Raw genomic sequence first — 114,541 nt, 5'->3', positions numbered from 1 at the left:
GTCAGCTTCAGCTTGTCGTGCAGGCGGGCCTGGTACTTGGCCATGCGTTCGGCGGGATTGGCTCCGCGGTGCTGGCCGCGCTGGCCTTCATGTTGCATCTTGGTGCTGGCGGCAGGCGCGCTGGCGGCCGCTTCCTGGGCGTGAACGGTCAGCGATGCCGCACCCATGCCGAGTACGCTCATGGCGATGATCAAATTCTTGCGTAAAATCTTCATTGAGGCGTTCATCTGGATTCCTTTGTAAAGTGAGGGATGTACATGTTGCTGCACATGAATCCATGTTGGACGCGCCATGTTTCCCCGAAGTGTCCGCTGCCAGACAGTTTGTATCTATATGTTTCTTCGGGTCTTCTATATACAAGACGATACAAATGCGTTGTGCAAGGCCGGGGGAAGTGGGGATAATTCGTACCATGGAACCCACTTCTACAATTCTCATCGTCGACGACGACCGCGATATCCGCAGCTTGCTGGCGGACTACCTGGAAACGAACGCCTACCGCACCCTGGGCGCGGCAGATGGCACGGCCATGTGGAAAATCCTCGATGAAACGCGGCCCGATTTGATCGTGCTCGACTTGAACCTGCCCGGCGACGACGGCCTGACTTTGTGTCGCAAGCTGCGCGCGCAGTCAACCGTGCCGGTGATCATGCTGACGGCGCGCAATGAGCCGCTGGACCGCATCCTGGGCCTGGAAATGGGCGCCGACGATTACTTGCCGAAGCCGTTCGAGCCGCGCGAACTGCTGGCGCGCATACGCAGCGTGCTGCGCCGCAGTCATGCCATGCCATCGAACGTGCCGTCGGACAAGGCGCAGCAAATCCGCTTTTCCGGCTGGACCCTGGACTTGACGGCGCGCCACCTGCTCAATCCCAGCGGTTTGGTGATCATGTTGTCGGGTGCGGAATTCCGCCTGCTGCGCGTGTTCCTCGAGCACCCGAACCGCGTGCTCAACCGCGACCAGCTGCTGAACCTGACGCAGGGCCGCGACGCCGACCCGTTCGACCGCTCGATCGATATCCAGATCAGCCGTTTGCGGCAAAAGCTCGGTGAAGATGCCCGCTTGCCGCAAATCATCAAGACCGTGCGCAACGGCGGCTACGTGCTGGCCGGCCAGGTCAATGTGGAGCCGCACGCGTGAAGGCCTTCCTGGGCTCGATGACGGGCAGAGTTTTCGTGTTTTTGCTGATCGGCATCGTCGCTTCGGCCGCGCTGACGCAGTGGCTGGCCGTGGGCGAACGCCAGCGCGCCATCGAGCAATACCGCGACTACCACGCCGTGGAACGGGCCGAGCAGCTGGTGATGGCGGCCGACGTGGTGCCGCTGGCCTCGCGCGCCGCTTATCTGAAAGTGGCCAACAAGGGCAGCGTGCGCCTGGAATTGCGTCCCGATGTCGAGCATGTACCGGGCAAGCCGACGGAATTTTCCACCGCCCTGCAAGCCAAACTGGGCGAGGGATTCAAGGTCAGCGCGCTGGCCGAACGCCCGGCCGCCTGTATCGAGCCGCGCAAATCACCGGGCATGTTTGCCGCCAAGCCATGGGGCGGCACCTGCGAAAACCTCGACGTGCGCATGCAGGATGGCCACGTGCTGCGCCTGATGGTCTTGCCGCCGCGCCAGCAGCCGCCATTCAATGAACATAACGACTGGATGACCTTGCTGCCTTTCCTGATCAGCATCGCCATTCTCGCCTACCTGGTCACGCGCATGACCATGCGCCCGCTCAAGCAGCTGGCGCAGGCGGCGAAAGACCTGGGCAACGACATCAACCATCCACCGCTGACCCTGTCGGGCGCCAGCGAGATCCGCCAGGCCAGCGCCGCCTTCAATGCCATGCAGGCGCGTATCCGCCAGCATATTTCCCAGCGAACACAGATGCTGGCCGCCATCACGCACGACTTGCAAACGCCGCTCACGCGCTTGCGCTTGCGCCTGGAAAAAGTGGCCGATACGGAATTGTATGACCGCCTCGTGGGCGACCTGTCGGCCATGCAAAGCATGGTCAAGGAAGGGCTGGACCTGGCCCGCTCGATGGACAGCACGGAAGCGATGCAGGCGCTCGATCTCGATTCCCTGTTGGACAGCGTCTGCTCCGACGCGGCCGATGCCGGCCAGAAAGTCACCCTCAGTGGACAGGCGGGCATGGCCTTGATGGCGCGCCCGATCGCCATGCGGCGCTGCCTGGTGAACCTGATCGACAATGCCGTCAAATATGGCCAGTACGCGCAGGTGACCGTCGAGCGCATCCCCGGTGCCGCGCGCATCCGCATCCGCGATGGCGGGCCGGGTATTGCGCCAGATCAGCTGGCCAAGGTGTTCGAACCGTTTTACCGTATCGAGACGTCGCGTTCGCGCGAGTCGGGCGGCACGGGCCTGGGCCTGACCATCGCGCGCAATATCGCCGAGCAGCACGGCGCCACGGTTTTGCTGTCCAATCACGTCGACGGTGGACTGGAAGTCACCCTCATCGTGCCAGAGTATTACGCAGGAAAGTGAGCATTTCCGTGCGACAATATTGTGCTTTATGCCTCCTGGCAACTACTACATTCAACCTGCAGCCCTGCGCTGCGACAGCGTGACAGAACAATGAAAAAGACTAGTCTGGCAATCCTCGTGGGTGCGGCCCTGTGTATCGGTGGCGGCATCTGGTATTTCACTCATCCGTCCGGCGCGCCGACCGGTGGGCAGGATGGCAAAGGGGGCAAGGGCGGACAGGCGCCGACGACGGTGAGCGTGGTCGCGCCTGTGCGCCAGGATGTGCCGATGGTGCTGCAAGCCAATGGCAGCGTGATGCCGATCAGCAGCGTCGACTTGCACCCGCAGACGACCAGCACGATTAGCAAGGTGCATATCCGCGAAGGCCAGTTCGTCAAGCAGGGCGAGCTGATGTTTACGCTGGACGCGCGCAGCGAGCATGCGAATGTCGACAAGGCGCAGGCGCAAGTCTTGCGCGACCGCGCCTCGGTACAGGATTTCGAGCGCCAGCTCAAGCGTAACCAGGATTTGCTGAGCAAGAATTTCATCGCCCAGGGCGCCGTCGACACCCTGCAAAGCCAGCTCGACGCGGCACGCGCCTTGCTGGCCGCCGACCAGGCCGCCTTGCGCGCCGCCCAGGTCGACTCCAGCTACACCGTCCTGCGCGCGCCGCAGAGCGGCCGTGTGGGCGCCATCAATGTCTACGCGGGCAGCCTGGTGCAGCCGATCACGTCGCTGACCAGCATCACCCAGCTCGACCCGATCGACGTGTCGTTCACCTTGCCGGAAAGCAGCCTGTCCGGCTTGCTGGCGGCACAAAAGGCGGGCGAGGTGCCTGTCACGGCGCTGCTGTCCGACGCGGGCGGCAAGCAGCTCGATGGCAAACTGAACTTTATTGATAATGCCGTCGATCCCGCCACGGGCGTGATCAGGATCAAGGCCCGCTTCAATAATGGCGGCACCGACCTGTGGCCAGGCCAGTATGTGAATACGCAGCTGACCGTGCGCACCCTCAAGGATGCGCTGGTGATTCCGCAAAACGCCATCATCACGAGTACCGCCGGCACCTTCGTGTATTCGATGGAGGCGGACAACACGGCCAAGATGCGCAAGGTGACGCGCGTGTATGCATTCGGACCGAGCGCCGTCGTCACCGGCCTGGCGGGCGATGAAAAGGTCATCGTCGACGGCAAGCAGAACTTGCGTCCAGGTAGCAAGGTGCGCCTGGTGGAAAAACACAAGGCTGCCGATGGCGCCGCCGCACCGCAGGGCAAGCCAGCATGAACCTGTCCGAACTGAGCATCCGCCGCCCCGTCATGGTGGTGCTGCTGTCCCTGAGCATTATCCTGGCCGGCGTGCTGGCTTACCTGCAAATTCCCGTGGCGGCCTTGCCGAGCTACAACACGCCCGTCATCAACGTGAGCGCCGACCTGGCCGGTGCCAGCCCGGAAACCATGGCGTCGTCTGTGGCCTTGCCACTGGAGAAACAATTCTCCACCATTTCCGGCCTGAGCCTGATTACCTCCACGAGTACGCTGGGCAATACCTCGCTGACCCTGGAGTTTGACGCCAGCATCAATGTCAACGAGGCGGCCGTCGACGTGCAGGCGGCGCTGCTGCGCGCGCAGCGCCAGTTGCCGACGGAAATGACGGACTTGCCGTCCTACCGCAAGGTCAATCCGGCTGATGCACCGGTCCTCTTCATTCAGATGACGTCGCCATCGCTGAACTTGTCAGACCTCAACGATTATGCGGAAAACCTGATCGCGCCCAGCTTGTCGACCTTGCCTGGCGTGGCCCAGGTCATCGTCAATGGCCAGAAGCGCTTTGCCGTGCGCGTGCGCGCCCGTGCCGACTTGATGAATGCGCGCAACCTGACGATGGACGAGCTGGCCACCGCCTTGCGTACCTCGAACACGAATTCCCCGCTGGGCATCCTTGACGGCCCCAGCCAGACCCTGACCATCCAGGGCAATCCGCAAATGATGAAAGCGGCCGATTTTGCCGAACTGATCGTCGCCAGCCGCAACGGCCAGCCCGTGCGCCTGAAAGACGTGGCCGAGGTGGAAGACAGCTTTCAATCGATCAAGTCCGTCGGCAGTTTCAATGGCGAGCGCTCGATCAGCCTGATGGTGCAGCGCCAACCGGACGCCAACACCGTGCAAGTGGTCGATGGCGTGCGCCGTTTGCTGCCGGGGTTCAAGGAGCAATTGCCGCAGTCGATACAGATCAGCCTGGTCAACGACCGTTCGTTGTCGATCCGCGAAGCCATCCACGACGTGAATTTGACCTTGGCCCTGACGGTGGTACTGGTGGTGCTGGTGATCTTCTTGTTCCTGCACCGCGCGGCCGCCACCTTCATTCCCGCCGTCACCATGCCGATTTCCCTGCTCGGCGCGCTGGCCCTGCTGTACTGGCTCGGCTACAGCCTCGACAACGTTTCCCTGTTGGGCATTACCCTGGCCGTGGGCCTCGTCGTCGACGATGCCATCGTGGTGCTGGAAAACATCGTGCGCCATATCGAGATGGGCAAGAAACCGATACGCGCGGCCCTCGAAGGGGCGAAAGAGATGGGCTTTACCATCATCTCGATTTCCGTCTCGCTGGTGGCCGTGTTTATTCCCATCTTCTTCATGCCGGGCGTGATCGGCTTGCTGTTCCATGAATTCGCCGTTGTCGTCTCGCTGGCCGTGCTGGTGTCGGCCGTCGTGTCGCTGACCCTGGTGCCGATGCTGGCCAGCCGCTTCCTGCCGGCCGACTCGCGCGAGCACAATGACAGCGATCCCAGTCATGGCGAGAAAACCTTTATCGGCCGCCATTTCGAAGCGGGTTTTACGGCATTGCGCAACGGCTATGTGCATCTGCTCGACAAGGCCCTGGCGCACCGCAACGTGGTGCTGTTCGTTGCCGTGTGCACCTTTGCGCTGACGGTGCTGCTGTACGCGACCATTCCGAAAGGATTCTTCCCCGAGGAAGACCTGGGCCAGATCCAGGTGAATACGGAAGCGTCGGAAGACATCTCATCTGCGGCGCTGCAGGATTTGCAGGCGCGCGTGGCGGCCGTGCTCAAGGCGGACCCCAGCGTACAGGACGTGACGTCGTTCGTCGGCGGCGGCAACACGGGCCGCATGTTCATGGTCTTGAAACCGCGCAGCGAGCGGCCGAAAATGCCCGTGGTGCTGGAAAACCTGCGCCGCGCGGCGGGCACCGTGCCGGGCATGGCCGTGTATTTCCGGCCCGTGCAAAACTTGCAGCTGGGCGGACGCCAGAGCAAGAGCCGCTACCAGTACACCCTGCAAAGCGTCAGTCCCGACGCCTTGAATGACTGGGCGGAAAAGTTTATCGCCGGCATGCGCACGGATCCCGCCTTCCGCGACGTCACCAGCGATTCGCAGATCAAGGGCTTGCAGGCCTCGCTTCGAATCGACCGCGACAAGGCCAATCTGCTGGGCGTGCAAATGTCCGATATCCGCACGGCCTTGTACAGCGCCTTTGGCGAGCGGCAAGTGTCGACCATCTATTCGTCGGCAGCCAGCTATTACGTGATCCTGGAAGCGGCCACGGCCGACCGCCAGTATGACGATGCGCTCACGCGCGTGTCCGTGCGCAGCAAGACGGGCGAACTGGTGAAACTGTCGAGTATTGCTTATGTGGAACGCACGATCGGGCCCACGTCCGTCAACCACCAGGGGCAGTTGCAGGCCGTCACCATTGCCTTCAACCTGGCGCCGGACGTGCCGCTGGGCATCGCCACGGGCAAGATCGACGCGATGGCCAAGGACATGAGCTTGCCGGCTTCCATCATCACGCGCTATGGTGGCGACGCGGCCGTGTTCCAGAGCTCGCAATCGAGTCAGATCATCCTCATCATTGCCGCGCTGGTCGTGATCTATGTGCTGCTCGGCGTGCTGTATGAAAGCTATATCCACCCGCTGACCATCCTGGCCGGCTTGCCATCGGCGGCCGTGGGCGCGCTGCTGACTCTGCGCCTGTTCGGCATGGACCTGACCATGATCGCCATCATCGGTATCCTGATGCTGATCGGCATCGTCAAGAAAAACGCCATCATGATGATCGACTTCGCCCTGCATGCGCAGCGCAACGAAGGCATGAGCCCACCTGAGGCCATCCGCCAGGCGTGCATTTTGCGTTTCCGCCCCATCATGATGACGACGGCGGCAGCCCTGATGGGCGCCTTGCCGATCGCCCTGGGCCTGGGCGCCGGCGCCGAGCTGCGCCAGCCGCTGGGCCTGGCCGTGGTCGGCGGATTACTGTTCTCGCAAGTGATTACCCTGTTCATCACCCCCGTCATCTATTTGTTCCTGGACAAGTACAGCGGCACGGGGCCGATGACGGACGAGCAACTGGTGGCGCTCGACAACAAGGCTTGAGTACTTGAGCACTTGCGTGACCCGTGACCGGCGTCCCCTTCCTGCGTGAATGGGGCGCCGGTTTTGTATGGGCAGTGATACATACGGTAACAACCGTCAAGGGAGGGCTCGGGTACTCTGGTCAGCGCTGCAAGGAATGTCGCTATCCTGTACGCTTCGGGTTGGAAAGGCCGAGGAAGTGTTCCCAAAAGCAAGGGACTCTGGCACTATGGCTGCCCTGTAATGTTATTTCTTCGCTACACAGAAAGCACGATTCATTTTGCATGACACGACCCATTTGTTGGCTGCCGATTCCGATGTTTGCCCCACCTGCGGGCAAATGATCCAGCCACCACCGGCCTACGGGTCCAAGACCAGCACGACGCGCAAGGTGGCGCTCGGCGTGTCCGTCTTGCTGCACGTGCTGCTGGCGGCGTATGTTCTGTTGCGCAGCGACAAGATCGAAAAGATTCCGCCGCCGAAGAAGGAAAGCGCGATGGTCTACATCGCGCCGCTGAAAGACAAGCCGCAACCGAAGCCGCAACCGAAGCCCACGCCGAAACCGAAGGACACGAAAGTGGCCAAGGTGAAACCGCCGCCGGCCCCGAGCAAGCGCGTGGTGACAAAAGACGTGCCGCGCGACAAGCCGAAACTGGAAACCTACACGCCGCCGCTGGTATCGAAAGTGCCGTTGCCGCCGCCGCCGGCTGAAGACATGAGCTCGATGATCGAGCAGCGCCGCAAGCAGCGCGAGGCGCAGAACCCCACGCCGCCGGCCGAGGAAAGCGAAAACGACCGTGCCATGCGCGTGGCCAAGGCGAATATCGCCGGCGCCCAGGGACGCAATTCCGGTAGCGACCGCGAGGATTCGGGCGGCGTGTTTTCCATCGTTAACCAGACCTCGTTCAGCGCGGAAGTCAAATTCAAGGGCTGGAATGGCAATTTCAAGCGCAATTGGCTGAAGCAGGAAAAAGTCGAACTGGGCAATGAACCCGATATCGAATCGGCCATCATCAAGAAGATGATCCAGCTGATCCGTGCCGAAAAACCTGGTGATTTCGTGTGGGAATCCCGGCGCCTGGGACGTAACGTCAACCTCAGCGCCAGAGTGGAAGACACGGCCGAGTTGACGGCGTTCCTGCGCCAGGAATTCTTTTCCGAGAAGCGCTCAGGGCCGGGACGGCGCTAGACATTAGATATTCGCTGCAATAAAAAAAGGCTGCGCCGTGTGAACGGGCAGCCTTTTTTTACGCAGCGTTGATCTCGATCAAGCCGGTTTGTCGGTTCCCGCTTCCGGCTCGACATCGTCTTCCATCTCGATCAGTTCGACCATCTGGGCCGCGCCGTCTTCGCTGATGCCGGCCAGTTCCATGATCTTGTCGTTGGCTTCGTCGATGCCGACTCGTTTCAAGGCGGAGAACAATTGCACGGTGAACGGGAAGCCGACACCGTCTTCATCCACGTAGCTGTCGAGCTTGGCTTTCGCCTGGCGCAAGGCATTCACCGATTCGTTGCGGTTCAGCTTATCGACTTTCGTCAGGATGCAGTGGATCGGCTTGCCCGTCGGGGCGAACCATTCCAGCATCTGGATGTCCAGATCGGTGAACGGGCGGCGCGAATCCATGATCAGGATCAAACCGGCCAATTGTTCGCGGCGCTGCACGTAGTCGCCCAGCAGGCGCTGCCAGTGCAATTTGGCCGAGCCTGATACTTCCGCATAGCCGTAGCCCGGCAAGTCGACCAGCAGGCATTCGATCTCTTCGACGATGGTGGCATCCTTGCGGTGCTGCGCCACGTGGGCGCCGCCGATGGAGAAGTAGTTGATGTGCTGGGTACGGCCAGGTGTCTTGGAGGCGAACGCCAAGCCTTTCTGATTACACAAGATGTTGATGGCGGTCGATTTACCGGCATTGGAGCGGCCGGCAAAGGCGATTTCCGGCACCGTGGTATCGGGCAGGTCACGCAATTGGTTGACGGTCGTAAAGAAGCGGGCTTGCCAGAGTTTTGACATGGGAGTAGTAAAGCAACAAAAGGGAGCGATAAGGGAGCGATAACGCCAAGAAGCTATTGTACAATAAGGGGTTGTTTATTGTTGCCGGCGTAGCAGCGATGCGGCTTGCGGCCCTGAAAATAAAGCAAAAATCCACAGGGCGCGGCAATGTCCACCACTAATTTCTCACTGTCTCAGGGTGCCTGAATGAATCGTGCGTTTTCACCGTTGTTCAAATCCATGCTGCTCGCTTTGCTGGCTGTATCGGCAACTGCCTCCGCGGTCGAAGCACCGAAACCGGCCATCAAGGCTGACGCTGCCAAGGGCGCTACCCTGTACGCCGATGGCGATGCGGCGCGCGGCTTGCCTGCCTGCGTCTCCTGCCATGGCGCGGCCGGCAATTCGACCATCGCGGTCAATCCGAAGCTGGCCGGCCAGCACGAAAGCTATATCTACAAGCAATTGGTCGATTTCACGACGCCGCAGCGCAACCAGCCCGTCATGACGACGTACGCGAAGATGCTCAGCGACGCCGACAAGAAGAATATCGCCGCCTACCTGGGCGCGCAGCTGTCCAAGCCGGGCGCCGCGAAAAACAAGGACACGATCGACCTGGGCAAGAAAATCTACCGTGGCGGCATTGCCTCCAAGCAAGTTGCCGCCTGCGCCAGCTGTCATGGCGCGACGGGCAATGGCATTCCCGTCCAGTATCCGCGCATCGCCGGCCAGCACCAGGATTACACGGTGGCCCAGCTGACGCTGTTCCGCAGCACCAAGGCCGATGCCCGCAAGAACAGTGCGGAAATGCACACTATCGCCGCCCGCATGTCGGATGACGAGATCGCCGCCGTGGCCGACTATATCGCCGGCCTGAAGTAAGTTTTCATAGTGGCAAGAGATTGCCAGGCGCACCAGCGCGCGTGAACAAGGGCGGCCATCTCAACGGGCTGCCCTTTTTCATGGCAGGGACCAAACAGGAGTATGCTGCCGCCTTGCGCGGAGAAACTATCTGCTCCATGCCTACATTTTCTTGAAGATTGCATATCCCGTATGAGTATCCACGTATGAGCACAGGCACGACCGGAATCGAGTTAAAGACCCAACGCCGCAGCCTGGCTGAGTTCGTCGAGCTGGTCTCGTCGATGCGCTTTGCCATCAGCCTGCTGACCCTGATCGCCGTCGCATCGATCATCGGCACCGTGCTCAAGCAAAACGAGCCCATGCCCAATTATGTGAACCAGTTCGGTCCGTTCTGGTTCGCCGTTTTCGACAAGCTGAGCCTGTATTCCGTGTATTCGGCCTGGTGGTTCCTCGTGATCATGGGTTTCCTCGTCGCCTCGACCTCGCTGTGCATCGTGCGCAATGCGCCGAAGATGCTGAAGGATATGCGCAGCTGGCGCGAAACCGTGCGCGAGCAATCGTTGCGCAATTTCCACCACAAGCTGGAATGGCAGGCGCCGCTGCCGCGCGCCGTGCTGGCCCAGCAGATGGTGATGCGCCTGAAAGACGCCGGCTATGCGGCCAAGGTGGTCGAGAAGGACAACGCCACCCTGGTGGCGGCCAAGCGGGGCGCGGCCAATAAATGGGGCTATATCTTTGCCCACGGCGCCATCGTCATCATCTGCGTGGGCGGCTTGCTCGATTCGGAAATGCCGATCCGCGTACAGCAATGGTTCTTTGGCAAGACGCCATTTGCCGGCAGCGGCGTGATCGCCGACATTCCCGCGCAGCACCGTTTGAGCCTGTCGAATCCCACTTTCCGCGGCAATACCATGATTCCGGAAGGCTCGTCGAGCAACACGGCCATCATTCCCCAGGCCGATGGCGTGCTGATCCAGGATTTGCCCATCACCATCCTGCTGAAAAAATTCCACATCGATTTCTACAGCACGGGCATGCCCAAGCTGTTCGCCAGCGATGTGGTCGTCACCGATCATGAAACAGGGAAAAGTTTCCCAGCAACCATTAAAGTCAACCAGCCGCTGCTGTACAAGGGCCTGGCCCTGTACCAGTCCAGCTTTGAAGATGGTGGCAGCAAGCTCAAGTTGACGGGTTTTCCCATGACGGGCAAGACGACGAAACGCTTCGATATCGGCGGCGAAGTGGGCGGCAGCACGCCGCTCGAGCGCAGCGATGGCAATTCCTACACGGTGGAATGGTCGGGTTTCCGCCCGTTCAACGTGGAAAACCTCAGCGCGGGCCAGGATGTGCGCGCCGTCAGCAAGGCGGAAAGTTTCAACGAGAAGTTCTCCGTCGGCCTGGACAAGCGCCTCGGCTCGGCCGCGAAGAACGCGAATAACAAGGATCTCAAGAACGTCGGTCCCTCGGTGCAATACAAATTGCGCGACAAGACGGGCCAGGCGCGCGAGTACCAGAACTATATGCAGCCGGTTGCCGTCGATGGCACGACGGTGTTCCTGGCCGGCATGCGCGTTAACCCCAGCGACCCGTTCAGCTATCTGCGCATTCCCGCCGATGACAATTACAGCGTGAACGAATGGATGCGCTTGCGTGCCGCGCTGCAAGATCCGGAACTGCGCCAACAGGCGGCCACGCGCTATGCGGCGCGCGCCATGCCGCAGGCGGGCGCGGAAGCCTTGCGCGGCCAGTTGCAGGAATCGGCCGCGAAAAGCCTGGGCATCTTTGCCGGCAATGGACAAGAGGGCGGTTTCCTCGCCATCTCACGTTTCCTGGAGAAAATTCCTGCCGCCGAGCAAGAAAAAGCGGCCGATATCTTCATGAAAATCTTGAATGGCAGCCTGTGGGACTTGTGGCAGGCGGCGCGTGCCCAGGATGGCTTGAAAGCCATCGAGGCCGATGACAAGCACGGCCGCTTCCTGCAACTGGCCACGAATGCGCTGTCCGACAGCTTCTTCTATGGCGCGCCCGTGTATCTGCAGCTCGACGACTTTACGGAAATCAAGGCGTCCGTGCTGCAAGTGACGCGTTCGCCGGGCAAGAGCGTGGTCTACCTCGGTTGTCTGTTCCTCGTGATCGGCGTATTTTCCATGTTCTATATCCGCGAGCGCCGCCTGTGGGTGTGGATCAAGGATGGCGAGGGCGGCAGCGAAGCCTTGATGGCCATGAGCACGCAACGCAAGACCCTGGATTTTGAAAAAGAATTTGAGAACTTGAAGGCAAAGCTGCCGCAATCGGCGTAAGCTGCGCTGAGTTGGATTAGCTGAGTTTCGGAACGCTGCAGCGCCGCCGGGAATGGAGAAAATGATGGAATTGGCAAACAAGCAAATATATACGCAGGAACCAGGATTTTTCAAGCGCCTGAGCCTGATCGATTGGCTGTACGGGGCCGGCTTGCTGGCCGCCTCCCTGTTCGGCCTGATGCGTTTTGGCGAATTCATGGATATCTACGAAAAAGCCATCCTGCTGGCCGCGGCGCCCACGTTCGCGTGGCTGGGCTGGTACTGGAAGCCCGTGCGCTGGCTGATCCCCGTGGCGGCCGTGCTGTCGCTGTTCGCCATCGAGCTGTACGCCGGCCACCTGGAGATGGCGAACCAGAAATTCTTCCTGAAATACATCTTGTCGAGCCAGTCCGCCATCCTGTGGATGGGTACGCTTTTCGTGCTGTCGACCCTGTTCTACTGGATCGGCCTGGTGGCGCGCTCGGAATTCGGCTCGTCCGTCGGTTCCCTGCTGTGCTGGGCCGGCGTCGTGCTGGGCCTGACGGGCATGCTGGTACGCTGGTATGAGTCTTACCTGATCGGCGCCGACGTGGGCCACATCCCCGTATCGAACCTGTATGAAGTGTTCATCCTGTTTTCCCTGATCACGGCCATGTTCTACCTGTATTACGAGCAGCACTACGCGACGCGCCAGCTGGGCGCCTTCGTCATGCTGGTCATTTCGGCGGCCGTCGTGTTCCTGATGTGGTACACGGTCACGCGCGACGCGGCTGAAATCCAGCCGCTGGTGCCGGCCCTGCAAAGCTGGTGGATGAAAATCCACGTGCCGGCCAACTTCATCGGCTACGGCACGTTTGCCCTGTCGGCCATGGTGGCGGCGGCGTACCTGCTCAAGTCGAGCGGCTACCTGGTCGACCGCCTGCCGTCGCTGGAAGTGCTCGACGACGTCATGTACAAGGCTATTTCCGTCGGCTTCGCTTTCTTTACGGTAGCGACCATCCTGGGCGCCCTGTGGGCGGCCGAAGCATGGGGCGGCTACTGGTCGTGGGACCCGAAAGAAACGTGGGCGCTGATCGTCTGGCTCAACTATGCAGCCTGGCTGCACATGCGCCTGATGACGGGCTTGCGCGGCCGCGTCGCCTCGTGGTGGGCGCTGGTGGGCTTGCTGGTGACGACCTTCGCGTTTTTGGGCGTGAACATGTTCCTTTCAGGCCTGCATTCTTACGGTAAACTTTAAAGAGTGCTCGAGAAAAAGCCCATGGCGGCGTTGCCTTGCCTGGTCGTACTATGCGTACTGCCTGCGGCAAGGCGCCTTGCCCTGAACTTTTTTCGGGCACTTTTCTGCATGACAGAAGCGTCATGAACGGCCCGGAAAAACTGGTGTAAGGTATATCCAATCACCTTTTTCCGGAGCCGCCATGTTGATCAAGCGCAGTCCCAACGGCATTGAGTTGCCGTATTCTTCCGAAATCACGCCGCGTGCCGTGTTTGAATCGCGCCGCAGCTTCATCAAGCAAGTGGCGCTGGGCTCCGTGTCCAGTGCGGCCTTGCTGGAAATGGCCAGCCGCGAAGCCTTCGCACAAGGCACGAATCCCAAGCTGGCTGCCAAGCTCAATCCCGCCTATTCGGCGCTGGACAAGCAGACGGCGTATAAAGACGCCACCAGCTACAACAATTTCTACGAATTCGGCACGGACAAGAGCGATCCGGCGCAAAACGCGGGCACCCTGCGCACGCGGCCGTGGACGGTCAGCATCGAAGGCGAAGTCAAGAAGCCGATGACCCTGGACCTCGACGCGCTGCTGAAGCTGGCGCCGCTGGAAGAGCGCGTCTACCGGCTGCGCTGCGTGGAAGGCTGGTCGATGGTCATCCCTTGGGTCGGTTATTCCTTCTCGGAAATCATCAAGAAGGTCGAGCCGACGGGCAATGCCAAGTACGTGGAATTCATCACCCTGGCCGACAAGAAGCAGATGCCGGGCGTGGGCAGCCGCGTGTTGCAGTGGCCCTATACGGAAGGCTTGCGCATTGATGAGGCGAACCATCCGCTGGCGCTGCTGACCCTGGGCATGTATGGCGAAACCTTGCCTAACCAGAACGGCGCGCCCGTGCGCATGGTCTTGCCGTGGAAATATGGTTTCAAGTCAGCCAAATCCATCGTCAAGATCCGTTTCGTCAAGGAACAGCCACGCACGTCCTGGAACCTGTCGGCGCCGTCGGAATACGGTTTTTACTCGAACGTGAATCCGAACGTCGATCATCCGCGCTGGTCGCAAGCTTCCGAGCGGCGTATCGGCGAAGACGGTTTTCTCGCGCGCAAACGCAAAACCCTGATGTTCAATGGCTACAACGATGTCGCTTCCCTGTACGCGGGCATGGATCTGAAGAAGTTCTTTTAAGGAAAGACCAATGGCCCTGAATCCCGCGAGCAGGCAGTTGTCGCTGCTGAAAAGCCTGATCTTTTTGCTGGCGCTGCTGCCGTTTGCACGCATGGTCTGGCTGACGTACACGGGGCAGTTGGTGGAGCCGCTGGAATTCATCACGCGCGGCACGGGCGACTGGACCCTGTATTTCCTGTGCATCAGCCTGGCGGTGACGCCCTTGCGCCGCATCACGCAGTGGAATTGGCTGATCAAGCTGCGGCGCATGCTGGGCCTGTTCGCCTTTTTCTACGCGGCGCTGCATTTCACCACCTTTTTATGGTTCGATCACTTTTTCGATGTGCAGGAAATGTGGAAGGATGTGCTCAAGCGCCCGTTCATCACGGTAGGCTTTATAGCTTTCGTGCTGCTCATTCCGCTGGCCGTGACGAGCACGAACGGCATGGTCAGGCGACTGGGTGGCAAGCGCTGGCAGTGGTTGCACCGGCTGATCTACATCATCGCGCCGCTGGGCATCTTGCACTTTTGGTGGATGAAGGCGGGCAAGAATAATTTCGCGCAACCAATCCTGTTCGGCAGCATCGTCGCGCTACTGCTGTTAATCCGCGTGTTTTTCGCCTGGAACAAGCGAGAGAAAAGCGCCAGGGCGGCCAAGGCTGCCACCCCGGTACGCTCGACTTAGGTTGCCGGCACGATCACCGGTGGCGGCGGCACGGGCGCCGGTTCGACCGGGCCTTTGGCTGGCGCGCCTTTGGCCGCAGGTGGCTTGGGCAGGTACAGGGGGCCGGTCTGGCCGCAGCCGGCCAGGACGCTAGAAACCACAATGGCGGTGCCGATATAAAACGCTGAGGATGACTTCACGATTAGAATCACGGTTTGATTAAGATCTTTGGAGTGTAGCATGAGCGAATCGGAATTCCTGGCCCTGGCCGAAGCCACCCTGACCCAGATCGAGGCGGCGCTGGACCGGCTGAACGATGAAGACGTGCTCGACGTCGAATGCAGCCGCAGCGGCAATGTGCTGGAAATCGAGTTCATCGACAACGGCACGAAAATCATCGTCAACAGCCAGGCCCCCATGCGTGAAATGTGGGTAGCCGCCCGTTCCGGCGGTTTCCATTACAAGCGCGTGGGCGACGAGTGGATCAATACGCGCGACGGCTCGGAACTGTTCGCGGCCCTGTCGGCCATGGCCAGCGAGCAGGCGGGCGCCCCTGTCGTACTGAAGTAATTAGCTCGCCGAAACGTAGGTCGGATTAGCGGCGAAGCCGCGTAATCCGACACCACCCGGGCGCTAACAAGTTGTCGGATTACGCGCTTGCGGCCTCGGCGGCCCCCGCTAATCCGACCTACCCGATTCCCCGAAATTGCCGTCAGAATAACTCGTTCTTCACGGCTTCTTTCGCCTTTTCTTCCTCCGGCGTGCCGCGCGCCGCGCCTTCCAGACTGCCTACGCCCGTGCCCGGTGGATTTTCCGCATAATAGTACTCGTCGCCCACGTGGATCAGGCCTTCCGGCACGGCGCGTTCCTCGACGGGAATGCTTTTCAGAGCTTTCGCCATGTAGCTGATCCAGATCGGCAAGGCCAGGCCGCCACCCGTTTCCCGGTTGCCCAGGTTGCGCGGCTGGTCGTAGCCGATCCAGGCGATACCGACCAGCTTGGCCTGGTAGCCGGCGAACCACGCATCGATGGAATCGTTGGTCGTGCCCGTCTTGCCGGCCAGGTCGGGACGCTTCAAGGCCATGGCTTTATTGGCCGTGCCGAAGCGCACGACGTCGTTGAGCATGCTGTTCATCATGAAGGCATTGCGCTCGTCGATGACCCGGTTGGCTTCCTCGCCCGCCAGGTCCGGCTTGGCTTGCGACAAGACGTTGCCGTCGCTATCGGTGACCTTGGCGATTAGGTAGGGGTTGATCTTGTAGCCGCCATTGGCGAACACGGCATAGGCACCCGCCATCTGCAACGGCGTCACGTTGCCGGCGCCCAAGGCCAGGGTCAGGTATGGCGGATTCTTGTCCGCGTCGAAGCCGAAGCGCGTCGCGTATTCCTGGCCATATTTGGCACCGATCTTGTGCAGGATGCGGATGGAAATCATGTTTTTCGATTTCATCAAACCCTTGCGCATGGTCATCGGGCCATCGTATTTGCTGTCGTAGTTCTTCGGTTCCCACGCCTGGCCGCCCGTCTGGCCCGCGTCGAACGAGATCGGCGCATCGTTGATGATGGTGGCCGGCGACAGGCCCCGCTCCAGCGACGCGGAATAGATGAAGGGCTTGAAGGCCGAACCGGGCTGGCGCCACGCCTGCGTGACGTGGTTGAACTTGTTGCGGTTGTAATCGAAGCCGCCCACCATGGCGCGGATGGCGCCGTCGGTGGTGCTGGCCGAGACGAACGCCGATTGCACTTCCGGCATCTGCGTCAAGACCCAGGCGTTGCCTTCTTGCATGACGCGGATCACGGCGCCGCGCTTGATGCGACGGTTGGGCGCCGCTTTTTCCGACAGCCAGGCCGCGCCGAAGGTCAGGCCGGGGCCGGTAATGGTGATTTCTTCGCCGGCCGAGGTGACTGCCTGCAACGATTTTGGCGAGGCCTGCAGCACCATGGCGGCGATGATGTCGTCGCTGTCCGGGTGGTCGGCCAGTTCCGTCTCGATCGCGTCATCGGCTTCGGCCTTGGTTTTCGGAATTTCGATATACGCTTCCGGGCCGCGGTAGCCGTGGCGTTTTTCGTAATCCATCACGCCCTTGCGCAAGGCGATGTAGGCGGCGTCCTGGTCGGCCTTGGTGATGGTGGTGTAGACGTTCAGGCCGCGCGTATACGTGTCTTCCTTGAATTGTTCGTAGACGAGCTGGCGCGCCATTTCCGACACGTATTCCGCGTGCACGCCAAAGGCGCTGCTGTCGGTTTTTACTTTCAGCTCTTCATTCTTGGCTTCCGTGTATTGCTCTGGCGTGATGTAGCCCAGCTGCGCCATACGCTGCAGAATGTATTGCTGGCGCATGCGCGCGCGTTTCGGATTGACGACGGGATTGTAGGCCGACGGCGCTTTCGGCAAGCCGGCCAGCATGGCCGCTTCGGCCACGGTCAGGTCCTGGATATTCTTGCCGAAATAGATTTGCGCGGCCGAGGCGAAGCCGTAGGCGCGCTGTCCCAGATAAATCTGGTTCATATACACTTCGAGAATCTGGTCCTTGCTGAGGTTTTTCTCGATCTTCCAGGCCAGCAAGACTTCATACGCCTTGCGTTTCAAGGTTTGTTCGCTGGACAGGAAGAAATTGCGCGCCACCTGCTGCGTGATGGTCGAGGCGCCTTGCTTGGCGCCGCCCGTCAGGTTGTGCAGGGCCGCACGCGTGATGCCCAGGTAATCGACGCCGCCATGCTCATAGAAGCGGTCATCTTCGATGGCCAGCACGGCTTTCTTCATGACATCGGGAATATCCTTGATGTGCACCATGTTGCGGCGCTCTTCGCCGAACTCGCCGATTAGCACGCTGTCGGAAGTGAAAATGCGTAACGGCATTTTCGGCTTGTAATCGGTCAGGGTATCGAGCGCCGGCAGGTTCGGATACGCCATGGCCAGGCCAAAGACCACCAGCAGCACGCCGACGATGCCCAGGCCCAGCAGCGATGCCAGTGCCATCAGCAGGAAACGTTTGGGTTTGCTGCCCTTGGTAGGCGGCTTCGAGCCAGCGGGGCCAGCGGATTTTGAAGATGTCATGCGTCGTATGTCTTTCGGTTAATTATGCCGGCCAATTATAAGCGAGCTTGCCGGGGTGGCAGCGCGCTGTGGCGCTTGCCGGGGCGCAGTCGGAACTTGCCGATACTCTATATAAGCGTGTATTGGCCCGCTGGCAACCAGGATTTGGTAACAATTATCCTGCGCCAGATCACGGCCCCGCCAGATAGGCACCGCGCACCGCAGAGACCAGCGTGAAATCCATTTACAAGCCAGCGCTGCCGGGACTAGGCTTTCGGATGGCAGGACCTCCTCCCACGCTGACTTTTCTCTATGAAAAACATGTCCATCAGCAGTTTTCTTGGCACCGGCTTGCTGGGTGTCGATATGGCGGACGATGCCGTGCGCGTGGTCGAGTTGGGACGCCGACGGGGGAAACTGTCGTGCCGGCATTGCGGCAGCGCCGCGCTGGCCGCAGGAGAGATGCTTGAAGGCAATGTCGAAGATCTGCAGGGCCTGGCCGATGCCGTGCGCCAGGCATGCCGCGACAGTGGCAGCACCTGCACGCACGTGGCGTTGGCCATGCCGGCCACGGCCCTGATCACGCATGCGATCCGCCTGCCTGCCGGATTGCCGGAGGAACAGCTGGAAATCCTCGTGGAACTGGAAGCGGCGCAATACATGCCGTTTGCGCTGGAAGACGCCAGTCTGGATTTTGTCATGCTCGGGCCCGCGCCGCCGCTTGTCGGCCAGACCGGCAGCGAGATCGACGTGCTGCTGGTGGCGGCGCGGCGCGCCAGCGTGCAGCGCCGTCTCGATGCGGCCAAGGCGGCCGGGTTGACGCCCGTCATCATGGATAGCGAGGCGCTGGCCTTGCAGGCGGCGCTCGCGCAGGGCGGCTGGCAAGCCTTGTCCGACGGTGGCGTGGCGTACCAGTTGGCCTGGGGCCTGGCCATGCACCGGTACGCCCGATGAAGACCGTGGCGGAAGTGCCGCGTATCAACCTTTTGCCATATCGCCAGGCGGCGCGCCGCAGGCGCATTCAGTGGCTGCTGTGGCAACTGGCCGGCGGGGCGCTGCTGGGATTGCTGCTGGCCCTGGCGGCGGGTGCCTGGCTGCAGCAGCAGCTCGACGCGCAGCTACGCCGCCAGGACGGTTGGCACCATCGCATGCAGCAAGTCAATGCCATCCTCGCCGCGGGCAAGCGGGTGCAGGGCGAGACGGCGGCGCTGCTGCAGCGCCAGCAGGCCATTGCCAGTTTGCAAGAGCAACGCCATGCCTGGGTGCGCATGCTGGCGGCCCTGGCCCGGGCGATGCCGGCCGGTGTCGCCTTGCACAGTGTGCGCCAGGAAACGGTGATGGTGCGGCTGCAAGGGCAGGCCGTGTCGCAGGAAAAGGTCGCGGCATTGTTGCTGGCGCTCGAACAGGCCGCGCCCTGGTCCCGCCCGGAAGTGCTGGAAGTGCGCGGCGCGGCCGATGGCGCCGTGGAATGGACGATACGGCTGGCTTTGGCACCCGCTGGACAATCTTAGTCGTGGAGGTTGATCATGCTGAGCTTGAAGACCGCGTCGCTGTGGCCGCTACCGGTGCGCCTCGCTTGCGCCGCCCTGGCCGGTGCGCTGGTGGCTGCGCTGCTGCACGTTGTGTGGCTCGATGGCTTGATGGCCGCCGTGCAGGTGGCGCAAGGCGAGGAGGGGCGCTTGCGCACCGATTATCTGGCGGCGCAGGCCAGGGCGAGCCAGTTGCCGCAGTGGCGCGCGCAGCAGCGCCAGGCCGGCGCCGAGCTGGCCCTGCTGGAACAGCAATTGCCCGACCAGCAAGCGATGGCGGCACTGTTGACGGACATTAACGCCGCAGGCCAGGCGCGCGGTCTGCAATTTTCCCTGTTCAAGCCCGGTGCTGCGCGGCCGCAAGCGCCCTATGTCGCCTTGCCGATCGCCATACAGTTGCGTGGCGGCTACCACGCCATGGGCGCGCTGCTGGCGGACCTGGCGCGTTTGCCGCGCATCGTCACAGTGCATGCGCTGGCCCTGACCCTTGGCAAGGATCGCTTGCTGACCCTCGATGCCGTGTTGCAAGCGTATCGCTTGCCCGAAGCGGGGGAGCTGGCGGCGCAAGCGGCATTGCCGCCCAAGGCGGGCGCGCCCGCAGTGATATCAACTTGGCGTCCGCTTGCCGCTGTCGCGCCGCACCCCTACGAAGCCGCTGCCCTGGCCGATCCATTTAATGCCTTGCCGCCGGTGTCCGTGTCCGGTCAGCAGGGCGGCGTGGCGGGGCCTGACCTGCGGCGGATGCGCGAGCCGCTGGAAAGCGTGGCCTTGCCGGCCATCAGCATGGTCGGCAGCGTGCAACAGGATGGGCGTCTGAGCGCATTGCTGCTGGCGGGCCATCGCGTGTACCGGGTGGCGGTGGGCCAGTATCTGGGGCCGGACCACGGCCAGGTCACGCAAATCAGCGAACAGGCGCTGCAGTACAAGGAGTTGCTGCAGGACGGGGGAGGCGGGTGGCGCGAGCGGCGCGGCAGCCTGGCCTTGCAAGTGGCGGGTGCGAAGGTCGGCCTGCCCGAGGCGGCGCCATGAGGCCGCACCGCATGCTCCTGGCCGCCATGCTGTGTCTGCATGCCGGCGTTCTTGCCCAGGAAGCCGTGGTGCAGGTGTCGGCGCCGCGCCTGTATGCGGGCGACAAAATCTCCGTCGATTTTCAGAACGTGGGCGTACGCGCAGCCCTGCACATCCTGGCCGATGCGTCGGGGCAAAACATCATCGCCAGCGACAGCGTGGCGGGCAATGTGACCGTGCGTCTGCGCGACTTGCCGTGGGACCAGGCGCTCGACGTGCTGCTGCAGGCCAAGGGCCTGGACATGCGGCGCAACGGCAACGTGCTGTGGATCGCGCCGCGCGAAGAAATCCTTGCGCGCGAAAAGCTGGAACTGGAACAGCGCGCCCAGATCGCGGAACTCGAACCGTTACAGTCAGCCATTTTCCAGCTCAATTACCAGAAGGCCGAAGCGTTCCGAACCGTGTTCGGCCTCGATGCGGGAGAGGGGCGCAGCCGCTTGCTGTCGCGCCGTGGCAGCGTGCTGATCGAGCCGCGCACGAATCAGCTGTTCGTCACCGACGTGCCGGTGCGCCTGGAGCAGATCCGCCAGCTGATCGCCAAGACGGATATTCCAACGCGCCAAGTGATGATCGAGGCGCGCATCGTCGAGGCGAACGACAGCTTCAGCCGCAACCTGGGCGCGCGCCTGGGTTTTACGGACCAGCGCCTGGCTGCGGGCCAGCTGCCCGGCTTTTCCCTGGGCGGCAGCGGGCGCCGCGCGGCCATCGGCGGCAGCTACCAGGGCGTGGGCGAGGCGACGGGGCAAACGGTGGCAGGCAGCGGCGCTTTCGTGCCGAACACGCAATTCGTCAACTTGCCGGCCGCCAGCATCAACGGTTTGCAGCCGGCCAGCTTCGCCCTGAGCCTGTTTTCGGCGGCCGCCAACCGCTTCCTGAACCTGGAACTGTCGGCGCTGGAAGCGGATGGCCGGGGCAAGATCATTTCCAGCCCCCGCGTGGTGACGGCCGACAAGGTGCTGGCGCTGATCGAGCAGGGTATCGAACTGCCGTACCAGGTGGCCACCAGCAGCGGCGCCACGTCGATCACGTTCCGCAAGGCGAATCTGCGCCTGGAAGTGACGCCGCAGATCACGCCGGACGGCAACGTGGTGCTGGAAGTGGACGTCAACAAGGATAGCGTGGGCCAGGAAACCCGTTCCGGCTTCGCCATCGACACCAAGCACGTGCGTACGCAAGTGATGGTGGAAGACGGCGGCACGGTGGTGCTGGGCGGTATTTATCAGCAATCCGAACGGGGCACGGACAGCAAGGTGCCGATTCTTGGCGACATTCCCGTACTCGGTGTTTTTTTCCGCAGCACGGGCCGCAGTCAAGAAAAAACGGAACTAATGGTGTTTATTACGCCGAAAATAGTGGCAGATCAGCCAGCAACACGTTAATGTCACATCTTTACGTTTAAGTAACAATGCAAACGAAAGCGGACTGATGGCGACTATGCGGAATTTTTCTTTAGGCAATACTTCTTGGAGTGGGGTATCGAACTGGCTGGTCTTGCTGTTCATGAGCACTGTACTGGCCGCGTGTGGCGGCGGTGGCGGCGATCCGACCCTGGGTGTCAAGGATGGCGCGAATGCCGGTGTCGGCAGTGTGGTACTGGTGGTCGGTGCAACAACGATTGTGGCATCGGGCGCGGACGGCACGGAAGTTGTGCTGACGGCAGTGGTGAAAAATCCCGGCAATAATGCCATGGCAGGCCAGACGGTGACCTTTACCGCCAGTTCCGGCACCATCAGCAACACCAGCCGCGTGACGGATGCCAATGGCACGGTGACGGAAAAACTCAGCGTGAAAGGCGATGCGGGCTTGCGCGACATTACCATCAAGGCCAGCAGCAGCGGCGTCGAGTCGGCGCCCGTGGTGGTGAAAGTGGTGCCTGTCACCTCCGGCATTGCCAGCTTGCTGCTGACGTCTTCCGGTGGCACCCTGGCGTCGTCGGGCGGTACCGCCGTCAACATGATCGCCTTTGTCAAAGACGCCAACAATGCCGTCGTGCCCAATGCCAGCGTGACATTCAGTGCCGATTCGGGCGCGCTGGGTGCGACGAAGGTCAATACCAATGCGCAGGGACAGGCACTGGTCAGCCTGAATACGGGGGGCGACGCCAGCTTGCGCACGATCAAGGTCACGGCCAGCGCAGGTGAGCAGACGGCCAGCACGGACATCGGCGTCAGCGGTACCCGGCTGGTTATCAGTGCCTTTTCGACGGTGAATCTGAAGACGAGCACCGACATGGTGGTCAAGCTGGTCGATTCGAGCGGCAATCCCCTCGTTGGCAAGCCGGTGACCTTCAGCGCCCTCAGCAATGCCATCACGGTCAAGGGCGGCGGCGCCAGTCCCGCGCTGACGGACAACAACGGCCAGCTGGTGTTGAGCTACAACGCTCAGGCGGGCAGCAGCGACAGCATCAGCGTCAAGGCGCAAGGTGACAGCGTCGTGTTGCCAATTGCAATTAATGCATCGAACTTCACGATCAATGCCGTGTCGGGAGGCAATGTTGCCTTGGCGACCTTGAACACGAACACCTGCTATGCGGTGACGGTGCATAGCGATGTGGCTGGCGTGCCACAAACGGGCAATGTGCGTTTCAGCACGTCGCGCGGCGCCATCTATCGGGACGCGACCTGCGGCACGCCATTGCAGGCGCCGCTGGCGCTGGTGGGTGGCAATGCCATCGCTTACGTACAGGCCAGCGGCGCCGGCCTGACCGCCCTCACGGCGAAGTACGAAGACAGCGGCGCCTCGGTGCAGTCGGAAGTGGAGTTCGTTGCACCACTGACGGCCCAGGCCACGATCAGCCTGCAAGCCGACCCGGCGGTCATCGGCGCCAATACGGCCGGCAGCACGGCGCAGCGTAGCGCCTTGCGCGCCATCGTGCGCGATGGCACGGCAGAAAACAACCTGGTCAAGAACGCACAGGTGAGCTTCTCGATCCAGACCGACGCCAGCAATGGTTCCCTGAGTTCGCCTTCGCTGGTCTCCACCGATAGCGATGGTGTGGCCACGGTCAGCTACATCGCGGGGCAGGGCACCACCGGTGTCGATGGCGTCGTTGTCAAGGCGCAACTGCAGGGTGTGTCGAGCAATGCGGCCACGGTCAAGCTGACGGTGACGAAAAAATCGCTGTTCATCAGCGCCGGCAGCGGCAATGCGCTCGACGCCTCCGACAGCAGCACCTACCGCAAGACGTATAGCGTGTTTGTGACGGATGCCGCCGGCAACCCCGTGCCGGACGTGATCATCACGGCTGCCGCCTGGCCACGCTATTATTACAAGGGCTATCTGCAATATTCTCAGGCTGCCCAGTCGTGGGTGGTGGCGGCTGCGCTGAAGTGCGACAATGAAGACCGGGACCGCAGTGGCACCTTCAATCCGAATAACGACCTCAATCTGAATGGCCGTCTCGACCCGGGCATTCCGCTCAATCTGTCGACCGGCGGCAAGACCGACAGCTCGGGAACGGCGCTCGTCACCCTGACTTATCCGCGCGACAGGGCCAACTGGCTGGACGTCGAATTGACGATTCGCGGCAATAGTTCCGGGACGGAGGCAACTTATGTCGGTTACACTTTGCTTCCGGGGCTGGCGACGGACTTTAACCGCGTGGATATTTCACCGCCAGGCGTCATTAGTCCGTACGGACAAGCCACTGATTGTCGTAATCCAAATTAACTGTCGCAGCACATGCAAAATCTGTTTTTAGTAGGCCTCATGGGCGCAGGCAAAACCACGATCGGGCGCATCCTGGCCCGCAAGCTGGGCTTGCGCTTTGTCGATTCCGACCACGAAATCGAAGCACGCACGGGAGCGACCATCCCCTGGATCTTTGAAATCGAGGGCGAGGCCAGCTTTCGCCGGCGCGAGGCCGAGGTCATCCGTGACCTGAGCGCCCAGGAAGGCATCGTTATGGCCACCGGTGGCGGGGCCATCCTCAACGCCGACAGCCGCGCCTACCTGAAGGAGCGGGGCACGGTCGTCTACCTGCGCGCCAGCGTCAGCAACATCCTCGCGCGCACCAGCCACGACAAGAACCGCCCCCTGCTGCAGACGGCCGACCCGCGCCGGAAGCTGGAAGAATTGACGGCACAGCGCGAGCCCCATTACATGGAAGTGGCCGACATTGTGATCGACACGGGCCGTCCTAACGTACAATCGATGGTTCAGACCATCCTGATGCAGCTGGCCAGCCTCGAATGCGAGGCCTCGCCCAACTGCGTCATTCATGCAGAGCCTTCGATGAACGAGCAATCCAAAATGTTGTTGAGTGTAGACCTCGACGAACGCAGTTATCCGATCGCCATCGGTCCTGGTCTCCTGGCCGACGCCGATGCGCTGCTGCGCCATATCAGCGGCCACAAGGTGGCCATCGTCACCAATACCACGGTGGCCCCGCTGTACCTGGGCCGCCTGCAGGCGGCGCTGGCCAGCGATGGCCGCGAAGTGATCAGCATCGTCCTGCCGGACGGCGAAGAATATAAAAACTGGGCCAGCCTGATGCAGATCTTCGACGCGCTGCTGGCCAATAAATGCGACCGCAAGACCACCCTGGTGGCGCTGGGCGGCGGCGTGATCGGCGACCTGACCGGCTATGCGGCAGCGAGCTACATGCGCGGCATCGGCTTCGTGCAGGTGCCCACCACCCTGCTGGCGCAGGTCGATTCCTCCGTCGGCGGCAAGACGGGCATCAACCACCCGCTGGGCAAGAACATGATCGGCGCCTTCTATCAGCCGCGCGCCGTGATCGCCGACACCTCGACCCTGGAAACCCTGCCGGCGCGCGAGCTGTCGGCGGGCCTGGCCGAAGTGATCAAGCATGGCGCCATCATCGACGCCGCGTTTTTCGACTGGATCGAGGCGAACATGGCCAAGCTGATGGCGCGCGACAAGGGCGCCCTCGCGTATGCGATCGCCCGCTCGTGCGAAATCAAGGCCGACGTGGTGCGCCAGGACGAACGCGAAGGCGGCTTGCGCGCCATCCTGAATTTCGGCCATACCTTCGGCCACGCCATCGAGGCCGGCCTGGGTTACGGCCACTGGCTGCACGGCGAAGCCGTCGGCTGCGGCATGGTGATGGCGGCCGACCTGTCGTGCCGCATGGGCTATATCGACCAGGCAGCCGTCGAGCGCGTGCGCAAGCTCGTCGCCGCCGCCGGCCTGCCCGTCAAGGCGCCGGACCTCGGTGTCGAGCGCTGGCTGGAACTGATGGAAGTGGACAAGAAGAACGAGGGCGGCGCCATCAAGTTCATCCTCTTGCAACCGCTGGGCAGCCCGAACATCACGTCCGCGCCGCATGAGCTGGTGCTGGCCACCCTGGCCGCCGGAGTGCAATAACATGCTGCCCGAAGACTTCCTCGCTCCCTATGCAGCCCATTCGGCACAGGGGCAGGGACGTCGCTTTGCCGAGGCGCCGCACGCCTCGCGCAGCCAGTTCCAGCGCGACCGTGACCGCATCATCCACTCCTCGGCCTTCCGCCGCCTCGAATACAAGACGCAGGTTTTCCTCAACCACGAGGGAGACCTGTTCCGCACGCGCCTGACGCACAGCCTGGAAGTGGCGCAGGTCGGGCGCTCGATCGCGCGCAACCTGCGCCTCAATGAAGACCTGGTCGAAGCCATCGCGCTCGCGCATGACCTGGGCCACACGCCGTTCGGCCACGTGGGCCAGGACGTGCTCAACGAATGCATGCAGGAGCATGGCGGCTTCGAGCACAACCTGCAAAGCCTGCGCGTGGTCGACACGCTGGAAGAGCACTACGGCGCCTTCGATGGCTTGAACCTGATGTTCGAGACGCGCGAAGGCATCCTGAAACACTGCTCGCTGACGCATGCGCGCGAACTGGGTCCCGTGGCGCAGCGCTTCATCGACCGCACGCAACCGACCCTGGAAGCGCAGCTGACCAACCTGGCCGATGAAATCGCCTACAACAGCCACGATATCGACGACGGTCTGCGTTCCGGCCTGATCACCATCGCCCAGCTGGAAGAGGTGGAATTCTTCGGCCGCCTGTGGCGCGACGTGCAGCAGGCGTTCCCCGGCCTGTCGGGCCGGCGCGCCATCTATGAAACCCTGCGCCGCCTGATCACGGCCCTGGCCGACGATCTGATCGTCACCTCGACCGGCCTGATTGCCGATGCCGCGCCGCGTGATGTGAACGAAGTGCGCGCCAGTGCCCCGCTGATCCGTTTTTCGGACGCCATGCGCAAGGACGCGACGGAACTGAAACGCTTTTTACGGGCCAATCTGTACCGCCACTACCAGGTCAACCGCATGCGCGTAAAGGCCAGCCGCATCGTGCGCGATCTGTACGACAGCTTCATGGCCGAACCGGCCCTGCTGCCGCCCGACTATCAGCTCAAGGATGGCGACGTCACGCAGCAGGCGCGCAAGATCGCCGACTACATCGCCGGCATGACGGACCGCTACGCGATCCGCGAGCATCGCCGGTTGTATTCGCTCGACGAGCTGTAACGGTCACTGCGGGCACTGACCTGCCCGCGCGACGCTGCGTGTCGGGTTACGCCGTGCCGGCTAGCCCGACCTACCAATGCAAGCGGTCATGGGGAATCTGAGGTAGGTCGGATTAGCGCAGCGTAATCCGACATGTCTGCGCGATACCACGACACTTCATGCCAACAATGTTGTCGGATTACGCGCTGGCGCGCCTCGGCGGCCCCGCTAATCCGACCTACTCCGCATTGTCGATCCTGTCAATTGGCATGATCATCTAGGTCCCCGCACGATCACCCCAATACCCCCGCAGCGCCTTCTTTTCTATCATGGCAGCAAGTCAACAAGGGCTTGCCGCCCATCGTCAAGGAGAGTGTCATGATTGAATCGCGCCGCAGTTTCTTGCGCGCCTTGCCAGCCGTAACCATCGGGGCGGCCATCGCGCCGCTGCCAAGCAAGGCGGCCACCAAGGGCGAAGGCGGCCAGCGCTGGGCGATGGTGGTCGATGTGCAGAAGTGCATCGGCTGCCAGGCTTGCACGGTCTCCTGCATCATGGAAAACGCCGTGCCGGAAAACAGCTTCCGCACCGTCGTCTCGACCTATGAAGTCAAGGAAGAGAACCGCTGCGGCACCTACATGCTGCCGCGCCTGTGCAACCACTGCGCCAATCCTCCCTGCATTCCCGTCTGTCCCGTGGGCGCCACCTTCCAGCGCAAGGATGGCGTCGTCGTCGTCGATGGCGACCGCTGCGTGGGCTGCGCCTATTGCGTGCAAGCGTGTCCGTACGACGCGCGCTTCATCAACCACGAGACGGGCAAGGCCGACAAATGCACGTTCTGCGCACACCGCGTCGACGAAGGCTTGCTGCCGGCCTGCGTGGAAACCTGCGTGGGCGGCGCGCGCATCTTCGGCGACCTCAATGACCCGGAAAGCCTGGTGCACCAGCTGCTCACCGAGAACAAGGTGAAGGTACTGAAACCCGAGCAGGGCACCCAGCCCCACGTGTTTTATTTGGGACTGGACACGCGCTTCGCCGGCCACGTCGAAGGCGAAGCGACTCTTTGGCAACCGAGCAAACACGGGAAATAAACCATGGACAGCCACATCACCGAAATTGTCAACGTCACGCGCGAAGCGGCATGGCTGCCGTGGGCGGTGCAGTATTTTTTCCTCATCGGCCTCAGTTACGGCAGCTTCATGCTGACCTTGCCGTACTTCGTCTTCGGCCGCAAGGCGTATGAACGCCTGGGGCGCATCGCGCTGCTGGCGTCCCTCGTGTGCGGCATGACGGCGCCCGTGGCGCTGCTGGCCGACCTGCATGGGCCGGGCCGCTTCTACCATTTCTATATCTACTTCCAGCCGCAATCGTGGATGTCGTGGGGCTCGTTCTTTATTCCCCAGTATCTGGGTTGCCTGATGCTGTACGCGTGGCTGGCGCTGCGCGTGGATTTTGCCACGCGGGGGCAGTGCCAGGACCGCCTCGCCTTTGCCTATCGCCTGCTGGGGCGCGGTGGCGCCGCTTCCCTGCGCGCCATCCGCATCGCCGCCGCTTGCACCTTGCTGGCCGCCTTTGCCGTGGGCTTGTACACGGGGATGGAAGTGATGGTGGTGCGTGCCCGTCCCCTGTGGTTCACGCCCTTCCTGCCGGCGCAATTTGCGGCCACAGCCTTTGTCGGAGCGGTGGGCCTGGCGCTGCTGTTCAACCGCTTCCTGCCGGGCCGCGACAAGGCGCTGGAAGTATCGCTGAACCGCGCGCTGGCCCTGTCGCTGGCGCTGGTGCTGGCACTGGGCGGCGGCTGGCTGTTCGTCAGTCTCTCCGGCGTGAGCGCCAGCCACAGTATGGCATTTACCCAGGTGGCGGGCATGCCGCAATGGCAGTTCACGGCTGTCTGGGCCGTGCTGTCGTCCATCGTGCCGATGGCCCTGGCCATCTGGCGCCCTGCCAGCAGTGGCCTGGTCAACGGCCTGATCGCGCTGCATAGCGCATGGATGATGCGCTGGACGATTTTCATCGGCGGCCAGACGATCCCGAAAACGGGCGCCGGCCTGTACGACTACCACCTGCCGATGGGGAACGACGGCTTGATGGGGATTATCGGCACGGCCGGCCTGTGGATTGCGCTGCTGTTGCTGATGCTGGAATTTTTGCCATGGGCCGGACGCGTCGTCGCTGCACGCAACCGTCCCGCCATGGCCACGCACTGAGGAGTTAGAAATGAACGAACGCACAAACAACGACGACCGTAACGATGACCCTGAAGACGACAATGAAAAGCGCCGCAAGCTGCTGCGCTATGGCGCCATCGGCGGCGGCCTGGCCGCGTTTGCCGCCAGCTTTTCCACCACGGCCGGCCGCATGGTCGACCACGCGCTGGGTAACGATAAACCTGTGCAGAAACTGCACGGCAATTCGCTGCCGCCCGAGTTTTCCGTCGACACGGCCACGGGCAAGCTGACCGTCAATCCTGACCAGCAGGTCAGCTACACCATGTGCATGGGCTGCACCACGTTTTGCGGCGTGCGCGTGCGCCTCGATAAAAAAAGCGGCAAAGTCTTGCGCGTGGCCGGTAATCCGTACAGCCCCCTGTCGGCCGATCCGGCGCTGCCATATCAAACGTCGATACGCGACAGCTTTGTGTCGCTGTCGCGCTTCCAGGAAAAGGGCTTGAAAGGCCGCTCGACGGCTTGCGGTCGCGGCAACGGCGTGCTGGAACAGATGGAGTCGCCGTTCCGCGTGCTGGCGCCCATGAAGCGCGTAGGGCCGCGCGGCGGCGGCCAGTGGGAGCCGATCGCCTTTGATCAATTGGTCAAGGAAGTGACGGAAGGCGGCGACCTGTTTGGCGAAGGCCATGTGCAGGGGCTGCGCGCCTTGCGCGAGCTGGAAAAACCGATCGATCCGGCGCAGCCGGAACTGGGCCCGCAAGTCAATCAGGTGGGCCTGATGTGCAGCACGGACGATGGCCGCCTGGCGTTCGGCACGCGCTTTTTCAAGCAGTCGTACGGCAGTCTGAACCTGGTCAACCACGGCTCGTATTGCGGCGGCGCCTACCGCAGCGGCTCGGGCGCCATGTTCGGCGACATGAAGAAAATGCCGCATGCGAAAGTGGACCTGGAAAACACGGAGTTCTGCATTTTCGTCGGCACGGCGCCGGGCAATGCGGGCAACCCGTTCAAGCGCCAGGGCACCCTGATCGCCAAGGCCCGTTCGGGCAAGCGCGAATTCAGCTACGTCGTCGTCGACCCCGTGCTGACGAATGCCGACAGCCTGGCCGCGGGCGACCGCAGCCGCTGGGTGCCGATCAAGCCGGGTACGGACGGCGCGCTGGCCATGGCCATGATCCGCTGGATCATCGAGCACGAACGCTATGACCGTAACTTCCTCGTGCAGCCGAACCTGAAGGTGGCGGAAGCGGCGGGCGAGGCCGCCTGGTGCAACGCCACGCATTTGATCATCAACGAAAAGGGCCATCCGCGCGATGGCCGCTACCTGCGCGCGTCGGACATCGGTGCGGTGGAACTGGCGGAAGAAGAGCGCTACAAGGATGGTGACGCCTTCTGCGTGATCGACGCCGTCACGCAAGCCATCGTGCCGCACAATGCGGCCAAGGGCGAGGGACGGCTATTCTTCGATGGCCCGCTGGACGTGGCCGGCGCGCCGCTGCACCTGAAGACAGCGATGACGATGCTTAACGAGGAAGCGCAGCGCCATAGCATGGATGACTACGCGGCCGCCTGCGGCATGGCGCGCGACATCATCGAAGGGCTGGCGCAGGAACTGACCAGCCACGGCAAGCGCGCGGCCGTCAATGCGCATGGCGGCATGATGTCGGGTGCCGGCTTTTACAACGCGTATGCGTTGGTCATGCTCAATACCCTGATCGGCAATTTGAACCGCAAGGGCGGCACCCTCGTCAATGGCGGCAGCTTCAAGGATGCGGGACCCGGTCCGCGCTACAACCTCGAGAGTTTCGACGGCGAGATCAAGGCGGCCGGCATGCCGATCGGGCGCAATGTCCCGTATGAAAAAACCTCGGAATTCAAGCTGAAGAAAGAAGCGGGCAAGGCGTATCCGGCCAAGGCGCCGTGGTATCCGAACGCGCCCGCGCTGGCCACAGAATGGCTGACCAGCGCCATGAACGGCTATCCGTATACCTTGAAGGCGCTGATACTGTGGAGCTGCAATCCCGTCTACGGCATCACGGGCTTGCGCGCGCAGATCGGCAAGGAGCTGGCCGATCCGAAGAAGATTCCCCTGATCGTCGCCATCGACCCCTTCATCAATGAAAGCTCGGCGTTTGCCGACTACCTGCTGCCCGATACTTTGCTGTATGAAAGCTGGGGCTGGGCCGGTGCCTGGGGCGGCATGCCCGTCAAAATGAGCACGGCGCGCTGGCCCGTGGTCGAACCGCGCGTGCAGAAAACGCCGGACGGCCAGACCATCTGCATGGAATCGTTCTTCATCGCGCTGGCAAAAACGATGGCCTTGCCCGGCTTCGGCCCGGACGCCTTGCAAGACATGGATGGCCAGCGCTTCCCCCTGCAGCGGGCGGAAGACTGGTATCTGCGCGGTGGCGCCAACATCGCCTGGCAAGGAAAAACGTCCGTGCCTGACGCGAGCGACGACGATATCGACCTGTCCGGCGTGGTGCGCATCCGTTCCGAGCTGGAACGTACCCTGAAGCCGGAAGAATGGCGCAAGGTGGCCTTCATGCTGGCGCGGGGAGGGCGCTACCAGAGCTATGGCGAGATGTTCGGCCTGCGCCTGCCGCCGCCCGCGAACGCCAAGGCGCCGGGAGTACCTGCACCCGTGACCGACGAATCGCCGTATCCGCAGGACTGGTCCACGCACCGTTACCTGAAACCGATGATGCTGTACAACGAGGGCCTGGGCGTGAGCAAGAACAGCTTGAGCGGCAAGCGTTTTCCCGGCACGCCCGCGTGGCGAGTGGCGGCGTTTGCCGATGGCACGCCCGTGCGCAAGGCCTATCCGGCCAGCGAATGGCCGTTCGAACTGATCAGCTTTAAATCGGCGTTGCAAAACTCGTACAGCATCGGCGCGCGGCGCTTGCGCGGCATCCATCCGGACAACCCGGTCGCCGTGCACCCTGACGATGCGGCCCGCTTGAAGCTGCAAAATGGCGACGTGATTTACCTGGAAACGCCGGGCGGCAAGGCCAGGGCCACGGTGATGCTGCGCCATGGCGTGCAGCGCGGCGTGATCGCCATCGAACACGGTTTTGGCCACAAGGAGCACGGTGCGCGCGCCCACCGCATTGGCAAGTCGCGCCAGCCCGACGAACCGGCCATCGGCGCCGGCATCAATCTGAACGACCTGGGCTTGACGGATCCGAGCCGCGGCGACAAGAACGTGTTTGTCGATCCCGTTTCGGGCACGGCGGTGCGGCAGGGGCTGCCGGCGCGGATTATTCGTTGAGAAGCAGGCTCGAACCTTTTACCCCAAGGTAGTAACGGCCGGGGTCAGACCCGGCGGGTCTGACCCCGGTTAAATTTCCCCACCCGCCATCAGCAGCCGGGCCACCTCGGCTGCTGAATGCAGTCCCAGTTTTTCCATCGTGTTATGGCGGTGCACCTGCACCGTCTTGTCGCTGATGCCCAGTTCGCGGGCGATGACTTTCGACGCTTTGCCTTCGGCCATCAGCAGCGCCACTTCGCGCTCGCGCGCCGTCAATGTCGCCAATGCTGCCTGTGCCGTATTTGTGCTGGCGGCGCTGCGGCTTTCTTCCACGCTGCGGGCCACGGCGCGCGAGACGGCGTCCAGCAGCACCTGGTCCTTGCATGGTTTTTCCAGAAAATCGCAGGCGCCTGCCTTCATCGTTTGCACGGCCATGGCCAGGTCGCCGTGGCCGCTGAGGAAAATCACGGGCAGCGCGACGGCATGGCGCACCAGTTCCTGTTGCAGTTCCAGCCCGCTCATCAAAGGCATGCGCACGTCGAGCAGCAAGCAGCCGGGCGCATGGCCTTCGTAGCGCTGCAGGAAATCGCGCGCCGACTCGAACGTCTGCACTTGCCAGCCGGCCGAATCGAACAGATAGGCCAGCGAGCGGCGCATGGCGGCGTCGTCGTCGACGACAAAGATGATCGCATCGCTTTCATTCATGGTGTTTCCTTTTGTATTTCCTTGTGCGCTTCCATACCGGTATCTTCGGGCAGACGGAACCAGACCGTCAAGCCTGGCGCATCGGCGTTGGCGTGGGCCGACAGGCTGCCGCCGAACGATTCGATGATGCTTTTGCTGAGCGACATGCCCAGTCCCAGGCCTTCGGCCTTGGTGGTAAAGAACGGTTCGAACAATCGCGCCATCTGCGCCGCAGGCAGGCCGCAGCCCGCGTCGCGCACGGCCACCGTGCACGCGCCGTTTTCACGGTGCAGCAGCACGCCGATCGGATGCTGCGGATTGCCGTTTTCCACCTGCGCATCGAGCGCATTTTTCAGCAGATTGAGCAGCACCTGCTGCACTTGCTGCGGGTCGGCCAGCACGTGCGCCTTGAGATTGCTGCCTTCGTGGGTCCAGCTGATATGGGCGTGCGGGTGGGCCGCGCTGAACAGCGATACTGCTTGCTCGACGGCGCCGGCCAGGGCGAAAGCCGTGCTGTGCGCGGGACGCTTTTGCGCCATCGCGCGGATGTGGCGGATGATGGCACCCGCGCGCTCGCTTTGCGTGGCGATTTCCTGCGCGCCGTCGAGCAGGGGCGCCGCGTCGAGCCGGCCGGCCGTGATGCGGCGCGCCATGCCGCGCGCGAAATTGCCGATGGCCGCCAGCGGCTGGTTCAATTCGTGCGCGATGGCGCTGGCCATTTCGCCCAGGATCGCCAGGCGCGCCGTGTGGTCGAGCGTGGCCTGGCGCTGGCGCGCCTGTTCTTCCAGCGCGCGCTGCTGGTGCTGGGCCGCGCGCAATTGCTCCGTGCGCCGGCTGACCAGGTATTCCACGCGCACCGTGTGCACGGCCCAGGCGACCAGCAGGGCCAGCACCAGCAGCATCCAGCCCCAGTAGCGGCGCAGCGCCGTCTCGAACGTCAGCTTGTCCAGATAGGCGTAGGGGCCGATGCGCAAGTCGCGGAACAGTTCATCGACGATCTGGTAATCGCTGGGTACCGTCCAGCTGTAGCCTTCACCGGTGCGCGGCATGGCCAGCAGGGCTTGCGCCACTTTTTTCGCCAGCGCGGGCGGCGTCTGGCGCAGGGCCACGAAGGGCCAGTCCGGATACAGCCGCGACGAGCTGGCGCAGCGAAAACCGGGAATCGGGCGCGTCGTGATCACGCGCAATTCCTCGGCGCGTACTTCGCCGCGTGTCACCATCTGTTCGAGCAGGCAAGTGCGCACGATGCCCGCATCCATGCGGCCGGACCGCACGGCGTCGACGATCTGCTGCGAGGGAAAGCCGCTGTAGCGCAGGCTGGCAAAATCGTGCGTGGGATCGATGCCCGCTTCGCGCAGTTCGCGCGCGGCGATCTGGTAGCCGCCAAAAGCGTCGGGCGCCACGGCCATCACGTTCTTGCCCGCCAGGTCGGCCAGGTCATGCAGCGGTGATGCGCTGCGCACGACGATGGCCGAGCCGATGGCCTGGCGCGGCGAGTCCGTCCATGGCGATTCCAGGGTGGCGATGCGGCTGGCGCCGTCGCTGTGTTCGAGCGCCACGTAGTGGCCGCTGCTGGTGATGGCGAAGGCGATCGCTTGCGATTGCACGGCGCGCGTCAGGCCCGCCTGGTCGTAGTCGGCCAGGATGAAACGGATGCCTGGAATGCTGGCCTGCAGGTGGCGCGTCACGTACGACCAGTCCTGCTGCACGGCGTCGCCGCCCTTGTAGGCGAGTACGCCTATTCTGACTTCCGGCAGCGCCGTGTCGGCCTGCACTGGCGAGAACAGGATCGCCAGCGCCAGTACGGCAAGCCTGCGCACTAGAACATGCTGCGCTGCGCCGAACGCGCATCGCCGAACAGGTCCAGCAGCAGTTTCTTGATGGGGGCGGGCAGCGGCGCGTCCGCGATTTTCGCGCCGTCGTACCAGACGTGCGTCGCTTCCCCGGCCAGCGCCAGACGGCGTGCCACGGTGATGCGGCAGGGGACGATGTGCAGCTTGTAGTGGGTGAAGACGTGGACGATGGGCAGCAGCCGTTCCTGCGATTCGATTTCGCCGAAAGGCGCCACGGCGCGCGCCAGCGCATCCTGGTCGATGTCGCGCGGACAGTCCTCGCCGGCCAGCACGTGGCCATCGAGTTCGGGCAGGGACAGCAAGCCGCCCCAGATGCCCGAGCCGGGACGCTGCTCCAGCAGCACCTGGCCATCGTCGATGATGACGAGCATGACGGCGTGTTTTTCCGGGCTGGTTTTCTTCGGTTTGCGCACCGGCAGATCCTTGGTGCGGCCGGTGGCGTAGGCCACGCAGCGCGGCTGCAAGGGGCAGCGGCCGCAATCGGGGCTGCTGCGCGTGCACAGGGTGGCGCCGAAGTCCATCAAGCCCTGCGTATAGGCTTCGATACCGGTTTCAGGCAGCAGCGTTTCGGCGCGGCGCCACATGGCTTCCTCGACCCGTTTTTCGCCGGGATAGGCATCGATGCCAAACGTGCGCGCGAACACGCGCTTGACGTTGCCATCCATGATGGCAGCGCGCGTGCCGCTGGAAAACGCGGAGATGGCGGCGGCCGTCGAGCGGCCGATGCCGGGCAGGTCGGCCAGCAGGGCCGGGTCGCTGGGGAACACGCCGTCGTATTCGGCCACCACGCGCTGCGCGCACTTGTGCAGGTTGCGCGCCCGCGTGTAGTAGCCTAGGCCGCTCCACTGCGCCATCACGTCTTCGACGGGCGCGCTAGCGAGGTCGCGCAGGGTGGGGAAGCGTTCGAGGAAGCGCGCGTAGTAGCCGAGGACGGCGGTGACCTGCGTTTGCTGCAGCATGATTTCGGACAGCCAGATCAGGTAGGCATCACGCGTGTTTTGCCAGGGCAGCGCGTGGCGGCCATGCTGCTTTTGCCAGGCGATGACGGTGGCGGAAAAAGTCGGGTCGACATAATCTTCAAAAGGTGCCATGCCCGTGGCGGGCGAGAGCGGGTGCAGCAAACGTTTCATGCAGGATTCCAGTGTTCTGTTGTCTATGTTGCGCTGGCCGCGCGCAAAGTGGCAAGTAATTGCGCCAGCTGCGCCTTGTCGCGTTCGAGTGCCGCCAGGCTGGCCTCGAAGCCGGCGATTTTCTGTTCCAGGCTGCCCGTGGCGTCATGGATGCGCTGGATCGAGGCGAAGCGCAGTTTCAGCTGTTCCTTGTACTCGACGATCTGCGCTTCGAGCGGCGCCATGATGACTTTCAGCCAGGCGCTGGCGTCGTCATTGGCGTTGGTGAAACTGCGGCGCACGCGCGAGGCGATGGTGTCGAAGAATTTTTCCATCAGCACGACGCGGCTGGTGGTGAGCAGGGTCGCCGTGCCGAACTGCTTATGGTAGACGGCTTCGATGTCGGCGATCTCCTGGCGGTAGCGGGCCAGCGAAAACGGCATCGGCAAGGCCAGCGCCAGGCCATGTTCGGAGGCGAATTTGCGGTACATCACGTTCATCATTTCCGTGATCTCGGCCGTCTTGCCTTCCGAGCGGTCCAGGTTGCTGGCGATGCGCTCGAAATACTGGCGCACGGCTTCGCGCAGGCCCGTGAAAAAGCGGCTGCGTTGCATGGCCGCGCGCACGCCGTCGATATCGTCGCGCACGATGTCCATGCCCAGGCTCGTATAGAGTTCCGTCGACAGGCGGGTAAACACGGCGCGCGTCGCCTGCAGCTTGAACAGGCTGCTGTCGAATTCCTTCTTCTCGATATCGATGCGCCGCATCATGTGGGCGATCACGCTCTGGTTCTTGCCGCGCAGGCTGTGCAGCTCGTGCAGCTGCTCGGCGATGCCGCGCGCGCGGGCCGCCGCCTGCACCTGCTGCGCCGCCTCGATGGCGTCCAGGTCGAATGCCAGCTGGCGCCGGATGATGTCCTTGCGCGCGGGGATCAGCTCCTCGAACAGGGCCGTCTCCAGCGGCAGCAATCGGCTCTTTTCCAGCAGCGCCGCATCGTCGTTGATCTTGCCCACCAGAGCCTTTTGCGCGGAGACGGGGAACACCTGGCTCGCGTCCAGTGTCAACAGATGCGCCACGCTGGCCTGCTGGCGTTCGATCGCCTGCGCCACCTCGGCATCGCCGCGCAATTCGTCCCACATGCTGTCGATCTTGTTGAGCACCACCAGGCGCCCCGCACCCGCGCCGATATGGTTGCGCCATACCTCGATATCGCTGCGCGTGACGCCCGTGTCGGCCGCCAGGATGAACAGCACCGCGTGCGCATTCGGGATCAGGTTCAGGGTCAGTTCCGGTTCCGTGCCGATGGCGTTCAAGCCCGGCGTGTCGAGGATCACCAGGCCCTGTTTCAGCAGCGGATGGGGGAAGTTGATGATGGCGTGGCGCCACATGGAGATTTCCACCTGGCCGTCCTCGTCGAGCATGGCGGGAGCATCCGCGTCGTCGGCGTCGTACAGGCCGTAGCGCGCCGCTTCCTCGACGCTGACTTTTTTCGTCAGGCTGACCTGGCGGATCGCTTCCTGCATGTCGCCGCCCGCCTCTATATTCAGGGGCAGGACGGTCCAGGCGGCGGGCAGGTCGCGGTAGTCGCTGGTCGACAGGTTCTGCGCGCGCGTCTCGATGGGCAGCAGCCGGATCGATGGCGGCCAGGCCGCGTCGTACAGCAGCTCGGTGGGACACATGGTGGTACGTCCCGCGCCCGATGGCAGGATGCGCTGGCCGTAGCCGGCAAAGAAGATGGCGTTGATCAGCTCGGATTTGCCGCGCGAGAATTCCGCCACGAAGGCGACAGATAAACGGTCATCGAGCAGACGGGAACCACAGCGCGCCAGGCGCAGCGCGGAGGCGCCGTCGACCAGGCCTGCCGCGCTGGCGGCTTGCCGGTATGCCTGCAAGGCGGCCTGCACGTCCTGCCGCCATGCGCTGTATTGTTCCAGGTCTCTGACCATCTGACTCCCTTTACCGATGACTTACTTTTGACAATTCACGCAGTAGAACGTGGAACGCTGTCCTTGCACGATCTGGCGGATAGTCGCGCCGCACACGCGGCAGGGCTTGCCCGCGCGGTTGTACGTGAAATACGTCTGCTGGAAGTAGCCGGACTGGCCGTTCACGCCGATGAAGTCGCGCAGGGTGCTGCCGCCTTGCACGATGGCTTCGGCCAGTACGTCGCGGATCGCTTGCGCCAGTTTCTCATATCGGGCCAGGCCGATGCGCCGCGCTGGCGTCTTCGGGTTGATCCCCGCGCGGAACAGGCTTTCGGAACAATAAATATTGCCCACGCCGACGACGATGTCGCCCGCCATCAGCACCTGCTTGATGTTGGTGCCCTTGTTGCGCGTTTTTTCGAACAGCAGCTGGCCCGTGAAGCCGCCTTCCAGCGGTTCCGTGCCGAGTCCCCGCAGCAGCGCGTGGCCGTCCAGCGGGCCGTCGGCCTCGTCGTGCCACAGCACGGCGCCGAAGCGGCGCGGATCCGTCATGCGCAGTACCTGGCTGCCGCCGTCGGCGTCTTCCACGACGAGGTCGAAATGGTCGTGCTTTTGCGCTTCCGTCCCCGTCGGCAGCACGCGCAAATGGCCCGACATGCCCAGGTGGATGATCAGAGTGCCGTGGCGGAAGTGGATCAGCAGGTATTTGCCGCGCCGCCCCGTCAGGCCGATGGTTTGCCCCGACAATTGTTCGCCCAGGGCAGGGGGGAAGGGCCAGCGCAAGCCGTCGCGGCGCAGCACGACGGAGCGCACGGCGCGCCCTTCGAGGTGGGGCGCGACACCGCGCCGTGTGACTTCGACTTCTGGCAATTCTGGCATAGGGCTCGAATGGTTGAAAACCGGGTAAAAAACAGGCGGCTTGCCGGCCGAGGGCTGGCCTTGGCAGGCTACGCCGGCACGACGTATATATTTCGTTACATACGTGAAGTACGCGATAGCCGCGTTGGGCGTAGAATCAAACTTTGCCGTTTAGCCAGGATCAGCCTTTGAAAAACGCTTTCGCCATTGTAACCTTGTCCGCCCTGATGGCCACGCATGCCATGGCACAGACGCCTGTCGCCCCTGCCGATGTCGCGGCCAGCCCCGCTGCGTCCGCGCCCGCCGCACCGCAGGAAGAGGGCGCCGAGTCCAAGGCGGACGCCAAGGCGGATGGCTTGCCCAAGGTCGAATTGAGCAGCGACTTGCTGTACAAGCTGACCCGCGCAGAAATGGAATTCAAGAGCGGCCAGTGGCAAGGGCCGTACGTGACGATGATGGTGGCGGCGCAGCAGACGCGCGACCCGCGCCTGGCGCGCCGCGCTTCCGAAATGGCGCTGGCCGCCAAGCAGGGCAGCGAAGCGCTGGCGGCCATCCGCCTGTGGCGCGAGCTGGCGCCCGACTCGGACGAGGCGACGCAGTTCTTCCTCGGCTTCGTCGTCCTGACGGACAAGATCGAAGAAGCGGAACCGATCTTCGCCGAGCGCCTTGCCAATGCGCCGCAGGGCGCACGGGGCGTGGCCCTGTTCCAGATGCAGCAGATTTTGTCGCGCTCGAATGACAAGCTGTATGCCTATTCGATGGTGACGCGCCTGGTGCAGCCTTACCTGGACATGTTCGAAGCGCACCTGGTGCTGGCGCAGGGCGCCTTGTCGCTCGGCGAGCGTGAGCGCGCCATCGGCGAAGCGAACAAGGCGCTGGCCATCAAGCCGAACTCCGAACTGGCCGCGCTGACCCTGGCGCAGGTGACGGGCGAACCTGAGGCGGCAAACAAGGTGCTGGCCACGTTCCTGCAAAAGAATCCGGACGCCGTCGAAGTGCGCGGCGCGTATGCGCGCCTGCTGGTCGAGCAGAAGCAGCTGGAGCCGGCGCGCGAGCAATTCCTGCTGCTGCTGAAAAGCCAGCCCGATAACGTGGGCGGCCTGTACGCGCTCGGCATCGTGGCGCTGCAGCTGGAAGACACCAAGGGCGCGGAGCAGTACTTCAAGCGCTTCCTGGCCGTGCTGGAGAAAAATCCTGGCGACACGCGCGATCCGTTCAAGGCCCTGATGATACTGTCGCAGATCGCCGAGACGCGCGGCGACACGGCCGGCGCCATCGCCTGGCTGGACAAGGTCGACAACAGCGCGTCGGGCGGCTATGTCGAGGCGCGCTTGCGGCGCGCCCAGCTGATCGCCCGCGGCGGCAATCTCGATGCGGCGCGCAAGGCGCTGACGGAAATTGAAACGGACGATCCGGCAAGCCAGGCGCAGGTGCTGCTGGTCGATGCGCAATTCCTGCGCGACGCCGGCTACGTGCAAAGCGCGTACACGGTGATGGAAAACGCCTTGCTGCGTTTTCCCGACAATCCGGAACTGCTGTACGACTACGCCTTGCTGGCCGAGCGCCTGGACAAGTTCGAGCTGATGGAAGCGAGCCTGCGCCGCGTGATGGCGCTGGCGCCCGACAACCAGCACGCGTACAACGCGCTCGGTTATTCGCTGGCCGAACGGGGCCTGCGCCTCGAGGAAGCCCATGCGCTGATCGAGAAAGCGTTGCAGATGGCGCCCGGCGATCCATTCATCATGGACAGCATGGGCTGGGTGCAATTCCGCATGGGTAACCTGGCCGCTGCGGAAAACGCGCTGCGCCGCGCCTATGCCGTGCGCAGCGATCCGGAAATCGCCGTCCACCTGGGCGAAGTGCTGTGGCAGAAGGGCGACAAGGCCGAAGCGCAAAAGCTGTGGCGCGAGGCCCAAAGCAAGGACCCGAAAAACGATGCGCTGAAAAGTACGCTGGCGCGCTTGAATGTCAGTTTGTGATTGAATCGATTAACTAAACTATAAAACCAGCGCCATGGCGCTGGTTTTTCCTTGTGCCCATGTTGAAAAAACTCCTCCCTCTCACGCTCGTCTGCCTGTCCCTCTCGGCCTGCTCGACCCTGACTTCCCCATTCTCGTCCGGCGCCGCGCCATCCGGTCAAACTGTCGCGCCCTACCGCGACCAAGTCGAACTGACGGGCCGCCTGAACGTCGTGTACCAGAAGGATGACAAACCGGAATCGGCCACCGTCAATTTCAACTGGCAGCAGACGGCGCAGCGCACGGACGTGACCCTGTATTCGCCCGTCGGCAGCACGCTGGCGACGATCGCCGTCACGCCGCAGCAAGCCGTGTTGACGCAAAGCGGCAAGGCGCCGCGCAGCGCGCCCGATGTCGATGCCCTGAGCGCGCAGATGCTGGGCTGGTCCTTGCCCGTGTCGGGCTTGCGCGACTGGCTGCAAGGCCATGCTGTGGGTGCCGACGGCAAGCGTTTCGTCGCTTCGCCGGCCAACGACAGCGTGACGACCAAGGACGGCTGGCGCTTGCGCTATGTGTCGTGGCAAGAAGTAGGGCAAAATGCGGCCGACAATACACCGGGCGCCTTGCCCCAACCGCGGCGTATCGATGCCGAACGCAATGCCAGCGCGCAGGCCGATGCCGTCTCGCTGCGCATCGTGCTCGATCCCGCTCCATCGGCTCAAGCACAATGACGTTGACTACCCTGAATAACTGCCCGGCCCCGGCCAAGCTGAACCTCTTTTTGCACGTCAACGGCCGCCGTGCCGACGGCTACCATCTGCTGCAGACGGTGTTCCAGTTGCTCGACCATGGCGACACCCTGCACTTCGCGCTGCGCGACGACACGGCGATCCGCCGCGTGACGGCGCTCGCCGGCGTGCCGGAGGAGCACGACCTGATCGTCCGCGCCGCGACACTGCTGCAGGCCGAAGTGCTGCGCCGCACGGGCGCCTTGCCGCGCGGCGTCGATATCGCCATCGACAAGGTGCTGCCCATGGGCGGGGGCCTCGGTGGCGGTTCGTCCGACGCGGCGACGGCCCTGATGGCCTTGAACCGCCTGTGGCAGGCGGGTTTGAGCCGCGAGGAATTGATGGCGCTGGGCTTGCCCCTGGGCGCCGACATCCCGTTTTTCATCTTTGGCGAGAATGCCTTTGCCGAAGGTGTGGGCGAGGCTTTGCAGCCCGTCGCCACGCCCGAGTGCTGGTATGTCGTGATCGAGCCTGGCGTGCAAGTGCCGACCGCCGCAATTTTTTGCGCGGAAGGCTTGACGAGAAATACCGAATCCGTCACAATAGCGGACTTTTCCAGGTACCTCGCAGAAGGAAACGATGCGGGCGGGTTTGGTAAGAATGATCTACAGCAAGTGGCATGCAGTCTTTTCAAGCCGGTAGCAGATGCGGTAGAATGGCTGAGTGCTTACGGTGAGGCCAGGATGACTGGCTCCGGTGCTTGTGTGTTCAGTGCGTTTGGCAGTCAGGAAGAAGCGGATGCGGTGCTCAGCAATGTGCCACCAGTCTGGATCGCCTGGAAGGCAAAAGCGCTGAATCGCCACCCGATGCTCACGATGTTGTAAAGCAAAGTAGGCAGCAAAAAAAGATTTTGCTTAGCGTCAAATAGTCGGTATAATACTGGCCAACATGACGGCAAGCAGTCAGTAACGTAGGGGAATCGCCAAGCTGGTTAAGGCACTGGATTTTGATTCCAGCATGCGAAGGTTCGAATCCTTCTTCCCCTGCCACACTTTCACCGTAGTCTGTCGATGCGAAGTTGGCGTCCAGTACGGGAAAAAGCAGATGTGCCGCCACGCGGCATATTCTAAACATGACTGACCGGGCCTATGCCCGGTTAGTGCTTTTCAAGACTTCTATATCACCTCTTGGGACTCCCATGGCTTACGAAAACCTGATGGTTTTTACCGGCAACGCGAATCCAGCGTTGGCAGAGGGGGTCGCAAAAAACCTCGGCATCCCTCTCGGTAAAGCAAACGTTTCGAAATTCTCCGACGGCGAAGTAATGGTCGAGATTAACGAAAACGTACGCGGCAAGGACGTTTTTGTTTTGCAATCCACCTGTGCTCCAACCAACGACAGCCTGATGGAAATCATGCTGATGGTTGATGCCTTGAAACGTGCTTCCGCTGGCCGCATCACCGCCGCGATTCCTTACTTCGGCTACGCCCGCCAAGACCGTCGTCCACGCTCCGCGCGTGTGGCGATTTCGGCCAAGGTGGTGGCGAACATGCTGGAAGAAGCCGGTGTCGAGCGCGTCCTGATCATGGACTTGCACGCTGACCAGATTCAAGGTTTCTTCGATATTCCAGTCGACAATATTTACGCTTCGCCAATTTTGCTGGGCGACCTGCAAAAGAAAAACTACCAGGATCTGTTGGTGGTGTCGCCGGACGTCGGCGGTGTGGTACGTGCGCGCGCCCTGGCAAAACGCCTGGGCTGCGACCTGGCCATCATCGACAAGCGTCGTCCAAAAGCGAACGTGTCCGAAGTGATGAACATCATCGGTGAAGTCGAAGGCCGCAACTGCGTGATCATGGATGACATGGTCGACACGGCAGGCACCTTGACCAAGGCTGCCGAAGTGCTCAAAGAGCGCGGCGCGAAAAAAGTCGTGGCGTATTGCACGCACGCGGTGCTGTCGGGCCCGGCGATCGACCGTATTTCGGCCTCGCCACTCGATGAGCTGGTCGTGACCGATACGATCCCCCTGTCCGAAGCGGCCCTGGCCTGCGGCAAGATCCGTCAATTGACGTGCGCGCCGCTGCTGGCCGAGACGTTCAAACGCATCATCAAGGGTGACTCCGTCATCTCGCTGTTCATCGACTGATTCGATCAGCAGTAACAGACGTAATGCCTGCGGCGCGACCGGCTTTTTGCCTGTTGCGCCGCAGTGTTTTAATTTTCGGGGTGTTTTGCACCCCATTTCCGAGGATTCCTGGTCGCGGGCATCCTCATAACACAAGGCGCAAGCCTTGTTCTTCTTGGAGTTTCACATGAAAGTTATCGCATTTAAACGCGAATTGCAAGGTTCCGGAGCGAGCCGCCGCCTGCGCATTTCCGGCCAAACCCCTGGTATCGTCTACGGTGGCGCTGAAGCCCCTGTGCTGATCTCGCTGGATCACAACGCCCTGTACCACGCGTTGAAAAAAGAAGTGTTCCACTCGTCGATCCTGGATCTGGAAATCGACGGCGTTTCCCAGCAAGTTCTGTTGCGCGACTTCCAAGTCCACGCATACAAACAACTGGTTCTGCACGCTGACTTCCAGCGCGTTGACGCTAAGCAAGCTATCCACGTGAAAGTGGCGCTGCACTTCGTCAACGCTGACGTTTCCCCAGCAGTCAAACTGCACGGCGCGACCATCAGCCACGTAGCCAACGAAATCGAAGTTTCGTGCCTGCCAGGCCAACTGCCAGAATTCATCAACGTTGACCTGTCGAACATCGACGTCGGTCACTCGCTGCACGTTGGCGACCTGGTTCTGCCAGCTGGCGTGACCGCAGTCACCCACGGCGCCAACCTGACCATCGCTACCGCTTCGGTACCGGCTGGCCACGTTGCTGCTGAAGCCGCTGCTGCTGAAGTTGTTGCTGACAAGAAGTAATTTTGCCGCCGCAGCAATGCGGTAGTCGCAAGGAAAAACCCGCCAGGTTCGCCGCGCGGGTTTTTTTCTGCCTGTTTTCACCGATAATGCTTTCTTTTACATTGCAGACACAGCCATGCCCATACGCCTGATCGTCGGCCTCGGCAACCCGGGACCCGAATACGAACAAACCCGCCACAATGCCGGCTTCTGGCTGGTGGACAATCTTGCCAACAGCCTGCCCGGCACGCGCTTGCAGCGCGACTCGCGCTATAACGCCATGCTGGCCAAGACCTCCATCGGCGGCAACGAAGTCTGGCTGCTCGAACCGCTGACCTTCATGAACCGCTCGGGCCAGTCCGTGGGCGCGCTGGCGCGCTTCTTCAAGATCGCCGCCGATGAAGTGCTGGTCGTGCACGACGAACTCGATCTGATGCCCGGCATCGCGCGCCTGAAAAAAGGCGGATCGGCCGGTGGCCACAATGGCTTGAAAGACATCACGGCCGCGCTGGGCACGCAGGATTACTGGCGCTTGCGCCTGGGCATCGGCCACCCGCGCACCCTGAGCCTGCAGCAGCAGGTGGCCGACTTCGTGCTGCACCGCCCGCGCCGCGAAGACCAGGAGCTGATCGAGCAAGCGATCGACAAATCCTTGCAGGTGATGCCGCAGATCGTCGAAGGCAAGTTCGAGGCCGCGACCATGAAACTGCATACCGCCTAGTTATTTTCCTGCCTGGCCGAAGCCGGCCATGATGGTTTTCGCCATCTGCTGCTGGCTGGCTTGGGCGCTGCTGCCCTCGCCCGCGTTGGCGGCGATCAGCAAGCCGTCGCCGCTGCCGGGCGCCAGCGCGATCAGCGCGTGCCAGTAGCCGTTCGAGCCCAGGTGGGTGAGCACACGCTGCGGCGCTTGCGGTGGGAAATGCATCACGCCCCAGCCCAGGGCCGCATTCGTGTCGCCCTGCGCCGTGTGCAGCAAGATATACGTTTCCCGTTTCAGCAGCTTGCCCTTGCCTTGTTCGCCGTGCAGTTGATCGAGCGCAAACTTGGCCCAGTCAGCCATGCTCAGGTGAATCTCTCCATCGGGCGCCATCATCAGCGGATTGCTGGCCATCAAGCCGGCAATCGGCTTGTTCTCCTGATGCCCCAGATTTTGCCCGCGCACGGTGGGGCCGAACGCGGCCCGCATGCCCAGCGGGCCGAACACTTCGGCCTGCATCAGTTCCTCATACGTCTTGCCCGTGGCCCGCTCGGCAATGGCGGCGGCGATCATGGCGCCGCTGTTCGAGTAGTGCGATTCGCCGCGCGGCGTGGCCACCGGCGCGTCGGCCAGCGCGCGCTGCGCGTATTCCTGGCGCAGCAGCGGCAAGGCGCGCGTGTCCGCGTAGGTGGAATTGATCCACGCCTCGTCGGGATTGGGCGGCAGGCCGGCGCGGTGCGACAGCAGATCCATCAGGTTGACGTCGCGGTACTCGGCGCGCATGCCGCCAGCCAGCGCGGGCAGCATGCGCGACAGCGGCGCATCCCACGACAGCACGCCCCGTTCCACCAGCCGCGCGATCAGGGACACCGTCATGGCCTTGCCGTCGGAGCCGATATTCCACACATCATCGGCGCGCACGGCATCGTGGCCATCATTGGCGCGCACGCCAGCTTGCGCCTGCGCATCGATCTTGCCGTCGCGGATCACGAGTATGGCCATGGCCGGCACGCTCTTGTCTGCCAGCGCCTGCTGCAGCATGGCGTTCAAATCATGGGCGCGGGCGGCGCCGCTGAGCAAAAAGGCGGTGCTGCAAACGAGCGAGGCAAGCAGGGTTTTCATGGTGTCTCCAGTCTATAGGGGGGGGGCGAACATGTTAAAATGGTCGCAAAACATGATTTAATTATTGTTTTACGATAATTTATTCTAACGACACTAGCCGCATTCGTATACTTTTAAATATGAAAAAAAATCAGACGGCGCCCGCAGCGCTGAGCCGGCGCGTGCGCTACGGCGTTTCGGGATTCTTTGTGCTGTACCTGCTGCTGACGGTGCTGGGCTGGCTGGCGCCCGCGCCGGCCGTGCGGGGAGCCGTCGGCGGCGCCGGCATGTATGAACTGTTGCTGCAATTGCAGAGCCAGCCATTCGAGCGCCTGGCCGCCATGCCCTTGTGGCAGCGGGGACTGGGCCTGGCGCTGGCCTTGCCGGCCTTGTGCGTTCTGGGCGACGCCGTGCGCCAGCTGGCCGCGGTCTTGCGCCAGTTCGAGCAGGGCGTGTTCTTTACGCCGCAGGTGGCGCGGCACTTTCGCCGTTTCGCCGGCGGCTTGCTGCTGGGAACTGTGTTGACTTTGCTGGAACCCACCGTGCGCGGCATGCTGTTCGGCTTGCTGGAAGAGGGGCCGGGCCAGTTGCGCCTGGTCATCGACATCACGGGCGGCGACCTGTGGACCTTGCTGCTGTGTTCCGTGTTCTTTGCGCTGGCGCAAATACTCCATGAAGGCCAGCGCCTGGCCGATGAAAACAGCGGGTTCATCTGATGGGTATCGTCGTGCGTCTCGACCTGGTACTGGCCAGGAAAAAAGTGAAATCGAAGGAACTGGCCGCCTTCATCGGCATCACGGAACAGAATTTGTCCCTCTTAAAATCGGGCAAGGTGCGCGGCGTGCGTTTCGATACCCTGTCGAAAATTTGCGAAATGCTCGAATGCCAGCCCGGCGACATCCTGGAATTCGATGCGTCGCAGCCGGACGACGGGGATGGCGGCAGTTAGCGGCACAGAGGGCGGTTTTTTTGAAGAGTAGGGTGCATAGAGGTACAATTGACCCTTACGAGCATTAATACTGCAAGATTATCCAGAAAACGCCCGCAACGGCCGTTTTGCACCAGCCGCTTGCCGGCAATATTGATTATTTAAAGGTTTTCCATGAGTCTCCAATGCGGTATCGTCGGCTTGCCGAACGTCGGCAAGTCCACCCTGTTCAATGCACTGACGAAAGCCGGCATCCCGGCTGAAAACTATCCGTTCTGCACCATCGAGCCGAACGTCGGCGTCGTCGAAGTGCCGGATCCGCGCATGGCTGCGCTGGCCGAGATCGTCAAGCCGGAACGCATGGTCAACGCCATCGTGGAATTCGTCGACATCGCCGGCCTGGTGGCAGGCGCATCGAAGGGCGAGGGTCTGGGCAACCAGTTCCTGTCGCACATCCGCGAAACGGACGCCATCGTCAACGTCGTGCGCTGCTTCGAAGATGACAACGTCATCCACGTGGCCGGCAAGATCAACCCGCTCGACGATATCGAAGTCATCCAGACCGAACTGGCGCTGGCCGACATGGGCACCGTGGAAAAAGCCATCCACCGCGAAAACAAGAAAGCCCGTTCCGGCGACAAGGACGCGGCCAAGCTGCTGGCCATCATGGAACGCATGATGCCTTACCTGAACGATGCCAAGCCCGTGCGCGCCATGGGCCTGGACGCGGACGAAATGGAACTGATCAAGCCGCTGTGCCTGATCACGGCCAAGCCGGCCATGTTCGTGGCCAACGTGTCCGATTCGGGCTTCACGGACAACCCGCTGCTGGATCAGCTGACGGCCTATGCGCAATCGCAAAACGCGCCTATCGTCGCCATCTGCGCCGCGCTGGAAGCGGAAATCGCCGATCTGGACGATGCCGACAAGGGCGCTTTCCTGGCTGACATGGGCATGGAAGAGCCAGGTCTGGACCGTCTGATCCGCGCCGGCTACAAGTTGCTGGGCCTGCAAACCTACTTCACGGCAGGCGTGAAGGAAGTGCGCGCGTGGACCGTCCCTGTGGGCGCCACGGCGCCGCAAGCGGCCGGCGTGATCCACACCGACTTCGAACGCGGCTTCATCCGCGCACAAACCATCGCCTATGACGACTTCATCGCCTACAAGGGCGAAGCTGGCGCCAAGGAAGCGGGCAAGATGCGCGCCGAAGGCAAGGAATACGTGGTCAAGGATGGCGACGTGCTGAACTTCCTGTTCAACGTCTAAAATCCCGACCCGCTCCCGTACGGAGTCACTACGAACCCTGCAAGTCATTGATTTGCAGGGTTTTTTATTGCCCGGATGGCCCAGCGGGCGCGTCATATGGTTGCGGCCGTCCTGTTTTTCACTATATAATGAGAATAATTCTCATTTATAATCCGATGCGCCTGTTCTTGCCGGCCGTTGGCGACAGGAAGGGTATCGTGAGCACCGCCGAGTTAGCGCTTCAGCAGCAAGTCAGCAGTCTGTACACCGACCACCATCACTGGCTGCGTGGCTTGCTGCGCCGTAAACTCGGCAATGCCTTCGATGCGGCCGACCTAGCGCATGACGTGTACCTGCACCTGATGAAGACGGGCAGGGTGCCGCCGGCCGGGGAGTCGCGCCGCCACCTGACGCAGATCGCCAATGGCATGGTCATCGACCTGTACCGCCGCCGCCAGATCGAGGCCGCCTACCTGGAAGTGCTGGCCCTGGTGCCTGAAGCGCTGGCGCCGTCCGAGGAAGAGCGCGCGCTGGTGATCGAGGCGCTGACGGAAATCGACGCGGTGCTGCACCAGCTGCCCGCCAAGGCACGCAAGGCCTTGTTGCTGTGCAAACTCGATGGCCTGAGCTACCGCGACATCGCCACCGAATTGCAGGTGTCCGTCTCGTCCGTCGAAAAATACATCGCCGCCGGTCTGCTGGCCTGCTACCAGGCCATGCACGCCCAAGGCGCCTGAACCATGGATGTGGTGATTGCACCGGCCATCGTGCAGCAGGCGGCCCAATGGATGGCGCGCCTGTGGTCCGATGATGCCAGCGACGAAGACCGGGCTGCCTGTGCCCGCTGGTGCGCCGCCCATCCGCACCACGCCATCGCCTGGCAGCGTTTGCAGGCGTTCGAGGGCAAGCTGCACAGCGTGCCGCGCGATGCGGCCCGGCATGTGCTGCGAGAACCGGCGCCAGCCGCTTACCTGAACCGCCGCCGTACCCTGAAACTGCTGGCCGTGCTGCTGCCCGTGGGCGGCATGGCCTACATGCTGCGCGGCACGGATGCCTGGCAAGTGGCCACGGCAGGGCATGGCACGGCCACGGGCGAGATCCGCGAGATTACCTTGCCGGATGGCACGCGCGTGATGCTCGCTTCCGCTTCCGCCATCGATGTGCGCTTCGATGCCAGCGAGCGCTTGCTGATACTGCGCAGCGGCGAAATCCTCGTCACGACGGCGCACGATCCCGATCCGGCCCAGCGGCCTTTCCGCGTGCAGGGCCGCCACGGCACGGTGCAGGCGCTGGGCACGCGTTTTACTTTACGCCAAGACGAATACACGTCGCGCGTGGCCGTCTTCGAGGGCGCCGTCGAGGTGCGCCTCGCGCATGCGCCGGGCCGTCCCGTGCGCATCGACACGGGCCAGGGCGCCGTCTACTCGGCCGACATCGTGCAGTCTGGCGCACCCGCGTCCGCCAGCGCCGCGGCCTGGACCAAAGGAGTGCTGGTGGCCGACAACATGCGCCTCGATGAGCTGCTTGCGGAACTGGCCCGCTACCGTCCCGGCCTGCTGCGCTGCGACCCGGCCGTGGCCAGCCTCACCGTCAACGGCGTGTTCTCCTTGCGCGACACGGACCGCGCGCTGCACAACCTGGCGCTGGCCTTGCCCGTGCAAATCGTTGCGCGCACGCGCTACTGGGTGACCGTCCAGGCCGCTGCCTGATAATTTCGCGGACCCGATTGAGGGTTTTGCATTCTCGTTCGGGATATAGGGTGAGAGCCACCCTTATCCATTGAACTTATGCACGCTTTTTCCCGTTTTTCCCATGAGTAGCCACAGCAGCCAGGCCGGCCCTATCAGCCGGATACTGCAGCCTATCCGCGGGCGCTTGATCGCCGCCGCCGTGCTGGCCGGCACGGGTTCCATGCTGACCCTGGTGCCGCTGGCCGGCATCGCGCACATCGCCAGCATCGCCCTGGCCCCTGCGGCCACGCAGCTTGGCATCTGGCCCACCATTCTCGCCAGCGTCGCCTGCCTGTTTGCCGGCATGGCCTTGATCACGCTGGGCGAGCTGGCCGCGCACCTGGCCGACAACCGCCTCACCCATCAATTGCGCCTGCAAGCCATGCAGCGCCTGGGGCAGGTGCCGCTGGGCTGGTTCACCAGCCGTGCCTCGGGGGAGGTCAAGCAGGCGATGCAGGACGATATCAATACCCTGCACAGCCTCACCGCGCACTTTTATACGACGACGGGACGCGCCGTGGGCGCCATCGCCATCTCCGTCATTTACTTGTTCGCCATGGACTGGCGCCTGGCCCTCGTCACCATCCTGCCATTTCCCGGCTTTTTCCTGTTCTTCGGCCGCGCCATGAAGGCTAGTGGCGGCAATATGGAGCAATTTGTCGCCGGCATGGGGCGCATTAACAATGCCGTGGTGGAATTCGTCAACGGCTTCCCCGTGGTCAAGGCGTTTGGTGCCACGGGACGTGCGCACGGCAGTTACCGCGCCGCCGTCGACGCTTTTGCCGAGGCGTTTGCCGCGTTTACGCGCCCCCTGGTTGGCTCTATGGCGAATGCCAATGCGCTGATCGCGCCCGTTGCCGTGCTGGGCGTGGTGGTGCTCGCCGGCACCGTGTTCGTGGCGCTGGAAGCGATGGCGCCCGTCGATATCCTGCCGTTCGCCCTGGTGGCGCCCGGCATTTCCGCACCGATGCTGTTGCTACACTACCTCACGCATGACCTCAACAATGCCACGGGCGCGGCCCGGCGCGTGCAAGCCTTGCTCGATACGCCCGTGCTGGCGCACCCGGCGCCAGGCCAGCAACAGTTACCAGTTGGTACCGAGATTCGCATGGAAGGCGTGGGCTATGCCTACGATGGGCAGAACAAGGTGCTGTCGGACATCACGCTGACTTTACTGCCCGGCACGGTGACGGCCATCGTCGGCGCTTCCGGTTCCGGCAAGTCGACGCTGGCGCGGCTGCTGCTGCGCTTTTTCGACCCGACAGAAGGGCGCATCACGCTCGGCGGCGTCGACCTGCGGCACATCGCCACGCCCGAGCTGTACCGGCGCATCGGTTTCGTGCTGCAGGAAGTGCGATTGATCCACGCCAGCGTGCGCGAGAACATCGCGCTGGGCCGCCCATCGGCCAGCACGCACGAGATCGAAGAGGCGGCGCGCCTGGCGAATATCCACGCGTGCATTCTGGCCTTGCCGCGCGGCTACGATTCCGTTATCGGCGAGGATGCGCAGCTGTCCGGCGGCGAGCTGCAGCGCGTCAGCATCGCCCGTGCCGTGCTGCTCGATCCATCCGTGCTGGTGCTCGACGAGGCGACGGCCGCGGCCGACGCGGAAAACGAAGTGGCGATCCAGGATGCGCTGTCGCGCTTCGCCCACGGCCGCACCCTGCTGGTGATTGCGCACCGGCTCGACACGGTCATGCATGCCGACAATATCGTCGTTGTCGAGAACGGCGCCATCGCCGAGCAGGGCAGCCATGCCGGCTTGCTCGCCCACCAGGGCCGCTATGCGCAACTATGGGCGCTGGGCGGCTATCAAGATTCCCGGGAAGATGCGGTGCTCCCATGCTGAAAACGTTTATTCAACTGCTGGGCGATGATGCGCCCGTGTTCCGCCGCTATTGCGCCATGGCGCTCGCGTATGGCGTGCTGAGCGGACTGACGATCACGGCGCTGGTATTGGCTCTGGGCCGGCTGCTGGCCGGCGATACGGGCGGCGCGGCCCTGTGGCTGATCGTGCTGCTGGCCGGGCTGGTCGCTTGCTGGGCCTGGCGGCGCCAGGTGGAGAAAGCGGGCGTGCGCGTGGGCGTGACGGTCTTGCAAGGGGCGCGCCAGCGCTTGGGAGACCACGTGGCGCGCCTGCCCGTCGGCTGGTTTACGCCGGAGAATACGGCGAAGCTGGGGCACGTCATCACGCAAGGCATGATGAATGTCGCGCAGCTGCCGGCCCACGTGCTCACGCCTGTGATTTGCGGCGCCGTCACGCCCGTGGTCTTGCTGGCCGCGCTGTTTGCGCTGCATTGGCAGCTGGGCGTGATCGCGCTGCTGGCGCTGCCCCTGCTGGCCGGCGCCTTGCGGCTCACGGCGCACTTGGGCCAGCGCGCCGACGACGCCTACCACCATCATTTTGCCCAGACCAGCCAGCGCCTTGTGGAGTTTGCGCAAGCGCAATCGGTGCTGCGCGCATTCGGTGGTGCAGCTGACGGCGGCACGCGTTTCCTGCAGCAAGCCATCGACACACAGCGCCACGCGGGCACGCGTCTCATTTACCTGTCGGCGCTGTCTTCGGTGCTGAACGCCTGGACCGTGCAAGCTATCTTCGCCGCCTTGCTGGCGGTTGCCGCGAGCCTGCTCGGTACGGTAGCGGTGGCAGACGCCATCACCGTCATCGTGGCATTGCTGCTGGTGGTGCGCTTTGTCGACCCGCTGCAGGAAGTGGCCAGCTATGGCGAAGTGCTGCGCGGCGCGCGCGGCCCGCTGGACGCTGCGCGCGATATTTTCGCCGTGCAGCCTCTGCCGGAAGCACACAAGCCGCAAGCGCCGCGCGATGCTTCGGTCGAATTGCGTGGCGTGCACTTCCGCTATGCGCCGGACCAGCCCGACGTCTTGACGGACATCAACCTACAGATTGCGCCGGGCAGCATGACGGCACTGATCGGCGCTTCCGGCTCCGGCAAGACGACCCTGGTACGCCTGATTGCGCGCTTCTTTGACGCCAGTGCAGGCACGGTGCTGGTGGGTGGTGTCGATGTGCGCGACATGTCCAGCGAGCAATTGGCCGGCCAGATCAGCCAGATCTTCCAGGACAGTTATCTGTTCCAGGGCAGCATCGGCGACAACATCCGCATCGGCAAACCGGAGGCGACCGATGCCGAGGTGCTGGAAGCGGCGCGCCAGGCTGGCGTGGCCGAGATCATCGCCCGCTTGCCGCAGGGGCTCGATACCCTGGTGGGCGAGGGCGGCGCGCGCCTGTCCGGCGGCGAACGCCAGCGCATCGCCATCGCGCGCGCGCTGGTCAAGGATGCACCGATTCTGCTGGTCGACGAGGCGACGGCCGCGCTCGACGCGGAAAACCAGGCCGCCATCGCCGAAGCGCTGGCGCGGCTGCGCGGCAAGCGCATGCTGATCGTCATCGCGCACCAGCTGTCGACGGTGGCCATGGCCGACCAGATTGTCGTGCTCGATGGCGGCACCCTGGGCGAGCAGGGTGCGCCAGCCATCTTGCGCGCGCAGGGAGGCCTGTATGCGCACTTCCTGGCACAGCGCCAGGCAGCCAAGGGCTGGCGCATCGCCGCGCCTGCGCTCCCGGCTGGAACGGAGTCCGGCATTTGACACACGCGCGTCTGCTTTTCCTTTTCGTGCTGCTGTGCTGCGCCTCCTTGCTGGTCGGCGCCAGGCAGATGGAGTGGGCACAACTGTTGTCATCGTCCGGCGCGCTGTCTGCCGATGCTTGGCTGACCCTGACGGCCAGCCGGCTGCCCCGTTTGGCGGCGCTGGTGCTGACGGGCGTGGGCCTGTCCGTGTGCGGCGTCATCCTGCAGCACATCGTGCGCAACAAATTCGTCGAGCCGGCCACGTCGGGCGGCCTCGACGCGGCCAAGCTGGGCATCCTCGTTGCGCTGACCGTGGCGCCGGTAGCGGGCACGGCCGGCAAGATGGCGTTCGCGCTGGCCTTCTGCCTGGCCGCCAGCGTACTGTACGTGGCCCTGATCCGCCGCATCCGCTTCAAGAACACGATTCTGGTGCCCGTGATCGGCCTCGTGTATGGCGGCGTGCTCAGCGCCGTGGCCGAGTTTTATGCCTACCGCAACAACATCCTGCAAAGCATGCAGGGCTGGCTGCTCGGCGATTTTTCGCGCATCGTGCAGGGCAACTATGAAATCATTTATCTGATCTTGCCCATCGTTGCCCTCACGTATTTGTACGCGCAGCGTTTTACCGTGCTGGGCATGGGCGAGGGCATGGCTACCAGCCTGGGTTTGAATTATGCGGGCACGGTGGCGCTGGGCCTGATGCTGGTGGCCGTCACGGTAGCGGCCACGGTGATCACGGTGGGGGCCATTCCGTTCGTCGGACTGGCCATCCCGAATCTGGTGGCCTTGCGCTATGGCGACAGGCTGGAGCGCACCCTGCCCATCGTCGCCCTGTGCGGTGCCTCGCTGCTGCTGGCCTGCGACATCGCCGGGCGATTGCTGATCTATCCATTCGAGGTGCCGATCGGCCTGACGGCCGGTGGCGTGGGCGGCCTGCTGTTCCTCATCTTGATCATCCGGGGGCAGCGATGAGGCGCAGTTTGAACCAGCGGACGCTGTGGCTGGCCGTGTTTGCTTTAGCCGTGGTTTTCCTCTTCCTCGGCGCCAATCTCGACTTCGCTTACGTCATCCCCAAGCGCCTGTCGCGGCTGGCCGCCATCGCCATCGGCGGCGTCTGCGTAGCCGTGTCGTCGATTGTTTTCCAGACCATCGCCGGCAACCGGATACTGACGCCGGCCATCATGGGTTATGAAGCCGTGTACCTGCTGCTGCAATCGCTGCTGATCCTCGCGATGGGCATGCACAGCGTGGTGCTGCTGGGACAGAACGGCAATTTTGTCGTGTCGATTGCGCTGATGCTCGCGTATTCCTGGGCCATCCACTATTGGCTGTTTCGTGATGGCAAGAACAACGTGTATTTTCTGCTGCTGCTGGGTTTTGTGCTGACGATGGTGATCGGCACGTTTACCCAGTTCATCCAGCTGCGCATCAGCCCCGGTGAATTTGCCATCTTGCAAGGCTTCAGCCAGGCTTCGTTCAACAAGGCGCAGCCGTTGCAATTGCTGTACTCGGCACTGCTGGCAGGCGCCGCCTGCGTGGCTGTCGTGAAAACTTTGCCGGCGCTCGACGTGCTGGCGCTGGGGCGCGAACAGGCGATCTCGCTCGGCATCGATTACCGGCGCATGGTGCGGCGGCAGCTGGCGCTGATCGCCGTGCTGGTGGCCGTGTCGACCAGTCTGCTGGGCCCCACGGCCTTCATGGGTATCTTTGTGGCGAACACAACGTACGCCCTGGCCCGCACGGGGCGTCACCGCGCCACTTTGCCGCTGGGCTGCGCCATCGCCATCGTCATCTTCCTGGCCGCCCAACTGCTGGTCGAGCACGTTTTCAACTACCGGACCACGGTTGGCATCCTCGTCAACCTCGTATGTGGCGCGTATTTCCTCGCGCTTATGGTCCGCACCCGGGGTACCGCATGATCCACGTCAACCATATTGAAAAAAGCTACGGCGCCAAGCGTGTACTGGACAACGTCAGCGTGCAGTTTCCCAAGGGGAAAGTGACATCCTTGATCGGCCCGAATGGCGCCGGCAAGACCACCTTGCTGATGCTCATCGCGTGCTTGCAGGAAGCGGATGGCGGCGAGATTGCGATAGACGGGCGCAGCATCGCGGCCATCAAGATCCAGGACTATGCGAAACTAGTGGCCACCCTGCGCCAGTCACCCGATTTTCATTTGCGCCTGACGGTGGAAGAGCTGGTCGCCTTCGGCCGCTTTCCCTACAGCCGGGGTAACTTGACGCGGCAGGACCAGCAAGCCATCGACGAGGCCATCGCCTTTTTGTCGCTGGACAATCTGCGCCTTGCCAACGTCGATGAGCTGAGCGGCGGCCAGCGCCAGATGGCCTTCCTGGCGATGACGATCGCCCAGCAGACCGATATTTTGCTGCTCGACGAGCCGCTCAACAATCTCGACATGCAACACGCCGTGCAGATCATGCGCGCGTTGCGCCGCCTGTGCGACGAGCAGGGCCGCACCGTGATCCTGGTGATCCACGACATCAATTTCGCCGCCAATTATTCCGACCACATCGTTGCCATGCAGGGTGGCGCCGTGCGCTTTTCCGGCCCTGCCGACGAGGTCGTCACCGAGGCACGCTTGCGGGCGCTGTACGGCATCGATTTTCACATCGTGCGCAATGAGCGCGGCTGCGTCTGCAATTACTTTACCCCCACAGGAGCTTGAGATGATCTGGAACAAATCCCGCTGCGCGCTGGCCGTGCTGCTCGCCGCCATGGCCGCCCTGCAAGGCTGCACCGACAAGGTGGCCACGGCGCCGCCTGCGCCTGCCGCTTCCGCGTCGGAGCAGGCATTTACTCCCGTCACCGTTGTGCACAAGCTGGGCACGACGGTGATCAAACATCGTCCCCAGCGCGTGGCCGTGCTCGACATGAACGAAGTCGATTTCCTCGACCAGTTGGGCGTGCCGGTGGCCGGCATGGTGAAGGATTACGTGCCGCATTTCCTCACGCGCTACAAGGACGACGCGAACATCCGCGACCTGGGCGCCATCGTGCAACCCAATCTCGAGCATATCCACGCGCTCCAGCCCGATCTGGTGCTGATGACGTCGATCCAGGCCAACCATTACAAGGAACTGAGCCAGATCGCGCCCACCTTGCATTTCGACGTGGATTACCAGAACAGCGAAAGCAAGCATATCGAGGTGGTCAAGCAGCACTTGCTGACGCTGGGACGGATCTTCGGCAAGGAAGACCTCGCCAACCGGAAAGCGCAGGAGCTTGACGCCAAGATGGCGGACGCGCGCAAGGTGACCCAGGACCGTCCCGAGAAAGCGCTCATCGTGCTGCACAACAATGGCGCCTTCAGCTCATTTGGCGTGCAGTCGCGCTACGGTTTTGTCTTTGATGCGCTGGGCGTGAAACCCGCCAGTTCGGCCATCGAAGCGGGCTTGCATGGCCAGCCCATTTCCAGCGAATTCATCCAGCAAGCCAACCCCGACATCATCTATGTTGTCGATCGTACGGCCGTGATGGAACACCGTCCCGTTATGACGACCGAACAGATGGCCAATCCGCTGCTGCGCCAGACCAAGGCCTGGAAGAACGGCCGCGTCGTCTTCGTCGATGCGGACGCCTGGTACATCACGGCGGCCAGCGTGACGTCGCTGAAACGGGTGATCGACGACGTGCTCAAAGGTTATCAATAATATTTTCGTAATGATTCGTATTTATTTAGATTGAGGGTTTTGCCTTTTCGTTCGGGAGATAGGGTGAGAACAAGCAATCATCCCATCTGAAAGGATTTACTGTATGAGACACCGCCTGGCAACGCGCCACCTTCCCGCCTTGAATCTGAGCCGCATCGCCACCGCCGTGCAACTGGCGCTCATCACGGGCTTGACCGTGGGGGCGCTGGGCGTGGCGGCCCCGTCAGCCTACGCGCAAGCGGGGACGGGCCCGGCCCGGCAAGCGTTTAGCGTGCCGGCCGGTGCGCTGGGATCAGCGCTCAACATTTTCGCCGCCGAGGCGGGCGTGGAATTGACGGTCGAGGCTAGCCTGCTGCAAGGCAAGAACAGCGCTGGCCTGTCCGGCAGCTACAGCGTGCCCGAGGGTTTTTACGAATTGCTGCGCGGCCACGGCTTGCAAGCCGTGCGCGAGGGCAATGGCAGCTATACGGTACGCCGCGAAGCGGCGCACAGCGCCGCCGCCGAGGCCGCCGCGACCATGCCGGCCGTGACGGTGTGGGGCAAGGGCAACACGGTGACGGATGCTTATGCCGGTGGGCAAGTAGCGTCCGGCGGCCGCGTGGGATTCCTGGGCGACAAGGATTTCATGGAAACCCCGTTCAACACCATCAGCTATACGGATAAATTCATCGAAGACCGGCAGGCGCGCGACATCACCGATGTGATTTCCGCCACCGATCCCACCGTCTTCAGCAGCGGCATGACGGGCATCATCGGCGAGAACTATTCGATACGGGGCTTCAGCTCGAATATCGGCGACGTCGCGTTTGGCGGCCTGTACGGCATCTCGCCCTACTACCGCACCTCGCCTGAAATGTTCGAGCGCATCGAGGTGCTGAAGGGACCGTCGGCATTGCTCAATGGCATGCCACCGGGCGGCTCGGTAGGCGGCAGCATCAACCTCGTGCCCAAGCGCGCGGGTGATACGCCGCTGGCGCGCGTGACGGCGTCGTATATGTCGGACGCGCAATGGGGCGGCCATGTGGACCTGGGGCAGCGGTTCGGCGAGCATAAACAGTTCGGCATCCGCGTCAACGGCGTCTACCGCGATGGCGACGGCGCCATCGATCATCAGAAAAAGAAGACCAAGCTCGTTTCCGTGGGCCTGGACTGGCGTGGCAACGGTGCCCGCCTGTCCGCCGACCTGTACCACAGCGAGGACCGCGCCGATGGCTTGAACCGGGGCGTCAACCTGGCCCCCGGCTTGCCCGTGCCGCGTCCGCCGAAAGCGGAAACCTTATTGAATCCCAACTGGGCGTTCTACGATACCAAGGACAAGGGCGCCATGCTGCGCGGCGAGCTGGACCTGAACGGGCAAATGATGGCGTATGCCGCCGTGGGCGCCAGCCGGGCCGACTACCAGTCGACGGGCGCGTACCTGATCCAGGTGTTCAACACGGCTGGCGACTACCGCACCAATCTTGCCGACCTGGGTTTTGATGTGGAAAAGCAGTCGGCGGAAGCGGGCTTGCGGGGCAAGCTGCGCACGGGCGATATCGGCCATCAATGGGCCGTCAACGCCACGTATTATCACCACACGGACAAGCAGTACGGGCGCAGAAATACCCTGGCAAAAGACTGGATCACGAATATCTATAACCCCGTCTGGGGGCCGGCGACGCGCTTCGAGGCACCGCAAATTTCCAAGGCGGAACTCCGCCTGGCCAGTATCGGCCTGGTCGACACGCTTTCTTTTGCGCAAGACAAGGTGCAGCTGACGGTAGGCTTGCGCCGCCAGGAAGTGCTCAGCGATAACTTCAACATCAAGACGGGCGCGCGCACCTCGCGCTATGACGAAGGCGCCACCACGCCGGCCGTCGCCCTGCTGGTCAAGGCGAGCCAGACGATTTCCCTGTATGGCAATTACATCGAAGGCTTGAGCCAGGGCGCCACGGCGCCGTTGACCGCGGCCAACTCGGGCGAGGTCTTTGCGCCGTACAAGTCGAAGCAGGCGGAGCTTGGCTTCAAGGTCGACCTGGGCGAGTTCGCGCATACGGTCAGCATGTATGAAATCAAGCGGCCCAGCAGCTATGTCGATCCCGTCAGCAATATCTTTTCCTTTGGCGGCGAACAGCGCAACCGCGGCCTCGACTGGGGCTTCTTCGGTTCGCCCCTGCGCGACGTGCGCCTGATGGGCGGCGTGGCGTATGTCGACCCGGTCTTGAGCAAGACGCCGGGCGGCGCCAACCAGGGCAAGCAGGCAACGGGCGTGCCCAAGCTGCAAGCCAAGCTCGGTGTCGAATGGGATACACCGGCCATCCCCGGCGTGACCCTGACGGCGAATGCGACGGTGGCATCGAAGCAATACATCAATGCCGACAATTCGATGTCCGTGCCGGGCCGTACCGTGTTTGATCTGGGCGCCCGCTATGCGACGAAGGCGGCGGGCCGGCCGTTGACCGTGCGCGCCAGCGTGACGAACGTCGGCAACAAGGCGTATTGGGCACTGCCGCAATGGACCAGCCTGGGCCTGGGCGCGCCGCGCACGGTCATGCTGTCGGCCACGACGGAGTTTTAAGCCGTCTTGCCGTTACTCGTCCGCACCCCGCGCCAGGCTGTCCGAGCGCCGCCACGTCCACATCAGTCCGATGCCGGCCGAGGTGCCGCTGTTCCGGCGCAGCAGGGGGCTGGCGCGGTTGGCTGCGCCTGTGTAGCTGTCGTAGCGCAGAAAGGCAAAGGCGCGCCAGTCCCGGTGCAGCCGGTACGAACCGCCCAGACCCAGCCGCGTGAGCATCAGCCCGCTTTTTGCCGCATACGCTGGCCGCTGAGCGGTGGAAAACGCGGGGCTGACGCCATAAAAATAATCATTGATGGCGGCATTGCCCAGTACGGCGCCCAGGCTGGCGTCCACATGCCATGCCTGCTGCTCGCCTTGCAGTCCATACACGAAACGCGGCTCGAACGTGGCGCCCTTGCGGCGCAGGCCGCCACGCGCTTCGATGACGGCGCGCAACGGCAGTTCCAGGCCCAGGCGGCTGTGCTGCGTCGGCTCGGCCAGCTTGATTTTCAGGCGCGGGCCAAATTCCACCAAGGTGCCCAGGTCGGGCATGCCGCGCCGGGCCGGCACGTCGCTGGAGCGGGCCGGCAAGGACAGGGCAAAACCGATATCGAAGTCGAGGCGGTCCGTATCGAGCAGGCGCGCGCCCACGCCCGAGCGGTCGGCGCGCAACACTTTCCCGCGATAAACCAGATAGGGCAGGGCCAGGCTGCGCGTCGAGCGTTCGCTGGCGCCGGGATAGGCGGGCGTGACGGCTGTGCCGCCAAATACGCCCGCTTCCCATAATGGGAGCGGTGCTTCGGCGGCTTGCGCCGGCGCCATGGCGGCGAAGAAGGCGCAGGCGGCCAGCAAGGTGCGGGCGGTGTTCATCGAAGGACTGTGCAAGGTTTGCCGGCCTGTAGCGACTCCAGCGCCTTGTCGCTGAGGGCGCTCGATGTACGGGTCTGCTTTGCCAGCGCGATGGCGCGGCGGAAATGAAAGGCGGCCGCGTCGTCGCGGCAGGCGGCGCTGGCGGCGCGCCCGGCCTCGTGGTGCAACCGCGCCTGCCAAGCGAGATCGCCATGGCCCAGTTCGGCATTGCCGGCGGCGTCCGCGTAGTTGCGCATGGCTTGCGCCCAGTCGCCCTGGCTGGCCGCTTCCCGCGCGTACTGCTCCTGCTGCGCCGCCGTGCGCAGTTCGATTTGCGTGGCGCAGGCGCCCAGCGCCATCAGGACGAACGGCAGGACGAGGCAAGACCGGAAGGACAGGAGTGTGGACATGGCGCCACTGTAGCGCATGGGAAGGGGCGCACGTTTGCGCTGAACGCGTGAATCGGGGCTTTTTTGTAGCACTGATGACATATAATTTGCACACGACTTTGTTATCTTTGACACATCACCGAACAGGAGCACCATGTTTTCACGTAAATTTCATTCTTGTGCACAGCTGATGCTGGCTACCTTGCTGATGGGCTTTGTCGCGGCCTCGCCTGCGCGTGCGCAGCAAGCGGCCGTCAAATTGCCGAACGTGGTGATCCTGGCAACGGGCGGCACCATCGCCGGCAGCGGCGCCGACAGCACCACCACCGTCGGCTACACCTCGGCCACCGTGGGCGTCGAACGCCTGATCGCGGCCGTGCCGGAACTGAAGAAAGTGGCAAACGTAAAAGGCGAGCAAGTGTTTCAGATCGCCAGTGAAAGCATGGGCAACAGCCACTGGCTGACCCTGGCCAAGCGCATCAACGTGCTGCTGGCCTCGAACGATGTCGATGGCGTGGTCGTCACGCACGGCACCGACACCATCGAGGAAACCGCGTATTTCCTGAACCTGACCGTGAAAAGCCACAAGCCGGTCGTGGTGGTGGGCGCCATGCGTCCATCGACGGCCATCTCGGCTGACGGACCGATCAACCTGTACAACGCCGTGTTGCTGGCCGGTAGCAAGGAAGCCGTGGGCAAGGGCGTCCTGGTGGCCTTGAACGACCAGATCAACGCCGCGCGCGAAGTGAGCAAAACCAACACCTCGACGACGGATACCTTCAAGTCGCCGGAACTGGGCATGCTTGGCTACATCCAGGGCAGCAAGCCTTTCTTCTACCGCCAGTCGACGCGCAAGCACACGCTGGAATCGGAATTTGACATCAGCAAGCTCGATGTTCTGCCGCAAGTGGACATCGTTTACGGTTACGCCAACATGAACCGTGTCGGCATGGACGCCTTCATCGCCGCTGGCGCCAAGGGCATCATCCACGCTGGCGTGGGCGATGGCAGCGTGGCCGCGCAAATGAAGCCGGCTCTGGTGGAAGCGCGCCAGAAGGGTGTGCTGATCGTGCGTTCGAGCCGAGTCGGCCAGGGCATCGTGGCGCGCAATGGCGAAGCCAATGACGACGAACTCGATAGTGTCGTCTCCGACACCCTGAACCCGCAAAAAGCCCGCATCCTGCTGATGCTGGCCCTGACCAAAACGAATAGCACACAAGAAATCCAGCGTATTTTCTACACGTATTGATCATTTCCGCGCCAAGCCAGCCTCATCGGCTGGACTTGGCTGATTTACGCTTGCCCGCTTTGCTGCCATACTTCGCTTCTGAATAATTTCCTGACAGAAGCAGCAACACTGTCTCCGGTTCATGGCCATCCTGTCCGACATCATTCTGTATCCCATCAAATCGTGCGCTGGCATCCATTTGCGCGAGGCGGTCCTGACGCGTTCAGGGCTGATGAGCGAGCACGTGTTCGACCGCGAATGGATGGTGGTCGATGAGCAGGGTCGCTTTCTGACCCAGCGCGAGCATCCGCGCATGGCGCTGATCGTGCCGTCCATCAAGGCCACCACCCTGGAATTGCGCGCACCGGGCATGCTGCGCCTGGAAATCGAGCTGGGCTTGCCGCATCCGCAACTGGCGCCCATGCTCGACGTGCAGGTGTGGGACGATTGCGTGCGCGCCTACGATTGCGACGACGTCACGGCCACCTGGTTTTCCAACGCCATCGGCGTGCCGTGCCGCCTGGCGCGTTTTCACCCGGACGTGGTGCGCGCCACCAGCACCAAATGGACCGATGGCGTGGCCGCCTCGACCATGTTTGCCGATGGCTACCCGGTGCTGATCGCCGGCGCCGCTTCGCTGGCCGACGTGAATGACAAGCTGCGCGCCGCCGGCCGCGAAGCGCTGCCGATGAACCGCTTCCGCCCCAACCTCGTCATCGGCGATATCGGCGCCTTCGAGGAAGACTACGCCGACTTCCTGCAATTCGGCGCGACTACATTGAAACCCGTCAAGCCGTGCTCGCGCTGCCCGATTCCGTCGGTGGACCAGGCCACGGGCGTGCCCGGACCCGACCCGCTCGACGTCATGCATGGCTATCGCGCCAAGCCCGAGCTCGACGGCGCCATCTGCTTCGGCATGAACGCCATCGTCACCGAAGGCGGCGATGAGCGTATCGTGGTGGGGCAGGACATCGGTTTCGAACTGGCATTTTAAGCATGGCGCCCGCATACAAGGGTTTAAGGTTTCTATGAATCAAGCAATACCGCCGGACCCGCGCATTGCCAGCCTCGAAGCCGAAAACCAGGCCTTGCGCGCACGCATGGCTTTCCTGCTGGAACAGGCCGAGCGCAACCATGACATCATGTGCCGCCACCAGGCGTTCGACCTGGAAATCGTCAGCGCGTCCACGTTTCCTGAATTGATCGGCACCATCTTCCGCACCTTGCCCGTGATTTCCGACCTCGACGGTGTCACTTTGAGCCTGCTCGACGAGGATGACGATATCGTGCTGGTGATGGAAAAGCTCGGCGTCGATTTCAGCGCCTTCCCGCAGTTGCTGTTCGTGCATGCCGTGGCCGAGCTGGGTTTTGCCGCACCAAAGCCCGTGGCCGAGGGCGAAGCGGCCTTGCCGCCATCGCCGCTGCTCGGTGCCTTCGATGCTGCCGTGCATGGCCCGCGTTTTCCGCAGATCGACGCGCTGCGCAGCGTGGCGCTGGTGCCCTTGCTGCGCAACAAGCGCCTGATTGGCAGCCTGAACCTGGCCAGCAGCGATGTGACGCGCTTTACGCCCGCGCTGGGCACGGATTTCATCAAGCACATGGCGTCCATCATCGCCATTTGCCTGGAAAACGTGATCAGCAATGAAATGCTCAAATACATCGGCTTGACCGATTCCCTGACGGGTGTCTACAACCGGCGCTATATCGACCGCCGCTTGCTGGAAGAAATTGCCCGCGCGCGGCGCCAGAATTATTGTATTTCATGCATGTATATCGACATCGACCATTTCAAGCTGGTCAATGACACGCATGGCCACCAGGGCGGCGATGAAGTGCTGCGCGAGGTGGCCACGCGCATCCGCACGGAATTGCGCCGCTCCGATGCGTTGGGCCGCTTCGGCGGCGAGGAATTCGTCGTGCTGCTGATCGATGCCGATCTCGACAGCGCGACCTTCGTGGCCGAACGCATCCGCGCCAGCATCGCCGGCACCATGTTCGACTTGCCGGGCAGCGCGCAGGCGGGGGTTAGCGTGTCGATCGGCGTGGCCAGCCTGGAAGCGGACGCGGCGCTGCTGCCGATTGAAACGGTGGCGCAGCAACTGGTGGCGCACGCCGACCAGGCCCTGTACCAGGCCAAGGCCGATGGCCGCAACAAGGTCGTCAGCTGGTCGGCGCAGCGCGACTGATTATTTCAACAGCAAGGTCTCGGCTTTGGCCACGGCGTCGGCCGTGCCGCGCAACACCACCACGTCGCCGCTGGCCAGCTGCGTCTCGGGCGTAACGTCTAGGCGGCCGCGGCCGCGGCGGATGGCCGTCACAAACGCGCCGCAGCCGGCCACGTCGACCGCACTCAAGGGCAGTCCCACGCAATGCGCGTCTTCGCTGACGGTAACCGTATGCAGGCGTTCGAGCTCGGCATCGTCGCCCGCGTCGCTGGAACCGTGGAAATAGCCGCGCAGCGAGGCATAGCGTTCCTCGCGCGCCGCCTGCACCCGGTGCACCACGCGGCGCAAGGGCACGCCCATCATGATCAAGGCATGCGAAGCGAGCATCAGGCTGCCTTCCATCAATTCCGGCACCACTTCGGCCGCGCCTGCCTTCTTCAACTGGTCGAGGTCGGTATCGTCGTGGCTGCGCACGATGACGGGCAAGGTCGGCGCCATTTCGTTAAGCAGGTGCAATAACTTCAGTGCCGAGGGCGTGTTGGCATACGTGATCACGACGGCGCTGGCCCGGTAGATGCCGGCCGCCACCAAGCTTTCGCGCCGGCCCGCGTCGCCATATGACACGTTGGCCCCGGCCAGCTGCGCATCCTGCACCCGTTCCGGGTCCAGGTCCAGCGCGTGGTATTCGATCTTTTCCTCTGCCAGCAGGGTTGCCAGGCTTTGCCCGCTGCGCCCGAAGCCGGCGATCAGCACGTGTTTCTGCGATGCCATGGTACGCGTGGCGATCCTGGTCAGCGCCAGCGATTGCATCATCCAGTCGTTGGCCGCCAGTTTCATGACGATAGCGTCCGACTTGGCGATGAGGAAGGGCGCCACCAGCATCGACAGCACCATCGAGGCCAGCACCACCTGTACGACGAACGGGTCCATCAGCTTGATGCCGCCAGCCAGGTTCAGCAGCACGAAGCCGAACTCGCCCGCCTGCGCCAGTCCCAGTCCCGTGCGCAGGGCCACGCCATTGCTGGACCCGAACAGCCGCGCCAGGCCCGCGATCAGGGCGAATTTCAGCAGCACGGGACCGCACAGCAAGAGCAGCACCAGCCACCAGTTATCGAGCACCACGCGGATATTGAGCAGCATGCCGACGGTGATGAAGAACAGGCCCAGCAGTACGTCGCGGAAGGGTTTGATATCCTCTTCCACCTGGTGCTTGAATTCCGTCTCGGAAATGAGCATGCCGGCAACAAACGCGCCCAGGGCCAGCGACAGCCCGGCCCGTTCCGTGATCCAGGCCGCGCCCAGGGTGATCAGGAGCAGGTTGAGCATGAACAGCTCTTGCGAGCGGCGCTTGGCGACGATGGTCAGCCAACCGCGCACCATCTTCTGGCCGATGAACAGCAGCAAGATCAGTACGACCAGGGCCTTGCCGCCGGCCCAGGCCAGGGTTTCGGCCAGGTTGTCCGAATCGCGGGTGAGGGCAGGAATGAGGATCAGCAGCGGCACGACGGCCAGATCCTGGAACAGCAAAATGCCGATGATCTTGCGCCCGTGTTCGCTTTCAAGTTCGAGCCGCTCCGTGAGCATTTTCGAGACGATGGCCGTCGACGACATGGCCAGCGCGCCGCCCAGGGCGAACGCGGCTTGCCAGCTCAGGTGGATGTAGGCGGACAGGTAGCGCCCGACGAACCAGCCGAAGACGACGGTGGCGATGATGGTGGTGACCACCTGCGCCATGCCAAGGCCGAAGACGATGCGCCGCATGGCGAGGAACTTGGGCAGAGAAAACTCAAGTCCGATGGAAAACATCAGGAAGACGACGCCGAACTCGGCCAAAGTGTGGCTGGCTTCGTTTTCCGCTGCCAGGCCCAGCGCGTGGGGGCCGATGACGATGCCAACGGCCAGGTAGCCCAGCATGGGCGGCAAATGCAACATTCTGAAAGCGACCACGCCCAGCACGGCGCTGCCGAGTAACATCAGGGTCAGTTCAAGCGAGGAAAACATGGGTTGCCCGGTACGGTCAATGGAAATCGTTGTTTGTTGTGACTGGCAAGTTTTTTGCTTTCCTAATTCGTTTATACTTTGGGCATGAGTGTAACCCATGAAAAAACAATGCTGAAAGCTTTTGATCGAATTGACATGCAAGCGACGACCGAGCGCGCTGTCGCGCTGGCCCGCACCACCTTGCAGATCGAGTCCGACGCCATCGTTGCGCTGCACGCGCGCCTGGCTACGGACGACAGCGTGGGCCGCGCCGTGGCGCTGTTGCTGCAATGCAAAGGAAGAGTCGTCGTCTCCGGCATCGGCAAGTCCGGCCATATCGCGCGCAAGATTGCCGCCACCCTCGCTTCCACCGGCACGCCGGCCCTGTTCGTGCATCCGGCCGAAGCGGCCCATGGCGACCTGGGCATGGTTACCTCGGACGATGCCTTTATTGCCATATCGTATTCGGGCGAATCGTCCGAGCTGATGGCCATCATGCCCGTCGTCAAGCGCATGGGCGGCGTACTGATTTCCATGACGGGCAAACCGAATTCCAGCCTGGCCCAGCTGGCCGATGTGCACCTGGATATTTCTGTTGAGAAAGAAGCCTGTCCGCTGAACCTGGCGCCGACGGCCAGCACCACCGTCACCCTGGCCCTGGGCGACGCGATCGCCGTGGCCTTGCTCGACTTGCGCGGCTTCAAGGAGGAAGATTTCGCCCGCTCGCACCCTGGCGGCGCCCTGGGCCGCCGCCTGCTCACGCACGTGCATGACGTCATGCGCAGCGGCGAACGGGTGCCGAAAGTGCCGGTAGAGGCATCCTTGCTGCAGGCGCTGGAAGAAATGACGAAGAAGGGCATGGGCATGACGGCCATCGTCGATGCGGACAACCGCCCCGTGGGCGTGTTTACGGATGGCGACTTGCGCCGCATGTTCGAGCGCGTGCAGGATTTCACGCAAGTGGCGATCCGCGACGTCATGCATGCGCAGCCGCGCAGCATCGCGCCCGAACGCCTGGCCGTCGATGCCGTGGCCGTGATGGAGCAGTTCCGCATCAACCAGATGCTGGTCGTCGATGCCGACGGCAAGCTGGTGGGCGCCCTGCATATCCATGATCTGACGCAAGCGAAGGTGATCTGATGGACAGCGTAGCGGACAACCTGGCGCGCGCGGCCAAGGTCAAACTGATGATCTTTGACGTCGATGGCGTGCTCACCGACGGCAGCCTGCATTTCGGCCCGGACGGCGAGATGATGAAAACGTTTAATGTGTATGATGGCCTGGGCATCAAGCTGCTGCAGGAATCGGGCGTGCAGACGGCCATCATCAGCGCGCGCCGCTCGGCCATTACGGCACGCCGCGCGCAAGACCTGGGCATTACCCATGTGCACCAGGGCGGACACGACAAGCTGACGCCGTTTCGCGAACTGCTGGCGCTGACGGGCTTGACGGAAGAGCAATGCGGCTATATCGGCGACGACGTCATCGATGCGCCCATCCTGAAACGCGTGGGCTTTGCCGTCAGCGTGCCGGGCGGGCGTCCGGAAGCGCAGGACCTGGCGCACCATGTGACGCAGGCCGGCGGCGGCCGCGGCGCGGTGCGCGAAATCTGCGAATTCCTGCTGCGCGCCCAGGACAACTATGCGCGCGTCATGGCGCCGTTCCTGGAGTGAGGCGCACCTTGCCGCCAGTGATATTTGAAAGAGTGAAACCCTATGCGTAAGCCAGGAGGCGCCCATCGCTGGCGCACGATTTTTACCCTGCTGGGCGCGGTTGTTGTCGCGCTGGCCAGCTTTTGGCTGCTCGAAGTGATGAACAAGAATAGCCAGGATATCAAGGCCAGCAAGCATCTGGATGAGCCCGACTATTTCATCACCAATTTCAGTCTGGTGCGCATGGATCTGACGGGTAAGCCCAGCTATATCGTGTCGGGCAACAAGCTCACGCATTATCCGCTGGACGATTCGTCCGATATCGACCAGCCCTTCGTGCGCAAGCTCACGCCCGGCATGCCGCCGTTGAACATGAATGCGGAACTGGCGCATATCGACCAGGACAATACCCGGCTGCAACTGCACCGCAAGGTCGTGATCGACCGCGCGGCCAGTCCGAAGGCGCAGAACCTGACAGTCAGGACGGAGGCGCTGACGGTGTTTCCGGACGAGGAAAGAATGGAAACGGACGTGCCTGTCGATATCCTGACGGGCACCTCGCGCCTCAATGGCATCGGCATGAAGGCCAATAACGCCACCGGCGTGGTGGAAGTGCAGAATGCGCTGCGCATGGTCCTCCCGCCGAAACCGCGCCCGGCCGCGGCGGCACAATGACAGAATGAAACAAGGAAACCCTACTATGAAGAATATCTTGCTGTTGACCGTATTTTCGCTGGCCATCATGGGCGTGGCGCATGCCGAGAAGGCCGATTCCGAGAAGGAAGCCGTCATCACGGCACGTAGCGGCCACGTCGATGACGTCAAGCAAGTGCGTACCCTGACGGGCGACGTCGTGCTGGTCAAGGGCACCCTGACCATGAAGGCGGGCCGGGCCCTGATCACGGAAGACCCGCAAGGCTACCAGTTCATTACCTTCTGGGCCGATCCCGGCAAGCTGGCCACCTTCCGCCAGAAGCGCGATGGCGCGGGCGACCTGTGGGTCGAAGGCGAGGCGGAGCGCGTGGAATACGACAACAAGACGGAAGTGGTGAAACTGTTTTCCAAAGCCAAGCTGACGCGCCTGGAAGGCACGAAAGTGACCGACGTGGCCAATGGCGCCTTCATCTCGTATGACAGCCGCCAGGAAGTATTCAAGATGGAAAATTCCGACAGCGGCACCAGCACCTCCGATGGCGGCAGCGTGCGCATGGTGATCCAGCCGAAGACCAAGGCGCCCCAAGCGGAGAAAGCGCCGGCCACGCCTGCGCCAGGAAAGAAATAATGGACAATACTCGTTGCGGCAGCACCCTGATCGTTCGCGGTCTGCAAAAAACCTATGGCAAGCGGCAAGTCGTGCATGATGTCTCGCTGCAAGTCGAATGCGGCGAAGTGGTGGGTTTGCTGGGCCCGAACGGCGCCGGCAAGACCACCTCGTTCTACATGATCGTCGGCCTGGTGCCGTCGGACGGCGGCAGCATCGACATCAGCGGCGTGGACATTTCCAGCCTGCCGATCCACCGCCGCGCGCAGATGGGCTTGTCCTATCTGCCGCAGGAAGCGTCCGTCTTCCGCAAGCTGACGGTGGAAGACAATATCCGCGCCGTGCTGGAAATCCAGACCGTCGAAGGCCGTCCTTTGAAGAAGGCCGAGATCGAGGAGCGCCTGGATAAACTGCTGGCCGATTTGCAGATTGAAAAGCTGCGCGAGAACCAGGCCCTGTCCCTGTCGGGCGGCGAGCGCCGCCGCGTGGAAATCGCCCGCGCGCTGGCCACCGATCCCCGTTTCGTGCTGCTCGATGAACCGTTCGCCGGCGTCGATCCGATCGCCGTGATCGAGATCCAGCGCATTGTGCGCTTCTTGAAGGAGCGCAATATCGGCGTGTTGATCACCGATCATAATGTGCGCGAGACGCTGGGTATTTGCGACCGTGCCTACATCATCAACCAGGGCTCGGTACTGGCGTCGGGACGCCCCGACGACATTATCGCGAACGAGTCGGTACGCCGGGTCTATCTGGGCGAACACTTCCGCATGTAAGCCAATGAAACAATCATTGCAGCTGCGCACTTCGCAGCACCTGGCACTGACGCCGCAGTTGCAGCAATCGATACGCCTGTTGCAATTGTCGACCCTGGAATTGCACCAGGAGCTCGAGCAACTGCTGACGGACAATCCCTTGCTCGAGCGCCTCGACGATCCGCTCGACCGTTCGCTGCGCCTGCTGTCCGACGGGGCCTTGAGCTCCACGGCCGCGCCGGCCGAAGCGCCGCCCCAGCCGCCAGGCCAGGAGGCGCCTGCCGCGCCGGCCGAAGCGGAAACCTTTGACGGCGAGGCGGGCGAGGGCCCGGCCGCGGCGGATGGCGGCGACAGCGACTGGAGCGAGGCGAGCCGGGGCAAGGCGCCCGACGATGAAGATTCGCGCCCGCAACTCGAGGCCCATCACTGCACCTTGCGCGAACACCTGATGGAGCAGATGCGCGTGACGGTGCTCGAGTTGCGCGACCGCGCGCTGGTCGAGCTGATCATCGACGCGCTCGACGACAATGGCTATCTGGAAGAGACGCTCGACGACATCCTGGCGCGTCTGCCGGAAGAGCTGGAAATCGATGCCGACGAGATGCGCACGGCCTTGTCGCTGCTGCAAAGTTTCGATCCGCCCGGCGTGGGCGCGCGCAATGCGTCCGAATGCCTGGCGCTGCAGATCAAGCGCTTGCCGCACATCGCCATGGTGACGCGGCGCATGGCCCTCGTCATCGTGGAAAAGCACCTGGCCTGGTTTGCCCAGCGCGATTTCAACAAGTTGAAAAAAGCCCTCGACTGCGACGATGAAGACTTGCGCGAAGCGCAGACGGTAATTCGCCAGTGCAATCCGCATCCGGGCGCCGTATTCGCATCGGACGTGTCCGATTACGTGGTGCCCGACGTCGTCGTCAAGCGCGCGCGCAATGGCTGGCAAGTGACCCTGAACAACGACGTCATGCCGCGCCTGCGCGTCAATGCCATGTATGCCAACTTGCTCAAGCAGGGCAAGGGCGAGGGCGCCATGGGCGCACAGTTGCAGGAAGCCAAGTGGCTGATCAAGAATATGCGCCAGCGTTTCGACACGATCCTGCGCGTCGCACAGGCGATAGTAGAAAGACAAAAGAACTTTTTCTCGCACGGAGCCGTTGCCATGCGCCCCCTTGTGCTCCGTGAAATAGCTGATACACTGGGTTTACACGAGAGTACTATCTCGCGGGTAACAACTCAAAAGTACATGCTGACCCCGCACGGCATGTTCGAGTTGAAATATTTCTTTGGTAGCCACGTCGCCACCGAAGCGGGGGGCGAAGCGTCATCGACGGCGATACGGGCATTGATCGTGCAACTGACAGGAGCAGAAGACCCTAAAAATCCTTTATCCGACAGTAAGATTGCGGACATGCTGGGGGAACAAGGCATGGTGATTGCGCGACGTACTGTTGCCAAATACCGGGAAGCGTTGAAAATTCCGCCAGTGAGCCTGCGTAAGTGTTTGTAAGTTTTTTTCGGTTCCTCTGCGGGCCGGATAGGATGGACCGCACGAACCCGATCATCTTTAGGAGTGTGTATGAATCTCACCATCAGCGGACATCATCTCGAAGTGACACCAGCCATCCGTGAATACGTACAAACGAAGCTGGAGCGCGTGAAACGTCATTTCGATCAAGTTATCGATATCGCCGTGATTCTGACCGTGGATAACCTCAAAGAGAAAGAAAAACGTCAAAAGGCCGAAGTCAACCTGCGTTTAAGTGGCAAAACAGTCTATGTGGAAAGCCTGGCACAAGACCTGTATGCCGCGATCGATGCCCTGATCGACAAGCTCGATAGGCAAGTGATGAAATACAAAACCAAAGTGCAAGGGCACGGTAAAGAGGCGATCAAGCATCTGCCAGACAGCTCGGAAGAAGAATTCGCCCCCGCCTAAGCGGCCCGCGACTTTCAACCGGTTGTGATCAACTAAGGGCGCACATTGCGCCCTTTTTTGCGCCCCTACCTTTTGAACGCAATGTTCCTTCGCGCAGGCGCTAGAATGTTTGTACTTTCACTTCTTTCACGCCTGCCATGAGCGACTTCGTCCAGACTTCCATCCGCAACCGCACGGGGCATATCGTGCTCGACCGTCCGAAGGCCTTGAATTCCCTGTCGCTGGAGATGGTGCGCGCCCTGAGCGCGGCCCTGCTGGCCTGGCGCGACGATCCGCAGGTCGACGCCGTGGTGATCCGCTCGAGCAGCGAGAAAGCCCTGTGCGCAGGCGGCGACATCCGTTTCTTTTACGATGCGGGCCTGGCCACGCCGCAAGGCGGCAGCGCCTTGCTGGAAGATTTCTTTACAGAAGAATACGCGTTAAATCATGTGATTCATTTCTATCCGAAACCGTATATCGCCGTGATGGATGGCGTGGTGATGGGCGGCGGCATGGGCGTGGCGCAAGCCGGGCCCGGCAACCGCTTGCGCATCGTCACGGGCCGCACGCGCATGGCCATGCCTGAAGTCAATATTGGTTTGTTTCCCGATGTGGGCGGCAGCTATTTCCTGTCCCGCCTGGCCGGCCAGCTGGGCCTGTACCTGGGCTTGACGGGCTTGACGATCAGCGCGGCCGACGCCCTGTACACGGACCTGGCCGATGTCTACCTGCCCGAGGCGCAGACGGGGGCGCTGCTGGCCCTGTTCGAGTCGACGCCGGGCGAGGCCTTGCCGGTGGCCATCAAGGCGCTGGCGGCGCCATTCCAGGCACAGGCAGGCGTTTCCTCGCTGGCGGCGGCGCGCGCGGCGCTGGACCGCCATTTCGGTGCGGGCTCCGTGGCGGCCATCATGGCTTCGCTGGCGCAGGACGACAGCGCGTTCGCCGGCAAGGCTTTGGCGGCCATGCGCCTGCGCTCACCCTTGATGATGTCGGTGACTCTGGAATTGCTGCAGCGGGGGGCTCACTTGGGCGTGGCCGATTGTCTGCGTCTGGAGCGCACGGTGGTGCGCCATAATTTCGAGCATGGCGAAGTGCTCGAGGGCGTGCGCGCGCTGGTGGTCGACAAGGACAATGCGCCGCGCTGGAATCCATCAAGCCTGGACGAGGTCGACGCGGCCATGGTGGCGCGCTTCTTCGCACCCGTCTGGCCGGCGTCAGCGCATCCGCTGCGCCACCTGAATTAACTAGCTACGTTCGCGGTGGCGCAGGACCACCCGTTCATTCGGGCCGAAGTATTGCGCCAGCCGTTCCGCCATGTACACGGAGCGGTGCTGGCCGCCCGTGCAGCCTAGGGCCACCGTCAGGTAGCTGCGGTTGTCGGACTTGAATGACGGCAGCCATTTCTCGATGAAGGTGCGGATGTCGGCCAGCAGTTCCAGCGCGCTCGGCTGCGCGTCGAGGAAGGCGATCACGGGCGCGTCGCGGCCGTCGAGCGGGCGCAGCGCCAGGTCGTAATACGGGTTCGGCAAGGCCCGCACGTCGAAGACGAAATCGGCGTCCAGCGGCACGCCCAGCTTGAAGGCGAACGATTCGAAGAACAGGGTCAGCGGCGCGCGTTCGGACGCGACGATATCCTTGATCCAGGCGCGTAATTTGTTGGCGCTCAGCTCCGACGTGTCGATCACGTGGCCCAGCTGTTCGATGGCCGACAGGCGTTCGCGCTCTTCCGAGATGCACTCGATCAGTGTGCGGCGGCTGGCCGGATTCTGGTTCGGGCGCAATTCATGCGACAACGGATGGCTGCGCCGCGTTTCCGAGAAGCGCGCCACCAGCGAATGCGTGGTGGCCGTCAAAAACATGACCTTGACGTCGTGCCCCTGGTCGCGCAGCAGCGCCACATTATGCGGCAAGCTGACGAGCGACTCGGCGCTGCGCGCATCGACGGCGACGGCCAGTTGCGGTGTACCTTCGTCGAGCAGGGTTTGCACCAGGCTGGGCAGCAAGGCCGGTGGCAGGTTGTCGACACAATAGTAGCCGGTATCTTCCAGCACATTGAGCGCGACGGATTTACCGGAGCCGGATATTCCGGTGATAAGGACGATATGCATAGCCCGATCATACAATAAAGATCGGTACTCTGCTCCAAGGCAATTATCTTTACAAATTATTGCAATTTCATATGTGTATTTCGTAGGTCGGCTTAGCGCAAAGCGGTGCAGCAGGGAATTCATGCAGCATGGCTGCGTGCCTGCGTAACGGTCCTCGCTTGCAAGCGAGGGCTCCTGCCGACACCCGCTAACAATGTCGTCGGATTACGCGGGGCCTTGCCCCGCTAATCCGACCTACGTGGCTAATCCCCGCTCATTGCGAGTCTTTGTCTTTCCATGAACTCCTGCAAGGTATCGATGCCGCGCAGCTGCAAAATCGTATTGCGCACGGCCGCTTCCAGCAGCACGGCGATGTTGCGGCCGGCGGCGACGGGGATGACGACCTTGCGCACGGGCAAGCCCAGCACGTCTTCCGTGGGGAACAGGAAAGGCAGGCGCTCGACTTCTTCTTCCAGCGCGTTGCGGCGCACGAGGTGCACGATCAGTTTCAAGCGCATCTTGCGGCGCACGGCCGTTTCGCCAAAGATGGCCTTGATGTCGAGTAAGCCCAGGCCCCGCACTTCCAGCAGGTTTTGCAGCAGGGGCGGGCAGCGCCCTTCGATCATGTTCGGCGCGATGCGCGAGAATTCGACGGCGTCGTCTGCCACCAGGCCGTGGCTGCGCGAGATCAGTTCCAGCCCCAGCTCGCTCTTGCCCAGGCCAGAATCGCCCGTGATCAGCACGCCCACGCCCAGCACGTCCATGAACACGCCATGCATGATGATGCGCTGCGCCAGTTTTTTGGACAGGTAGACGCGCAGAAAGTCGATCACTTGCGCGGCCGGCAGCGGGGTGGAGAACAGGGGAATGTTTTGCTCGTCGCAAATGGCGAGGATGTCGGGCGGCGTTTCCAGCCCCTGCGCGATGATCAGCGCGGGCGGACCGCCGGCGATCAGCTCGCCGATCACGTGGGTGCGCGTATTGACCTTCAGGCGCTGATAGTAATTGATTTCCTGGTGGCCGAAGACCTGGATGCGGCCCGGATGGATCAGGTTCAAGTGGCCCACCTGGTCGGCGGCCGACGAGACGTCGCCCGAGATCAGGCGCTCGCCGCCGGGGAAGCCGGCGAACCAGCCCAGTTGCAGACTTTCACGATTGTCGTCGTACAGGCGTTGTATCGTCAGCGGCGTTTGCAACATGGCAGTCTTCTTCAGGAGTGGAGGAATACCTGAAGTTTAACCCGCCGCTTGCAGACTGGGTTGCCAATTGACGATGCGCGAGTGCACGGATTTCGGTTCCGGATCCGTGGCCAGCGCCGTGCGGAAGGCATCGTCGGAAAACATTTCGGCGATTTCCGACAGGATTTCCAGATGTTGCTGGGTGACATGATCGGGAATCAGCAGGAAAAACAGCAGATTGACGGGCTTGCCATCGGGCGATTCGAAGGGAATCGGCTCGGCCAGGCGCACAAAGGCGCCCAGCGGCGATTTCAAGGTTTTACTGCCCTTGACTCTGCCATGCGGCACGGCCACGCCATGGCCCAGACCCGTCGAGCCCAGGCGTTCGCGGGCAAACAGATTGTCCGAAACGGTAGAGCGGGCGATGCCGTAATTGTTTTCGAAGATCAGGCCGGCTTGCTCGAAGGCGCGCTTTTTACTGGAGACTTCCAGATCCAGCAGGACGTTTTCGAGGGATAGTATTTTGCTAAGATTAGTCATGACACTCAATGAAATGGTGCAATGCGCAGAGGGCTTGCGAGCCGAATTATAGGCCTGTTTCGGCGGCCTGTAACGCCAATTCTCAACAGTATACGCCCGCTACGGGCGCAGTGGGCGCTACAGCCCACGTGACCATCATTTTAGCAAAAAAATAACATCGGCGTGTATCGGCTATTTCCTGATTAAAAACACGCGGCGCGCCGGTTTTTCCGCCGCCGAATGCCGATTTTCCAATTTTTCAGCGTCTGTGACATGCTCTGCGGCACTACTGCAACGTTGTTTTAAAACACAGCCAACATTCCTGTTGGCATGGTTTTGCGGTGTTGTGCGTGTTACTGGCGCGCGTTGCGCAGATTGCCCGGCATCGCTCCCGTGCTGAAGTTGCTGCGCCATGGATTGATATCGAGGCCGCCGCGGCGCGTGTAGCGCGCATACACGGACAGTTTTTGCGGCTTGCACTGACGCAAGATATCGACAAAGATGCGCTCCACGCATTGCTCGTGGAATTCATTGTGCTCGCGGAAACCGATCAGGTAGCGCAACAGGCTTTCCTGGTCGATCTGCGGCCCCGCATAGTCGATCTGCACGCTGCCCCAGTCGGGCTGGCCCGTCACCAGACAATTTGATTTGAGCAAGTGCGAAACGAGTTTTTCTTCCACGGGCGCTTCATTCAGGGCAGCTTTCAGCAGCAGCGGCGAAGGCGTGTATTGCGTGATTTCCAGGTCCAGGCGGTCGAGCAGCACGCCGTCGAACTCGCCCATTTTCAGCTTGCCGAAATCTTCCTGCAAGGTCAGTTCCACTTGCACGGGCGCGCCGAAACCGTTCGATAAATCCTGCTTGAGCAGGGCCAGCAGCGCTTCGGGGCTGTCCAGTTTGGTCTGGTTGAACGAGTTCAGGTACAGCTTGAACGATTTCGACTCGATGATGTTCGGCGAATCGGCCGGCGCGCTGACCTTGGCGATGGCCACCTGCGGCTTGCCGCGCTGGTTCAGCCACGACAGTTCGTAGGCATTCCAGATATCGAGGCCAAAGAACGGCAGTGTGCCGTGCAGCTCCAGCTCGTCGCGCTTGCCCTGGCGCGGAATCGGAAACAGCAATTCCGGCGCGTAATCGGTGCGGTAGGCGGAGCTTTTGCCCAGGGGAGATTGTCCGGCGAGATCGTTGGTGGTGGTCATGGTCGTGTGGCGTGAATTCAGTCAAGGACGCATGGTAGCCTATTTCACCCCAGTACCAATACCGGGGTGAATTCCGCCATTTAGCCGAGGAACAGTTTGTAGACGGGATTGCTGCTCTCATCCCAGTAACGGTACCCGAGGGTATCGAGGAAGCGGGCAAACTCGCCCATCTCATCGGGAGGCACTTGCAGGCCGATCAGGATGCGGCCCACGTCGCCGCCCTGGCTGCGGTAATGGCATAGGGAAATATTCCAGTTCGGCGCCATGCTGTCGAGGAAACGCATCAGCGCGCCCGGGCGCTCGGGGAATTCGAAGCGGTACAGCAGCTCGTCCTGGGCCAGCCGGCTCTTGCCGCCCACCAGGTGGCGGATGTGCGACTTGGCCAGCTCGTCGTGGGTCAGGTCCAGGGTCTTGAATTCGTGTTCCTCGAAGGTTTTCGCCAGCACGCTCGACTCATGCCGGTCGGCAATCTGGATGCCGACGAATACGTGCGCGGCTTTTTCATCGCTGATGCGGTAATTGAATTCCGTCACGTTGCGCGCGCCGATGAGCGAGCAGAAACGCTTGAAGCTGCCCCGCTGTTCGCGCATGGTGACGGCAAACACGGCTTCGCGAAATTCGCCCAGTTCAGCCCGTTCCGCGACGAAACGCAGCCGGTCGAAATTCATGTTCGCGCCGCTGGCGATGGTGATCAGGGCTTCGTTGTTGACGGGGTGCTTGGTCAGGCTGGCCCGCTCCACATAGGCCTTGGCGCCGGCCACGGCCAGCGCGCCGGACGGTTCCAGAATGCTGCGCGTATCCGTAAACACATCCTTGATGGCGGCGCAGATGGCGTCCGTGTCGACCGTGATGATTTCATCGACATATGCCTGCACGAGGCGGAAGGTTTCCTCGCCAGCCAGGCGCACGGCCGTGCCGTCGGCAAACAGGCCCACGTCGTTCAGGGTCACGCGTTCGCCGGCCTTCATCGAGCGGGCCATGGCGTTCGAATCGACGCTTTGCACGCCGATGATCTTGATGTCGGGGCGAATCTGTTTCACGTAGGCGGCAATGCCGGCGATCAAGCCACCGCCGCCGATAGGGGCGAAGATGGCGTGGATGGGGCCGGCGTGCTGGCGCAGGATTTCCATGCCGATCGTACCCTGGCCGGCGATCACGTCCGGATCGTCGAACGGGTGCACGAAGGTCAGCTTCTGCTCCTTTTCCAGGGTCAGCGCATGGTTGTAGGCATCCGTGTACGACTCGCCGTGCAGCACCACTTCCACGTTCACGCCGCCCCGTCCCTTGACCGCCTCGACCTTTACCAGCGGCGTGGTGGTCGGCATGACGATGACGGCACGGCACCCCATGCGCGCGGCGGACAGGGCCACGCCCTGGGCATGATTGCCGGCCGAGGCGCAAATCACGCCGCGCTTGCGTTCCGCTTCGCTGAGTTTGGACATCTTGTTGTAGGCGCCACGAATCTTGAAACTGAACACGCTTTGCATGTCTTCGCGCTTGAAGTAAATCTGGTTGTTCAGGCGCTGCGACAGGGCAGGGGCCAGTTCCAGCGGCGTTTCGGTGGCGACGTCATAGACGCGGGCGGTCAGGATTTTCTTGAGGTAGTCGATGTTCATAGTCTGCAAGCAAGTGATTCTGGGCCAGAAAGGGTCTGGAGCGTGTCTGTCGATAGCGGCGGCGCGGCGGCGGATAGCCTGGCGACAATAATGCTCTGTGGAACTACGGGCGGGTATGCCTTTGCCGGCCGGCGCGATGTGTGCGGCGCCCAGGCTGCTCTTCATTATAATGGAGAGCCTTACTGCATCGTGAAGTGTTCCATGATCGAATCCGCAATCGCCTGGCTGCTGCAGTTGATCGCCGCACCGGAAGTCGGGCTGACATCGGTCTTTCTGATCAGCTTTATTTCCGCCACCTTGTTGCCGCTCGGCTCGGAGCCGGCCGTGTTTGCCGTCATCAAGGCCAATCCCGCGCTGTTCTGGGCCGCCATCGGCGTCGCCACCCTGGGCAATACCCTGGGCGGTATCGTCGACTACTGGCTCGGCTACCGGGCCAAGCAGGCGTTTGCCAAGGAGCGCGACACGCGCTGGTTCCGCTGGCTGGCCCGCTATGGCGCCAAGACCATGCTGCTGGCCTGGCTGCCCCTCGTGGGCGACCCCCTGTGCACCCTGGCGGGCTGGCTCAAGCTGCCGTTCTGGCCCAGCGTCGCCTACATGGCCGTCGGCAAATGCGCGCGCTACCTGACCATGACCGGCTTGCTGCTGTACGTGCCCGATGGCGTATGGCACCGGATCGGCCAGATGCTGGCCTGAACGGGTCTGCCTGCAACGCCGATTTGCCCCATTTTGGGCAGTTCGATAGTTTGCAGTGGCGTCCGATTCTTGGCATTTTTGCGTCAAAAAATCCTTGAAGCCGGTTTTTTATTCAAGTAAAGGAAGGCTTTTCCATATTTTCTATGATGACGGATCAGGTGCTTAAACCTTGGGCGGCATAAGGCTGTTCCCGCATGGTGCGGCGCAATAAGATAAAATGGCCCTTTAGGGTCCAGTCTATATCGTCACCACACTCCATGAACGCTCCCGCACAAATCCAAGCTTTACTGGCAGAAACGCCGAATGGTCCCGCAGCAAGCCGGCTGCGCGAAATCCCGTATAACTACACGTCGTTTTCCGATCGCGAGATCGTCATACGCCTGTTGGGGGAGGACTCCTGGCGCCTGCTCGACGAGCTGCGCGGCGCCCGCCAGACGGGCCGTTCGGCCCGCATGCTGTACGAGGTGCTGGGCGATATCTGGGTCGTGCGCCGCAATCCGTATTTGCAGGATGACTTGCTCGACAATCCGAAGCGCCGCCAGGGCTTGATCGATGCCTTGCATCACCGCCTGGCCGAAGTCGACAAGCGCCGCCTGAGCATCGATGCGGCCGGCGGCGACGCGCTGGCGGCAGGCGAAGCGCCGGAAGTGGCCAAGGCACGCAGCGCCAACGTGGAGCTGCTGCTGAAGGCGGCCAGCAAGGCCGTGGCCGACTTTGGCGACGAATTCCGCAAGACCTACGACTTGCGCAAGCGCACGGTCAAGGTGCTGGGCCGCTACACGGAAAAACACAATGTGCGCTTCGACGGCATGACGCGCGTGTCGCACGTGACGGACGCCACCGACTGGAGGGTGGAATACCCGTTCGTCGTGCTCACGCCCGACACGGAAGAGGAAATGGCCGGCCTCGTCAAAGGCTGTATCGAGCTGGGGCTGACCATCATCCCGCGCGGCGGCGGCACCGGCTACACGGGCGGCGCGATTCCGCTGACGCCGATGTCGGCCGTCATCAACACGGAAAAACTCATCACCCTGGGCGCCGTGGAAATGACGGTCTTGCCGGGCCTGACGCATGAATACGCGACGATCAATTCGGGCGCGGGCGTGATCACGAACAAAGTATCGGAAGCGGCGGAAAAGGCCGGTTTCGTGTTTGCCGTCGACCCGACCTCGGCCCACGCTTCTTGTATCGGCGGCAACGTCGCCATGAATGCGGGCGGCAAGAAAGCCGTGCTGTGGGGCACGGCGCTCGACAACCTGGCTTCGTGGCGCATGGTCGACCCGAACGGCGACTGGCTCGACGTCACGCGTCTCGACCATAATCTGGGCAAGATCCACGATATCGCGCTGGCACGCTTCCAGCTGGAGTGGCGCCACCCGAGCACGCGCGACGCGACAAAACCGAACGCGCCTTTCAAGACGGAAATCCTGGAAATTCCTGGCCGCAAGTTCCGCAAGGAGGGGCTGGGCAAGGACGTCACCGATAAATTCCTCGCCGGCTTGCCGGGCATCCAGAAAGAGGGTTGCGACGGTCTGATCACGTCGGCGCGCTGGATTTTGCACAAGATGCCGAAATTCGCCCGCACCGTCTGCCTGGAATTCTTTGGCCAGGCGCGCGATGCGATCCCGTCGATCGTGGAAATCAAGGATTACCTCGACGGCTTGCCGGCCAAGGGCGAGCAATACACGAGCATCCGTCTGGCGGGTCTGGAACACCTGGACGAGCGCTACCTGCGCGCCGTCGGCTACGCCACCAAGTCGAAGCGGGGCGTGTTGCCGAAGATGGCCCTGTTTGGCGACATCGTCGGCGACGATGAAAACGCCGTCGCGCAAGCGGCGTCGGAAGTGGTACGCATCGCCAACACCCGTGTGGGTGAAGGTTTTGTGGCCGTCAGCCCGGAAGCGCGCAAGAAATTCTGGCTCGACCGTGCCCGCACGGCCGCGATCGCCAAGCACACGAATGCGTTCAAGATCAATGAAGACGTCGTCATTCCCCTGAACCGCATGGGCGAATACACGGATGGCATCGAGCGCATCAATATCGAACTGTCGATCAAGAACAAGCTGCAACTGGCCGACGCCTTGAGCGCGTTCTTTGCCAAGGGTAACTTGCCAATCGGTAAGAGCGACGATGCGTCCGACGACCGCGTGGACGATGCTGAAATGCTGGGCGACCGCGCCGAGCAGGCGCAGCAGTTGCTGGCGCAAGTCACGGCACGCTGGACCTATCTGCTGGCCCAGCTGGACCGTCCGCTGGTCGACGCGAAGGGTGAATTGGCCGAACTGGGCATGGAGCGCTTGCTGCCCGTGTTCGATGCGCGCCTGGAAACGCAACCGAACGCCACCCTGTTCGACGTGGTGCAGGACCGCACCGTGCGTATCACGTGGAAGCAGGAAATCCGCGCCCAGCTGCGCCAGATTTTCAATGGCGCCGCGTTCAAACTGATCCTCGACGAGGCCACCGCGATTCACGCGCGCATCCTGCGTAGCCGCGTGTTCGTCGCGCTGCACATGCATGCGGGCGACGGCAACGTGCACACGAACTTGCCCGTCAACTCGGACAATTACGAAATGCTGCAGGATGCCCACGAAGCCGTGGGCCGCATCATGATTTTGGCCCGCTCGCTGAACGGCGTCATTTCCGGCGAGCACGGCATCGGCATTACCAAGCTGGAATTCCTGACGGAAGAAGAAATCGGCGACTTCCGCAGCTACAAGCAGCGCATCGATCCGGAAGGCCGTTTCAACAAGGGCAAACTGCTGAATCTGCCGGGCATGGGCGCCGACTTGCGCAATGCCTATACGCCATCGTTCGGTCTGATGGGCCATGAATCCTTGATCATGCAGCAAAGCGATATCGGCGCCATCGCCGACAGCGTCAAGGATTGCTTGCGATGCGGCAAGTGCAAGCCCGTGTGCTCGACCCACGTGCCGCGCGCCAACTTGCTGTACTCGCCGCGCGACAAGATCTTGGCGACCTCGTCCCTGATCGAAGCCTTCCTGTACGAAGAGCAGACGCGCCGCGGTATTTCCATCAAGCATTGGGAAGAGTTCGAGGACGTGGCCGACCATTGCACGGTCTGCCATAAATGCGTGACGCCTTGCCCTGTGAACATCGACTTCGGCGACGTGTCGATGAACATGCGCAATCTGCTGCGCAAGATGGACAAGAAGAGCTTCAATCCGGGCACCAAGGCCACGATGATGTTCCTCAACGCAACCGATCCCGTGACCATCAACGCCACGCGCAAGGTCATGATCGGCTGGGGTTACAAGGCGCAGCGCCTGGGCCACGATTTGCTGAAGAAATTTGCCAAGAAGCAAACCAAGGCACCGCCGCCATCGACGGGCAAGCCGCCCGTCAAGGCGCAGGTGATCCACTTCATCAACAAGAAAATGCCGGGCAACCTGCCGAAGAAATCGGCGCGCGCGCTGCTCGACATCGAAGACGACAAGGTCATCCCGATCATCCGCAATCCGAAGACGACGACGGCCGATACGGAAGCCGTGTTCTACTTCCCCGGTTGCGGTTCGGAACGTTTGTTCTCGCAAGTGGGCCTGGCCACGCAAGCGATGCTGTGGGAAGTGGGCGTGCAGACGGTCTTGCCGCCGGGCTACCTGTGCTGCGGTTATCCGCAGCGGGGCGCGGGCGAGTTCGACAAGGCCGAGAAGATGATGACGGACAACCGCGTCCTGTTCCACCGCATGGCCAACACGCTCAATTACCTGGACATCAAGACGGTGCTCGTGTCGTGCGGCACCTGTTACGACCAGCTGGCAACGTACCAGTTCGAGAAGATTTTCCCCGGCTGCCGCATCATGGATATCCATGAGTATCTGCTGGAAAAACAGGTGAAGCTGGAAGGCGTCAACGGCACCCGTTATATGTACCACGAGCCATGCCACAATCCGATGAAGCTGCAGGAATCGGGCAAGACCATCAACTCCCTGATTAGCACGGTAGATAACGTGAAGATCGAGAAGAATGACCGTTGCTGCGGTGAATCGGGTTCCCTGGCCGTCACGCGTCCCGACATTTCCACGCAAGTGCGTTTCCGCAAGGAAGAAGAGATGGTCAAGGGCGCGGACAAGCTGCGCGGCGACGGTTTCACGGGCGACGTGAAAATCCTCACCAGCTGCCCGTCGTGCCTGCAAGGACTCTCGCGCTACAATGACGATTCGGGCACGACGGCCGACTACATCGTCGTCGAGATCGCCAAACACTTGCTGGGAGAGAACTGGATGCCGGATTACGTGAAACGCGCCAATGACGGCGGCATTGAACGGGTGTTGGTGTAATGTCCACGAGTTGCGATCTGTGCACGCTGCTGGACGGCTTTGCCAACAAGCAGGGCTGTGAAGCCTTGCTGTGGCGCAGCGAGCGCCTGTCCGTCGTGGCCGTCGATGACGCCGCCTATCCCGGCTTTTGCCGCGTGATCTGGAACAAGCACGTGAAGGAAATGACGGATTTGACGCCTGGCGAGCGCAACTACGTCATGGAAGTCGTGTGGCAAGTCGAGCTGGCCGTGCGTGAAGTGATGCAACCGGAAAAGGTCAACGTGGCCAGTTTCGGCAACATGACGCCGCACGTGCACTGGCACGTGATTCCCCGCTACCGCGACGACGCGCATTTCCCGAACCCCAGCTGGGCCGTGGTCCAACGCGAGACGGCACACGCGGTGCTGGCCGCGCGCCGCGCGCTGCTGCCGGCCTTGCGCGACGCCATCATTCAACGTTTATCCGCATAAAGTATCGTCATGACTGAAAAAGCAGCAACACCGCAACCCACCGGCTTGACCGTGCACAACCAGTCGCGCGTGCTCGACGTGGCTTTTGACGATGGCAGCGAATTTGCGCTGCCGTTCGAATACCTGCGCGTGTACTCGCCGTCGGCCGAAGTGCAGGGCCATGGCAAGGGCCAGGAAACCTTGCAATTAGGCAAGCGCCTGGTCGGCATCACGGGCCTGGAGCCGGTCGGCAACTACGCCGTGCAGCCGACCTTCAGCGATGGCCACAATTCCGGCCTGTACACCTGGGCCTACTTGTACAAGCTGGGCGCGGAAAAAGACAAGCTGTGGCAAGCCTACCTGGACCAGCTGGCGGCAGCCGGCTATCCCGGCGACAGCGGCCGCGACGCCAAGGCGGACATGACGGTCAAGCAATCTTCCGGCCACGTCCACGGACCGAGCTGCGGTCACAAACACTAGGGTAAAAAATAAGGCTCTGTCATCGGCAAGTAGGGGAATGCCGGAATTTTCCCTTGGCAGTGCTGTCTGACTCTGCATATCAATCACGCAGGGAGCAGATCATGCGGCCAGCTGAATGGATCACCTTGATTGCGCAGTTTGCTCACTTGAGCAGACGCCAGCGGCAGGCAGGCATTGCCCTGCTGCATGGCAACGCGCCACACGACGCGACCGTCGCGCTGCTGGAAAATGTGGCGCAGCCGCGATTGGCCTGTCCCGCCTGCGGCTGGGCGCACCTGCACCGGCATGGTCATGCGCACGGACTGCAGCGCTACCGTTGCGTGCCCTGCGGCCGCACCTTCAATGCACTCACCGGCACGCCACTGGCGCGCTTGCGCCATAAATCGCTGTGGCTCGATTACGCCGATTGTCTGCTGGCATCGGATTCCGTGCGCAAGGCCGCGCGCCAACTGGGCGTGCACCGTAACACCTCGTTTCGCTGGCGTCACCGGTTTTTATCGCTGGCAAAGACGGACCGGCCGCATGGTCTGCACGGGATCGCCGAGGCCGACGAGTTATATCTGCTGGCATCGGAAAAGGGATCCAGAAACATGACGCGTCCGCCCCGCCGCCGGGGCGGCCATGCCCATAAACGCGGCATATCGAACGAACAGGTCTGCATCCTGGTGGCGCGCGACCGCACGGGACAGACCCTCGATTTCGTCACGGGAAAAGGAGCGCTAACCAAGGCGCAGTTGCACCACTGTTTGTTACCCGTCATCGACAAGGATGTGCTGCTGGTCACCGATGGTCATGCAGCCTATCGGGCCTTCGCCAGGGAAGCGGGTATTAGCCACGTGGCCGTCAACCTGCGCGCCGGCATCCGCGTGCAGGGCGCCGCCCACGTGCAGAACGTCAACGCCTATCACAGCCGTTTGCGTCAATGGCTGGGGCCGTTTCACGGCGTGGCGACACGCTATCTGTCGAACTACCTGGGATGGCGCTGGATACTCGACGCCAGGCGCATTCGCTCCCCTGAAACGTTATTGAAGGCAACGCTGGGCACCTTCCCACATCTAATGGTGACATAGCCAAAAATAATGCGGTAAGCTTGTCGGATTGCCGCATATCCATTCGTCGTATGAATGCCCGCGCTTGCGGGCATTTTTCTTTTGGAGAAGAGACTATGGAATACCTGATCCTGATCTACGCCGACGAGGCGCGCTATGCCGCCATGCCGGACGAGCAGATGGCCAGCCTGATGGCCGACTTTGCCAGCTATACGCACGCGCTGGAGGCGGCCGGCGTGCTGCGCGGGGGCGCCGAACTGGCGCCCGTGGGCAGTGCCACCAGTGTGCGGGTGCGCAATGGCAAACCCGTCATCACGGATGGGCCGTTCGCGGAAACCAAGGAACAGCTGGGCGGCTACTATCTGCTAGCCTGCGCCAATCTGGACGAGGCGCTGGTCTGGGCCGGGCGTTGTCCGGCCGCTTCGCTGGGCACCATCGAAGTGCGGCCCGTGACGGCTTGAGCATGGCCGGCGAGGCCATTGCGGCCGTCGAACACGTCTTTCGCCAGGAAAGGGGCAGGGTGCTGGCCGGCCTGATGCGGCGTTTCGGCGACCTGGGCCTGGCGGAAGATGTGTTGCAGGAAGCGTGCCGCAAGGCGCTGGAACTGTGGCCGCGCACGGGCATCCCTGATAATCCCGCCGCCTGGCTCAGTTCCGTGGCGCGCAATGCGGGCCTCGATCACGTGCGCCGGGCGGGCAAGAGCGTCAGCGATGCCGAGGCCCAGCTAGCCAGCCTGACTGCGGCCGTGGCGGTGGAAGCGCCGCCCATCGAGGACGATCGCCTGCGCCTGCTGTTCATCTGCTGCCATCCTGCGCTGGCACCCGAGGCGCAGGTGGCGCTGGCCCTGCGCACCCTGTGTGGGCTGTCCACGTGCGAGATCGCGCGCGCCTTCAGCGTGGCGGAAGCGGCCCTGTCGCAGCGGCTATTGCGCGCCAAGCGCAAGATCGCGGAAGCGCGCATTCCCTTCGAGTTGCCGCCGGAGCAAGAATTGCAGCAACGGCTGGCGCAGGTGCTGCACGTGATTTACCTGGTGTTCAGCGAAGGCTATTGCGCCAGCGGCGGCGACACCCTGCTGCGCGCGGACCTGTGCGCCGAGGCGCTGCGCCTGGGGCGTCTGCTCGACAGCCTGCAGCCGGGCCAGCCCGAAGTGCAGGGTGTATTGGCCCTGATGCTGCTGCAGGCGTCGCGCGGCCTTGCCCGGCTGTCGCCTGAAGGCTATCTGCTGACCCTGGAAGAGCAGGACCGCGGTCTGTGGGATGACGACCTGATTGCCGAGGGTCTGGCCGTGCTGGAACTGGCCTTGCCGGCGTGCGCGCCAGGGCCATATCAGCTGCAGGCGGCCATTGCCGCCTTGCACGCCAAAGCGCCCACGGCCAGCCAGACGGACTGGCGCCAGATCAGCGCCCTGTACGGCGCCTTGCTGCGGCACAAGCCGGAACCGTTGATCTTGCTCAATGCCGTGATCGCCTGCTCCATGGCGCATGGCACCGCACACGGGCTGGTGTGGCTCGATCGCCTGGAAGCCGTGCCCAGCCTGGCGCTATCGCATTATCTGCATGCGGCCCGGGCCGACTTGCTGCGCCGCCAGGGCGACCGGCTGGAGGCGCTGGCGGCATATGCCCGGGCGGCAATGCTGGCTTCGAATGCAGTGGAAAGGCAATACCTTCTCCGGCGTCACGGGGAAATGCGCCTGCCGCTTGTATAATGCTCCCAAGTTCAAACAGACTGCCTACCATGACCAATACGACCCATTTCGGATACAAAACAGTTGCAGAAGACGACAAAGTGCGCGAAGTCGCCAAGGTGTTCCATTCCGTCGCTGCCAAATACGACGTGATGAACGACTTGATGTCGGGCGGGCTGCACCGTCTGTGGAAGACGTTCACCATTGCCAATGCGGGCGTGCGCCCCGGTTTCAAGGTGCTCGACATCGCCGGCGGCACGGGCGACCTGTCGAAGGCATTCGCCAAGCAGGCGGGCCCTACCGGCGAAGTCTGGCTGACCGATATCAATGAATCGATGTTGCGCGTGGGCCGCGACCGCCTCTTGAATCGCGGCTTGCTGACCCCCACCATGTTGTGTGACGCGGAAAAACTGCCATTCCCCGATAACTATTTCGACCGTGTCAGCGTGGCCTTTGGCCTGCGCAACATGACGCACAAGGATGTGGCGCTGGCGGAAATGCGCCGCGTGCTGAAACCGGGCGGCAAGCTGCTGGTGCTGGAGTTTTCCAAGGTGGCCGCTCCCCTGCAAAAGCCGTACGACCTGTATTCGTTCTCGGTCTTGCCGTGGTTCGGGCAGAAAATCGCCGGCGACGCGGAAAGCTATCGTTACTTGGCAGAATCGATCCGCATGCATCCGGACCAGGAAACCCTGAAGACCATGATGGAAACGGCGGGCCTGGAGCGCGTGCAGTACTACAATTTGACGGCAGGCATTGCCGCTTTGCACACCGGTATCAAGATGTAATGCATCAACGTTGGTGATTTTAGGAGATGGAATGAAATTGAAGAAATTTATGGTCGGCATGATGCTGGCCGCGACCACGGTATCCATGCTGGGCGAGGCGCTGGCCCGTCCCATGGGCGGTGGCCGTTCGATAGGTCGTCAGTCGCAGAACGTGAGCCGCCAGGCGCCCGCACCGGCCCCAGCGCCGGCACCGGCTGCCACGCCACGCCAGGCGCAACCGGCGCCGGCTCCTGCGCCAGCGCCTGCCGCCAAGGCACCGAGCCGCTGGAAGGGCTTGCTGGGCGGCGCCTTGCTGGGTCTGGGCCTGGGCGCGCTGCTGTCGCACTTCGGCCTGGGCGGCGCCCTGGCCAGCATGATCAGCACCTTGCTGATGGTGGCTTTGCTGGCCGGCGTGGTCTTCTTCATCTACCGCATGGTGCGCGGCAAGCGTGCTGGCAACAGCAGCGGCAATGCGCCGTTCGCCGGCTTCGGCAACCAGCCTGCGCCAGCCAACGTGCCTGACATCGGTTCGCGCATTCCACCGCTGCCGCCGCTACAGCCTGTCTCGTCCGGCGTAGGCCTGGACAAACCGGTGCCGGCTGCCGCGCCATGGGGCGTGCCAAGCGACTTCGACAAGGATGCCTTCCTGCGCCACGCGAAAAGCAATTTCATTCGCCTGCAAGCGGCCTGGGACAAGGCCGACGTCAACGATATCCGCGAATTCACGTCGCCGGAAGTGTATGCGGAACTGCGCATGCAAATCCAGGAACGGGGTGCGCAGCCAGACTTTACCGATGTTGTCACCATTGATGCCGAACTGCTGGGTATCGAGACGAGCGTCAACGATTACCTGGCCAGCGTGAAGTTTACGGGCCTGATCCGTTCGGCGCCGGGCGCCGCGGCGGAACCGTTCGCGGAAGTGTGGAATATGTCGAAACCCGTCAGCGGCAATAGCGGCTGGGTTTTGGCAGGCATCCAGCAATTGAATTAATTGCAAAAACTTGCTGAATATTGGCTTAAGTCCATGCGGAATGCATGATGCTTAACAGATATTGCCTGCTGAACTGGTAAGATCGAAACCGCCCATGTTGTTTTACGGGCGGTTTTTCTTTTTAGGGGCGCGCCTGACGCGCTGTATATAGATGGCACCACTTTCCGACCTTTCCCTGATGACGCCTGTCATTGCGACCATCAACCACTTGCTGGCGCAAGAGCCGTGGGCGCGCCAGCAACTGGCCGTGCATGCCGGCAAGCTGGCTTGCATCGACACGGGCGCCGTGGCCCTGCGCCTGCGCGTCGACAGCGCCGGCATGCTGGAAGCGGCGCCGGCCGACACGCCGGCCAACGTCACCATCCGCGTGAAATTGCGCGACGTGCCGCTGATTCTGCAAAACCGCGAGCGGGCGTTTTCCTACGTCAAGATCGAAGGCGATGCCGAGTTTGCCAATGCGATTTCGCAATTGAGCAAGGGCTTGCGCTGGGAAGCCGAGCACGACCTGGAAAAGGTCGTCGGGCCCATGCTGGCTACGCGCCTCGTTGCCGGCGCGAAGGATGCGGCCGCCTTTGTGCGCACGGGCCAGCAAAAGCTGGCGGAAAACGTGGCCGAATATTTTCTCGACGAACAGCCCATGCTGATTCGTCCTTCTACCTTGCAAGAGTATTCCGCTGGCGTGACGCGCGTGCGCGATGACGTCGAACGCCTGGCCAAGCGCCTTGCCCGGCTGGAAAAGGCGGCCGCCGCCGTCCAGCCGCAGTCTTCCTCACCGGATTTGTCTACATGATATTGAAATTCCTGCGCCTGTTTAAAATCATCCGTGTTTCCATCAAGTACGGTCTGGATGAGATAGCGATTTCTGGTCTGCAAGTTCCCCGCACCGCCAAATTGATCGACACCCTGATTTTCTGGCGCGACCTGTCGTCGCCACGGGGCTTGCGCCTGCGCCTGGCGCTGGAAGAGCTGGGCCCGATTTTCGTCAAATTCGGCCAGGTGCTGTCGACCCGGCGCGACCTGATGCCGCTCGACATCGCCGAAGAACTGGCGCGCCTGCAAGACCGGGTGCCGCCTTTCGATTCCGACTTGGCCATCGCGCAAATCACCAAGTCGCTCGGCGCACACCCGGATCAGTTGTTTGCCCACTTCGAGCGCGAACCGGTGGCGTCCGCCTCGATTGCCCAGGTGCACTTCGCCACCCTGAAGGACGGCCGCGAAGTGGCCGTGAAGGTCTTGCGTCCGGGCATGAAAAAGCTGATCGACGAGGACGTTGCCCTGATGCATATCGCCGCCGACTGGACCAGCCGCCTGTGGGCCGACAGCAAACGTTTGAAACCCAAGGAAGTCGTGGGCGAATTCGACAAATACCTGCACGACGAGCTGGACCTGATGCGCGAGGCGGCCAATGCCAGCCAGCTGCGCCGCAACTTCGCCACCTCGGACTTGCTGCTGGTGCCGGAAATGCACTGGGATTATTGCTCCAGCAGCGTCATCGTCATGGAGCGCATGGTCGGCATTCCCGTGTCGCAGACGGAGCGCCTGGTGGCGGCCGGCGTGGATTTGCGCAAACTGTCCAGCGATGGCGTGGAAATTTTCTTCACGCAAGTGTTCCGCGACGGCTTTTTCCATGCGGACATGCACCCGGGCAATATTCTCGTGTCGATCGCGCCTGAATCGTTCGGCCGCTACATCGCGCTCGACTTCGGCATCGTCGGAACGTTGAACGACTACGACAAGGATTATCTCTCGCAAAACTTCCTCGCCTTTTTCCGCCGCGACTACAAGCGCGTGGCCGAAGCGCACATCGAATCGGGCTGGGCGCCGAAGGACACGCGCGTCGATGAGCTGGAAGCGGCCGTGCGCGCCTGTTGCGAGCCGATCTTCGACCGTCCGCTGAAAGATATTTCTTTTGGGCAAGTGTTGCTGCGTTTGTTCCAGACCTCGCGCCGCTTCAACGTGGAAGTGCAGCCGCAACTGGTGCTGTTGCAAAAGACCCTGCTCAATATCGAAGGCCTGGGCCGCCAGCTGGATCCGGAACTGGACCTGTGGCAAACGGCCAAGCCCTACCTGGAAAAATGGATGAGCAACCAGGTGGGCCCGCAAGGCTTCATGGAGCGCCTGCGCGCCGAGGCGCCCCGTTATGCGCACATCTTCCCGCAACTGCCGCGCTTGCTGCACCAGGCCTTGACCGTGCATGGCGAGCCGCGTGAAAACGATGTGGAACTGATGAAAACCTTGCTGGCGGAGCAACGCCAGACGAACCGCTTGCTGAGTTTTATCGTGTACTTCGTGGGCGCCTTCGCCCTCGGCGCGCTGGGCTTGCAAGTATTCATGCGCTGGCATCAACTGCCGTTTTAAAGGCTGAGGACGTAAGTGATGGCTGACTTCAATACCCGCGATCCGCTCTCGCCCGCCTTCTGGGACGAGCGTTTCGAAAAGCAATTTACGCCCTGGGACCACGGCGGCGTGCCGACGCGCCTGCGCAGCTGCGTGGCCGGCAGCCCGGCGCCGCTGCGCTGCCTGATTCCCGGCTGCGGCTCGGCCTATGAACTGGTCTTCATGCTCGATCACGGTTGGGATGCCACGGCCATCGACTTTTCGCCGGCTGCCGTGGCCGCCGCGCGCGCCGTCGTCGGCGAACGGGCAGGGCAGGTGGTGGAAGCCGATTTCTTTGCCTGGGAACCTGTCGCACCGCTCGACCTGATCTATGAACGGGCCTTTTTGTGCGCCATGCCGCGCGCCATGTGGCCGCAAGTGGCGGCCCGCTGGGCGCAACTGCTGGCGCCGGGCGCCATGCTGGCCGGTTACTTTTTCTTTGACGACAATGCCAAGGGACCGCCATTTGGTATATCACGGGAGAAACTGCAGGAATTGCTGGCCGCGCATTTCGACTGCCTGGCCGATGAAGCCGTCGACGATTCCATCGCCGTCTTCGCCGGCAAGGAGCGCTGGATGAGCTGGCGCCGCCGGGCGGACTGAGGCGGACCGGTCAATTTCCGTTGGGGGCAAAGGAAAAGCTTTATAATTCAGGGTTTTTGATGATTTTCTCGGAGTAGAGATGCCGATTTACGCTTACCGTTGTGACGAGTGTGGTTTTGCCAAGGACGTCTTGCAAAAGATCTCCGATCCAGTACTGACGGTGTGCCTGTCGTGCGGCAAGCCCAGTTTCAAGAAACAATTGACGGCCGCCGGTTTCCAATTGAAGGGCACCGGCTGGTACGCGACCGATTTCCGCGGCGGCACGGCGCCCACCACGGCCATTCCGACGGGCCCGGCCGATAACGCCAAGCCTGCCCCGGCCGCCGAGAGCGCGCCTGCTGCCGCACCTGCGCCCGCCCCGGCTGCAACCGCGCCGAAAGCGGACTGAGAGCGCGCCGCGCCGATACGATCCATTACCGAGAAACTGATGCGTAAATACTTTATTACCGGATTACTGATTTTGGTGCCCCTGGCCATTACGGCCTGGGTCCTGAATCTGGTGATCAGCACGATGGACCAGTCGCTGTTGCTGGTGCCCGGCAGTACGCAGCCCAGCGTCTGGTTCGGTCACAAGGTTCCCGCGCTGAGCACCATTCCCGGCCTGGGCACGGTATTGACGGTACTGATCGTGTTCTTCACGGGCTTGCTGACGAATAACCTGGTCGGCAATTACGTGGTGAAGCTGTGGGAAAAATTGCTGCAACGCATACCCATCGTCAATTCCCTGTATTCGAGCGTCAAACAAGTGTCGGATACCCTGTTTTCCCCGTCGGGCAATGCGTTCCGCAAGGCTGTGCTGGTGCCATATCCGCACCAGAACTCCTGGACCATCGCTTTCCTGACGGGCGTGCCGGGCGGCGATGCGGCGAACCACCTGGTGGGCGACTTTGTCAGCGTGTATGTGCCGACGACGCCGAACCCGACATCGGGCTTTTTCCTGATGATGAAGCGCAGCGATGTCGTCGAACTCGACATGAGCGTCGATGCGGCGCTCAAATATATCGTCTCGATGGGCGTGGTGGCGCCTGCGGAAGTTGTTGCTGTACCGGCCCCGGCAGCCAAAGAATAAAGGCAGGCGTCCCATGCGGGACGTGGCCGGATTGAACACTCACTAACCTGAACTGAGAATTTTATGTCTATGCGTACTGAATACTGCGGCCTCGTTACCGAAGCCATGCTGGGACAAACCGTCAGCCTGTGCGGCTGGGTACATCGCCGCCGCGACCACGGCAGCCTGATTTTCATCGACTTGCGCGACCGTGAAGGCCTGGTGCAAATCGTCTGCAACCCGGAACAAGCGGAAATGTTCAAGGTCGCCGAAGCCGTGCGCAACGAATTCTGCCTGCGCGTGACGGGCGTCGTGACCAACCGTATCGAAGGCACGGTCAATAACAACCTGAAGTCGGGCAAGATCGAAGTGGTCTGCTCGGAGCTGGAAGTGCTGAACCCTTCCGTGCCCGTGCCGTTCCAGCTGGACGACGACAACCTGTCGGAAACGACGCGTTTGACGCACCGCGTTCTGGACCTGCGCCGCCCGCAAATGCAGAACAACCTGCGCCTGCGTTACAAAGTGACGATGGAAGTGCGCAAGTACCTCGACGCGCTGGGCTTCATCGACATCGAAACGCCGATGCTGACCAAGTCGACGCCAGAAGGCGCGCGCGATTACCTGGTGCCGTCGCGCGTGAACGCGGGCAGCTTCTTCGCCTTGCCGCAATCGCCACAGTTGTTCAAGCAACTGTTGATGGTTGCCAACTTCGACCGTTACTACCAGATCACCAAATGCTTCCGCGACGAAGACCTGCGCGCTGACCGCCAGCCTGAATTCACGCAGATCGACTGCGAAACCTCGTTCTTGACGGAACAGGAAATCCGCGACCTGTTCGAAGACATGATCCGTGTCGTCTTCAAGAACACCCTGGACATCGACCTGCCGAACCCGTTCCCGGTGATGGATTTCGCCGAAGCGATGGGCCTGTACGGTTCCGACAAGCCGGACATGCGCGTCAAGCTGGCCTTCACGGATTTGACGGAAGTCATGAAGTCGGTCGAGTTCAAGGTCTTCAACGGCGCCGCCAACATGAAAGGCGGCCGCGTGGTTGCCCTGCGCGTACCGCAAGGCGGCAGCATGCCCCGTTCGGAAATCGATGCCTACACCCAGTTCGTCGCCATCTACGGCGCCAAGGGCCTGGCCTACATCAAGGTCAACGAGAAAGCCAAGGGTCCTGAAGGATTGCAGTCGCCGATCGTCAAGTTCCTGCCTGCCGACGTGCTGGCCACGATCCTCGAACAGACCGGTGCGCAAGACGGCGACCTCATCTTCTTCGGCGCGGACAAGGCCAAGGTCGTCAACGACGCCATCGGCGCGCTGCGCGTGAAAATCGGTCATAGCGAATTCGGCAAGAAAGCCGGCCTGTTCGAAGACGTGTGGAAGCCATTGTGGGTGGTCGACTTCCCGATGTTCGAGCATGATGAAGAAGCGGACCGCTGGACGGCAACCCACCATCCATTCACGGCGCCGAAAGACGGCCATGAAGACATGCTGGAAAGCGATCCGGGCGCCTGTATCGCCAAGGCCTACGACATGGTCTTGAACGGCTGGGAACTGGGCGGCGGTTCGATTCGTATCCACCGCGAAGAAGTGCAGTCGAAAGTGTTCCGCGCACTGAAGATCGATGCCGAAGAAGCGCAGCTGAAGTTCGGCTTCCTGCTCGACGCCCTGCAATACGGCGCGCCACCGCATGGCGGCCTGGCATTCGGCCTGGACCGTATCGTGACCATGATGACGGGTTCCGAATCGATCCGCGACGTGATCGCCTTCCCGAAAACCCAGCGCGCGCAAGACTTGCTGACGCATGCGCCGTCGGAAGTGGACGAGAAGCAACTGCGCGAACTGCACATCCGTTTGCGCAGCGCCGAGCCAAAAGTGGCAGGTTAAGCATTAGTCGAGGCTGGGGTCAGACGGGGACGCCGAGTCCCGCCGGGTCTGACCCCAAAAGGCGCTGTCGTGGCGCCTTTTTCATTGTTGATATGACTTATAAAATCCCTGTTTCCGTGCTGGTCGTCATTCATACGGCTGACCTTGACGTCTTGCTCATCGAACGCGCGGGCCAGCCCGGTTTCTGGCAATCGGTGACGGGTTCCGTCGATGCCGTCGACGAACCGCTGCTGCAGACGGCCGCGCGCGAACTGTTCGAGGAAACCGGCATCGTTGCCGATGGACACGATATCGTGCTGCGCGACTGGAACTTGTCGAACGTGTACGAAATCTATCCGATCTGGCGCCACCGCTATGCGCCCGGCGTGACGCGCAACACGGAACACGTGTTCAGCGTGCAAGTGCCGCGCGATATCGCCATCACCCTGAGCCCGCGCGAACACTTGCAGTATGCGTGGCTGCCGTACCTGGCGGCGGCCGACCGTTGTTTCTCGTCGTCCAACGCGGAAGCGATTCTGCAATTGCCGGCCATGACGGGCCTGGCGCGTCCCACCTGATTTCCCTAGAAGGCATTCCATGTTGAACTGGTTACATTTGACTGCGCAGCAAAAACTGCTGGGCACCCTGGGCATCGTTTTTTGCCTGTGCTTCATCTTCCTGCTGTTTAGCTCCACCGTGCCTGGCCGTACGCCACCGATCGGCATGCCGCTGATGGCCATCGGCTGGCTGCTGCATCCGGGCGCGTTTGCCAAGGGCAAGCGCACGGTGGCCTGGCGCGGCGCGCCGTTGCTGGTCAAGATCGTCTGGGCGGCAGGCATCACCGCGCTGCTCGTCAGCGTGACGGCGGGCGTGGGACGCATGCTGGCCTGATTGCGTTCGTGATTGTGTCAGTTTAGGTGCGCACGCGCACCTACGCAGGCGCCGCGCGGGGCCTGTCTGGGAGTAGAATCAATGCATGAAAATCCGCGTAGCAACTTATAATATCCACAAGGGCGTCTCCTCCGTGCGGGGCTTGCCCCGCGTGCATGCTTTAAAACAGGCGATCGCCCTGTTCCATGCCGATGTCGTCTTTTTGCAGGAAGTGCAAGGCAAGCATGACCGCAATGCGGCCCGCTATGGCGCCGAGAAAAACGGCCACAAGCATTGGCCGGAAGCGTCGCAGCACGAGTTCTTTGCCGGCGCCGAGCACCATTCCGCGTATGGCATGAATGCCGTGTACGATCACGGTCACCATGGCAACGCCTTGCTCAGCAAGTTCCCCATCGCCTCGCAAACCAACCACGACGTCTCCGACCATGCCTACGAGCAGCGCGGCATCCTGCATTGCGTGCTCAAGACGCCGCAGGCCGACGTGCACTGCTATGTCGTTCACCTGGGCCTGTTCGAGTCGGGACGGGGCCGCCAGACGCAGGCGCTGATCGACGCCGTGATGGAATCGGCGCCGGATGGCGAGCCCGTCATCATTGCCGGCGATTTCAACGACTGGCGCAACACGCTCAGCGACAAGCTGCGCAATGCGCTGGGCGTGGTCGAAGTATTCGACCAGCGCGCGTCGAACTCGGCCCTGGGCGACCTGGTGCGCACCCTGGCGCGGCGCCAGAGCAAGACCCCCACGCCCGTGCCGGCGCGCACCTTTCCCGCCGCCTTGCCGTGGTTCCGCCTGGACCGCATCTATGTGCGCGGTTTCCATGTGGAAGGCGCGCAAGTGATGCACGGCACCCTGTGGGCAAAACTGTCGGACCATGCACCGATCGTTGCCGCCTTGAAACTCGCGTAGACTGCCGGCATGCGTACAGTCAATTTCATCGCCCACAACGACATCAAGCTGCTGTATTGTGGCACCGATTACTTTCCTGCGCTGGTCCAGGCCATCGACGGTGCGCGCTCGGAAGTCTATTTCGAAACGTATATCTTTGCCGATGACGCGACGGGCACGCTGGTGCTCGACGCGCTCAAGCGTGCCGCCGCGCGCGGCGTGCTCGTGTGCATGATCACGGACTGGTTCGGCACGGGCAACCGCCGCGTCAATGCCATGCATGCGCAGCTGGAAGCGGCCGGCGTTCACCACCGCATCTTCAACCCGTGGTTCCGGCGCGGCATCACACGCACGCACCGCAAGATTTGCGTGGCCGATGGCGAGATCGCCCTCGTGGGCGGCATCAATATCAACGACGACATGTTTTGCGACTACGACCACAACATCAGCCTGGAAGCGCCGCGCTGGGATTTCGCTGTGCAAGTGAAGGGGCCGCTGGTCGACGCCATCCATGAAGAAGTGCAGGCGCAGTGGGCGCGATTGGGCAAGATGAATTTGGTGCGGCGTATCAAGCTGTACCGCAAGATGCGCGTCGTCAGCAAGGAGCTGGCGAAAAATCCCGTCGTGGCCGGCTTTGTCGTGCGCGACAACCTGCGCAACCGCCGCACCATCCAGCGCGCCTACCTGCAGGCGCTGGGCCAGGCGCGTAAAAGCGTGATGCTGGCCAACCCGTATTTCGCACCCGGACACAAGCTGCGCCACGCCCTGGCCCAGGCGGCCCAGCGGGGCGTCGACGTGGTGCTGTTGATCGGCGTGGGCGAGTTCCGCATGCAGGATGCCGTGGCGCACTCGTTTTATCCGAAACTGCTGGCCGCCGGGGTGAAAATCGTCGAATACCGCAAGACGCAATTGCACGCCAAGGTGGCCGTCGTCGACGACGACTGGGCGACGGTGGGCTCCAGCAATATTGACGCGCTGAGCCTGTTCCTGAACCAGGAAGCGAATGTGGTGATCAAGGACGTGGCCTTCGCGCAAAGCTTGCGCCAGCATATCGAGCAGGGCGTGGCCGACGGCATCGTCATTCACCAGGACGATTTCAAGCACATCGGCCGCTTCCGGCGCATCGGCTATGAAGCCGCGTTCCTCGCGTACCGGCTGGTGATGCGCATTTTTTCAGTAGGCAAGTACGCATGAGCGAGATGACAACGGTAAGGCTGGACAAATGGCTGTGGGCGGCGCGCTTCTTCAAGACGCGCTCGCTGGCCAGCGAAGCCGTCGACACGGGCAAGGTTAAAGTGGGCGGCGAGCGCGTGAAACCGGCGCGCAGCGTGCGCGTGGGCGACGAGCTGGCCATCGACAATGGCGCGGAGACGTGGGAAGTGGCTGTGCTGGGCCTGTCCGACAAGCGCGGCGCGGCGCCCGTGGCGCGCCTGCTGTATGCGGAAACGCCGGCCAGCATCGCCCGCCGCGAGCAGCTGGCCGAGGACCGCAAGCTGTTCCGCGAACCAGGCAGCACCATCAAGGGGCGGCCGACCAAGCGCGACCGCCGTCAATTGAGCAGGGCAGGCGACCTCGACTGAGGCGCGCTTGTACCCAGGCGGCAAGGGCGCGCGACGCTTTTGCCTGCCTGAAATCGCTACAAACACGCGGCCAAAAAATGCTGCGCCGCACCAATAGAACACCGGCTCTAAAGTTCCCGTTTGACTTTTACGTGGTACTGGATAATAGTACGAGCGTTCGGATTTTTTCGAGGCGTGCTTTTTTTACCCTCGCTTCCGTCCGCCAGATCGGCAACCTCACTTTGAGAACGGACCTCTTGAATACTTCAGTCAAATTCATGCGCAAGGGCGAACTGACCCGTGCAGCCATCCTCGACGTGGCGCTGGACTTGTCCAGCCGTGACGGCCTGGAAGGCCTGACCATCGGGCTGCTTGCGGACAAAATGAACATGAGCAAGTCGGGTGTGTTTGCCCACTTTGGCTCGCGCGAAGACTTGCAGATGGAAGTGCTGAAGCTCTACCACTATCGTTTTGAGCAAGAAGTCTTTTTCCCCAGTATGAAAGAACCACGCGGCATCCAGCGCCTGCAATCGATGTTTGCGCGCTGGGTCAAGCGGGTCAGCGTGGAAATCGCTTCCGGCTGCATCTATATCAGCGGTGCCGTCGAGTATGACGACCGTCCCGGTCCCATCCGCGAGGCCCTCGTGGCCATGGTGCGGGCCTGGCAGGGCGCGCTGCTGCGTTGTGTCGAGCAATCGATCGCCACGGGCGACCTGAAAGTGGACACGGACGCGCAGCAGCTGGTGTACGAGATGTATGGCCTGATCCTGGCCCTGCATCACGACGCGCGCTTCCTGCGCGTGCCGGGCAGCATCGAACGGGCGCAAGCGGGCTTTATCCGCCTGCTGGCGTCGTACCAGAATTCCGTCACAAGCAAATAAGCCGTCAGGCAGTATCCGCAACAACGCACACGCACTACAAGTACAACATTTTAGCTAATCGTCTTCAGGAGAAAATTATGGGTCAATACGTCGCGCCAATCCGGGATATGCAATTCGTTCTGCATGAGTTCCTGCAAGTGGAAGAAGAACTGAAGCAAATGCCGTCGTACGCCGACGTCGACGCCGACATCATCAACCAGGTGCTGGAAGAGGGCGGCAAATTTACCTCCGAAGTATTGTTCCCGCTGAACCACTCCGGCGACCGCGAAGGCTGCCACCATGACCCCGTCACGAAAAGCGTGACCACGCCGAAAGGCTTTAAAGAAGCCTACAAGCAGTACGTCGAAGGCGGCTGGGCGGCCTTGGCTTGCGATCCGGAATACGGCGGCCAGGGCTTGCCTGTCGTGCTGAACAATTCCTTCTATGAAATGCTGAACTCGTCGAACCAGGCCTGGTCCATGTACCCTGGCCTGTCGCACGGCGCCTACGAATGCCTGAAGGAACACGGCACCGACCACCAGAAGGAAGTCTACCTGCCGAAACTGGTGTCGGGCGAATGGACGGGCACCATGTGCCTGACCGAACCGCACTGCGGCACCGACCTGGGCCTGCTGCGCTCGAAAGCGCTGCCTGAGGCGGACGGTTCCTGGACCATCACCGGCAACAAGATCTTCATCTCGGCCGGCGAGCACGACATGGCGGAAAACATCCTGCACCTGGTGCTGGCCCGCGTGCCGGACGCGCCGGAAGGCTCGAAAGGCATCTCGCTGTTCCTGGTGCCGAAATTCCTGCCGAACGCGGATGGCACGGTCGGCGAGCGCAATCCGATCACCTGCGGCGCCATCGAAGAAAAAATGGGCATCCACGGCAATTCGACTTGCCAGATGAACCTGGACGGCGCGAAAGGCTGGATCATCGGCCAGCCGAACAAGGGTCTCAACGCCATGTTCGTCTTCATGAACGCGGCCCGCCTGGGCGTGGGCATGCAGTCGCTGGGCCTGACGGAAATCGCTTACCAGAACGCGCTGATCTACGCCAAGGACCGCACGCAAATGCGTTCGCTGTCCGGCATCAAGAACCCGGAACTGCCGGCCGACCGCATCATCGTGCACCCTGACGTGCGCCGCATGCTGCTGACGGGTAAAGCCTACGCCGAAGGCGCGCGCGCTTTCACCTCGTACGTGGCGCTGCAGATCGACCGCGAACTGCACCACCCCGACGCCGACGTGCGCAAGGAAGCGGCCGACGAAGTGGCGCTGCTGACCCCTGTCATCAAGGCCTTCATTACCGACAACGCCTGGATCGCCACCTCGGACGCGATGCAAGTGTTCGGCGGCCACGGCTACATCTCGGAATGGGGCATGGAGCAGTATGTGCGCGACGCGCGCATCAACATGATCTACGAAGGCACGAACACGATCCAGTCGCTGGACCTGCTGGGCCGCAAGATCCTCGGCGACAACGGCGCCAAGCTGCGCAAGTTCGGCGAAAAGATCAAGGCTTTCGTCGAAGACAACGGCACCGATGAAGCGATGAGCGAATTCGTCACGCCACTGGGCGACCTGGGCGACAAAGTCACCAAGCTGACCATGGAAATCGGCATGAAGGCCTTCCAGAATCCTGACGAAGTGGGCGCGGCATGCGTGCCTTACCTGCGCGTCGTCGGCCACATGATCTACAGCTACCTGTTCGCGCAGATGGCCAAGATCGCCCTCGAAAAAGAATCCAGCGGCGACAAGTTCTACACCGCCAAACTGGCTACCGCACGTTTCTACTTCGCCCGCTTGCAGCCTGAAACGGCAACCCTGATCCGTCAGGCGCGTTCCGGTTCGGCCAACCTGATGGCACTCGACGCAGACCTGTTCTAAGACTTGAGGAAAATATGACCAATTTCATCGTTAAAAAAGTAGCCGTCCTCGGCGCCGGCGTGATGGGCGCGCAGATCGCCGCCCATTGCATCAACGCGAAAGTGCCGGTCGTGCTGTTCGACCTGCCGGCGAAGGAAGGTCCAAAGAATGGCATCGTGCTGCGCGCCATCGAGAACCTGAAAAAGCTGTCGCCTGCCCCGCTGGGCAACAAGGACGACGCGGCGCTGATCCAGGTCGCCAACTACGAAGACAACCTGGACCTGCTGGCTGGTTGCGACCTGATCATCGAAGCCATCGCCGAGCGCATGGACTGGAAACACGACCTGTACCAGAAGGTGGCCCCGCACATCGGCCCGAACGCGATCTTCGCCTCGAACACCTCGGGCCTGTCGATCACCAAGCTGGCCGAAGGCTTCGATGCCGACCTGAAATCGCGCTACTGCGGCGTGCACTTCTTCAACCCGCCGCGCTATATGCACCTGGTCGAAATCATCCCGACCGAGTTCACCAAGCCTGAAATCAGCGACCAGCTGGAAGGCTTTTTGACCACCACCCTGGGCAAGGGCGTGGTTCGCGCCAAGGATACGCCGAACTTCATCGCCAACCGCGTGGGCGTGTTCGGCATCCTGGCCATCGTGCACGAAGCTGAAAAATTCGGCCTGTCCGTGGACGTCGTCGATGATTTGACGGGCGCCAAGCTGGGCCGCGCCAAGTCGGGCACTTTCCGCACGGCGGACGTGGTCGGCCTGGACACCATGGGCCATGTGATCAAGACCATGCAGGACTACCTGCCGAACGATCCGTTCGCCGCCGTCTACAAGACGCCGGAAGTGCTGGCCAAGCTGGTGGAAAAAGGCGCGCTGGGCCAGAAGAGCGGCGCAGGCTTCTACAAGAAGGTCGGCAAGGAAATTCAACGCCTGGACTTTGCCACCGGTGAATACGTGGCCGGCGGCGCCAAGGCTGCCGACATCATCGCCCGCATCCTGAAAGAAAAGGATCCGGTCAAGAAGATGAAGGCGCTGCGCGAATCGACGAACCCGCAAGGCCAGTTCCTGTGGGCGATCTTCCGCGACGCTTTCCACTACATCGCCATCCACCTCGACACCGTGGCCGACAATGCGCGCGACATCGACTTCGCCATGCGCTGGGGCTTCGGCTGGAACGTCGGTCCGTTTGAAACGTGGCAGGCATCGAACTGGCTGCAAGTGGCCAACTGGGTCAAGGAAGACATCGACGCCGGCCACGCGCTGTGCAATGCACCGTTGCCAGCCTGGGTCTTCGAAGGTCCGGTCGCTGAAAAAGGCGGCGTGCATACGCCGGAAGGTTCGTACTCCGCCGTGTCGAACAGCTTCGTGCCGCGTTCGACCCTGTCCGTATATGACCGCCAGCCATTCCGCGCGCCCGTCCTGGGCAGCGGCGCCATCGACGGCAAGACCGCCGGCACCACCGTCTTCGAAGACGAATCCGTGCGCGTCTGGCATACGGGCGACGATGTCCTGATCATCTCGTTCAAGACCAAGATGCACGTGATCGGCGAAGGCGTGATCAATGGCCTGAAACTGGCGCTGGCCGAAGCCGAGAAGAATTTCAAGGGCCTGGTGATCTGGCACGCCGACGCAGCCGAAGGCGGTGCCTTCTCGGCCGGCGCCGACCTGCAATCGGCACTGCCGGCGTTCATGCAAGGCGGCGTGAAAGCCGTCGATCCGATCATCGCCGAACTGCAGAACACCTTCATGTCGCTGAAATACGCGAACGTGCCGGTGATCGCCGCGGTCGCTGGCCTGGCGCTGGGCGGCGGTTGCGAACTGGCCCTGCACGCATCGAAGCGCGTGGCCTCGATCGAGTCGTACATCGGCCTGGTGGAAGTGGGCGTAGGCCTGATTCCTGCCGGCGGCGGCTTGAAGGAAGCGGCGCAGCGCGCCTACAAGGAAGCCAAGGGTAACGATATCCTGCAATTCCTGAAGACGGGCTTCACCAATGCGGCCACCGCCAACGTGTCGAAATCGGCGCTGGAAGCGAAGAAGATGGGCTACCTGAAGGAAGACGACGTCATCGTGTTCAACGCCTACGAGCTGCTGCACGTGGCCAAGGTCGAAGCGCGCGCGATGTTCGACGCGGGCTTCCGTCCAGCGCTCCCATCGCTGATCCAGGTCACGGGCCGTTACGGCTGGGGCACCATCAAGGCGCAGCTGGTCAATATGCGCGACGGCGGCTTTATTTCGGCGCACGATTTCAAGCTGGGCGAGATGATCGCCGAGATCGTATCGGGCGGCGACGTGGACCAGGGCAGCTTCGTCAGCGAACAGTGGCTGCTGGATATGGAACGCAAGGCATTCCTGGAGCTGTTGAACCATCCGAAAACCCAGGAACGGATCATGGGCATGATGCAAACCGGTAAGCCGGTACGCAACTAAGCCTGACGTCGATGGCGATCCTGTCCATTATTTTTAAAGTATTGCTGCGCGTGAGGCCAAGCATGGTGTATGACCGTATCAAACAACAGATGATGGACACCTTGCCCTTCGTGCGGCTGCTGGGGATCAGCATCGACGACATCGGCACCGGCACCTCGAAGGTGTCGATGCCGGAAGATCCAAAACTGAATAATCACCTGGGCACGCAGCATGCGGGCGCCTTGTTTACCCTGGCCGAAACGGCTTCCGGCGCGGCCATGGCTGGCGGCTTCGCCGAGCTGATACTGGGCTTGCGTCCGGTGGCCAAGGAGTCGCGCATCCAGTACCAGAAGGTGGCCCGGGGCGCGACGCGCGCCGAAGGCCGGGTACCGGGCGACCTGGCTGCCTTGAAGGCGCAGCTGGCGCAGGATGGCAAGGTGGCGTTTCCTGTGGAAGTCGATATTTTCGACTCCGAAGGCACGCTGGCGGCACAGGTGACGGTGGACTGGTATTTGTCGCAGAAGCGATAGGCCAGCATCCCGGACATTCGACAGAACACGAACCTCGTTCAACATCTTTGAAAGCATAAAATGAGCAAACAACTTCAAGACGCGTACATCGTCTCTGCAACCCGCACCCCGATCGGCAAGGCGCCGCGTGGCATGTTCAAGAACACCCGCCCGGACGACCTGCTGGTGCGCGTGCTGCAATCGGCCCTGGCGCAAGCGCCTGGCCTCGACCCTGCATTGATCACAGACGCCATCATCGGCTGCTCGTTCCCGGAAGCGGAGCAGGGCTTCAATATCGCGCGTAACTCGGTGCTGCTGGCCGGCTTGCCGAAAACCGTCGGCGGCGTCACCGTCAACCGTTATTGCGCTTCGGGCATCACGGCGATTGCCATGGCGGCCGACCGCATTCGCGTGGGCGAAGCCGACGTCATGATCGCCGGCGGCATCGAATCGATGTCGATGGTGCCGATGATGGGCCACCACCCATCGATGAACCTGGACATGTTCAGCGACGAGAACATCGGCATGGCTTACGGCATGGGCCTGACGGCCGAAAAAGTGGCGCAGCAATGGAAAGTGTCGCGCGAACAGCAGGACGCGTTCTCCGTTGAATCGCACCGCCGCGCCATCGCCGCGCAGCAAGCCGGCTTCTTCAAGGCCGAAACGACGCCAGTGGAAATCATCACGCGCACGCCGAACCTGGCCACCGGCCAGGTCGATGTAACGCGCCGCACCGTCGACACCGACGAAGGCGCGCGCGCCGATTCGTCGATGGAGTCGCTGGCCAAGCTGAAGCCTGTGTTCGCCGCCAAGGGTTCCGTCACGGCCGCCAACAGCTCGCAGATGTCCGACGGCGCCGGCGCGCTGTTGATCGTCAGCGAAAAAATCCTGCGCGAGCACAACCTGACCCCACTGGCGAAATTCTCGTCGTTCGCCGTGCGTGGCGTACCACCGGAAATCATGGGCATCGGTCCGAAATTCGCGATTCCCGCAGCCTGCGCCGCCGCCGGCATCACGCAAGACCAGCTGGACTGGATCGAGCTGAACGAAGCGTTTGCCGCGCAAGCCCTGGCCGTTATCGGCGACCTGGGCCTGGACCCATCGAAGGTCAACCCGATGGGCGGCGCGATCGCCCTGGGCCACCCGCTGGGCGCCACCGGCGCCATCCGCGCCGCCACCGTGATCCACGCACTGCAGCGCACCAAGCAGAAGTACGGCATGGTCACGATGTGCGTGGGTGCCGGCATGGGCGCGGCAGGAATTTTTGAACGCGTATAAGTTTGGCTGGCTAAAGCAATAAAACAGGGCGCTGCGGGATTACCCCGGCGCCCTTTATCTTTTTGGAGACGACATGGATATTTTGTGCAGCAAGAGCGAGGGCATTCTGACCCTGGAATTCAACCGCCTGGAACGCAAGAATGCGATCACGGGCGCCATGTACCAGACCCTGGCCGATGCGCTGGTGGCGGCCGAGACCGATGATGAAGTGCGCGCCATCCTGATCTGCGGCAAGCGCGAGATTTTCACGGCCGGCAACGACCTCGATGACTTCATGAAGACGGCGCGCCCGAAGGATGGCTCGCTCGACCATGACCGCCCCGTGTTCCAGTTCATGCGCGCCCTGTACGGCAGCAGCAAGCCCGTGGTGGCGGCTGTTTCCGGCCCGGCCATCGGCATCGGCACCACCTTGCTGATGCATTGCGACCTCGTCTACGCGGCCGACAATGCCAGCTTCTCGATGCCGTTCACGCAACTGGGCCTGTGCCCGGAGTTCGGCTCCAGCCTGCTGCTCACGCAACTGGCCGGCTACCCGCGCGCGGCGGAAAAGCTGATGCTGGGCGAAGCGTTCCCGGCCAGCGAAGCGCTGGAAATGGGCCTGGTCTCGAAAGTCGTGCCCCTGTACGACTTGATGACGTATGCGCAAGGCCAGGCGGCCAAGCTGGTAGCGTTGCCAGCCGCCTCGATCCGCGCTACCAAGCGCTTGATGAAGCAAAGCCGCATGGAGCCGATGAAGGCCGCCATCGCCGAGGAAAACAAACTGTTCAGCGCCATGCTGGGCGGCGCCGAAGCGAAGGAAGCGTTTACGGCCTTCTTTGAAAAGCGCAAGCCGGATTTCAAGAAGTTTGCCTAAGCTGACTGGCTGACTGCCGGGGTCAGCCCCCCGCGCCCGATAGCGCAAGCCTCTGCGTTAGCGGCCTTGAGGATCTGACCCCAGATTTTTCTTCTGGGCTTAATTCGAGCTAGACGACTGGTCTAATTGTGCTACAATGCCTCGCATGAAAGCTGAATACACCGATGTGCGCCAGCACATTATCGACCAGGGCAAGGCCATCATCACGCGCAAGGGTTTTGCCGGGGTGGGGCTGAACGAGATCCTGTCGGCCGCCGACGTGCCCAAGGGCTCGTTCTACCATTACTTCAAGTCCAAGGAGTTGTTTGGCGAGGCGATGCTGGAAGATTACGTCACCGGCTACCTGGACGAAATGGAGCGCGTGCTGGGCCGGCCCGGCCAGAGCGCGGCGCAGGCGCTGATGGCGTACTGGGCCAGCTGGACCAGCGAAAGCCTCGACGGCAGCGGTTGCGACTGCCGCTGCCTGGTGGTCAAGCTGAGCAGCGAAGTGGCCGACATGTCGGAGCCGATGCGCGTGGCGCTACTCGACGGCACCCACCGCATCATCGCAAGGCTGGCCCTAGCCATCGCGCGGGGCAGGGTGGACGATACGCTGCCAACGGTGGCCGACCCGGCCCAGATGGCCGCCACCTTATACCAGCTGTGGCTGGGCGCGGCCATGCTGACCAAGCTGCGGCGCGACGCCAGCGCCTTGCAAACAGCGTGGCGTGCGACCCTGGCCATGTTGCAGCTGCCGCCGGACCAGTAAGCGAGTGTCAAGTACGCGGATGACAGACGTCCGCGTTTTTTTGAATTGCGTTATAGACGACCAGTCTAATAATAAAGGAGCAGCAGCATGAAGAATTTTGAATTCCATAACCCGACGAAGATCGTGTTCGGCGCCGACACCGTCAGCAAATTGTCCGCCCTGGTGCCGCACGATGCGCGCGTGCTGATTTTGTACGGCGGCGCCAGCGCGGAAAAGACGGGCACCCTGGCCGAAGTGCGAGCTGCTCTTGCGCTGGGCCAGCGCAGCGTGCAGGAGTTTGGCGGCATCGAACCCAATCCCAGCTATGAAACCCTGATGCGCGCCGTCGCCCAAGTGCGCAGCGAGAAAGTTGACTTCCTGCTGGCCGTCGGTGGCGGCTCCGTGATCGATGGCACCAAGTTCGTTGCCGCAGCCGCCCTGTACGACGGCGAGCCGTGGGAAATCGCCGAGCGCGGTGGCGCCAATGTGCAGCGCGCCCTGCCGTTCGGCACGGTGCTGACCTTGCCAGCCACTGGGGCGGAAATGAACAGCGGCGGCGTGGTGACGAAAAAAGCCACGCATGACAAGCTGAGTTTTCGCAACCCGCTGCTGTACCCGCAGTTTTCCGTGCTCGATCCGAGCAAGACCTTCACCTTGCCGGCCACGCAGGTAGCCAATGGCCTGGTCGACGCCTTTGTCCACACCACGGAACAGTATCTGACCTATCCGGTGCAGGCGAAGGTGCAGGACCGCTTTGCCGAAGGCTTGCTGCAGACGCTCGTCGAGATCGCGCCGCAGGCGGTCGCTTCGCCCGACGATTACGCCACCCGCGCCAACCTGATGTGGACCGCCACCCTGGCCCTGAATGGCTTGATCGGCGCGGGCGTGCCGCAGGACTGGGCCACCCACATGATCGGCCACGAACTGACGGCCCTGTACGACATCGACCATGCACGCACCCTGGCCCTGGTGCTGCCGGCCCTGCTGGACGTACAGCGCGAGCAGAAACGCGGCAAATTGCTACAGTATGGTGAACGTGTCTGGAACATCACCAGCGGCAGCGACGACGAGCGCATCGATACCGCCATCGCCCGCACGCGCGCCTTCTTTGAAGGCCTGGGCATTCCGACGCGTTTGTCGGCCTATCAGCTGGGCCAGGAAGCGGTGGAAGCGGTACTGAAACAATTGGAAGCACATGGCATGACCTCCCTCGGCGAACACCGCGATATCGACCTCGCGCGCAGCCGCGGTATCCTCGAAGCAGCACTGTAACCCTGACATAAAGGACACAACATGAACATCCTGATGGTACTGACCTCGCACGACCAACTCGGTAATACCGGCAAGAAAACCGGTTTCTGGCTGGAAGAATTTGCCGCGCCCTACTATGCCTTGCAAGAAGCGGGCGCCAAGCTGACCGTGGTCTCGCCCAACGGCGGCCAGCCGCCGCTGGACCCGAAAAGCGACGAGCCGGATTCGCAAACGGACGCCACGCGCCGCTTCAAGCAGGACGCCGATGCGCAAGCCGTGCTGGCCAACACGGGCAAGCTGGCCGACGTGAAGGCGGGGGACTTCGATGCCGTGTTTTACCCGGGCGGCCATGGCCCGCTGTGGGACCTGGCCGAAGACCCGCACTCGATCGCGCTGATCGAGCAGATGATCGCCGCCGGCAAGCCCGTCGCCGCCGTCTGCCACGCGCCCGGCGTGCTGCGCCACGTAAAGGCAGCTGACGGCACGCCGCTGGTGCGCGGCAAGCAGGTGACGGGCTTTACGAATACCGAGGAAGACGCCGTCGGCTTGACGGCCATCGTGCCTTTCCTTGTCGAGGACATGCTCAAGCAAAACGGCGGCGTCTACTCGAAACTGGGCGACTGGCAGCCGTACGCCGTCACCGATGGCTTGCTGGTCACGGGCCAGAATCCGGCGTCGTCGGAAGCGGCCGCGCAGGCGCTGCTCAAGCTGCTGGGCTGATACCCGGGTAGTGCGTTCGGCCGCTCGTCGTCACACCGTAGTGCGTCCGGCGGCCATGCCCGCCAGGATCAGGCCGACCGAGGCGTGCCAGGTGATTTCGCTGGCCGGCCTGCCCGCCAGCGCATAGCCGTGAAGGAAATCGACGAGCGCGTCGCGCCCGCGCAGCCGGGTTTTCTTGTTCAGCGCGAGGCCATCGACGGCCAATTCGAACAGCGCCGTAAATCGCTCGGCCACGTCGGCTTGCTCCACCAGCCCGCGCGCCATCAGGCGCACGAAATACGGCGTGGCGCTGACCAGTTCCAGGTACAGCGCGCACAGCGCGAGCACACGCCGCTGCGGCCCCTGGCGTTGCGTAAATGGCGGCTGCTGCGGGTCGAGCGCGGCAAAACGCTGCGCCATCAAGGCCAGCAGCAATTCCTCTTTTCCCGCGTAGTAGTGATACAGGGCCATGGCATCGACGCCCAGGCTGTGCGCCAGCGCGCGCATGGAAAACGCGTCACCTTTTTCTTCCAGCAGGGCCAGGGCAGCCTGCAGAATGCTGGCGTTGTCCAACGCGGGCTTGGTGCGGTGCGGACGCCCGGCGCGGCGCACGGGAGATTCCGTGGCTTGAAGTTTTTGGGTTTTCATGGGCATAATTCTACACTGTAGAATTAAATCAAGGAGCACCCATGCAAAAACCTTTCGTCAGCGTTTTTCTCGGCATCAGCCTCGATGGCTGCATCGCGGGAGAAAACGGCGACCTGTCCTGGCTGGCCGAACTGGCGCCCGACTCGCCCGATACCACCGGCTACACGGCATTGATGGAGCAGGTCGATACCTTGCTGATCGGCCGCACCACGTATGACGCCGTGCTGGGGTTCGAACCGTGGCCATATGCGGGCAAGCGCGTGGAGGTATTGAGCCACCGCGGCTTCGCGCCGCGCCATGGCGAACAGCGCCGCGAAGGCAGCGTGCGGGACGTGCTGGCGGCGCTGGCGGGGGAGGGTTGCCGCCACGTGTATCTCGATGGCGGCGCCGTTATCCGCGCCGGTTTGCGCGAAGGCGTCATCGACAGCCTGACCTTGTCCGTGCTGCCCGTGGTGCTGGGTAAGGGCGTGCGCCTGTTCGAGGACGACTTGCCGCGCAGCGACTGGCGCCTGGATGGCACGCGCCAGCTGCCCAGCGGCGTGGTGCAGCTGCGCTATCGGAAAAATTAGCCCGCGCTGGCGATATCGACGATAAAGCCGGGATCGTAGCGTTCATTTTCCGGCGTGCCGTCGGGGCGCTTGTAGCCACAGGGGTTGCACACGACGCGGCACTCGCCTATCTGGTAGTCGAGCGAGGCGTGCATGTGGCCATGCACCCACAGGTCCGCCTGCGCCACCAGTTCATCGAGCTGCGAGGCGAACGCGGGCGAGCCCAGGTTGGCCGCGTATTGCTCTTCCACCGACAGCATCGATGGCGCCATGTGCGTGATGACGACGGTCTTGCCAGCGAACGGTTGCGCCAGTTGCTCGGCTAGCCAGGTCTTGTGCTGCGCGTGCAGCAGCGCTGTGTCAGTGGCGCACAGCAGGCGCGGCGTATCGCCGCCCGTGCTGATGCGCTTGTAGTCGGGCATGTAGGCTTGCGCCGCGCTCAAGGCTTCGTCCCGGCGCTCGGCGCCGAACAGCAGGAAATCCGTCCACAGCGTGACGCCGAGGAAGTGCACGCCGTCGAGCGTCACGGCGTCGCCGTCGAGCAGGCGGATGTTCGCGCCCTGCGCGTTCGCGCTGGCGCAGGCGTCGCGCACGGCGTCCTGCATGTGTTCCAGTTGGTGGCCATAGCCCTCGTGATTGCCGTGCACGTACAGCACGGGCAGGGCGCCGAAGGTCCGCGCGGCCCAGGCGATGGCGTTGCTGCCCGTGTCGATGTCGCCGGCCAGGATCACCACGTCGGGTCGGCAGGCGGCAAGGTCGATGGCGGGGGTGTCGTCACCCCAGACTTCCAGGTGCAGGTCGGACAGGATCAGCAGACGCATGGCGATAGGGGAGCAGTGACTGGGCCTCCATCGTAGCGCAAGTCGCCGCGTCCGTCTGCTTGACCGCGCGAGGGTAGCGACGTTACCCTGTAGCATCGATTACCGCACACTCATTACTGGAGCCGCATGCCGCCTTTCTTCCTTCCCAAGACCTTGCTCAGCATCGCGCTGGCCACCATGGCGCTGCCGTTTGCCGCACATGCGGAAACGCCCGCCATCGATCCCTTGACGCAGCCGATTGCTTCGCTCTATGCGGCGCAGTGGAACCGCCCGCAGCAGCCGGCGCGCATCCATGGCGACACGTATTATGTGGGCGTGGGTGGCCTGAGCGTGGTGCTGATCGATACGCGCGAGGGATTGATCCTCATCGATGGCGCGTTGCCGCAATCGGTGGCCGCCATCAAGGAGCATATCCTCGAGCTGGGTTTTCGCCTGGAAGACATCAAGTTCATCCTGAATACGGAAGCGCATTTCGACCATTCGGGCGGCATCGCCGCCTTGGCCCGCGACAGCGGCGCGCAAGTGGTCGCCAGCCCGCTCGGTGCGCAGGCGCTGCGCGCGGGCTCGGTGCTCGCCATGGATCCGCAAGCGGGTGAAATCGACCCCATGCCGGCCGTGGAGAATGTGCGCGAAATCGCCGATGGCGAAACCCTGCAGCTGGGCGAGGTGACCGTCACGGCGCGCTACACGCCTGGTCATACGCCGGGCAGCACCAGCTGGACCTGGGTCTCGTGCGAGGATGCGGAGCGTCAGGACTGCCTGAACGTGGTGTTCGGCGCCAGCCTCACGCCGGTGGCGGCCGATGATTTTCACTACCTGGGCGATGAGCGCCATGCGGACCTGACGCCGGCCTTCCGCCAGGTCATGCACGACTTCGCCAAACTGCCGTGCGACATCCTGATCTCGGCTCACCCCGACCATTCCGGCGGCGACCGCAAGCTGACGCAACTGCTGGAGGGCGTCACGCCGAATCCCTTCATCGATACGCAGGCGTGCAGCAGCTACGCGGCCAAAAATGAAGCGAAGCTCGATGCGCGCATCGCCAAGGAAAAAGCGGCTGCGACAAAATAACAACGTTGGCGCGTTCGCCATGAAAAGCGGTTGACGCACTGCAGCATCCGGTGCAGAATCATCGTCCGCAGTGCAGATTAATCCAACAAAAGAAAGGATACCCATGTTCGAGCAGGCTGGCAGCAAGTCGTACCTCCACTAGCCCCGCGCATGACGCTCGGGGCCATCGGCATCTTGCCGATCCCGAGCCGGTGTCCTTGAAAACCCCGGTGAGGAAACTCGCCGGGGTTTTTTGGTTTACCAGGACCCCGGCATAACGCAGACATCAGGAACACCGTTATGCCCATTCATCAGACACTGCGCGGCGCCCATGTGCCCGTGCATATTTTTACCGACGATATCGACGCGCAGGCATTGCGCCAGCTGCACAATATCGCCAGCCTGCCCATCGTCCATCCATATGTGGCGGCCATGCCCGACGTGCATGCCGGCATCGGCGCCACCGTCGGCAGCGTGATCCCCACGCGCGGCGCCATCATTCCGGCCGCCGTGGGCGTGGACATCGGCTGCGGCATGAACGCCGTGCGCACCACCCTGACGGCCAGCGACTTGCCCGACAATCTGGCGCGCCTGCGCAGCGCCATCGAAGCGGACGTGCCCGTCGGTTTCGAGCAGCACGACTGGAGCCGCGTACAGGGTTCGCGCCATGCACGCGCCGCGCGCCCCCTTGCCGGCCGCCTGGAGCACATCGTCGAGCGCCACCGCGGCATCGCCAAGATGCTGCGCCAGTTCGAACGCACGTGGATATGCCAGGCCGGCACCCTCGGCGGCGGCAACCATTTCATCGAGATCTGCCTCGACGAGGAACAGCGCGTGTGGATCATGCTGCATTCGGGCTCGCGCGGCATCGGCAACGCCATCGGCCGATACTTCATCGCCGCCGCGCAGAAGGATATGCGGCGCCACCAGCTGCAGTTGCCGGACGCGGACCTGGCCTATCTGAGTGCAGGCTCCACGGTGTTCGACGACTATGTGGAAGCGGTGGACTGGGCGCAGGATTACGCTCTGCTCAACCGCAGCGAAATGATGCGCCGCGTGCTCGACGTGCTGGCGAAGTTTGCGCCGCCGTTCCAGCTCGACGGAGAGGCCATCAACTGCCACCACAACTACATCGCGCGCGAAACGCATGGCAATGCCGACTTGTACGTGACGCGCAAGGGCGCCATTTCGGCGCGGCAGGGGGAGCTGGGCATCATCCCCGGCAGCATGGGCGCGCGCAGCTTCATCGTGCGCGGCAAGGGCAATCCGGAGTCGTTGTGTTCCTGCTCGCACGGAGCGGGGCGCAGCATGAGCCGCAGCGAGGCGAAGCGCCGCTACGACCGCTTCGATCTGGCTGAGCAGACTGCCGGTATCGAATGCCGCAAGGATGGCGGCGTGGTCGACGAGATTCCGGCCGCCTATAAAAATATCGATGCCGTGATGGCGCACCAGAGCGACTTGGTGGAGGTGGTGCATACCTTGCGCCAGGTCGTCTGCATCAAGGGTTGAAAGGAGAGCATATGAAAATCAAAGTGAAAGCCACGTCCAAGCCGCGCAACCCGCTGGTGGCGGCAGCGAAACTGCGCGGCGGCGCCGGCGCGCACCAGTCGGAGGCGTCGCCGCGCGCGGCGCGCCGGGCCGGCAAGCACCGCCTGCAGCAAATGCTGGCGGGCCGCCTCAAAGCTGACGATTAGCGGACCGGCAGTTCGACGATGAAGTTCGGATCAAAATCGGGATTTTGCGGCGTGCCGCTGCGCGTCCTGTAGCCGCACGGGTTCGATACGACGCGGCAGTGGCCGATGCGGTAGTCGCGCGAGATGTGGAGATGGCCATGCACCCACAGGTCCGCCTGCGCGGCCAGGTCGTCCAGGCGCGAAGCGTAGGCAGGCGAACATCCCTCGCTGCCGTAGGCATCGTCGACCGACAGCAGCGACGGCGCCATGTGGCTGATGACGACAGTGCGTCCGTCGAACGGCTGCGCCAGTTCGCGCGCCAGCCACGCTTTTTGCTGTGCGTGGAACATGGCCGTGTCGGCAGCGCGCAGCTTGCGAAAGCCCATGCCGGCCAGACGGATGCGCTTGTAATCGTTCATGACGGCTTCCGCGTCGCGCATGGCCGCTTGCCGCGTGTCGTCGCCCAGCAGACGGAAATCCGTCCACAGGGTGGCGCCCAGGAAGCGCACTTGTTTGCCAGCCTGGTCGGCGATGACGTGGGTGCCGGCATCGAGAAAATGCACGTTGGGCGTGGCGGCGCAGGCCGCGCGCAGCTCCTGGCGCACCTTGTCCAGATGGTGGCCGTAGCCTTCGTGGTTGCCATGTACGTACAGCACGGGCAGGCCCGCGAATGCGCTGGCGGCCCAGGCGACGGCGCGGGTGCCCGTGTCGATGTCGCCGGCCAGGATGACGGCGTCGGGGCAGCTGAGCGCGAGGTCGCCCTGCGGCGCTTCATCGCGCCATAGCTCGTGGTGCAGGTCCGACAAAATCAATAAACGCATGCGGTATCCAGGTGATGGGAGGGTACGCCATCGTACCTGAAAACCCTCATTCTTCCGGCAGTGCGGCGAAGCTGTGCGCCAGGTAGTCGATCA

General features: G+C 62.5%; 104 protein-coding genes, 1 tRNA gene and 1 pseudogene (2 of these 106 only partly in view). 84 read left to right on the top strand and 22 right to left on the bottom strand.

The window, feature by feature from the left end; translation table 11 throughout:
* Positions 1-227, bottom strand: the start of a protein-coding gene (locus ACQ4WO_RS21340) for a Spy/CpxP family protein refolding chaperone (protein WP_436483172.1). Its footprint begins 307 nt before the window's first position; the window shows 227 of its 534 coding nt (coding positions 1-227); the start codon lies at positions 225-227; its stop codon lies off the left edge, out of view.
* A 185-nt stretch (positions 228-412) separates the two neighbouring features.
* On the opposite strand from ACQ4WO_RS21340, the gene ACQ4WO_RS21335 reads away from it, so the two are divergent.
* The 5 genes from ACQ4WO_RS21335 (at position 413) to ACQ4WO_RS21315 (ending at position 8,034) form a co-directional block, all read left to right on the top strand.
* Positions 413-1,141, top strand: a complete 729-nt coding sequence (locus tag ACQ4WO_RS21335) for a response regulator (RefSeq protein ID WP_034753223.1) — start codon at positions 413-415, stop codon at positions 1,139-1,141.
* A complete protein-coding gene (locus ACQ4WO_RS21330; RefSeq protein ID WP_436483171.1) occupies positions 1,138-2,496 on the top strand; it encodes an ATP-binding protein in 1,359 nt (452 codons plus the stop codon). The genes ACQ4WO_RS21335 and ACQ4WO_RS21330 overlap by 4 nt, the downstream gene beginning before the upstream one ends.
* A 90-nt stretch (positions 2,497-2,586) precedes the next feature.
* Positions 2,587-3,759, top strand: coding sequence for an efflux RND transporter periplasmic adaptor subunit (locus tag ACQ4WO_RS21325; protein WP_436483170.1), 1,173 nt, complete (start codon positions 2,587-2,589; stop codon positions 3,757-3,759).
* Positions 3,756-6,866, top strand: coding sequence for an efflux RND transporter permease subunit (locus tag ACQ4WO_RS21320; protein ID WP_436483169.1), 3,111 nt, complete (start codon positions 3,756-3,758; stop codon positions 6,864-6,866). The genes ACQ4WO_RS21325 and ACQ4WO_RS21320 overlap by 4 nt, the downstream gene beginning before the upstream one ends.
* Before the next feature lie 319 nt (positions 6,867-7,185).
* On the top strand, positions 7,186-8,034 hold the full coding sequence (locus tag ACQ4WO_RS21315; protein ID WP_436483168.1) for a hypothetical protein: 849 nt from the start codon (positions 7,186-7,188) through the stop codon (positions 8,032-8,034).
* Between the two features lie 78 nt (positions 8,035-8,112).
* On the opposite strand, the gene yihA is transcribed toward ACQ4WO_RS21315, so the two are convergent.
* On the bottom strand, positions 8,113-8,856 hold the full coding sequence (yihA, locus tag ACQ4WO_RS21310; RefSeq protein WP_034753234.1) for a ribosome biogenesis GTP-binding protein YihA/YsxC: 744 nt from the start codon (positions 8,854-8,856) through the stop codon (positions 8,113-8,115).
* 186 nt (positions 8,857-9,042) lie between these two features.
* On the opposite strand from yihA, the gene ACQ4WO_RS21305 reads away from it, so the two are divergent.
* The 5 genes from ACQ4WO_RS21305 to msrQ all read left to right on the top strand — a co-directional run bounded on the left by ACQ4WO_RS21305 (position 9,043) and on the right by msrQ (position 15,035).
* Complete coding sequence (locus ACQ4WO_RS21305; RefSeq protein WP_128141082.1) at positions 9,043-9,714, top strand: c-type cytochrome; 672 nt, start codon at positions 9,043-9,045, stop codon at positions 9,712-9,714.
* A 185-nt stretch (positions 9,715-9,899) separates the two neighbouring features.
* On the top strand, positions 9,900-11,996 hold the full coding sequence (locus ACQ4WO_RS21300; protein WP_436483167.1) for a cytochrome c biogenesis protein ResB: 2,097 nt from the start codon (positions 9,900-9,902) through the stop codon (positions 11,994-11,996).
* 64 nt (positions 11,997-12,060) lie between these two features.
* Positions 12,061-13,212: a c-type cytochrome biogenesis protein CcsB gene (gene ccsB, locus ACQ4WO_RS21295; RefSeq protein ID WP_070305283.1), complete on the top strand. Its 1,152-nt coding sequence runs from the start codon at positions 12,061-12,063 to the stop codon at positions 13,210-13,212.
* A 181-nt stretch (positions 13,213-13,393) separates the two neighbouring features.
* Positions 13,394-14,371, top strand: a complete 978-nt coding sequence (gene msrP, locus ACQ4WO_RS21290) for a protein-methionine-sulfoxide reductase catalytic subunit MsrP (protein ID WP_034753241.1) — start codon at positions 13,394-13,396, stop codon at positions 14,369-14,371.
* A 10-nt stretch (positions 14,372-14,381) separates the two neighbouring features.
* Positions 14,382-15,035, top strand: a complete 654-nt coding sequence (msrQ, locus tag ACQ4WO_RS21285) for a protein-methionine-sulfoxide reductase heme-binding subunit MsrQ (RefSeq protein ID WP_436483166.1) — start codon at positions 14,382-14,384, stop codon at positions 15,033-15,035.
* Here the strand turns inward: msrQ and lptM are convergent.
* Entirely contained in the window at positions 15,032-15,214 is a 183-nt protein-coding gene (gene lptM, locus ACQ4WO_RS21280; protein WP_034753244.1) for an LPS translocon maturation chaperone LptM, read from the bottom strand. The genes msrQ and lptM overlap by 4 nt on opposite strands.
* A 40-nt stretch (positions 15,215-15,254) precedes the next feature.
* Here lptM and cyaY point away from each other — a divergent pair, with 40 nt between their 5' ends.
* Positions 15,255-15,584, top strand: a complete 330-nt coding sequence (cyaY, locus tag ACQ4WO_RS21275) for an iron donor protein CyaY (protein ID WP_035824041.1) — start codon at positions 15,255-15,257, stop codon at positions 15,582-15,584.
* Between the two features lie 142 nt (positions 15,585-15,726).
* Here cyaY and ACQ4WO_RS21270 read toward each other — a convergent pair whose 3' ends face one another.
* Complete coding sequence (locus tag ACQ4WO_RS21270) at positions 15,727-18,072, bottom strand: penicillin-binding protein 1A (RefSeq protein WP_436483165.1); 2,346 nt, start codon at positions 18,070-18,072, stop codon at positions 15,727-15,729.
* 300 nt (positions 18,073-18,372) lie between these two features.
* Here ACQ4WO_RS21270 and pilM point away from each other — a divergent pair, with 300 nt between their 5' ends.
* From pilM to ACQ4WO_RS21220, 10 genes and pseudogenes are all read left to right on the top strand, one after another.
* A complete protein-coding gene (gene pilM, locus ACQ4WO_RS21265; RefSeq protein ID WP_436483164.1) occupies positions 18,373-19,005 on the top strand; it encodes a pilus assembly protein PilM in 633 nt (210 codons plus the stop codon).
* A complete protein-coding gene (locus tag ACQ4WO_RS21260; protein WP_436483163.1) occupies positions 19,002-19,562 on the top strand; it encodes a PilN domain-containing protein in 561 nt (186 codons plus the stop codon). Before pilM ends, ACQ4WO_RS21260 begins: the two co-directional genes overlap by 4 nt.
* Positions 19,563-19,577: 15 nt before the next feature.
* The gene (locus tag ACQ4WO_RS21255) at positions 19,578-20,609 is read left to right on the top strand and encodes a pilus assembly protein PilP (RefSeq protein ID WP_436483162.1); all 1,032 of its coding nucleotides are present in this window, start codon (positions 19,578-19,580) and stop codon (positions 20,607-20,609) included.
* 92 nt (positions 20,610-20,701) lie between these two features.
* A pseudogene (locus ACQ4WO_RS21250) lies at positions 20,702-22,027 on the top strand (type IV pilus secretin PilQ); the annotation flags it as partial.
* 121 nt (positions 22,028-22,148) lie between these two features.
* Positions 22,149-24,317: an Ig-like domain-containing protein gene (locus tag ACQ4WO_RS21245; RefSeq protein ID WP_436483160.1), complete on the top strand. Its 2,169-nt coding sequence runs from the start codon at positions 22,149-22,151 to the stop codon at positions 24,315-24,317.
* Positions 24,318-24,356: 39 nt separating this feature from the next.
* The gene (gene aroKB / locus ACQ4WO_RS21240; protein WP_166446223.1) at positions 24,357-25,976 is read left to right on the top strand and encodes a bifunctional shikimate kinase/3-dehydroquinate synthase AroKB; all 1,620 of its coding nucleotides are present in this window, start codon (positions 24,357-24,359) and stop codon (positions 25,974-25,976) included.
* The gene (locus ACQ4WO_RS21235) at positions 25,936-27,114 is read left to right on the top strand and encodes a deoxyguanosinetriphosphate triphosphohydrolase (protein WP_436483157.1); all 1,179 of its coding nucleotides are present in this window, start codon (positions 25,936-25,938) and stop codon (positions 27,112-27,114) included. Before aroKB ends, ACQ4WO_RS21235 begins: the two co-directional genes overlap by 41 nt.
* Positions 27,115-27,471: 357 nt before the next feature.
* Positions 27,472-28,182 carry a sulfate reduction electron transfer complex DsrMKJOP subunit DsrO gene (gene dsrO / locus ACQ4WO_RS21230; protein ID WP_051991383.1) on the top strand — a complete coding sequence of 237 codons (711 nt, stop codon included), beginning with the start codon at positions 27,472-27,474 and terminating at the stop codon, positions 28,180-28,182.
* Positions 28,183-28,185: 3 nt separating this feature from the next.
* A complete protein-coding gene (nrfD, locus tag ACQ4WO_RS21225) occupies positions 28,186-29,298 on the top strand; it encodes an NrfD/PsrC family molybdoenzyme membrane anchor subunit (RefSeq protein ID WP_436483155.1) in 1,113 nt (370 codons plus the stop codon).
* 10 nt (positions 29,299-29,308) lie between these two features.
* Positions 29,309-32,527: a molybdopterin dinucleotide binding domain-containing protein gene (locus tag ACQ4WO_RS21220; protein ID WP_436483153.1), complete on the top strand. Its 3,219-nt coding sequence runs from the start codon at positions 29,309-29,311 to the stop codon at positions 32,525-32,527.
* A gap of 69 nt (positions 32,528-32,596) precedes the next feature.
* Here the strand turns inward: ACQ4WO_RS21220 and ACQ4WO_RS21215 are convergent, their stop codons facing one another.
* The 5 genes from ACQ4WO_RS21215 to mutM are packed head-to-tail and all read right to left on the bottom strand — an operon-like array spanning position 32,597 to position 38,956.
* A complete protein-coding gene (locus tag ACQ4WO_RS21215) occupies positions 32,597-33,211 on the bottom strand; it encodes a response regulator transcription factor (RefSeq protein ID WP_436483152.1) in 615 nt (204 codons plus the stop codon).
* Positions 33,208-35,010, bottom strand: a complete 1,803-nt coding sequence (locus tag ACQ4WO_RS21210) for a sensor histidine kinase (protein WP_436483150.1) — start codon at positions 35,008-35,010, stop codon at positions 33,208-33,210. Before ACQ4WO_RS21210 ends, ACQ4WO_RS21215 begins: the two co-directional genes overlap by 4 nt.
* Complete coding sequence (mutY, locus tag ACQ4WO_RS21205) at positions 35,010-36,173, bottom strand: A/G-specific adenine glycosylase (RefSeq protein WP_436483148.1); 1,164 nt, start codon at positions 36,171-36,173, stop codon at positions 35,010-35,012. Before mutY ends, ACQ4WO_RS21210 begins: the two co-directional genes overlap by 1 nt.
* Before the next feature lie 23 nt (positions 36,174-36,196).
* Complete coding sequence (locus ACQ4WO_RS21200; RefSeq protein WP_046681686.1) at positions 36,197-38,098, bottom strand: dynamin family protein; 1,902 nt, start codon at positions 38,096-38,098, stop codon at positions 36,197-36,199.
* 21 nt (positions 38,099-38,119) lie between these two features.
* Positions 38,120-38,956 (bottom strand): bifunctional DNA-formamidopyrimidine glycosylase/DNA-(apurinic or apyrimidinic site) lyase, encoded by an 837-nt coding sequence (gene mutM, locus ACQ4WO_RS21195; protein ID WP_219330174.1) that lies wholly within the window; start codon positions 38,954-38,956, stop codon positions 38,120-38,122.
* Positions 38,957-39,123: 167 nt separating this feature from the next.
* Here mutM and ACQ4WO_RS21190 point away from each other — a divergent pair, with 167 nt between their 5' ends.
* From ACQ4WO_RS21190 to pth, 7 genes are all read left to right on the top strand, one after another.
* A complete protein-coding gene (locus ACQ4WO_RS21190) occupies positions 39,124-40,914 on the top strand; it encodes a tetratricopeptide repeat protein (protein WP_436483145.1) in 1,791 nt (596 codons plus the stop codon).
* A 59-nt stretch (positions 40,915-40,973) separates the two neighbouring features.
* Entirely contained in the window at positions 40,974-41,624 is a 651-nt protein-coding gene (locus ACQ4WO_RS21185) for an outer membrane lipoprotein LolB (RefSeq protein WP_436483143.1), read from the top strand.
* Positions 41,621-42,505: a 4-(cytidine 5'-diphospho)-2-C-methyl-D-erythritol kinase gene (ispE, locus tag ACQ4WO_RS21180; RefSeq protein WP_436483141.1), complete on the top strand. Its 885-nt coding sequence runs from the start codon at positions 41,621-41,623 to the stop codon at positions 42,503-42,505. Before ACQ4WO_RS21185 ends, ispE begins: the two co-directional genes overlap by 4 nt.
* A gap of 88 nt (positions 42,506-42,593) precedes the next feature.
* Positions 42,594-42,670 (top strand) — tRNA-Gln (locus ACQ4WO_RS21175).
* A gap of 149 nt (positions 42,671-42,819) precedes the next feature.
* Complete coding sequence (locus tag ACQ4WO_RS21170; RefSeq protein ID WP_034753270.1) at positions 42,820-43,770, top strand: ribose-phosphate pyrophosphokinase; 951 nt, start codon at positions 42,820-42,822, stop codon at positions 43,768-43,770.
* A gap of 166 nt (positions 43,771-43,936) precedes the next feature.
* Positions 43,937-44,545, top strand: a complete 609-nt coding sequence (locus tag ACQ4WO_RS21165) for a 50S ribosomal protein L25/general stress protein Ctc (RefSeq protein WP_128141099.1) — start codon at positions 43,937-43,939, stop codon at positions 44,543-44,545.
* Between the two features lie 115 nt (positions 44,546-44,660).
* The gene (gene pth, locus ACQ4WO_RS21160; RefSeq protein WP_034753275.1) at positions 44,661-45,245 is read left to right on the top strand and encodes an aminoacyl-tRNA hydrolase; all 585 of its coding nucleotides are present in this window, start codon (positions 44,661-44,663) and stop codon (positions 45,243-45,245) included.
* Here pth and ACQ4WO_RS21155 read toward each other — a convergent pair whose 3' ends face one another.
* Positions 45,246-46,343, bottom strand: coding sequence for a serine hydrolase domain-containing protein (locus ACQ4WO_RS21155; protein ID WP_436483139.1), 1,098 nt, complete (start codon positions 46,341-46,343; stop codon positions 45,246-45,248).
* Between the two features lie 119 nt (positions 46,344-46,462).
* On the opposite strand from ACQ4WO_RS21155, the gene ACQ4WO_RS21150 reads away from it, so the two are divergent.
* The 12 genes from ACQ4WO_RS21150 (at position 46,463) to ACQ4WO_RS21095 (ending at position 60,043) form a co-directional block, all read left to right on the top strand.
* Complete coding sequence (locus ACQ4WO_RS21150) at positions 46,463-47,038, top strand: hypothetical protein (RefSeq protein WP_436483137.1); 576 nt, start codon at positions 46,463-46,465, stop codon at positions 47,036-47,038.
* Positions 47,038-47,271, top strand: a complete 234-nt coding sequence (locus tag ACQ4WO_RS21145) for a helix-turn-helix domain-containing protein (RefSeq protein WP_034753279.1) — start codon at positions 47,038-47,040, stop codon at positions 47,269-47,271. The genes ACQ4WO_RS21150 and ACQ4WO_RS21145 overlap by 1 nt, the downstream gene beginning before the upstream one ends.
* 153 nt (positions 47,272-47,424) lie before the next feature.
* The gene (gene ychF, locus ACQ4WO_RS21140; RefSeq protein ID WP_436483135.1) at positions 47,425-48,516 is read left to right on the top strand and encodes a redox-regulated ATPase YchF; all 1,092 of its coding nucleotides are present in this window, start codon (positions 47,425-47,427) and stop codon (positions 48,514-48,516) included.
* A gap of 197 nt (positions 48,517-48,713) precedes the next feature.
* Entirely contained in the window at positions 48,714-49,232 is a 519-nt protein-coding gene (locus tag ACQ4WO_RS21135) for a sigma-70 family RNA polymerase sigma factor (RefSeq protein ID WP_072457695.1), read from the top strand.
* Between the two features lie 3 nt (positions 49,233-49,235).
* On the top strand, positions 49,236-50,204 hold the full coding sequence (locus ACQ4WO_RS21130) for a FecR domain-containing protein (RefSeq protein ID WP_436483133.1): 969 nt from the start codon (positions 49,236-49,238) through the stop codon (positions 50,202-50,204).
* 103 nt (positions 50,205-50,307) lie between these two features.
* Positions 50,308-52,074 (top strand): ABC transporter ATP-binding protein, encoded by a 1,767-nt coding sequence (locus tag ACQ4WO_RS21125; protein ID WP_436483132.1) that lies wholly within the window; start codon positions 50,308-50,310, stop codon positions 52,072-52,074.
* The gene (locus tag ACQ4WO_RS21120; protein WP_436483130.1) at positions 52,068-53,834 is read left to right on the top strand and encodes an ABC transporter ATP-binding protein; all 1,767 of its coding nucleotides are present in this window, start codon (positions 52,068-52,070) and stop codon (positions 53,832-53,834) included. The genes ACQ4WO_RS21125 and ACQ4WO_RS21120 overlap by 7 nt, the downstream gene beginning before the upstream one ends.
* The gene (locus ACQ4WO_RS21115) at positions 53,831-54,787 is read left to right on the top strand and encodes an ABC transporter permease (RefSeq protein WP_436483128.1); all 957 of its coding nucleotides are present in this window, start codon (positions 53,831-53,833) and stop codon (positions 54,785-54,787) included. The genes ACQ4WO_RS21120 and ACQ4WO_RS21115 overlap by 4 nt, the downstream gene beginning before the upstream one ends.
* Entirely contained in the window at positions 54,784-55,734 is a 951-nt protein-coding gene (locus ACQ4WO_RS21110) for an iron chelate uptake ABC transporter family permease subunit (RefSeq protein WP_436483126.1), read from the top strand. The genes ACQ4WO_RS21115 and ACQ4WO_RS21110 overlap by 4 nt, the downstream gene beginning before the upstream one ends.
* Positions 55,731-56,501 carry an iron ABC transporter ATP-binding protein gene (locus ACQ4WO_RS21105; protein ID WP_436483125.1) on the top strand — a complete coding sequence of 257 codons (771 nt, stop codon included), beginning with the start codon at positions 55,731-55,733 and terminating at the stop codon, positions 56,499-56,501. The genes ACQ4WO_RS21110 and ACQ4WO_RS21105 overlap by 4 nt, the downstream gene beginning before the upstream one ends.
* Before the next feature lies 1 nt (position 56,502).
* Positions 56,503-57,486: a siderophore ABC transporter substrate-binding protein gene (locus tag ACQ4WO_RS21100; RefSeq protein WP_436483123.1), complete on the top strand. Its 984-nt coding sequence runs from the start codon at positions 56,503-56,505 to the stop codon at positions 57,484-57,486.
* Positions 57,487-57,589: 103 nt separating this feature from the next.
* Positions 57,590-60,043, top strand: coding sequence for a TonB-dependent siderophore receptor (locus ACQ4WO_RS21095; protein ID WP_436483121.1), 2,454 nt, complete (start codon positions 57,590-57,592; stop codon positions 60,041-60,043).
* Between the two features lie 12 nt (positions 60,044-60,055).
* On the opposite strand, the gene ACQ4WO_RS21090 is transcribed toward ACQ4WO_RS21095, so the two are convergent.
* The gene (locus ACQ4WO_RS21090) at positions 60,056-60,892 is read right to left on the bottom strand and encodes a MipA/OmpV family protein (protein WP_436483120.1); all 837 of its coding nucleotides are present in this window, start codon (positions 60,890-60,892) and stop codon (positions 60,056-60,058) included.
* Positions 60,889-61,281 (bottom strand): hypothetical protein, encoded by a 393-nt coding sequence (locus ACQ4WO_RS21085; RefSeq protein ID WP_436483118.1) that lies wholly within the window; start codon positions 61,279-61,281, stop codon positions 60,889-60,891. The genes ACQ4WO_RS21090 and ACQ4WO_RS21085 overlap by 4 nt, the downstream gene beginning before the upstream one ends.
* A gap of 133 nt (positions 61,282-61,414) precedes the next feature.
* Between ACQ4WO_RS21085 and ACQ4WO_RS21080 the strand changes: the two genes are divergently transcribed.
* The 3 genes from ACQ4WO_RS21080 to ACQ4WO_RS21070 all read left to right on the top strand — a co-directional run bounded on the left by ACQ4WO_RS21080 (position 61,415) and on the right by ACQ4WO_RS21070 (position 64,674).
* On the top strand, positions 61,415-62,509 hold the full coding sequence (locus ACQ4WO_RS21080) for a type II asparaginase (RefSeq protein ID WP_139092215.1): 1,095 nt from the start codon (positions 61,415-61,417) through the stop codon (positions 62,507-62,509).
* Positions 62,510-62,630: 121 nt separating this feature from the next.
* Complete coding sequence (locus tag ACQ4WO_RS21075; RefSeq protein ID WP_436483116.1) at positions 62,631-63,482, top strand: MOSC domain-containing protein; 852 nt, start codon at positions 62,631-62,633, stop codon at positions 63,480-63,482.
* Positions 63,483-63,516: 34 nt separating this feature from the next.
* Positions 63,517-64,674, top strand: coding sequence for a GGDEF domain-containing protein (locus ACQ4WO_RS21070; protein ID WP_436483114.1), 1,158 nt, complete (start codon positions 63,517-63,519; stop codon positions 64,672-64,674).
* On the opposite strand, the gene ACQ4WO_RS21065 is transcribed toward ACQ4WO_RS21070, so the two are convergent.
* Positions 64,675-66,654 carry a monovalent cation:proton antiporter family protein gene (locus ACQ4WO_RS21065; protein WP_436483112.1) on the bottom strand — a complete coding sequence of 660 codons (1,980 nt, stop codon included), beginning with the start codon at positions 66,652-66,654 and terminating at the stop codon, positions 64,675-64,677. It lies immediately after the preceding gene.
* An 84-nt stretch (positions 66,655-66,738) separates the two neighbouring features.
* Between ACQ4WO_RS21065 and ACQ4WO_RS21060 the strand changes: the two genes are divergently transcribed.
* From ACQ4WO_RS21060 to ACQ4WO_RS21025, 8 genes are all read left to right on the top strand, one after another.
* Positions 66,739-67,773 carry a KpsF/GutQ family sugar-phosphate isomerase gene (locus ACQ4WO_RS21060; protein WP_374106893.1) on the top strand — a complete coding sequence of 345 codons (1,035 nt, stop codon included), beginning with the start codon at positions 66,739-66,741 and terminating at the stop codon, positions 67,771-67,773.
* Positions 67,773-68,306 (top strand): KdsC family phosphatase, encoded by a 534-nt coding sequence (locus ACQ4WO_RS21055; RefSeq protein ID WP_046681707.1) that lies wholly within the window; start codon positions 67,773-67,775, stop codon positions 68,304-68,306. Before ACQ4WO_RS21060 ends, ACQ4WO_RS21055 begins: the two co-directional genes overlap by 1 nt.
* Before the next feature lie 42 nt (positions 68,307-68,348).
* Complete coding sequence (gene lptC, locus ACQ4WO_RS21050; protein WP_139092212.1) at positions 68,349-68,960, top strand: LPS export ABC transporter periplasmic protein LptC; 612 nt, start codon at positions 68,349-68,351, stop codon at positions 68,958-68,960.
* 25 nt (positions 68,961-68,985) lie between these two features.
* Positions 68,986-69,567, top strand: a complete 582-nt coding sequence (gene lptA, locus ACQ4WO_RS21045; protein ID WP_128141118.1) for a lipopolysaccharide transport periplasmic protein LptA — start codon at positions 68,986-68,988, stop codon at positions 69,565-69,567.
* Positions 69,567-70,322, top strand: a complete 756-nt coding sequence (gene lptB / locus ACQ4WO_RS21040; RefSeq protein ID WP_034753325.1) for an LPS export ABC transporter ATP-binding protein — start codon at positions 69,567-69,569, stop codon at positions 70,320-70,322. The genes lptA and lptB overlap by 1 nt, the downstream gene beginning before the upstream one ends.
* A gap of 4 nt (positions 70,323-70,326) precedes the next feature.
* Complete coding sequence (locus ACQ4WO_RS21035) at positions 70,327-71,805, top strand: RNA polymerase factor sigma-54 (RefSeq protein ID WP_072457685.1); 1,479 nt, start codon at positions 70,327-70,329, stop codon at positions 71,803-71,805.
* Between the two features lie 69 nt (positions 71,806-71,874).
* Positions 71,875-72,234, top strand: coding sequence for a ribosome hibernation-promoting factor, HPF/YfiA family (gene hpf / locus ACQ4WO_RS21030; RefSeq protein WP_086139003.1), 360 nt, complete (start codon positions 71,875-71,877; stop codon positions 72,232-72,234).
* Between the two features lie 137 nt (positions 72,235-72,371).
* A complete protein-coding gene (locus tag ACQ4WO_RS21025) occupies positions 72,372-73,457 on the top strand; it encodes an enoyl-CoA hydratase/isomerase family protein (protein ID WP_436483109.1) in 1,086 nt (361 codons plus the stop codon).
* Here the strand turns inward: ACQ4WO_RS21025 and rapZ are convergent, their stop codons facing one another.
* From rapZ to ilvA, 5 genes are all read right to left on the bottom strand, one after another.
* Positions 73,458-74,321 (bottom strand): RNase adapter RapZ, encoded by an 864-nt coding sequence (gene rapZ / locus ACQ4WO_RS21020; protein WP_436483107.1) that lies wholly within the window; start codon positions 74,319-74,321, stop codon positions 73,458-73,460.
* A 242-nt stretch (positions 74,322-74,563) separates the two neighbouring features.
* Positions 74,564-75,499 carry an HPr(Ser) kinase/phosphatase gene (hprK, locus tag ACQ4WO_RS21015; protein WP_034753337.1) on the bottom strand — a complete coding sequence of 312 codons (936 nt, stop codon included), beginning with the start codon at positions 75,497-75,499 and terminating at the stop codon, positions 74,564-74,566.
* Between the two features lie 36 nt (positions 75,500-75,535).
* Positions 75,536-76,018, bottom strand: coding sequence for a PTS sugar transporter subunit IIA (locus tag ACQ4WO_RS21010; RefSeq protein ID WP_034753339.1), 483 nt, complete (start codon positions 76,016-76,018; stop codon positions 75,536-75,538).
* A 332-nt stretch (positions 76,019-76,350) separates the two neighbouring features.
* Positions 76,351-77,193: an NADPH-dependent 7-cyano-7-deazaguanine reductase QueF gene (gene queF, locus ACQ4WO_RS21005; RefSeq protein ID WP_436483105.1), complete on the bottom strand. Its 843-nt coding sequence runs from the start codon at positions 77,191-77,193 to the stop codon at positions 76,351-76,353.
* 80 nt (positions 77,194-77,273) lie between these two features.
* Positions 77,274-78,809 carry a threonine ammonia-lyase, biosynthetic gene (gene ilvA / locus ACQ4WO_RS21000; protein ID WP_436483103.1) on the bottom strand — a complete coding sequence of 512 codons (1,536 nt, stop codon included), beginning with the start codon at positions 78,807-78,809 and terminating at the stop codon, positions 77,274-77,276.
* A gap of 201 nt (positions 78,810-79,010) precedes the next feature.
* Between ilvA and ACQ4WO_RS20995 the strand changes: the two genes are divergently transcribed.
* The 29 genes from ACQ4WO_RS20995 (at position 79,011) to ACQ4WO_RS20855 (ending at position 108,908) form a co-directional block, all read left to right on the top strand.
* Entirely contained in the window at positions 79,011-79,502 is a 492-nt protein-coding gene (locus tag ACQ4WO_RS20995) for a YqaA family protein (RefSeq protein WP_034753347.1), read from the top strand.
* A 257-nt stretch (positions 79,503-79,759) separates the two neighbouring features.
* A complete protein-coding gene (locus ACQ4WO_RS20990; protein WP_436483102.1) occupies positions 79,760-83,800 on the top strand; it encodes a DUF3683 domain-containing protein in 4,041 nt (1,346 codons plus the stop codon).
* On the top strand, positions 83,800-84,249 hold the full coding sequence (locus ACQ4WO_RS20985; protein ID WP_436483100.1) for an HIT family protein: 450 nt from the start codon (positions 83,800-83,802) through the stop codon (positions 84,247-84,249). The genes ACQ4WO_RS20990 and ACQ4WO_RS20985 overlap by 1 nt, the downstream gene beginning before the upstream one ends.
* Positions 84,250-84,258: 9 nt before the next feature.
* The gene (locus tag ACQ4WO_RS20980; protein WP_034753354.1) at positions 84,259-84,708 is read left to right on the top strand and encodes a gamma-butyrobetaine hydroxylase family protein; all 450 of its coding nucleotides are present in this window, start codon (positions 84,259-84,261) and stop codon (positions 84,706-84,708) included.
* Positions 84,709-84,809: 101 nt separating this feature from the next.
* A complete protein-coding gene (locus tag ACQ4WO_RS20975) occupies positions 84,810-85,778 on the top strand; it encodes an IS1595 family transposase (RefSeq protein WP_436483099.1) in 969 nt (322 codons plus the stop codon).
* A 95-nt stretch (positions 85,779-85,873) separates the two neighbouring features.
* Positions 85,874-86,218: a YciI family protein gene (locus ACQ4WO_RS20970; protein ID WP_436483098.1), complete on the top strand. Its 345-nt coding sequence runs from the start codon at positions 85,874-85,876 to the stop codon at positions 86,216-86,218.
* Positions 86,219-86,220: 2 nt separating this feature from the next.
* The gene (locus ACQ4WO_RS20965; RefSeq protein WP_436483097.1) at positions 86,221-87,462 is read left to right on the top strand and encodes an RNA polymerase sigma factor; all 1,242 of its coding nucleotides are present in this window, start codon (positions 86,221-86,223) and stop codon (positions 87,460-87,462) included.
* A 29-nt stretch (positions 87,463-87,491) separates the two neighbouring features.
* Positions 87,492-88,226 (top strand): bifunctional demethylmenaquinone methyltransferase/2-methoxy-6-polyprenyl-1,4-benzoquinol methylase UbiE, encoded by a 735-nt coding sequence (ubiE, locus tag ACQ4WO_RS20960; RefSeq protein WP_034778407.1) that lies wholly within the window; start codon positions 87,492-87,494, stop codon positions 88,224-88,226.
* Between the two features lie 31 nt (positions 88,227-88,257).
* Complete coding sequence (locus tag ACQ4WO_RS20955; protein WP_436483096.1) at positions 88,258-89,196, top strand: Tim44 domain-containing protein; 939 nt, start codon at positions 88,258-88,260, stop codon at positions 89,194-89,196.
* A gap of 151 nt (positions 89,197-89,347) precedes the next feature.
* Complete coding sequence (locus ACQ4WO_RS20950; protein ID WP_436483095.1) at positions 89,348-89,986, top strand: ubiquinone biosynthesis accessory factor UbiJ; 639 nt, start codon at positions 89,348-89,350, stop codon at positions 89,984-89,986.
* Complete coding sequence (ubiB, locus tag ACQ4WO_RS20945) at positions 89,983-91,554, top strand: ubiquinone biosynthesis regulatory protein kinase UbiB (protein WP_436483094.1); 1,572 nt, start codon at positions 89,983-89,985, stop codon at positions 91,552-91,554. The genes ACQ4WO_RS20950 and ubiB overlap by 4 nt, the downstream gene beginning before the upstream one ends.
* A gap of 18 nt (positions 91,555-91,572) precedes the next feature.
* On the top strand, positions 91,573-92,175 hold the full coding sequence (locus ACQ4WO_RS20940) for a methyltransferase (protein ID WP_436483093.1): 603 nt from the start codon (positions 91,573-91,575) through the stop codon (positions 92,173-92,175).
* A 79-nt stretch (positions 92,176-92,254) separates the two neighbouring features.
* The gene (locus tag ACQ4WO_RS20935; RefSeq protein WP_070221636.1) at positions 92,255-92,563 is read left to right on the top strand and encodes an FmdB family zinc ribbon protein; all 309 of its coding nucleotides are present in this window, start codon (positions 92,255-92,257) and stop codon (positions 92,561-92,563) included.
* A 39-nt stretch (positions 92,564-92,602) separates the two neighbouring features.
* Positions 92,603-93,244, top strand: coding sequence for a DUF502 domain-containing protein (locus ACQ4WO_RS20930; RefSeq protein ID WP_034753372.1), 642 nt, complete (start codon positions 92,603-92,605; stop codon positions 93,242-93,244).
* Between the two features lie 63 nt (positions 93,245-93,307).
* Entirely contained in the window at positions 93,308-95,113 is a 1,806-nt protein-coding gene (aspS, locus tag ACQ4WO_RS20925; RefSeq protein ID WP_436483092.1) for an aspartate--tRNA ligase, read from the top strand.
* Between the two features lie 92 nt (positions 95,114-95,205).
* Positions 95,206-95,670: a dihydroneopterin triphosphate diphosphatase gene (gene nudB, locus ACQ4WO_RS20920; RefSeq protein ID WP_436483091.1), complete on the top strand. Its 465-nt coding sequence runs from the start codon at positions 95,206-95,208 to the stop codon at positions 95,668-95,670.
* Between the two features lie 19 nt (positions 95,671-95,689).
* On the top strand, positions 95,690-95,983 hold the full coding sequence (locus ACQ4WO_RS20915) for a hypothetical protein (protein WP_072457749.1): 294 nt from the start codon (positions 95,690-95,692) through the stop codon (positions 95,981-95,983).
* Between the two features lie 85 nt (positions 95,984-96,068).
* Positions 96,069-96,890 carry an endonuclease/exonuclease/phosphatase family protein gene (locus ACQ4WO_RS20910; RefSeq protein ID WP_278317612.1) on the top strand — a complete coding sequence of 274 codons (822 nt, stop codon included), beginning with the start codon at positions 96,069-96,071 and terminating at the stop codon, positions 96,888-96,890.
* Positions 96,891-96,899: 9 nt separating this feature from the next.
* Positions 96,900-98,063 carry a cardiolipin synthase ClsB gene (gene clsB, locus ACQ4WO_RS20905; RefSeq protein ID WP_436483090.1) on the top strand — a complete coding sequence of 388 codons (1,164 nt, stop codon included), beginning with the start codon at positions 96,900-96,902 and terminating at the stop codon, positions 98,061-98,063.
* The gene (locus ACQ4WO_RS20900) at positions 98,060-98,449 is read left to right on the top strand and encodes an Hsp15 family ribosome-associated heat shock protein (RefSeq protein ID WP_436483089.1); all 390 of its coding nucleotides are present in this window, start codon (positions 98,060-98,062) and stop codon (positions 98,447-98,449) included. Before clsB ends, ACQ4WO_RS20900 begins: the two co-directional genes overlap by 4 nt.
* Before the next feature lie 257 nt (positions 98,450-98,706).
* Positions 98,707-99,309 (top strand): TetR/AcrR family transcriptional regulator, encoded by a 603-nt coding sequence (locus ACQ4WO_RS20895; RefSeq protein ID WP_436483185.1) that lies wholly within the window; start codon positions 98,707-98,709, stop codon positions 99,307-99,309.
* Positions 99,310-99,386: 77 nt separating this feature from the next.
* Positions 99,387-101,177, top strand: coding sequence for an acyl-CoA dehydrogenase C-terminal domain-containing protein (locus ACQ4WO_RS20890; protein WP_034753387.1), 1,791 nt, complete (start codon positions 99,387-99,389; stop codon positions 101,175-101,177).
* 14 nt (positions 101,178-101,191) lie between these two features.
* Positions 101,192-103,591, top strand: a complete 2,400-nt coding sequence (locus ACQ4WO_RS20885; RefSeq protein WP_034753388.1) for a 3-hydroxyacyl-CoA dehydrogenase/enoyl-CoA hydratase family protein — start codon at positions 101,192-101,194, stop codon at positions 103,589-103,591.
* A 62-nt stretch (positions 103,592-103,653) separates the two neighbouring features.
* Entirely contained in the window at positions 103,654-104,100 is a 447-nt protein-coding gene (locus ACQ4WO_RS20880; RefSeq protein WP_436483088.1) for a PaaI family thioesterase, read from the top strand.
* Positions 104,101-104,160: 60 nt separating this feature from the next.
* Positions 104,161-105,357, top strand: a complete 1,197-nt coding sequence (locus ACQ4WO_RS20875; protein WP_034753391.1) for an acetyl-CoA C-acyltransferase — start codon at positions 104,161-104,163, stop codon at positions 105,355-105,357.
* A 73-nt stretch (positions 105,358-105,430) separates the two neighbouring features.
* Positions 105,431-106,210, top strand: coding sequence for an enoyl-CoA hydratase (locus tag ACQ4WO_RS20870; protein ID WP_219329704.1), 780 nt, complete (start codon positions 105,431-105,433; stop codon positions 106,208-106,210).
* A 145-nt stretch (positions 106,211-106,355) separates the two neighbouring features.
* Complete coding sequence (locus tag ACQ4WO_RS20865) at positions 106,356-106,958, top strand: TetR/AcrR family transcriptional regulator (RefSeq protein WP_436483087.1); 603 nt, start codon at positions 106,356-106,358, stop codon at positions 106,956-106,958.
* An 87-nt stretch (positions 106,959-107,045) separates the two neighbouring features.
* A complete protein-coding gene (locus tag ACQ4WO_RS20860) occupies positions 107,046-108,209 on the top strand; it encodes an iron-containing alcohol dehydrogenase (protein WP_436483086.1) in 1,164 nt (387 codons plus the stop codon).
* A 21-nt stretch (positions 108,210-108,230) separates the two neighbouring features.
* Positions 108,231-108,908, top strand: coding sequence for a type 1 glutamine amidotransferase domain-containing protein (locus tag ACQ4WO_RS20855; RefSeq protein ID WP_436483085.1), 678 nt, complete (start codon positions 108,231-108,233; stop codon positions 108,906-108,908).
* A gap of 30 nt (positions 108,909-108,938) precedes the next feature.
* Here the strand turns inward: ACQ4WO_RS20855 and ACQ4WO_RS20850 are convergent, their stop codons facing one another.
* Positions 108,939-109,535: a TetR/AcrR family transcriptional regulator gene (locus tag ACQ4WO_RS20850; protein WP_436483084.1), complete on the bottom strand. Its 597-nt coding sequence runs from the start codon at positions 109,533-109,535 to the stop codon at positions 108,939-108,941.
* Positions 109,536-109,576: 41 nt separating this feature from the next.
* Between ACQ4WO_RS20850 and ACQ4WO_RS20845 the strand changes: the two genes are divergently transcribed.
* A complete protein-coding gene (locus ACQ4WO_RS20845) occupies positions 109,577-110,104 on the top strand; it encodes a dihydrofolate reductase family protein (protein WP_436483083.1) in 528 nt (175 codons plus the stop codon).
* Here ACQ4WO_RS20845 and ACQ4WO_RS20840 read toward each other — a convergent pair.
* A complete protein-coding gene (locus ACQ4WO_RS20840) occupies positions 110,101-110,904 on the bottom strand; it encodes a metallophosphoesterase family protein (protein ID WP_436483082.1) in 804 nt (267 codons plus the stop codon). The two genes, ACQ4WO_RS20845 and ACQ4WO_RS20840, sit on opposite strands and share 4 nt — an antisense overlap.
* Positions 110,905-111,030: 126 nt before the next feature.
* On the opposite strand from ACQ4WO_RS20840, the gene bla reads away from it, so the two are divergent.
* The 3 genes from bla to ACQ4WO_RS20825 all read left to right on the top strand — a co-directional run bounded on the left by bla (position 111,031) and on the right by ACQ4WO_RS20825 (position 113,648).
* A complete protein-coding gene (bla, locus tag ACQ4WO_RS20835) occupies positions 111,031-111,975 on the top strand; it encodes a subclass B3 metallo-beta-lactamase (RefSeq protein ID WP_436483081.1) in 945 nt (314 codons plus the stop codon).
* Positions 111,976-112,254: 279 nt separating this feature from the next.
* Positions 112,255-113,463, top strand: a complete 1,209-nt coding sequence (locus tag ACQ4WO_RS20830) for an RtcB family protein (RefSeq protein ID WP_219329710.1) — start codon at positions 112,255-112,257, stop codon at positions 113,461-113,463.
* A gap of 11 nt (positions 113,464-113,474) precedes the next feature.
* Positions 113,475-113,648: a hypothetical protein gene (locus ACQ4WO_RS20825; RefSeq protein WP_175444615.1), complete on the top strand. Its 174-nt coding sequence runs from the start codon at positions 113,475-113,477 to the stop codon at positions 113,646-113,648.
* Here ACQ4WO_RS20825 and ACQ4WO_RS20820 read toward each other — a convergent pair.
* Positions 113,645-114,448 (bottom strand): metallophosphoesterase family protein, encoded by an 804-nt coding sequence (locus ACQ4WO_RS20820; protein WP_436483080.1) that lies wholly within the window; start codon positions 114,446-114,448, stop codon positions 113,645-113,647. The genes ACQ4WO_RS20825 and ACQ4WO_RS20820 overlap by 4 nt on opposite strands.
* Positions 114,449-114,494: 46 nt before the next feature.
* Positions 114,495-114,541 carry the 3' end of a LysR family transcriptional regulator gene (locus ACQ4WO_RS20815; RefSeq protein WP_436483079.1) on the bottom strand. The gene runs 859 nt beyond the window's last position, so only the last 47 of its 906 coding nucleotides appear in the window; its start codon lies beyond the right edge, outside the window — the gene reads right to left on this strand; its stop codon occupies positions 114,495-114,497.

It is taken from the genome of Janthinobacterium aestuarii, from assembly GCF_051380835.1.
Classification (GTDB): Bacteria; Pseudomonadota; Gammaproteobacteria; order Burkholderiales; family Burkholderiaceae_D; genus Janthinobacterium; species Janthinobacterium aestuarii.
The sequence above is the reverse complement of the archived record's forward strand: the minus strand, read 5'-3'. Positions and strand labels throughout refer to the sequence as shown.

Coding starts and splice junctions, on each gene's coding strand:
- ACQ4WO_RS21335 (WP_034753223.1), top strand. CDS start 413: ATGGAACCCACTTCTACAATTCTCATCGTCGACGACGACCGCGATATC.
- ACQ4WO_RS21325 (WP_436483170.1), top strand. CDS start 2,587: ATGAAAAAGACTAGTCTGGCAATCCTCGTGGGTGCGGCCCTGTGTATC.
- ACQ4WO_RS21320 (WP_436483169.1), top strand. CDS start 3,756: ATGAACCTGTCCGAACTGAGCATCCGCCGCCCCGTCATGGTGGTGCTG.
- ACQ4WO_RS21315 (WP_436483168.1), top strand. CDS start 7,186: ATGATCCAGCCACCACCGGCCTACGGGTCCAAGACCAGCACGACGCGC.
- yihA (WP_034753234.1), bottom strand. CDS start 8,856: ATGTCAAAACTCTGGCAAGCCCGCTTCTTTACGACCGTCAACCAATTG.
- ACQ4WO_RS21305 (WP_128141082.1), top strand. CDS start 9,043: ATGAATCGTGCGTTTTCACCGTTGTTCAAATCCATGCTGCTCGCTTTG.
- ACQ4WO_RS21300 (WP_436483167.1), top strand. CDS start 9,900: ATGAGCACAGGCACGACCGGAATCGAGTTAAAGACCCAACGCCGCAGC.
- ccsB (WP_070305283.1), top strand. CDS start 12,061: ATGGAATTGGCAAACAAGCAAATATATACGCAGGAACCAGGATTTTTC.
- msrP (WP_034753241.1), top strand. CDS start 13,394: ATGTTGATCAAGCGCAGTCCCAACGGCATTGAGTTGCCGTATTCTTCC.
- msrQ (WP_436483166.1), top strand. CDS start 14,382: ATGGCCCTGAATCCCGCGAGCAGGCAGTTGTCGCTGCTGAAAAGCCTG.
- cyaY (WP_035824041.1), top strand. CDS start 15,255: ATGAGCGAATCGGAATTCCTGGCCCTGGCCGAAGCCACCCTGACCCAG.
- ACQ4WO_RS21270 (WP_436483165.1), bottom strand. CDS start 18,072: ATGACATCTTCAAAATCCGCTGGCCCCGCTGGCTCGAAGCCGCCTACC.
- pilM (WP_436483164.1), top strand. CDS start 18,373: ATGTCCATCAGCAGTTTTCTTGGCACCGGCTTGCTGGGTGTCGATATG.
- ACQ4WO_RS21260 (WP_436483163.1), top strand. CDS start 19,002: ATGAAGACCGTGGCGGAAGTGCCGCGTATCAACCTTTTGCCATATCGC.
- ACQ4WO_RS21255 (WP_436483162.1), top strand. CDS start 19,578: ATGCTGAGCTTGAAGACCGCGTCGCTGTGGCCGCTACCGGTGCGCCTC.
- ACQ4WO_RS21245 (WP_436483160.1), top strand. CDS start 22,149: ATGAGCACTGTACTGGCCGCGTGTGGCGGCGGTGGCGGCGATCCGACC.
- aroKB (WP_166446223.1), top strand. CDS start 24,357: ATGGGCGCAGGCAAAACCACGATCGGGCGCATCCTGGCCCGCAAGCTG.
- ACQ4WO_RS21235 (WP_436483157.1), top strand. CDS start 25,936: ATGAGCTGGTGCTGGCCACCCTGGCCGCCGGAGTGCAATAACATGCTG.
- dsrO (WP_051991383.1), top strand. CDS start 27,472: ATGATTGAATCGCGCCGCAGTTTCTTGCGCGCCTTGCCAGCCGTAACC.
- nrfD (WP_436483155.1), top strand. CDS start 28,186: ATGGACAGCCACATCACCGAAATTGTCAACGTCACGCGCGAAGCGGCA.
- ACQ4WO_RS21220 (WP_436483153.1), top strand. CDS start 29,309: ATGAACGAACGCACAAACAACGACGACCGTAACGATGACCCTGAAGAC.
- ACQ4WO_RS21215 (WP_436483152.1), bottom strand. CDS start 33,211: ATGAATGAAAGCGATGCGATCATCTTTGTCGTCGACGACGACGCCGCC.
- mutY (WP_436483148.1), bottom strand. CDS start 36,173: ATGAAACGTTTGCTGCACCCGCTCTCGCCCGCCACGGGCATGGCACCT.
- ACQ4WO_RS21200 (WP_046681686.1), bottom strand. CDS start 38,098: ATGGTCAGAGACCTGGAACAATACAGCGCATGGCGGCAGGACGTGCAG.
- mutM (WP_219330174.1), bottom strand. CDS start 38,956: ATGCCAGAATTGCCAGAAGTCGAAGTCACACGGCGCGGTGTCGCGCCC.
- ACQ4WO_RS21185 (WP_436483143.1), top strand. CDS start 40,974: ATGTTGAAAAAACTCCTCCCTCTCACGCTCGTCTGCCTGTCCCTCTCG.
- ispE (WP_436483141.1), top strand. CDS start 41,621: ATGACGTTGACTACCCTGAATAACTGCCCGGCCCCGGCCAAGCTGAAC.
- ACQ4WO_RS21170 (WP_034753270.1), top strand. CDS start 42,820: ATGGCTTACGAAAACCTGATGGTTTTTACCGGCAACGCGAATCCAGCG.
- ACQ4WO_RS21165 (WP_128141099.1), top strand. CDS start 43,937: ATGAAAGTTATCGCATTTAAACGCGAATTGCAAGGTTCCGGAGCGAGC.
- pth (WP_034753275.1), top strand. CDS start 44,661: ATGCCCATACGCCTGATCGTCGGCCTCGGCAACCCGGGACCCGAATAC.
- ACQ4WO_RS21155 (WP_436483139.1), bottom strand. CDS start 46,343: ATGAAAACCCTGCTTGCCTCGCTCGTTTGCAGCACCGCCTTTTTGCTC.
- ACQ4WO_RS21150 (WP_436483137.1), top strand. CDS start 46,463: ATGAAAAAAAATCAGACGGCGCCCGCAGCGCTGAGCCGGCGCGTGCGC.
- ACQ4WO_RS21145 (WP_034753279.1), top strand. CDS start 47,038: ATGGGTATCGTCGTGCGTCTCGACCTGGTACTGGCCAGGAAAAAAGTG.
- ychF (WP_436483135.1), top strand. CDS start 47,425: ATGAGTCTCCAATGCGGTATCGTCGGCTTGCCGAACGTCGGCAAGTCC.
- ACQ4WO_RS21130 (WP_436483133.1), top strand. CDS start 49,236: ATGGATGTGGTGATTGCACCGGCCATCGTGCAGCAGGCGGCCCAATGG.
- ACQ4WO_RS21125 (WP_436483132.1), top strand. CDS start 50,308: ATGAGTAGCCACAGCAGCCAGGCCGGCCCTATCAGCCGGATACTGCAG.
- ACQ4WO_RS21120 (WP_436483130.1), top strand. CDS start 52,068: ATGCTGAAAACGTTTATTCAACTGCTGGGCGATGATGCGCCCGTGTTC.
- ACQ4WO_RS21110 (WP_436483126.1), top strand. CDS start 54,784: ATGAGGCGCAGTTTGAACCAGCGGACGCTGTGGCTGGCCGTGTTTGCT.
- ACQ4WO_RS21105 (WP_436483125.1), top strand. CDS start 55,731: ATGATCCACGTCAACCATATTGAAAAAAGCTACGGCGCCAAGCGTGTA.
- ACQ4WO_RS21100 (WP_436483123.1), top strand. CDS start 56,503: ATGATCTGGAACAAATCCCGCTGCGCGCTGGCCGTGCTGCTCGCCGCC.
- ACQ4WO_RS21095 (WP_436483121.1), top strand. CDS start 57,590: ATGAGACACCGCCTGGCAACGCGCCACCTTCCCGCCTTGAATCTGAGC.
- ACQ4WO_RS21090 (WP_436483120.1), bottom strand. CDS start 60,892: ATGAACACCGCCCGCACCTTGCTGGCCGCCTGCGCCTTCTTCGCCGCC.
- ACQ4WO_RS21085 (WP_436483118.1), bottom strand. CDS start 61,281: ATGTCCACACTCCTGTCCTTCCGGTCTTGCCTCGTCCTGCCGTTCGTC.
- ACQ4WO_RS21080 (WP_139092215.1), top strand. CDS start 61,415: ATGTTTTCACGTAAATTTCATTCTTGTGCACAGCTGATGCTGGCTACC.
- ACQ4WO_RS21075 (WP_436483116.1), top strand. CDS start 62,631: ATGGCCATCCTGTCCGACATCATTCTGTATCCCATCAAATCGTGCGCT.
- ACQ4WO_RS21070 (WP_436483114.1), top strand. CDS start 63,517: ATGAATCAAGCAATACCGCCGGACCCGCGCATTGCCAGCCTCGAAGCC.
- ACQ4WO_RS21065 (WP_436483112.1), bottom strand. CDS start 66,654: ATGTTTTCCTCGCTTGAACTGACCCTGATGTTACTCGGCAGCGCCGTG.
- ACQ4WO_RS21060 (WP_374106893.1), top strand. CDS start 66,739: ATGAGTGTAACCCATGAAAAAACAATGCTGAAAGCTTTTGATCGAATT.
- ACQ4WO_RS21055 (WP_046681707.1), top strand. CDS start 67,773: ATGGACAGCGTAGCGGACAACCTGGCGCGCGCGGCCAAGGTCAAACTG.
- lptC (WP_139092212.1), top strand. CDS start 68,349: ATGCGTAAGCCAGGAGGCGCCCATCGCTGGCGCACGATTTTTACCCTG.
- lptA (WP_128141118.1), top strand. CDS start 68,986: ATGAAGAATATCTTGCTGTTGACCGTATTTTCGCTGGCCATCATGGGC.
- lptB (WP_034753325.1), top strand. CDS start 69,567: ATGGACAATACTCGTTGCGGCAGCACCCTGATCGTTCGCGGTCTGCAA.
- ACQ4WO_RS21035 (WP_072457685.1), top strand. CDS start 70,327: ATGAAACAATCATTGCAGCTGCGCACTTCGCAGCACCTGGCACTGACG.
- hpf (WP_086139003.1), top strand. CDS start 71,875: ATGAATCTCACCATCAGCGGACATCATCTCGAAGTGACACCAGCCATC.
- ACQ4WO_RS21025 (WP_436483109.1), top strand. CDS start 72,372: ATGAGCGACTTCGTCCAGACTTCCATCCGCAACCGCACGGGGCATATC.
- rapZ (WP_436483107.1), bottom strand. CDS start 74,321: ATGCATATCGTCCTTATCACCGGAATATCCGGCTCCGGTAAATCCGTC.
- hprK (WP_034753337.1), bottom strand. CDS start 75,499: ATGTTGCAAACGCCGCTGACGATACAACGCCTGTACGACGACAATCGT.
- ACQ4WO_RS21010 (WP_034753339.1), bottom strand. CDS start 76,018: ATGACTAATCTTAGCAAAATACTATCCCTCGAAAACGTCCTGCTGGAT.
- queF (WP_436483105.1), bottom strand. CDS start 77,193: ATGACCACCACCAACGATCTCGCCGGACAATCTCCCCTGGGCAAAAGC.
- ilvA (WP_436483103.1), bottom strand. CDS start 78,809: ATGAACATCGACTACCTCAAGAAAATCCTGACCGCCCGCGTCTATGAC.
- ACQ4WO_RS20995 (WP_034753347.1), top strand. CDS start 79,011: ATGATCGAATCCGCAATCGCCTGGCTGCTGCAGTTGATCGCCGCACCG.
- ACQ4WO_RS20990 (WP_436483102.1), top strand. CDS start 79,760: ATGAACGCTCCCGCACAAATCCAAGCTTTACTGGCAGAAACGCCGAAT.
- ACQ4WO_RS20985 (WP_436483100.1), top strand. CDS start 83,800: ATGTCCACGAGTTGCGATCTGTGCACGCTGCTGGACGGCTTTGCCAAC.
- ACQ4WO_RS20980 (WP_034753354.1), top strand. CDS start 84,259: ATGACTGAAAAAGCAGCAACACCGCAACCCACCGGCTTGACCGTGCAC.
- ACQ4WO_RS20975 (WP_436483099.1), top strand. CDS start 84,810: ATGCGGCCAGCTGAATGGATCACCTTGATTGCGCAGTTTGCTCACTTG.
- ACQ4WO_RS20970 (WP_436483098.1), top strand. CDS start 85,874: ATGGAATACCTGATCCTGATCTACGCCGACGAGGCGCGCTATGCCGCC.
- ACQ4WO_RS20965 (WP_436483097.1), top strand. CDS start 86,221: ATGGCCGGCGAGGCCATTGCGGCCGTCGAACACGTCTTTCGCCAGGAA.
- ubiE (WP_034778407.1), top strand. CDS start 87,492: ATGACCAATACGACCCATTTCGGATACAAAACAGTTGCAGAAGACGAC.
- ACQ4WO_RS20955 (WP_436483096.1), top strand. CDS start 88,258: ATGAAATTGAAGAAATTTATGGTCGGCATGATGCTGGCCGCGACCACG.
- ACQ4WO_RS20950 (WP_436483095.1), top strand. CDS start 89,348: ATGGCACCACTTTCCGACCTTTCCCTGATGACGCCTGTCATTGCGACC.
- ubiB (WP_436483094.1), top strand. CDS start 89,983: ATGATATTGAAATTCCTGCGCCTGTTTAAAATCATCCGTGTTTCCATC.
- ACQ4WO_RS20940 (WP_436483093.1), top strand. CDS start 91,573: ATGGCTGACTTCAATACCCGCGATCCGCTCTCGCCCGCCTTCTGGGAC.
- ACQ4WO_RS20935 (WP_070221636.1), top strand. CDS start 92,255: ATGCCGATTTACGCTTACCGTTGTGACGAGTGTGGTTTTGCCAAGGAC.
- ACQ4WO_RS20930 (WP_034753372.1), top strand. CDS start 92,603: ATGCGTAAATACTTTATTACCGGATTACTGATTTTGGTGCCCCTGGCC.
- aspS (WP_436483092.1), top strand. CDS start 93,308: ATGTCTATGCGTACTGAATACTGCGGCCTCGTTACCGAAGCCATGCTG.
- nudB (WP_436483091.1), top strand. CDS start 95,206: ATGACTTATAAAATCCCTGTTTCCGTGCTGGTCGTCATTCATACGGCT.
- ACQ4WO_RS20915 (WP_072457749.1), top strand. CDS start 95,690: ATGTTGAACTGGTTACATTTGACTGCGCAGCAAAAACTGCTGGGCACC.
- ACQ4WO_RS20910 (WP_278317612.1), top strand. CDS start 96,069: ATGAAAATCCGCGTAGCAACTTATAATATCCACAAGGGCGTCTCCTCC.
- clsB (WP_436483090.1), top strand. CDS start 96,900: ATGCGTACAGTCAATTTCATCGCCCACAACGACATCAAGCTGCTGTAT.
- ACQ4WO_RS20900 (WP_436483089.1), top strand. CDS start 98,060: ATGAGCGAGATGACAACGGTAAGGCTGGACAAATGGCTGTGGGCGGCG.
- ACQ4WO_RS20895 (WP_436483185.1), top strand. CDS start 98,707: ATGCGCAAGGGCGAACTGACCCGTGCAGCCATCCTCGACGTGGCGCTG.
- ACQ4WO_RS20890 (WP_034753387.1), top strand. CDS start 99,387: ATGGGTCAATACGTCGCGCCAATCCGGGATATGCAATTCGTTCTGCAT.
- ACQ4WO_RS20885 (WP_034753388.1), top strand. CDS start 101,192: ATGACCAATTTCATCGTTAAAAAAGTAGCCGTCCTCGGCGCCGGCGTG.
- ACQ4WO_RS20880 (WP_436483088.1), top strand. CDS start 103,654: ATGGTGTATGACCGTATCAAACAACAGATGATGGACACCTTGCCCTTC.
- ACQ4WO_RS20875 (WP_034753391.1), top strand. CDS start 104,161: ATGAGCAAACAACTTCAAGACGCGTACATCGTCTCTGCAACCCGCACC.
- ACQ4WO_RS20870 (WP_219329704.1), top strand. CDS start 105,431: ATGGATATTTTGTGCAGCAAGAGCGAGGGCATTCTGACCCTGGAATTC.
- ACQ4WO_RS20865 (WP_436483087.1), top strand. CDS start 106,356: ATGAAAGCTGAATACACCGATGTGCGCCAGCACATTATCGACCAGGGC.
- ACQ4WO_RS20860 (WP_436483086.1), top strand. CDS start 107,046: ATGAAGAATTTTGAATTCCATAACCCGACGAAGATCGTGTTCGGCGCC.
- ACQ4WO_RS20855 (WP_436483085.1), top strand. CDS start 108,231: ATGAACATCCTGATGGTACTGACCTCGCACGACCAACTCGGTAATACC.
- ACQ4WO_RS20850 (WP_436483084.1), bottom strand. CDS start 109,535: ATGAAAACCCAAAAACTTCAAGCCACGGAATCTCCCGTGCGCCGCGCC.
- ACQ4WO_RS20845 (WP_436483083.1), top strand. CDS start 109,577: ATGCAAAAACCTTTCGTCAGCGTTTTTCTCGGCATCAGCCTCGATGGC.
- ACQ4WO_RS20840 (WP_436483082.1), bottom strand. CDS start 110,904: ATGCGTCTGCTGATCCTGTCCGACCTGCACCTGGAAGTCTGGGGTGAC.
- bla (WP_436483081.1), top strand. CDS start 111,031: ATGCCGCCTTTCTTCCTTCCCAAGACCTTGCTCAGCATCGCGCTGGCC.
- ACQ4WO_RS20830 (WP_219329710.1), top strand. CDS start 112,255: ATGCCCATTCATCAGACACTGCGCGGCGCCCATGTGCCCGTGCATATT.
- ACQ4WO_RS20825 (WP_175444615.1), top strand. CDS start 113,475: ATGAAAATCAAAGTGAAAGCCACGTCCAAGCCGCGCAACCCGCTGGTG.
- ACQ4WO_RS20820 (WP_436483080.1), bottom strand. CDS start 114,448: ATGCGTTTATTGATTTTGTCGGACCTGCACCACGAGCTATGGCGCGAT.